The sequence below is a fragment of the Burkholderia sp. 4M9327F10 genome (assembly GCF_005503145.1).
In the GTDB taxonomy this organism is placed as follows: Bacteria; Pseudomonadota; Gammaproteobacteria; order Burkholderiales; family Burkholderiaceae; genus Paraburkholderia.
Genome location: NZ_SCNV01000005.1, coordinates 57,672 through 173,014, shown reverse-complemented (window position 1 = coordinate 173,014; position 115,343 = coordinate 57,672). Strand labels below are relative to the sequence as shown.

The window sequence follows — 115,343 nt, the reverse complement described above, 5'->3', positions numbered from 1 at the left end:
TCTGCGCGATGAACGCGTCTAGCTTTTCCGATTCAGCGGTTGGGCTTGAACTGATGCTGATCGGGCAGCGATTCGGCGGGCGGTTGAATGTCACGCTGCCTGTAGACGTCAATCGGCACATCATTGCCATTCCCTGCCGTGTCTTCGCACTGGACCGAAATGATCGTCCCGTCTTCGAGTTTGTGAGCAAATATGCCGCGATAGCTTGACGTCATGGTGCTTCCTTTTCCAAATTACCGAATGGTTTTTCACGTGCGCGTAGACGCGGATCTTTTCCTACGGTAATTGACGGCGGTCGATGCGGCCCTGCTTACCTACAGCTAGGCCGATCGACCAAAGCACATCCACAACGATCTTATCGAAGACCGCTACAGCTACGTCATGCGCATTTTCGGCAGCGGCTGCGTCGCACGTATGACCTTTGTGAATGATGTCGTTCCGCAGATCTTGCACGCGCCTGCTCTCATCAATGAGCGCGACTGAAACGCCATCTCGACTGACACTTGAAATATCCAGATTGGCCAGCTCTTGAAAGAGACGTGACAACAAATTTCGGTAGCGGTCGAAACCTGTCTGCCCGACGGCGTGCTTCACGATGATGTCAGCCAGGCCGTCGTTGTGAACTAGGCCGAAGACGATGGGCTGCAAAAGTGTGGCCTTTAGGAGCAACTCGATTGTCGTGGCGTAAAACACGACAGCTGCGGAGTGATGTCCGTTTGCGTTGAGGCGCTTCGACTCCTGAAGAGCGTCGACGGCGGGTCGCATAACCATTGGATTGGCTAGGTAGTACGAACTCAGGCGATCCGCCGTGAACTCGCCAATCGCCTGGGCGCGGTGCTCGGGATACAGCTCATCGCCGATGCGCTCGTACATTTCATCCATCGCCGCGTCGTGCTCGTCGTAGCTCATGGTTTTCCTTGTGCCGGTAGCTCCGGCTTTTCCGCTATCTAATGCGCGAGCATCGCGCCGAGATTGAGTTCATCCGCAACTTTCTTCAAACGCTTGTCACGCGTCCAGATGGTGATGCCGGGTTGCAGGCGCGCGGACGCCAACAGTGACGTGTCGACATATCCGATTCCACGATTGAAAAGACCTTCGCGCTCGATCAGATAAAACGTCTCCTCCGGTGTTGCAACTGGCGCGCGTGGCAAATCGAGCAAAGCGCCAAGCACAACGTCACGGTCACGCAGACTACCGAGTGAAATCTCACCTATCACGTATGGATGAGCCAACACACGCTCCTCGGCAAGGAGAGTAGTCAGCATAGGATCAGTAGCGTTGATATGGTCAATCCAGACTGACGTGTCGACAAGAATCATTCGACGTCCTGCCGGCGCCGCGGTGCCCCTTTGATGCCCGGTTGGCTACCGCCAAGATTCGCGAGTCGTTTCGCGGCTTCACGCTGGATCAAGGCCTTTAGCGCTTCGCGCACGAGGGCCGTTTTTTCCTCAACACCCGTGTAGGCTTGAGCCTTGGCGATCAAGTCGTCATCAAGCGCAATAGTCGTACGCATGGGATTCTCCGCAAATATGAGCACCAATTATAGCATCATTTGATGCCATAATTGTGCATTTCGTCGTCTCGTAATGAGCGCGTTTTGCCCCAGCAATCCGATGCACTAATTTCCGATGACGAAATATCCGGCCTACCTTCGCGAGCGGTTTTAGCCGTTTTCGCACCCAACTCCTACTTCTACCCGCCGGGGGTACCCCGACTCTCATAACTTTACTTCCCGAACCGTCCGGTGCGGACCCGCATGCCAAGTGGTGTGGCGGAGGTACGGCCTCGGGGCCGCCCCATATGCCGATTGGGGCCTAGAAAATTCCCGCCGTTTGGCGAAAATATAACTGTGTTTTTGTACAGTATAATTGCTACTACCTGATAGCAGCGGGAGATGGTTTGATGATGGACACGTCGTTGATCGAAATCCGCACGTTTAGCAGCCCCGAAGAGATTCGGGAGCTTCCGAACTTTATCGAAGAGAACCCGATCACCAAAACCAGCTATAAGCGGCTGATCGGTGACTACCACTTCGGAGAAGAAGTGTGCTGCTGCGTCCAAAAAGACAATGGAAACCTTTGCCGAGAAGGACATAAGCGAGGATGGGTCGCCGAACTGCTAGATGGGTCAGCGACGATCATCGGCAACCACTGCGCTCAGGAAAAATTCGGCGCCGACTCTCGCCTCATCAAGGATCAGAGTCAATACGCAAATGAAAAGCGTCGCCGTGAGCGACTGGCCGGAATACTTGTCCAGATGGGGAAAAAAGCACAGCGTCTTGAGCACCTCGATCAGCTTCGCACTAGCTTGAAGAACCTCGAAAAGCGGATTCAGGCTTTCACTGGCGAGTTGAGTTCATCTACCGTACGACGCCTGCAAGACATGGCGAGGACGGGGCAATCCGGAGTGACCTTCACGGCCGTGAAATTCCGGGCATACATCGACGACAACGGTCAGAGCAAACGTGAGCGGAGCACGTTTGAACAATCGTTGGGCTCCCTCGATGGACTGGACTTGATCCAGCCGTGGTCGTATTTCACAATCTACGATGCAATAAAGGATGTTGGGCACGCCCAGGAAGAAGCCGAGCAGCTCGGCCCCAAGCCTAAGAGCGCGGACGTCGACTCACTGGCTAACCGGCTCAACGAGTACGATCGCATATTCAGGGACGGGAATCGTCTGCTCAACCTTGAACCGGTTTTTTTCGCCAACAATTTCTTGCCGCTTTGTTTTCTTGAGACCGACAAAACCGAGCGGTATAAGGCCGCAAGAATTGCAATGCGTCGGTCCGGAGTCGCCGGAGGCAAGGATGAGGCCAAAGCGTGGCTCGCGGCACAAGAAAAGGCCATCAAGCAACAACTTGGTATCGATGTGATCGAAATACGCTAGAAGTGCCAACGGACGCTTCTCGCATTCGATGGCGGATGCCTTACAGCGAAAGGAACGCGACGACGGCAAATGCCGCAGCTCCGATGATGGACGCCACTGCGCCGACCTAGTTTCCGAAATTGACAAACTTATCCGCGCCGGCGCCGCCTGAGGACAAGCCTCGCTCGCCAGTCAATGCGGCCAGCGGAGTGGCGACACAAAACCCGTATGCCGACACGATGAAAACGATGGTGATCACCCCAAGCCAGCATCGTCGGGACAGCCATTTGGGGCAGCAAGGCGGCAACAGTCAGCATCAATGTTGCGCCGATCGGGAGGCTCAGGTGAGCTCCGTCTACGCGGAACCATGATGGCCGTGCTCGCCGCTTTCCATCATTCGCATCATCTCCGGGCCGCCTGTTCTGAAAAATACGACCGTCAAGACGACGGACACTGCGCCGAAGACGAGGTTTAGCACGGTGGTGTAGTTGAAGGTGATCGCCGCATCGACGATAGCGGTGTGGCGTTCATGTGGTACCCATCTGAGCACCTGAAACAGTATCTCGACAACCAGCGCGGCCGCGACCATCGCAATGTAAAAGGTAACCGCTATGAACGCGGTCATCTTGCCACCGTAGTACTTCCGGTAGATGTTCAGAATGGGAAGGATGATGAGATCTCCAAAGATGAACGACGCGACACCGCCGAAGCTGATACCACCGTTCCACAGGACCGCAGCAAGCGGCACGTTACCCACCGAACAGGTAAACGAGGCAACGGCAATAAGCGGACCGACGAACGCACCCCAGATCATTGCGGCCGTCGGATGGCTGACGAGAAAAAAATTCTGCCAAAAGCTATCCGGTACCCAAGCGCCAAGCGCGCCAGCGACAAGCAGCCCCACGCCAATGTCTCGCCATAGCATCGTCCAGTTCATCACGTAACTGTGGCTGATTGCTATCCAACCCTCTTTAGAAGAAAGCCGTTGTTTCCAGGTTCCGTGTTGTTCGCCCATCGACATAGCCGCATGACCCTCCATGCTGCCAGCGATACCCTTATCGGCTTGCTCGATAGCGTCCTTCTTCAACGGGTCCGTTAGAAAGAACCGAAAGAGCAGGACCAGAACGATAATCATGATCGGACCGCCGATGAACTCAGCCGCGGCAAACTGCCAGGAAATCAGCACCCACATCAGTACGCCAAGTTCGAGCACGAGATTCGTTGCGGCGAACTGGAACGCCATCGCGGCAGTGAAGTCCCCACCCTTGCGAACAATCGACCGCGCCATGGCGACCGCCGCATAGGAGCAGGAGGATGACGCTGCACCAAGCAAGCTTGCGAGCGTGAGCGACCGGGGCGATGCGTCAGGCAGGAGCTTCGACATCTCGGACTTCGAGACAGCGACTTCAATCACGGCAGAAAACAGGAAACCTAGACTCAGTCCCCAGAAGATCTGCCACAACATCGTGAAGGACATCCAGAGCGCATGACCGAGGGCAGTGACAATCTGCATCGCAATCTCCTTCTAAGGGCTTCTGTACCATCGCCACGCAGTTATGAAAGACCTGCCGCGCGGAATTTCTCGCTCTCGATAGTGCTACCCAGTTTCAGCGCTTTCCTGCAGTGCCCCCTTTGCGCCGCAGGGTCGCGTGCGCAGCGCCATTAGTTGGTCCTGGCACTGCCTTCGAACAGATACGTCAGGAACTTAGGTCCCGGAGCGTAGCCAGTGCCGATCTCATCAATCTTGAAGCCAGCAGTTTCAATAAGCGACAAGATGGGCCGATTCAGATGACATCCCCCGCTGATGCACTTCCACGCCGGCGTCAAACGGTTCTGCCATCTAACTACGCCCTCTTCCGATGCGAGGCCGTGCTCAACGAATAGAAGCCGTCCAGACGGCTCCAGCACGCGACGCATTTCTTGAAGTGCGCGATCGGCGTCTGGGATTGTGCATAGGGTCCAGGTGGTGACCACCGTGTCGACGCTCCTGCTTTCCAACGGTATGGACTCGGCTGAAGCCATCATGAAAGTCACCGGCCGCGCTGCTTGCTTCGCGTTGCGTTTCGCCATCGTCAGCAACTGCGGATCGGGCTCGAGAGCAAGGATTTCTCTCACTCCGGCTTTGTATAGCGGCAAGTTCAAACCGGAACCCGCGCCAATCTCGAGCACCGTTCCTTCTGCCCTGCCGATGACTCGCTCCCGGTACGGTCGAAGCATCGCATTGCGCATTGACATGTCGCAGAGCCGCGGCAAGACAACATTGCGGTAGAAGCCCATGTTTTTGATCTCCTTATCCGATGCAGCGTCCATGTCGGCGAGCGGATGGCCTCGCCGACACGTTTCGCCGCGGGCCTACGCACGTTCGGTTGCGCGTGGTTGCCCGTTGATTATGTTGGTTGCGTCACCGTGCGCAGATACGGCTTAAGCGTCTTGAAGCCCTGCGGATACTTTTTCTTGGCTTCCTCATCGGAGACGGACGTCGGAATGATCACGTCCTCGCCCGGTTTCCAGTTCACCGGTGTGGCGACCGCATGCTTGGCGTTCAACTGAAGTGCATCAAGCAAGCGCAGCACCTCGTCAAAATTGCGGCCCGCACTCATCGGATAGACAAGCATTGCCTTGACCTTCTTGTCGGGGCCGATGATAAACACCGAGCGTACTGTGGCATTGTCCGCCGCGCTTCGCGGGCCGCCGCTCGCGTTCGGGTGAATCATGTCGTAGAGCTTCGCGACGTTCAGATCCGCGTCGCCGATCAACGGATAGTTCACCGCGTGCCCTTGCGTCTCTTCGATATCACCAACCCATCTTTGATGGTCACTCACGGGGTCAATGCTCAGTCCAATGATCTGGGTACCACGTTTGTCGAACTCTGGTTTCAGGCCGGCCAAATAGCCAAGCTCGGTCGTGCAGACAGGCGTGAAATCCTTCGGGTGCGAGAACAGGATGGCCCATTTGTCTGCGATCCATTCGTGAAATCGGATCGTCCCTTCAGTGGTTTCGGCCGTGAAATCGGGTGCTTCCTCGCCTATGCGGATAGACATGTCAAACCTCCATTACTTGCGTGAGTCGAAGTATCCCAACCGCACCACGGCGGGCACTCCGGGTTGAAAGTCACGAACAATTATTGTGCGCTTTTTGGGGTGTGGCCGTTGCGCTTTGGCCGGAGGCGGAAGTGTCTGCTTTTGCTTCAACGCCGCGGACGTCGTCCACGTCCATACGTTGTATGCCTTGCAATATTGTGCAACTCGATCGACTGTCGCCCGAGCACTGTTGCACGAGTTGATCAAGCGAATCGCGCATGGACGTCAATTCGGCTATCTGAGCGTTCAGTTCCGCTACGTGTTTCAAGGCAACCGCCTTGACGTCGGAACTGGCTCGGTCCTCATCTCGCCATAAGGCAAGCAAATGCCTGACACGTTCGATGGAAAAACCGAGCGCGCGCGTCTGTCGAATGAAGCGCATGACGTGAACGTCGCTTTCCATATAGATTCGATAGCCGCTCTCTGCACGTCCATGTGGTTGTATCAAATCGATACTTTCGTAGTACCGAATCATCTTGACCGACATACCGGTCGCCTTGGCGGCTTCTCCGATGTTCATACGATCTCTCCTTTACTACTGCGAGCAGATTAACCCGCGTGGTTGTTTTAGTCGGCAGCGACCGGCGCTTGAGCAAGAGCGTGCTTCCGAAGCGGATTTGCAACATCTCGCAAAGGCGTTCATGCCGGGCGAGCGCACACGGTGACGCGTTCGCCCAAGGTACTCCCTTGCGAATCGCTACTTGGCGATACGCGATTGCGGCTGCTGGTCCTGAGCCGTCTCGCTTGGGCGCGAGCCTTGATCGTCCTTACTATGGCTCATGCTTTTCATCATGAAGAACATAGACAACGGGCACAGCAGGAACAACAAGAAGGGTCCGCCGCTCAATACGAGTGTTCGGAACTGAGGGAACGCCGCATAAGCCGCAGCTAGTATGACGAGCAGGACGGCTCCTGCAGCGATCATCGTTTTCATATTGCATTTCATGGTGTTGCTCCTATTTCAGATTCGGGAGAATGCTCGCGCGTGCGAGCACTGTCGTGTTATTTCGCGGGCGGTGTCTGGATCTTGTCGGCGTACTTGAGCATGATGTCGCCCATCGCCTTCATCATTTCACCGTGCATTTGCATCGCGAGTTTTTCGTTGCCTGGAGGGAGTTGCCCCATCATCGGGCAGTTGCTCATCATCCCCTTTCCCATCATCCCTTTGCCCATCATTCCATCGCCCATCATGCCGCTGGCGTGATCATGCATGGCCGGCTGCGGAGGGCTGGCCGCGGCACTCAATCCGCTCGCACCCAAAAGCGCAAGAGCCAGTGACATCGTGGCTAAACGTTTGGCGTTCATATCGATTTCCTTGGCCTATCCCTAAGTCGTGAGTAAGGCCGTCTGTTTAGGTTCCCGTGGCGTCGCGCTGAAAACGCGTGACGCGATCCGTCGAGCCGAATCATCGACGTGCTGGCACGCAACCGCGCGGCGAGCTGACGCTGCGCGTACGATCTAATGCCTAAATCGCTGGAGGGGAGTTACAGAACTTGTGGCGGACGCTGCGGAAGATCAGGAATGAACTGCGCAAACGCAGTGGCGTCGAATGACGCGTAGACCGATGTAGAGGGCGCTGGGACGAGCGTGACCGAATGGGAAGATATCGCCGCAGGTGTGCAGGCAAGGCTACCGATGCTGCCGTGGCAATCGAGCTGATGCGTGGCCGATACAGCGGTGTCCAGGTGCGCTGCCCCTGCTGAGGCAAGCGCACGCGGGACCGCCGAGTGATGCAGTGGTGTATGCGATCCGGCCATGGCCGATGAAACTTGCGGGCAAATCAATACTGGCGTGGCAAAGCCCGTCAAAGGCAGCCACGCAATCAAGAAGCACAGTAGTAATTTAACGACGCGTTTCACGAGATGTTGATTTCTGAAAAGGTGTTCAGTTACAGATGCACTTGTTCCTGGATCTGGATTACAGCGCGAACGCCGCGCTGCGGGTCGCCGGCTTTCCTTTCAAGTTCAGACCTTGCCGCACGGCGGGTCCACCTATTCCATCCAATATAGGGCAACCCGGCCGCTTGTCGCCCGCGCAATGTCGCGAGAGCTTAGCGAGCGTGTCACGCATCACCACCAGTTCCGCAATGCGCGTGTTCAACTCGCCGATATGGTGCGCGGCGATCGTCTTCACTTCGGCGCTCGCGCGGTCCTGATCCAACCATAACGAAAGCAGTTGCCTGATCTGCTCGATCGGGAATCCCAAGGTGCGGGCTTGCCGGATGAAGCGCAACACATGAACGTCAGAGTCACCGTAGATCCGGTAGCCACTATCTGTGCGACCAGCGGCCTCCACCAGATCGATGCTCTCATAGTAGCGGATCATTTTCGCCGTGACGCCCGAGGCGCTCGCCGCTTGTCCGATGTTCATCTCGCACCTCATACGTTAAGTCACACCACTGCCCGTTGATTTCTAATTCTTACTCTAGACCTTCCAGTTACGGGAATGTCAAGGTTTTTTTGGTGTTGGGTGCCGGCTTAAAAACTCGCTTCTCGGCCCTTGACACTCCAGTGACGGGAGTGTTTAGACTCCGCTCCATTGTCAGATAACGCATGGCGTAGGCCAGCGAAGTGGCGAAACGTCCGTGGAAACACCCGAACCGCGAGCGCGCCTTTTTTGAGCGCTCCGAATGGCAAGACCGGCGGTTATCAAGCAAGCCAACGAGTAGAGGCGAAAGAGATGCGGTGCACAAGAACAACGAAGGTAGCGGTGGTACAGGTGGTACACCCGGAGTGCGGGGCAGGCGGATCGACCGCGCCCGCCGCGAGTGAATGCCGGCGTGCGACCCTGTTGCTCGCCGATGTGCAGTGCATTTCGCACAACCTCCGCCAATCCGCCTGAGGCACCATGCGCCGCGAAGCTAACCGTACGCTAACCGTCATCACGCTCCTTGTTGCGCTGTTCTTCAGCCAGCTCTGGGTGGCGGCGTACGCTTGCACAACGACACCTGCGCTTTCCAGCTCATCGTCTACCGAAGCAATCACGTTCTTCGATGGTCATACCGACCTTCGCGATCACCAGGTCGCCGCGGTTTGCCACGCCCACTGCGACAATTCTGCGCAACCTGATCACGCCCAGCAACCCGCTCCATCACCGCTCGTTTGGATACCGTTGATCTGGGGTGCGTCGACGATCCCTGCATTGGCGATCCAACCACGCTCGCCGACACGGCCCGAGCCTATTCTGCTTTCCGCCTCTCCCCCTCCTCGCATTCTGTTCCAGGTTTTTCGAATCTGATCTCTGGCGATTGACGTCGATCGTGCTCGGCGAAAGCTAGCGCGCGCTCACGCTCGTTCGCGGAAAGGTTTTTACGCTTGTCCCACCGTCTGCCTGTTCGCCGCGTGCGAACTGTGCGTCGCATCGCTCGCCGCTTGCCGGGCCTCCGATCGTTCGCGAAGACGGATAGAGCAAAAGCATTTCGCAAACCAAGCAAATTTAACTAAGTCGCCTAAGTCGAGTCGTGGGTAAGCCGCCCACGCTTTGAAGCTTCGGCAATTTGTGTCGTCGATGCGTATCACGTATTACGCACTGCGCTTATTCTCACCAAGGAATTAACAATGAAACGCTTCACTTCGTTCAAACACGCTGTCTTCGCAACCCTGCTCCTGTCGACGACCCTCACGACCTTCGCGAGTGGTGGCGGTTCCGCCGCGCCGAGGGATTACCCATTCCAGAATGCGCACTCAAGCGCTGGTCAACGCACGGCATCGACGGCTTCCGGCGCGGCCGTTCTTCCCGCAGGCGTCACGGGTTCCACCGCCACCGCGCTGGAGGCGCCTGCAGCAACTCACAGCACTTCGACGGGGAAGTCACGGGCACAGGTGCGCGAGGAATTAGTGGAAGCGCAACGCATGGGCCTTATCCCATCAGGCAAGACTGACTATCCGCCCAGCGCCGAGACCATCGCACGCAATCAGGTGCGATTCCAGCAGGCCGCACCGTTTTGGCGCGCGCATGGAGACCTTCCCTCGCAGGGGCAATTGGCGAGTGACACCGATCTAAGCAAGTGAGTCATTGCCGTGGGTCATCGGGCTTCATTGCATGAAGCCACGCAGCGACGCCTAGTCAGTAATCACCGAAATTGAATGCGCTATCGCGCTTGACCTAATTAACATCAAGGAAACACACATGAAACGCATCACTTCGCTCAAACAAGTGGTCTTCGCAGCATTGCTGTCCGCAACCGTTACGGCATTCGCGGCGGGCGGCGGATCCAATGGATTGGGGCGTAATCCAAACCTCTACGCGCCCTCGCTTACGAGCTCAACATCCCACTCGCAGCAAACTTTGCTGGCAAATAGCGCTGGTTCCGAATCCGTTGTCCTCACGACTGGCACGAATGGTCCTTCCACCGCAGACCGCACCACAGGCTTCGGGAAGACACGTGCACAGGTCCGTGCCGAGTTGTTGGAGGCGGAGCGCGCCGGCACGGTTCCCGTTCATAAGAATGAGTACCCACCCAGCGTCGAAACCGTGGCTCGCAACCAGGCTAGGTTCCAACAGATCGAGCAGGCTTGGCGAGCGGGCGATCCAGTGGTAGCGAACAATCAGTAAGTTCGCCTTCGAGCTGCCTAGCAGCGGTGATGAGACGTCGGGACTTTGTCGTCTACCGATTGTTTTATGACAAGGACAAAGCTTGATCGTCTTTCATCGCTGTTTTTCAACGCATTTATCCGCACGGACGTCCAGATGCAGACATTCAGCGGTCAGCGACGTAGTCAAAATTCCTTGACACCTTAATAAAATGTCTCCGCTATAATCGCAGCCATGAAATTTCTTCGGACAGTGCTCCTCCTGTTGCTCTGCGCCATGCTGCCCATTAGTGGGCTGGCAGCCAGTGGCGCGACTGGACAGTGTCCGATGCAAGAGGTCATGGCCGACGATAGCGGCGCCATGGCGGCCGACATGCCCGGCTGCGAAATGATGACAGCGACATCCAGCGAACACGGTAAGTCGAAGTCATCTCTGTGCAAGGTGACGGCTCAATGTCAAATTGGCAGTCTCTATCATCCCGTATCTTCTCCCTCAGTCGTTCGACCCGCAGGGTCATTTATCCCCCTCGGTTTCCACTACGCAGAGTCGTTCGCCTTCCGCGCGCCGGATGGACTCTGGCGTCCCCCGCAGTCCCTCTAACTCCGTCCATCTGGTTCGCCGCAGTTTCGCGGTGATGTTGTCCTGGTTCAGGACTTGAGTCCGTATGTCCGTTCGCACGGCCATAGGGTGCTCGACCATTCGGGGTTCACATGCATTTCCAACATTTCACGTCGATCATCCGACGTGGGCCGCTGCATTGCCTCGCTTTGGCATCGGTCGTTATGTTTTCCAGTAGCGCGGCGCACGCTCAAGACGCAGGCATGACACTCGACGCGGCGCTTCAAATAGCGACCAGCCGCTCTTCCTCGATCCAGGCTTCGGAAGCCGCAGTTCGGGGAAGCGCCGACGTGGTCGTCAAAGCCGGACAACTACCCAATCCCATGTTGAAGTTGAGCGTTGAGGACTTGCCCATCAATGGGTCAAAGGCCTTCACGATCGGGCAGGACGATTTCACGATGCGCGGTATCGGCATCGAACAGGAATGGGTATCTGCGGACAAGCGCCGATTGCGTACAGCGTTGGCGGATCGCGCCGTAGAGCGTGATAAATCGACCTACCTGCAAAAAGTGGCAGAGGTCCGTCAACAAGCGGCCATGGCTTGGCTGAACGCCATCTATGCAAAGAAGGCCGTCACCTTGAGCCAGGCTTTGGTCGACCATCTGAGCCAGGAACTGACCGCCAGACAAGCGTCGTACCGGGGTGCGAAAGGCACCGCGGTAGACGTAGCCCAAGCCAACCTTACGCTCGGGAACGCGCGTGATGAACTGATTAACGCGCAGCAGGACGAGAAGACCGCGTTGATTACCCTCTCGCGTTGGACAGCAGCAGGCAACGTGCTGGAGGTCGCTGGAGACCCACCGGAGCTGGAGTCACAGGTGTCCAGTTTAAGCGTCGAGCAACTCGATCAAGTTCAGCCTGATCTGATCGCCGCACGCTCCGCCATCTCATTGGCCGATGCCGACACCGATGTCACCCGAAGCAATAGAGACCCGAATTGGACCTGGGGGTTGACCTATTTCAAGCGGGGTGGAAATTTCTCGGACTACGTGTCATTCGGCGTTTCCATCCCTCTGCCGATCAACCGTAGGAATGTCGAAGATCGCGACGTCGAGCAAAAGTCGGAAATGGGCACGCAAGCACGGCTCACTTACGAAGACACCGAGCGACAGGTCGTAACCGATATCCAAAGCCTGACGGCCAAGCTCGCCAGCGGTCGGGAACGTTTAGCGAACGTGAAGCAAACCGTTCTACCCGCCGCAGCACAGAAAGTAGCACTGGCGAATGCGGCCTATCGGTCCGGTGCCGGCACGCTCTCCGATGCATTGGACGCGAGGCACACGCAGCTCGAAGCGAATCTTCAAGTGTTGAATCTCGAACGACAAGTCTCCCTGGTCTGGGCCCAGTTGGAATACCAGGTTTTGCCACCTGACTTGACCGCCAGCCAAGCCAGCCAATAAGGAGAAAAACATGAATCAGAAAATACTCGTACGTGCCGTGGCGTCGGTGTTTGTCGCAGTCGCGCTGCTAGGCGCCGGTTATGTGATCGGCACCCATCGTTCTGCAACAGACGCGCCCATGGCGTCAGCCACGGCCGCGACCCCCTCCGCGCCCGCCGACAAGGTCGATCCAAAGACCGGCCGCAAGGTCCTGTATTGGCATGACCCGATGGTGCCCAACCAGCACTTCGATAAGCCCGGCCCATCTCCCTTCATGGCCATGGCGCTGCAGCCCGTCTTTGCCGACGAGGGCGGTTCCAGTGGAATCCGGGTCGACTCGGGGCTTCAACAGAATCTCGGTATCCGATACGCCACGGTGCGCCGGCAAGACACGGCTGAAGGTTTCGACGCGGTCGGCTCCACGCAGTTCGACGAGTCGGCGGCCGATGTCGTCCAATCGCGAGTAACAGGCTACATCGACCATCTGTACGCCAGCGCGCCGATGCAGCGCGTGGCCAAGGGCGCGCCGATCGCGTCGCTGTTCGTTCCAGATTGGCTGGCACCGCAAGAAGAATATCTGGCGCTCAAACGCGGCGGTATGGATGACGGCCTGCTTGAAGGGGCTCGCGCACGCATGCGAGCAATGTCGATTCCAGACGGGCTGATTGCGAGCCTGGATCGAACGGGTAAAGCGCAGACGCACGTGACGCTGTTCGCTCAAGAGACGGGCGTGCTGACCGAACTCAATGTTCGCGATGGCGCGATGGTGTCGCCAGGACAGACGCTCGCCAAGGTCGCGGGTCTGTCGAAGCTGTGGCTGGTCGTTGAGATCCCCGAGTCGCTTGCGCTACAGGTGCGGCCCGGCATGTTGGTCGACGCGACGTTCGCCGGCGATCCGTCCCAGCACTTTAGCGGCCACATCCGCGAAATCCTGCCCGGCATCAGCACAAGCAGTCGCACGTTACAGGCGCGCCTTGAAATCGACAATGCCGGGCTGAAGCTGACGCCGGGGATGCTGATGCGCGCCCATATCAGCGGCGCGAAACCTGTGTCGCGCCTGCTTGTGCCGTCCGAAGCCGTGATCACGACGGGCAAACGGTCGATCGTCATCGTCAAGAACAGCGATGGTCGACTGCAACCTGTCGCCATTACGGTGGGCAACGATGCCGGTGACGATACCGAAGTGACAAGCGGACTGACGGAAGGCCAGCAGGTCGTTGCCTCCGGCCAGTTCCTGATCGACTCGGAAGCGAGCCTGAAATCCGTGCTGCCGAAGCTCGAAGGAAGCGTTGTGCCCGACGCGGGCGCATCGGTTCCCGTTCCGGCGGCAGCCCCCGCCGCTGCTGCGGCTCTAACCTACGAGACGACTGGCAAGGTTGAAAAAGTCACGCCCGGTGACATCACGTTCTCGCACCAGCCCGTGCCGGCGTTGGGATGGGGTGCCATGACCATGACATTCGGCAAGCCGGCGCCCACGGCCTTCCCGGACGTCAAGGTGGGCGATTCCGTACATTTCATTTTCAAGCAGTCGGATGACGGATACCAACTGACGAAGGTCGAACCCGTTGGAGGCACGAAATGATCGCACGCATCATTCGCTGGTCGATTTACAACCGGTTCCTCGTGCTGCTCGCGACCGTGCTCGTCACTGCGTGGGGCTTTTATTCGCTGACGCAGACACCTCTCGATGCGCTGCCGGATCTTTCCGACACGCAGGTCATCATCAAGGCCTCGTATCCCGGCAAAGCGCCGCAGGTGGTCGAAGACCAGGTGACCTATCCGCTCACGACGACGCTGCTGGGCGTGCCGGGCGCGACGACCATTCGCGCCTACTCATCGTTCGGTGATGCATTCGTCTACGTGCTTTTCGACGACAAGACGGACCAGTATTGGGCGCGTTCGCGGGTATTGGAATATCTGAACCAGGTGCAGAGTCGTTTGCCACCGGGTGCGACCGTGTCGCTCGGTCCTGACGCAACGGGGGTCGGTTGGGTCTACGAATACGCATTGGTCGACCGCACCGGCAAACACGACCTGGGGCAGCTTCGAGCCTTGAACGATTGGTTTCTGAAGTTCGAGCTGAAGTCGGTACCGGACGTCTCGGAAGTCGCGTCGATCGGCGGAATGGTGCGCCAATACCAAGTCGTCATCGATCCGGACAAGTTGCGCGCCTATGGCATCACGCAAGGTGCTGTTGCGGATGCCATAGGAAAGGCCAACCAGGAGTCGGGCGGATCGGTTGTCGAACTCGCCGAGTCCGAGTACATGGTGAGGTCATCTGGCTACCTGCGCTCACTGGACGACTTCCGCAACATCGTGCTGCGGACCAACGATACCGGCACGCCGGTCCTGTTGGGGGACGTCGCTCGCATCCAGATTGGCCCCGAAATGCGCCGTGGCATTGCCGAACTAAACGGCGAAGGCGAAGTCGCCGGGGGCGTGATTGTGATGCGCTCGGGCAAGAACGCGCTGACAACCATCGATGCGGTCAAAGCCAAGTTCGCCGACTTGAAAAAATCGCTGCCGCCAGGCGTCGAGGTCGTGACGACGTACGATCGCTCGCAGCTCATCGAGCGTGCAGTCGACAACCTCAAAGACAAGCTCATGGAGGAATTCATCATCGTCGGGTTGGTCTGCGCGGTGTTCCTGTTCCATCTGCGCAGCGCGTTCGTCGCGATCCTGTCGCTGCCGCTCGGTGTGCTGACCGCATTCATCGTCATGCGCTATCAGGGCGTCAACGCAAACCTGATGTCGTTGGGCGGTATTGCGATTGCCATCGGCGCGATGATCGATGCGGCTATCGTGATGATCGAAAACGCACACAAGCATCTGGAAGCGTACGACCACGAGCATCCGGATAGTCCGATCACGAACGCTCAGCGATGGGAATTGATCGCCGAGTCTGCGGCAGAAGTTGGGCCAGCCTTGTTCTTCTCGCTGCTCATCATCACGCTGTCGTTCATCCCGGTCTTCTCGCTCGAAGGCCAGGAGGGCAAGCTCTTTGCTCCGCTAGCGTTCACGAAGACGTACACGATTGCTGCAGCCGCTGGGCTGTCCGTAACGCTGGTGCCGGTACTGATGGGCTTTCTGATTCGGGGTCGCATTCCGCACGAGAACGCCAACCCGATCAACCGCGTGTTGATCAGACTGTATCGCCCATTGCTCGAAGCGACGCTACGCCGACCGTGGGTCGCAATCGGCCTGGCAGTTGTAGCACTCGCCATCACGCTCATTCCCGTGTCGCGACTAGGCGGCGAATTCATGCCACCGCTCGACGAAGGCGACCTGCTGTATATGCCGACTGCGCTACCTGGAATTTCAGCCGACAAAGCCGCCGAGTTGCTTCAACAAACTGACCGGCTCATCAAGACGGTTCCGGAAGTTAAAACCGTGTTCGGCAAATCGGGACGTGCCGACACCGCGACCGACCCGGCGCCCTTCGAGATGTTCGAGACCACCATCCAGTTCAAGCCACGCAGCGAATGGCGGCCCGGCATGACGCCCGAGAAGCTGGTGGATGAACTCGACGCGCGAGTCAAGATTCCGGGCCTGTCGAATGTCTGGGTACCGCCGATTCGCAATCGCCTGGATATGCTGTCGACCGGTATCAAGACGCCCGTGGGAGTGAAGATCTCTGGAGCAGACCTTGGGCAGATCGACAAGATTGCCACGCAGGTCGAGTCCGTCTTGAAGAACGTTCCGGGCGTCACGTCGGCGCTGGCGGAACGCCTGAACGGTGGCCACTACATCGACGTCGATATCGACCGGTTGGCTGCAGCCCGCTATGGCATGTCGGTGACTGACGTCCAGTCCATCGTGTCGACGGCGGTCGGCGGCGATAACGTCGGCGAAGTCATTGCAGGCCGCGAGCGTTTCCCGATCAACATTCGCTATCCAAGGGAGATCCGGGACTCAGTCGACAATCTACGTCAGTTGCCGGTGGTCACCGACCGGGGGGCGCAGATCACGCTAGGGGACGTAGCCACCATCAAGATCTCAGATGGGCCACCGATGATCCGTAGTGAGAACGCGCGCTTGTCGGGTTACGTCTACGTCGACATTCGCGATGTGGACTTGCAATCGGCCGTGAAGGCAATGCAGCTTGCGGTTGCACAGCACGTTGTACTGCCGCCAGGCTATTCCATCGCGTGGTCCGGCCAGTTCGAGTATCTGGAGCGGGCGGCCGCGAAATTGCGGACCGTGATTCCAGTGACGCTCGTCGTCATCTTCGTACTGCTCTTCCTGACGTTCAACTCGGCGGCCGACGCGCTGTTGCTGATGTCGACCGTGCCCTTCGCACTGGTCGGAGGCTTCTGGCTGATCTGGATCCTGGGACATGCGGTGTCGGTCGCGACCGCTGTCGGGTTCATCGCGCTCTCGGGCGTCGCGGCCGAATTCGGCGTTGTGATGCTGCTGTATCTAAAAGGTTCGCTCAACCGTCGACTCGAGGAAGGCGCGCCCTTTACCGAAGCAACGCTCGTCGATGCGATTCGCGAGGGCGCTGTCTTGCGCGTGAGACCCAAGGCAATGACCGTCGCGGTCGTGCTGGCAGGTCTCATCCCGATCATGCTGGGCCATGGCGCCGGGTCAGAGGTCATGCAGCGCATCGCCGCGCCAATGGTTGGCGGCATGGTGACCGCCCCGCTCCTGTCGATGCTGATCATCCCGGCCGCCTGGTTGCTGCTGCAACGCCGGAAGATTGCACGCACCCAAACGAAACCTGAAGAACCGCTTCAACCTCACGCAGTACCCACTGGCACGCTCGTGCCGCAAACTCAATCTGGAGAAAACCAATGAAGAAGTTCCTTACCGTATCCGCCGTATTCTGTGCCGCTCTTACGCTCGCTAGTGCCGCGGTAGCAGCGGACGAAATGGCCGGCATGAAGATGGACAACGGCGCCATGAGCGCCGCGAAGCCAGGCAAATCGCAACTGACCGACGCTGTGGTTAAGAAGGTGGACCCATCGACTGGCATGGTGACGCTTCAGCACGGCGCGCTCACCAACATCGGCATGTCGGCGATGACGATGGCCTACAAGGCCAAGGACGCGGCGATGATTGACCACGTCAAGGAAGGCGAGAAGGTCAAAGTCCGCGTTGAAGATGTCAACGGCACGCTGACCATTGTGAAGCTGGAGAAGCACTAACTGGCGGTCGGCGCCAAGGACGCGGCGACGCCTACTCTGGTAGGCGCCGCTGTCCTTGAGGCCGCAGCTAACAGAATCGCGTTTGACACGACTACGGCAGCACTTCGGTCATGGTGTGGACGCTGTAGAAATGGGAAACCGGCAGCACGGCGATCACGCCGTCGCCCGGCGCACCCACATGCGCGACCTTCATAATTGCAGCGACCAGCGTATCGACATCGGCCGTGCGAACGAAGATCTCGATTTTCAGGTGTCCGATCGCCTCGTCGTTCGCATACGGGTTCAGGTGTGCACCGAAACCTCTTACTTTGCTGATCGTGACGCCGTGTGTATGGATCGCATGCAGCGCTTTCCTAAGGGCTGCAAGCACATCCGGCCGGATAATCGCGACTACGCATTGCGATTCCATGGTGATCTCCTGACGTTCAGTTGAACCGTTTCACGCCTTTTTGACGTACGCGCTACACCAGCCCTTCGCATTGACCTGCTTGCCGGCAAAGATCGTGCAAGGAGCCGTTGCGTCGCCGGCTTTTCCCTGGAAAAACTGACAGCTCGCACAGGCTTGCCCCGCCTGATAGTTGGCGTACTTGGCGTGATCGACCTTGCTGGCATCCGTCTTGTACCCGAGCGCTTGCGCGTTCGCGTCGGACTCCAGGACCGGCCCGGCTTGCGCTGCCGCGTTGCGCTCCAAGATCAGCGACGAGGCTAAACCAGCGGTGACGAGCATAAAACTGCGGCGAGTAAATTTCATATTGTTCTCCTTTTCACTGGCCGCCTCGCGCTCGCGAAGCCTGGCCTGATTGTCTCCGAATCTTGAAAAACCCTACTAGGTCCGAATCAGATAGTTGCGCATCAAGCCCGAGTCCTCGTGCTCGAGCATGTGACAGTGGTAGAGAAACATCCCGGTGTATCCTCCGAAGCGAAGCAGCAGGCGGACTCGCTCGCCCGGCATAATGAGTACGGTGTCCTTCCATCCCTCATCGACATATCCGCCGGCAACCGAGTCGCGCGCCCTGGAAAACTCCGTTGCAATCAACCGCTTTAGTACGCGGAACTGCACGCCGTGTACATGCATCGAGTGCGCCATCAACATCATCGATGCCTCGTTGCGAAACTCCCAGATTTCGGTGGTCTCGCGTCTCACGATTTCCGATGACGTGACGCTATCCATTTCGAAACGGCGCCCATCGATGCCCCATGTCATCATGCCCATTGTGATACCGAACGCACGTGGCCGTGAGAAATTGACTGCCTCTTGCGGGCGTAGCGCCGGCACCCGCGCGAGGTGCATCGGCAGGACGCTGGTCGCATCCGATTGCTGCGCGACCCTGACGTTCAACACGGGGAAACGCGCGCCCATCGGCAACTCCGTATTGCCCATCATCCCGCCCATGGCGACGTCGCCCGCGAACTCGCGGCTCTCCAGCGTCATCTTGGTCCCTACTGGTTGGTGGCTGAAGTCCGCCCACACGTCGATCCGCTCGGCCGGCGCGAGCGTCACGTACCGCCGTAGCAGTGGTGTTTCGAGCAGTCCGCCATCGGTGCCGATCACGGTCAACGGCGAACCGTCGCTCCATGCGAGCTTATAAATTCGCGCGTTAGACGCATTGAGCAGGCGCAGGCGATAGGCGCGGGTTTCTACAGGCAACACGAAGTCGGGTCGTCCATTGACGAGAATCTGGTCACCGAGAAAACCCATCATTCGCGCCATCATGTCGCCCATGCCACCCATGCCGCCGTTGCCCATCATTGCGCTTTTCATCATCCCCCCACGACCCATCATTCCGCCTGCTGGTTGCGACAGATATGCGAACTGGTTGTCGCCATTCACCTTGCGGTCCTGAATCATGATAGGTACGTCGTAAGCGTCATCAGGCAGTTTGAGCGCAGCCTCCTCCTCGTCACCGACGATCAGGAAACCGGCCTGTCCAAAGTAGATCTGTGCGCCGGTGCGACCATCCGGATGCGCGTGGAACCAATACGTGCCGGCGCGGTTCTGGACCTCGAATTCATATCGGAAATGCTGCCCGGGCGAGATCGCATTGCGCGGATGCCCGTCCATCGCGGCGGGCATGAGCAGACCATGCCAATGGATGATGGTCGGTTCAGGCAATTCGTTGATGAAATCGATCCGCACTTTTTGTCCGCGTCGCACACGCAATACGGGCACGTACCCATCGGACAGAAAGGCGAGCGCGCCGGCGCCGCCCTGGGTGACTTTTCCGTCGTAGCGCCATACGTGTGTAGCCGATCCCGGCCAGATCGCGAGTTGATCTTTCTTTGCGCGCAACTCGACTTCGAGATCCGGCGTGAATGGCGCATGAGCTGGATTTGATTGCGCGGATGCGGTACGCAACGCAGGTGGCCATCCGGCACTCGCGAGTAGTGCCGAGCTCAGCGAAGCGCGCAGGAACGTACGACGTTTTGCGTTCTTGATGTCCGGCATTCGTCACCTCCAAAACGAGCTATCCTTGTCTTGCTTGAGCCGCGGATGGGTGCAGTCGCCTCCCCACGGACGCATGACACAATTAACCCTTGGGCGCCCACTTCGCATCGACCGCAGCCTGGATCTTGCCCGGGTCTTTGATACCCTGACGCGTCATCTGATAAGCGATCTCCGCCGTTCCCTGACAGACGGGGCACGTCACGGCCATCTGGTCTTCGAAGCATTGCAAATTGGAACGATGCTCCCCGCGATTCTCACAGCCGCACCAGCAATACAACTGATTCAGGGTTGCCGGAATCTGCGTGGCTACCCAATAAGCGTGCCTCGTCGCGGCGTCCGAGAACTGCTCGGGGTTCAGCACGTGCGATGCATCGGTGCGTCCAGTTGGGACAATGCGCAGACCGTTGTCGCGCAGCATACCGATACGCCATGGGATGTTCGGTGTGCCCGGCAACGGTGCCTTGTCTCCCGCCGACGTGGTCTTTGACAACATGATTTCCGCTGCCATTGACACTACGCCCGCAGATAGCGCCACCGGCACCACCCAAAGCAAGCGTCGCCTCGACCAGTTCAATCGCGGGCTGCGAGGCCGTGCACGTGTGGCTTGGTCTTTCGAAAGTTTTTTGTCAGGTTGCCTATCTTTCATCGAGGTGTCTCCTTGGCCGGATGAGGATCATCATCAAGCGCGTATCGCAGCATGACACTACCGCATGCCACGCATCATGCCGACATGCATCATTGCCATCACCGCCACGCCAAGTACGGAGATGAGCCCGACTACGGCCAGCACGATCACAATGGCTTTCAGAATCCACGAACGATCACTCACGTCGGTCTCCATCCAGTCTGTTCGGTGTCACGGGCTAACGCGCGGCACCAGTTCTACTGGCATGGGCAACCCCTGTTTCGCCGGCGAGCGCGAACAGCAGCGGGGCTCATCTACCAGGCTCATGGACCGCATCATCAGCACCATCAACGAGAACACTGGGGCGGGTCGGAAGCGACACATGTTTTCGCCGTCCGACAGTTCTCCTGACGCGCGAGCGCGTCGTCCTTGAACGTGTCTACGATGGGACTAACGGAAGAGGGATTAAAGCGCTTGCGGTGGGCGCTGCGGCGGCTCGGGGATGAACTGCGCCGAGAGAACGTGACTCATGGGCCGGTAGACAGGCAACGAGGTGATTGCTACCGCGACATGAAGGGAGGGAACGAGAACCCACGGCATGCTGCACGAGTGGCTGCCCATGCTGCAGTGCCCGCCCGCCTGCGTCTTGACGACGGGCGATTTTGTGCGATCAGCATGGTCGTCCATACCAGTTATGGACATCTGGCTTTCATGTGATGGCGAAACGGCAGGTGTCATCGCCGAACAAAGCGACGCCTGCGCGGGATAACCGAGTATCGGCAACCACGCGATCAGAAAAAAGGCGATCAGTTTGGTCAGAAATTTCATGATTTTTAGTATAGGCGCAGCCGGGCAGTGATGCCACATCTTGCAGTGTCAGTATTTACGTCGATAACCCGATGGGCGATGTCCCAGTGAATGCCCCATCAGCGATCCCACCGCTGCAGGTGCGCGAGGAACGTGTCCGCGCCAACGAATCCCACCAGTTGCGCAGCGGTTTGTTGCTGACCGCTTCGATCATAGAAAATCAATGCGGGCGGTCCGAACAATCCATAGCGCTTTAGCAGCGCAGCATCCTCCGGCGTGTTTCGTGTGACGTCGATGCGCAATAGCTTCCAGTGTGCCAATTCAGCCGCCACACGTGGATCGGCGAACGTAAAGCGTTCCAGCTCTTTGCAGGAGAGGCACCAGTCCGCATAAAAATCCACCATGACGGGCTGACCGTGTGCCTGATTCAGCGCGTCGACCAGTTCGGCGGCCGAGCGTACCGGCTGAAAACGCGAGGGGCTTTCCGTGACGGATGCCGTCCCCTGTGTCACGCGCTTGAGCGGCTGCAGCAAATCGTCGTTACCGGACAGGGCACCGAGCAGTTCGGCAATACCGGCAGCGACAAGGAGCACGCCCAGTGCTTTGCCCACCCGTGCAATCCCGCGCGTATCCGGCTGCAACGGATCAATCGCTCGAAGCATCATGCCGCACGCGGCGAGGAGCGCGGCCACCAGCACCATCAGCAACCACGATGGGAGCAAGGAGTAGACGAACCACAGGGCGGCCACCAGCAGCATCACGCCCAGCGTGTTCTGCGCGGCACGCATCCATTTACCTGTTCGTGGCAAGACCTGCGTGCCAAAGGTGCCGACGACCAGTAACGGAATCCCCATGCCGATCGCCATCACATACAGTGCCAGCGCCCCGGAAAGCAGATCACCGCTTCGCGAGATGTACAGCAACGCGCCAGCGAGCGCCGGCGTTGAACAGGGACCGACGAGCAGCGCGGACAGGGCGCCCATCAGGAAGACGGGAAGGATGCGTCCGCCAGGCAACCGCTGGCTCCAGCCAGCGAGGCCAGTTTGCCAGTGTGAAGGTAATTGCAGCCTGAACACGCCGAACATCCCGAGCGCGAAGATCACCATGAGGATGCCGAAGCTTGTCAGGATCCACGGTTGCTGAATGAACATCACCAACTGGATGCCGAAGAACGCTGCGATGCTGCCCGCCAATGCGTAGGTCAGCGCCAGTCCCTGCACGTAGGCAAAGGTGAGCGCAAAAGCGTGCCATAAATGCGGCCGGGCATCGTGTACTCCACCGCCCAACACAACCGTCGTGACAATCGGAATGAGCGGATACATGCACGCCGTCCCAGCGATCAATAGGCCCGCGAGCAAAAAGCCGAGCAACTCAGTGATGCTGAGGCCGGCGGACGATGGCAGTGCCAGTCCGAACAATGTCCGCGTGTTCGCCGGCGAGCTGACGTCGGCATTGGCGACACTAGCTTGGTCTGCAGCATGGGTGATGTCCGACACCGAGCCAGCGGCTGCAATGCGATAGGTCCGAGTGAGTGGCGGATAGCAAACACCCAGATCCGCGCAGCCTTGAGAGGTCACTGACAGTACGACATCGGTGGTCACGGGATGAGGTAACGTCAGGCGCAGCGACACCGGGCCGTGATAAACGAAGACCTTGCCGAAGGTTGGATCATCTTTCTCTTCGCCCGGTGGCAAATCGACCGGCTTCACCGGTACACCACCTACAGAGAAGCTAAAACGGTCTCGGTAAAGGTAGTAACCGGAGTGAGTGCCGAAATCGAGCGTAACTTGCTGCGGTGCATTGAGACGGACGGTTAGCGGGAAGGCCTGCTCGGGTGGCAACAGGTCCGATTCGGTCACCGCATGCGCTAGAAGCGGGACGACCGCAACGAGGAGCGCGAGGACTATCCGCTTGAACCAGCGCCGTGCGCTTGCAATGTCGCGGGCACAGCGCGTCAGGCGGCCGCCCGCGTCCGGTCGCGCACCTAACTGCACTGTGTCGATGAGCTTCATTGCCCCATCCTCCGGCGCGTCGAAATGGCTCCGAATTGTCACACTGTAAGCGATCTCGCGGCCCAGCCCGTCGCGCCGTGATTCGATGATGGTCGATTCGACGACCTCACCGCATTCTGGGGTGCCCTCAAGAAACGAACTTTCGCGTACGTTAAGGCCGAATGCCCCTTACGCGGCGCCGGTGTCACGCGGTTCTTCGCCTCGCTGCAATGAGGCAATCAGCGGACATGACACGTTGCCCTTGCGCGAATGGCACGCGCGCACGAGTTGGGTGAGCACCGCTTCCATGCGCTCGAGATCGGCGAGCTTGTCCTGAATGTCGAGCAGCTTGTGCTCCGCGAGGCTGCTCGCCTCATCGCAATGCGTCCCATCCTCCAGTTTCAGCAGGTCCGCGATTTCGTCGAGGCTGAAGCCGAGCCGCTGGGCCGATTTGACGAACCGCACCCGCGTCACGTCCCCTGCGCCGTAGCGACGAATACTGCCGTATGGCCTCTCCGGCTCGAGCAGGAGGCCCTTGCGCTGATAGAACCGAATCGTCTCCACGTTGACGCCGGCCGCCTTCGCGAAGGCGCCGATGGTCAGACTTTCGCTACCGTTTTCCATACCGCTTGACTCCGTACATGGGTACGGAAGTAACGTTACGCTACTCATCGGAAATCCGGAAGGGCAAGCGTATGGCGGAACCACAGAAAGGGCGCGGCGCGCTCGCTGCCGGCGGACTGGCCGCGATGCTCGCGTCGACCTGCTGCCTCGGGCCGCTGGTGCTCGTCGCGTTGGGCGTCAGCGGCGCATGGATCGGCAACCTGACTTTGCTCGAACCCTACCGGCCGGTTTTCATCAGCGCGGCACTGGTGGCGCTGTTCTTCGCTGGTCGGCGCGTCTTCCGGCCTGCTGCGGCATGCCAGCCGGGTGAAGTGTGCGCGATTCCGCAGGTACGCGCCGCGTACAAGCTCATCTTCTGGATCGTCGTCGCGCTGGTTCTGGTCGCGCTCGGTTTTCCCTACGTGCTGCCCCTCTTCTATTGAACCCGGAGTTCATCATGAAAAAACTGCTTGCTGCACTCGTTGTTGCGGTCGTCACCGTCCCGGTCTGGGCCGCGACACAGACCGTCAAGTTGTCGGTGCCCGGCATGACCTGCGCGGCCTGTCCGATCACGGTCAAACACGCGCTTTCCAAAGTCGCCGGCGTCGAAAAAACGGACGTCCGTTTCGAGCAAAGGGAAGCCATCGTGACGTTCGACGACAGCAAGACCAACGTCCAGGCGCTGACCAAGGCCACGGCGGACGCGGGCTATCCATCGTCGGTCAAACAGTGAAAGTACGGAGCTACTGCAATGTCGTTCGTCACGCGCGCGGCCGATAAGGCCGGTTTGCTCGGCAGCATCGCGTCGGCGATGGGCTGTGCGAGCTGCTTTCCCGCCATCGCCAGTCTGGGTGCGGCGATTGGTCTGGGCTTCCTGAGCCAATATGAAGGCTTGTTCATCCGTATCCTGCTACCGGCCTTCGCCGGCATTGCGCTGTTCGCCAATGCGATCGGATGGCTCAATCATCGGCAGTGGCGGCGTACCGTGCCCGGCCTGATCGGCCCGGTACTGGTGTTGGCAGCCGTGTTTGTGATGCGGGCCTATGGCGAGCGCAGCGGCTGGCTGCTCTATCCCGGTCTCGCCGTCATGATGGCGATATCGATCTGGGACCTGTTCTCCCCGGCGCAGCGCGTCTGTACCACCGATGCGTGTGATTCGGGCACGGGCAACGTGCGCAACGGTTGAGCAGTGGTGCATCTAACCCAATCCATGAAAGAACGGAGTAAGCCCATGATGACCTTGAAGATCGACGGGATGACCTGCGCTTCCTGCGCGGAGCATGTCAGACAGGCGCTGGAAAAGGTACCCGGCGTGCGCTCGGCAGCGGTCTCCTGGCCCGAAGCGCTGGCCGATGTGACGGTCGATGAAGGAGTCAGCGACGACACGCTGGCTGCCGCACTGATGACAGCTGGCTACCACGCCAAGGTTGCCGACGTGCCGGACCAATCCGCAGGCCTGTTGGACAGGGCGCTCGGCTGGGCGGGAGCTGGTGGGAAGCGTCGCGGCGATGATGGCGCGCTGCGGGTCGCCGTGATCGGCAGTGGTGGCGCTGCCATGGCGGCTGCGCTGAAGGCGGCCGAAAACGGCGCGCAGGTGACACTCATCGAGCGCGGCACCATTGGCGGCACGTGCGTGAACGTCGGGTGCGTGCCCTCCAAGATCATGATCCGTGCCGCCCAAATCGCGCATCTGCGGCAGGTAAGCCCCTTCGATGCGGGGATCAGCGCCGTGGCACCGGTGATCGACCGGCCGCGCCTGCTCGCCCAGCAGCAGGCGCGCGTGGACGAGCTGCGCCACGCCAAATACGAAAACATTCTCGACACGAGCCCGAACATCAATGTTCTGCACGGCGAGGCGCGCTTCACGGGGAGCCATACGCTCACCGTCACGCTGACCGTCGGCGGCGAACGCATGGTGTCGTTCGATCGCTGCCTGATTGCCACGGGTGCAACTGCCGCGGTGCCGCCGATTCCGGGCCTGAAGGACACCCCGTACTGGACCTCGACGGAAGCGCTGGCGAGCGAAACGATTCCCGCACGACTGGCCGTGATCGGCTCGTCGGTGGTGGCTGTGGAACTGGCCCAGGCCTTTGCACGGCTGGGCAGTCATGTCATCGTCCTGGCCCGTCACACACTGCTCTACCAGGAGGACCCGGCGATCGGCGAAACCGTGACGGCGGCCTTTCGCGCCGAGGGCATCGAGGTGCTGGAACAGACCCAGGCGAGTCATGTGTCGTACGCTGACGGCAAGTTCGTCCTCACCACGAACCACGGCGAGGTGCGGGCCGACCAGCTGCTGGTGGCAACGGGACGCGCCCCCAACACCGGCAGTCTGAGCCTGGCAAGTGCCGGCGTGCAGCTCGACGGGCACGGCGCTGTCGTGATCGACGCCGGCATGCGCACGAGCGCACCGGACATTTATGCGGCGGGCGACTGTACGAATCAACCGCAGTTCGTCTATGTCGCGGCGGCGGCCGGTACGCGCGCGGCGATCAACATGACCGGCGGCGATGCGCGGCTGAATCTCGATACGGTGCCGGCGGTCGTCTTCACCGAGCCACAGGTGGCCACGGTCGGCTACAGCGAGGCGCAGGCGCACCAGGCGGGCATCGAGACCGACAGTCGCACACTGACGCTCGATAACGTCCCGCGCGCGCTGGTGAACTTCGACACGCACGGCTTCATCAAGCTGGTGGCGGAAGCCGGCAGCGGCCGGCTCATCGGCGTGCAGGCAGTGGCGCCCGAGGCGGGCGAAATCATCCAGACGGCCGCGATCGCGATTCGCGCAAGGATGACCGTGCAGGACCTCGCTGACCAGCTGTTCCCGTACCTGACGATGGTCGAGGGGCTCAAACTCGCCGCGCAGACCTTTTCGAAGGATGTGAAGCAGCTCTCGTGCTGTGCCGGATAACCTGCGGGGGACGACGATGAACCTTGCCCGCTACGCGGCCGAACTGGTCGAGCGCCTGACGATGGCCAACCAGTTGGAAGGCTTTGCAGATCTCTTTGTTGTACTGCTGCGTGAACTCAGCAAGGGGGCGCCGGTTTCTCCTGCCGCGCTGGCTCTGGCCTTGGACTGGCCCGTCGGGCGTGTGACCGCTGCACTCGCACAGGCGGTCAGCACCGAATGGGACGACGATGGCAACGTCGTCGGTTACGGTTTGACGTTGCGTGAGACCCCGCACACTTTCGAGGTCGGCGGCCGACGCCTGTACACGTGGTGCGCCTTCGACATTTTGTTCTTCCCGGCGCTGATCGACCGGACGGCCCACGTGGTTTCGCGTTGTGCGGCCACTGGCGTGCCGGTCTCGCTTACGGTCACGCCCAACGAGATACAGGAAGTCGAACCGGCCGGTGCGACTGTATCGCTGCTACTCCCACAGGCCACGGCCGATATCCGCGCTGCGTTCTGTTGCCACGTGCATTTCTTTGCCTCTGTCGCCACGGGTCAGCAGTGGGCCGCGACGCATCACGGCATCGAGATCGTGAGCGTCCGGGACGCCTTCTCCGTGGGCCGCGCGTGTGCCGAACGGTTGTTGCGGGCCACCGGTCTGCGAAACGCGGGGAGCGCAGCCCGTAGGTAACTCTGCCATGCCGCGTTCCCCTCACAGCTCCGGCTGGCGCGCCTGGCTCTGGGGTACGCTCGCTGCGCACACCTGCCCATGCCATCTCCCGATCATGCTGCTGGCGCTATCCGGCACCGCGGCCGGAGCACTCGTCAGCCAGCATAAGGGCATCGCCGTGGGCGTGCTGCTGGTGTTATTTGCCTTGTCGCTCACACGGGCGCTGCACGCGTTCCGGTCACCTCGCTGATATGCGCATCGGTGCTCTCAGTCACGCGTCGGTGTCGGCGTGCCCTCAAGAAAGGGTTTTTTTCGTGCGCTAAGGATTGCGGGACTCGTTTTTTGGTAGACGGATGGCCGCTGGCCCCACGGGCGATTGAGTCGGAGCGACCGGTGACTGTAGTACACGAAGAGACTGCCGCACGACTCCTAGCGCCGAGTTGAGAAAGATGCCCGCGATGACGGTCCCGACAATAATGTCGGGCCAGCGCGAGGCAAGTACGTAGCTGCTGCCAGCGGCTAGCAATACTCCGACATTAGCGATCAGGTCATTTCGGGAGCACAGCCAGGTAGAGCTCATGTTGAGGTTATCGCTGCGGTGCCGGTATAGGAGATTGAAGCAGGTGAGATTGGCGACCAGCGCCACCCCACCGACAATCCCCATCGCCTCGACACCCGGCATAACGGGGTGCAGCACCTTGTATATGGCATCTGCCAATACTCCAAGGCTAAAAAGGAACATGAAGCCCCCCTTCGCTAAAGCAGCGCCGGCCTGCCAGCGCGTTGAGCGCGTCAGCACAAAGAGGGAGAAGCCATACACGAGGGCGTCGCCCAACATGTCCAGAGCGTCCGCTAATAGCGAAGTTGAATGCGCCAGCAGCCCTGCCGTGCCTTCCGCGAGGAACATCACGGCATTGATGAAGAGCACGATCCACAGCACGCGGCTGTGGCTTTCTCGCAGCGTATTCACTTCACAACTTTTGTCTTGGCAACAATTTGCCATGATGCGCCTCTGAGGGTTTTGGCTTGTCGTATCCGTCTCACGATATTGGTATCGCAGGGGGCGCAGCAGTCCGATCTGCATGCAGGAGCCTTCGAACGGTACAAACACAATTTCACACCCTCTAGGTACTATAGAGTCAAGGAAATTTTGAGGAGCCGGGCGATGAAGATCGGTGATTTGGCGAAACGGGCCGGGTGTAAGGTTGAAACCGTCCGCTATTACGAGAGCGAGGGTTTGCTGCCGGAACCAGCTCGTAGTGAAGGCAATTACCGGGTCTACGGGGAATCTCACGCTGAGCGGTTAACGTTCATCCGCAACTGTCGCGCGCTAGATATGACGCTCGGCGAAATCCGTGCGCTGCTAGGCTTCAGGGATGGCGGTGGGCAGGACTGCGGCGACGTCGATGCTTTACTCGACGAGCATATCGACCACGTGGCCGAGCGCATCGCCGAATTGCAGCGGCTAGAAGCGCAACTGCGAGCGCTGCGGCAATCCTGTGGCGAACGCCGGTCTGTCAAGGAATGCGCGATTCTCCAAGTGCTCACCGCTCATTAGCCGCCCTCCCACTGGCAGGCATGTCCAGTTGAGCTATACCTCAACTGGACGTCAGACTCCGGACGCAAACTGCGTCAAGTTAAGGTCGGATTCGAGATTGCCGGACGCCTATGGCCCAATCTCTCAGGCTCCAATCTGACAGATTCGGCCTTACCGTACGAAAAAAAATCCGTTTCTTGACGGCACCCCTAGCTGCTCTCGACTCAGCAGAGCGAGGCAGTGCAAGCTGCGCTGCCGAGGTGGGCTCAACCGGATTTTGCAGCCCAGCCTGTTCGAAACCCGAGCGCCCTGAGCATTGCAAAGGTGTCGCAGCAGGCAACGCCTACCTGGCGGCACACGTCCGGCACCTTCCTGTTGGCCCGCTGTTTGGAGGGCTTTGAAACTTCGTTCGACACGACCACGCGCTGCTGCGGCCGCACGAGCCCGTAGGTGATGAGAAAAGGATCGCGGCCCAGCTGCTCAACCTCACTATCCGTCAGGTCCGGCGCGTATGCGTTCATGACCCGGACCAGTATTCCCGTGTCAACCTCTTCGGCAAGCACAAGCGCCTCTTCCACCGCATCGCGGCAAAGCCACTCATTCAAAAGGTCCTTTTTGGCGTCCGCTCCACCCCGCACCTCTTCGAATGTCTCGAGTGGCATGGCGATGTCGCCCTCGCTCGCAGAATATAGAAGCCAGTCCCAAAACTCCGGGACCATGTCGACCGCGTAATATTTGTTATGAGCATCAATGAGGACGTTCGCGTCCAACAGATAAACCGTGCCGGGCGTTCGACTCATGCACCACCCAGCAGCGTTGCCACGTTGGTGGGTTTCACGCCCAGGACCCGGCCCGCCTTGGTCGGCGTCAGGATGCCCTCGTCCACCGTACGTTTGACGAGATCGAGCAGCGCCCCGCCGAGCCGGTGCCGACGGACCGTGTAGTAGCTCGGCGCACCGACACGCTTCGCCTTGGCGTCGCGCTCCTTAAGCCAGCTGTCTCGGAAGATACGGGAAAGCTGCTGCCACGTCGGGTGGGAAATGTGTCCCCGTTGCAGTAGCCGATATCCGACCAGCGGTCGACTGATCTTCCGCGCATCCGCAAATTCACCAATGCGCTGCGCCATCCCGGCCAGGTCCATGCCCCCCAGCGGGAGATCGTCCAGTTCTGCGTCCTGCAACAGCAGGCGGCTTGCAACATCGTTGCAGAATTTCTCCACGCGCTGTTCCGGCGCCCCACCGCTCACCCCGGACTGGCCGAGCCAGATGTGGATGAGTTCGTGCAAAAGAGTGAATGACCACGCTGACTTCGCGTCCTGATCGTTCACGGCGATGAACGGCGCGACATCGTCGGCAATCGCGAAGCCGCGAAAGACCTCCGGGCTGATATTGGAGTGGTGACTGCCGAGGTTGCCCATGAGCAGGACGAACACCCCGGTGCGTTCAACCTGGTCGCGCAGGTACGCGAAGGCGTCTTCGACCGTTCGCGTGCGGCGAAACGCGGCACGATCGAACTGCAGCGTGCGCGCCACTCGGGTCACCACATCGGCAACGGGTTGATCCAGCGTGACGCTACCCACGAAGGAATGCGCAACCGCTTCCTCTGCTTCTTCCAGTGTGGTGCGCACGAGTCGCTGCCGCACATGCACGTCGCGCACCAGCGCATCGAGCGCGCCCGCGCTCTCGACGCGCTGATCGGGTGGCAGCGTTCGGAAGTCCTCGCCACGGTCAGCCCGCCTGGGAGGCTCCGCAAGATAGAACACCAGCAAAGGACGGCGGTACACCTTCACCATTTTGAGTAGCAGCGGCCGGCTGGGTGCGTGCTCACCACTTTCGTAGGCGCGCAGGATGACCGCGCCGGGCTGGCGCACGCCACCGAGCTGCAGGGCGCTGGCGGCCTCTTCGATTGAAAGACCTGCCGTTTCTCGCGCCCACAGCAATATGTCAGGGTTGATCTGGGGCATGTCAGTTCGGGACAGTTGGGGATGCGTGCCGCACGGGGAAGTCCGCGCACTGGCTGTATTTTGCGCGATATCGCTCAAACCAGCGAGGCTCATTTGCGCGCGAGTGATTCGGCCGACCACGGATGCCGCCCTGACCTTCTGGACGTTTCGCATGCGAAAAACCGTCCTTTTCGGGATGCCTTTGATTTTGATGCACTTTACCGGCGTAGCCGGGCCTAGGCGTGATGCCGGTTTGCGAAACGGCCCTTTAAAAATATCTCAATAAATCAGGAACTTCCTGTCTGGTCGTTTCCGGGGGTTGAGATGCACCCGTAGCAGCCTCGCGTGGCCATCGGTGCGCGCCGGGGTACCGTTGCACGCGGATTGGCCGCGATGATTCCAGTTCGCGTCGGGGCATCGTCTCGCTCTCAAAAACGTTCGTTTATGAGAAGTCGCCGGGCGATGATCGCGAATACATGGGATCAAGGGTGTGCAGTTCTCTAAAACCGTTCTCGATATGCTATTCTCGATTCCACCCGTTGGCGACGCGTTTTGAGAACGCCAACCGCCCCCGTGCGCGAAGTCCAAATCGCGGCTACGGTGACCGCGCCTCAAATTGCAGGAGCATTGAAATGCTGGTCGGTTACGCACGCGTCTCGACACTGGATCAGAATCTGGCCCTGCAGATCGCTGCGCTCAAGAAAGCAGGTTGCAAGAAAATCTATGAGGATCAGGTCAGTGGACTGCGGACCATTCGCCCTGGGCTGCAAACAGCTCTGGAAGTATTGCGTGCAGGCGACACACTGGTGGTCTGGAAACTCGATCGGCTGGGGCGCAGCGTCAAGGGGCTGGTTGACCTGGTAAGCGAACTGGAAACACGCAAGGTGCATTTCAGGAGTCTGACCGACAGCATCGACACCAGCACGCCGGCCGGCAGGTTTTTCTTTCACGTAATGGCCAGTCTTGCGCAGATGGAACGTGAACTGCTCGCGGAACGTACCCGCGCCGGTCTGGCGGCCGCGAAATCCATCGGTCGCACCGGTGGACGCAAACGCAGCATGACCGACAGCAAGATCGCGTCGGCGAGAAAGTTGCTGACCAGCGGGATGCCTCCCAGGGAAGTCGCCAAGAACCTGGGCGTGTCGATCCCGACGCTATATCGCTGGGTTCCCGCATCCGCGCTTCCTTAGGTTAACCGACCTATGCGCTCCGCGATTTACTGTCCGACGCGCGGGCACATACCGACTCACGCGCGCCGCGCCATCAAGAGACGACGATGAAACTGCCCGGATTCTTTCCGCTTTATTCGTGATTTTTCGCCCGCACTGTCCGCGGGCTGCTCATCGCAAAGCGACATAAATTCGTCCGGCAGCAGTACGAACAGGTTGCATCTGGTCGCGACGCCGCGCCGGCGCCGTTGCGAATCCGCGCTGGTCAAAGTTTGACCGATAGGCTCCTGTACTATCAGTACCCGGCTTGGGACCGCAACAGTCACCGAAAATGGATCGGGAAAACATGAAGGAGCAAAAAATGGGCATGGTCGTCAACAGCATTGCTTACCGGGCTGGTCGGCGTTTGGGCGACGTCACGATCGACGACATCAGCGAGGTGGTAAAAGAGCCGGACACATTCGTCTGGGTAGGCATCTGGGAACCCGACGACGCATTCCTGCGAAAAATCCAGCAGGAATTCAGCCTGCATGACCTTGCCATCGAGGATGCGCTCAAAGCCCACCAGCGGCCCAAGATCGAGGCGTACGGCGAGTCGCTCTTTATCGTAGTCAAGACTGCGCAGCTGATAGACGGCGACGTGCAGTACGGCGAGACTCACATATTCGTGGGGACAAATTTCCTCGTCACGGTTCGACACGGCGCCTCGTCAAGCTATGCCGCAATCCGCACGCGCGTAGAGGAAAATCCGAAGCTGCTAGGCAAGGGGCCGGGGTTCGCGCTGTATTCGATACTCGACTTCGTGGTCGATAACTACCGACCGATCGTCAGCCAGTTCGAAGAGCAGCTCGACCGCCTCGAGTCGGACATGTTCAAGTCCGACTTTGACCAGGTGGCGATTGAAAAACTATACGACCTCCGTCGCCATCTCCTCCAACTGCGAAATTCCGCAGTTCCGATGGACGACATATGCAATCAGCTCATTCGATTCCATGAAGAGATTATTCCAAAAGAATTGCGAGCCTATGTGCGCGATGTCCAGGATCATGCGCACCAGATAATGACCATCACCGACGACATGCGCGAAATGCTGACGAACGCCATGCATGTCAATCTGGCGCTCGTCTCTGTGAGGCAGAACGAGGTCGTCAAGCAACTGGCCGGCTGGGGGGCGATCCTCGCAGTGCCAACCGTGATCTTCAGCCTGTACGGGATGAACTTCGAGGGCATGCCCGAATTGAAAACTGCGTGGGGCTACCCCGTGACGTTGTTCGTTACCGTTGCCGGTTGCGTTGCACTGTATCGGAAGCTTAAACGCTCGGGCTGGGTGTGAAAGCCCCCGTTCCTGTTCGAGAGCGTGTGAGAACCTCGCGCTGGAAGACGTGGAACGACAGAACCTGATAGCGAGCGTGCGGAAATTCGCCGGTTCGACCATGGCCGATGAACGGTACAGCAAACTGCTCGAGGTTCGTCGACTCGATGGCGTCTCGACTCGGGGCGACTAATGTGCTGAAGTGTCTGCCACACCCCTGAGCTTGACCTCGGTAAAGAAATGGAAGGACTGTTACGCGAAGTCAGAGTCAATCAACTCGGGGTGCAATTGAATATGCAATAGCACGAACCACCGTCTCGGACATGAGCTGTCGATCTGGGTGATGTGCGGCGGTGTGCCCTCCAGAAGCACATGATGCTTCGAGACCGCTGCCTGGAAGGCATTGCCCACGTCGACCATCACCCATCGATGAGCAAGCGCCAGCGTCACCGCGCTGAAGAGCCCGAACGCGGCGGGGAAAACTTCGCCCGTCGCCGCTTGCGTGACGATAGAAAAGCAAAGCGCAGCCACTTCGGTCACCAGTGCAGAAACCAGCAACACTTTCAACTGTGCCTTGAGTCGGATTTTTCGAGTTGCCTTCACTCTGCGTCTCCTTGTCGGACACGAATATGACTCGGAAGCCCCAGGCTTTCATGCCGCATCGAGTGTGCCGCGTCTCAAAGCACTATGCGTGTCGTCGTCAGGGAAGCCGATTGCTCAGAACGTGACGTTGGTGCGCACGGCAACGACGGCTTCATTATGCACGCGCCCGGACGGGTCGTTCGGAGCCGGAATGCCGCCTGCGGGGCGGAAACACGTACTGGAAGTCGTCCTGCAACTGCCACCACGGGGTGACCTGATACTGGCAGGTGGTCTCGATGACGGTCTCAGCACTGCGCTCCGGATACCCCGGCGCAGTAAAGGCGGCCGTGTCGCTGGCGAGGCCCTGTGCATGTGAGCCAATCTTCGCGTAGCCGACCGCCAGCCCGACGACGTCGTTGTCACGGCCCTTGAAAAGGGGCTTTTCACGTGACACCTGCGTTCACGCCGAGGTCGACGACGTTACGGTCGCCGGGCGCACCCATGAATCTTGCAAACACGCCGCGACGCAGGTTTCCTCAACCTGCCCAGCCATGGACCACTCGTCTGCCTTCAGAGTAATCTGCCCAGCCCCGAACACGAGCAAGGCCCCGTCTGGAAAGACTGGGCTTGGCTTGTCATGCAATGCCCTCAGCCGCGAGCCGATATCAGCTTGATATTGCTCAACCATGCACATGACACCACCACTGGCGACCTGTTAGTAGTTGCCCGTTTCATCCGTGAGCGACGGGAACGATGAGGGGCCGTAGCTCCTCAACTTCTAGACGGCGCGCCATACGGCCGACTCGCGAGGATTGTGAACAGTCGGCTGGCCTTCAACTTCGAGCTTCACGCAATGCGGTCTCCGGCCCCAGGCACTACGAAATAGACACGCCCAGGAGCCGGCCAATGCCAAATGTGAACGCCGCAGCGATAAGGCCAATGGCGACCTGTCGCAGTGCAGAGAACACCGCGCTTCGTCCGTTAAAGAGCGACGTGAAGACGCCGATGGACGCGAGAGCAAGCGTGCTCAGAACGATACACTGCACGATTGCGCTGAATCCGTGCGTCCATAAAAACGGCATCGCCGGGAAAATTGCACCAACCGAGAACAGGCAAAACGAAACCCCCGCAGCCGACCACGGATTGCCACCCAGCTCCGCCGGGTCAAGTCCCAGTTCCTCGCGCGTCAATGTATCAAGCGCCTTATCCTTGTCACGCATCATCTGGGATGCCACACGCCTGGCCTCATCGGCGTCCAGACCTTTGGCACGATAAATCAGCGTCAGTTCGTGCTCTTCGGCTTCGGGCGACATCTCCAGCTCGTCGGCTTCCCTCGCAATCTGGGTGCTAGCCAGTTCGCGAGCGTTGGTCACCGAAAGCCATTCACCCAGCGCCATCGAGCACGCTCCGGCTATCAGTCCGGCCAGTCCCGTCAGCAGGATTGCCTTGTTGCCCGTTCCCGCGCCCGCCACGCCCATTATCAGACAGAAGTTCGAGACCAGCCCATCGTTCGCACCAAGCACTGCTGCACGCAGGTCATTCCCCGACGATACTCCCTTGTGCCATGACTCTGCCGCGGCAATACGCGCGCCTTGCGACATGTCCGGGTCGCCACCATGAGCCAGCGTCTGGACCACCGCAGCGTGGTGATGTTCGTCGGCCGACATGCGCCCCGCATCCGGCTGTCCGTGGTACTTGTTACGGTCCGCGTACTCGGCCGCAGCAAGCGTGGGCAATACGAAACCCGCTCCGAAAAGGCGGACCAGCATCTGCATCAGGCGCGTCTTGACTGCCTGCCCCGTTCCTTTCTGGTGAACGCCGTTGGCCTTCAGCTTGTCGGCCCACACCTGCGCGTGGTCGCGCTCCGACCTGGCCAGGTCGCCATACACCTGCTTTCGCGTGTCATCCTTCTCGACCCTTGCGAGCGTTTCGTAGAGCGCGGCACTATGAAGTTCATCGGAGAGGTTTGCTCTGTATCGCTTTACTTCGTCTTTCGATGCCATGGTGAAGTACCTGCCTATTGAATTCTTAGCAGCGAAGCTTAATTGATTCAGGGACCATCTTTAGCAAAGCCCCTAAAACGCGGCTTAATCGAGAACGCCAACGGTTCTCATGCCGATTTGGGTCCGCCTGCGCCAGGCGCGGCGTTGCAGATGCAGGCGCAGGCCACAGCTAGCTTGTCAGAACACGATATTGGTGCGCACACCCACCACCGCTTCATTGCCGACCCGCTGCGACGGATTGTCGGGATTCGGAATACCGCCGGCAGGCCGGAACACGTACTGGAAGTCCGCCTGCAATTGCCACCATGGCGTGACCTGATATTGGTAGGTCGCTTCGAGAATGGTCTCGGCGCTGCGCGACGGATAGCCTGGCGTAGTCAGCGAGGCCGTATCGGTGGCGAGCCCTTGTGCATGCGAGCCAATCTTCGCGTGGCCCACGGCCAGCCCGACAACGTCGTTGTCGCGTCGCTTGAAAGGGGCTTTCAACGTCACACCTGCGTTCACGCCCAGGTCGACCAGATTGCGGTCGCCCGGCGCGCCCATGACTCCGGCAAACACGCCGACCGATTGCGGACTGTCCGTGCCCGGGCGCCAGACCGTCTGGTCGGCAACGGCGTAGAAGCTATAGTTGCCCCGATGACTCTTCGGAACACCCGTGCTCGCCGGGTTCGAAAGTGACAGACCGGTGGTGTCGAGCCGCTGGTCCGCAAAACGTTGCGTGTTATACCAGAAGCCCAGCTTGTATGTTCCGGGCAAACCGGCCGGTTGCGCATCCGACGGGGTGGCCGGCGGCTGGTTGATTGCATACTGGACCTCGCCGATGAACAGCGCGCCGTTACCCAGGTTGAAGTTGGTGCCGTGGCTATTCAGTTTCTGCGGATCTCCAACATCACTGCCCGCGGGATTTCCGTCGAAGACGCCGGCCAGCACGGTCCATGCGTCTGACGGCCTCGCGCGTAACCGCATACCCAGTGATGAGAGCGGATACGCAGGGCCGCCTGCCGGCAGGTCGACCGAGGGAAGGACCGGCCAGCCGAAGGTTGCGTTCAGGAACGAGGTGGCGTATTGGCTCACCATGAACTCCTGGTCGAGGCTCTGCTGGCCGATCTTCACATCGACCTTCCCACCAGCGAGCGATTGCTGGTACCAGAGTTCCCATAGCCGAGTCGTGCTCTCAGCTTCGATCCCGCTTGCACTCTGCAAGGTGAGCAGGTTTCGTTGGGTCAGATTACTGCCGTGGATCTGCAGACCCGAAACGTTGAAGGTGCCGCCCGGCAGGCCGACCGCCTTCTCCATGTCGACGTTAATCGCCAGTTGGGTCAGGCCGTCATAGGCACCACCACGCTTGACGCCACCGGAAAGATTGTTCAGATATTCGCTGGTTTCCTGCAGGCTGACGCTCACACCGCAGTTGCCGAGCCACGGGCGCAGGCCGCCGATATCGCCGAACAGGTTCGAACGGTCCCAGAATCCGGTTGGCGCGGACCGCGTCTGGTCCGCCTTCGTCGCCCCGTCGGTACTGGCTGCGGGTTGCGATGGAGATGGTGCTTCAGCCGGTGCCTGCGTTGCGCCCGGCACCGACTCGCCGCTCGGCTGGGCCAGTGCGGGCGGCACGATGCCGAGGGACAGCAGGAGGGTCAGGCCGGCTGGAGCACCGGACAGCAGCAATCTGGTTTTAAGTTCTTTTTTCATGGCAGAGGGACGAAAGCTTGTCTTGCGGATTGGTCTTTTCGTTGATGGATATGACACGCGGAGTGTGGCGCGACCGTGAACCCCACCCCACGCTCAGGAAAACCACCAGCTCAGCCGTAACGCACTGCCCAGTTCGTCACCGGCGGACGAGGCAGACAGCATCGCGACCAGCGCGACGGCGCCTACCGTAAGCGCAAGAATTGCGTAGCCGGTTGGCGTGAGCGGGCCGCCCGCATAGGCAGCTCGTAACGCCGCGCGTGTAAACATCCTCCCAACACGACGCAACTGGTTGATGGGCGACCTGCGGGTGCCGTCGGCATTGCTGAGCCAACCGGCACTTCCGACAGTCACCCGGTCAATGGATGGAGCGACGAGAAAGTGCGCCCGGGCCGCACAGGCCGCAATCCGCAGTGACCAGTTCTCGCGGACCTGCGACGACAGCAAGCGGGCAGCAATTGACGTCGGGCGTGGCGCATGAACCGCACCCCTGAAACACCTAACAAATGATTTGAAGAACATAGGCTCACTCCCGTCCAGCCCGGCAGAATCGGGCGACGTATGAAGACGTGACTGCGTCTCGCAAGCGGACTTGCGACAGGCGGTCAAACAGAGGGAGCGTGCTGCTGACAGACCGGCAGACAGCCAGTCAGTGATGAAGCGCGCTAACCCGACCAGGGCGAGTTAGCGGCGAAGGAATGGTCCTGCGGTCGCTAGCTCGCGGTTACATCGCCGGCACCGGCCGGCATCGAACTTCCACTACCAGAACATGTGTCCACGAGGGACTCCTTTAATCAGACGGGCGGATTGTATTCGGCCCGCGCGCGGACTTGCAAGCAAAAAATCACAAAGGGCATTGGGCTCTCAATCAGCTGACAGATCTGGATGACAAACGATGGTGCGTCACATTCGCATCGGCCCTCAAACTCTTTCGCATGCCTATCGTAGCTGACGTTCCGAAAGACTTCGACGGGATACAGGCCGGTCACAATGCGTTGTACAAGGGACTTCGAAATTATATTGGCTCTGCTTAACGAATCGTGTTGACTTCCAATTCTTCACGCGCTTAAAATTTATAGTCTTCACAAAATGGGGCTTATGCCTTGGACACCTGCAGTAGTCGACCTTCGAACAGTTTCGCTGCCTGACCGGCAGGACGTCCGCGCTTCTTTCTTTCAGCCGCCGTCCTGCCAGCAGGCAGACGGTGCGCGCCGTAGTCACTCTCCGTGCACCTTGATTAGCGCTATCTGGACGCAGCGATAACGCGCGTACGCATGACACCGCGTCGCGAGCGTCAACTCGCGGCCGCGTTCGTTTGCGCCCTTTCGAATCACTGGCGCAGACGGGCGCGTGGATGAACACGCGCGTAGCAGACGTGCGTACCAGACGCCGATAAGGAGCCGCCATGCCGGACAGTGACAGTTACCCCATATGCCATCTCACTTCACCCTTGCCTGAGGGAAGCGAGTAGACCTCCCGTAGCGCGTATCACGCGCTCGCGCTCCGTGTCTGCTGGCTTTCCGTAAACCGCGTTAAGTCAAACGCTCGGAGAAATACCATGAACTTCGGCCTCCTCCTGTCGCAACTGCCGCACGTCCAGGAATCGCGCGCCCACTACGACGCCATGCTGTCGCTGCACGACCGCGAGCCGCACAAATTTGCAGCATTCTGGCGCGGCCTCAAGGCGCTCATTTCGTAGGCTTCTGCGCTCCCCGGCCATACGAAAGCGACGTCGTTGTTCCCGATGACCCACGCTCTTCCGTATGCCGGAGTTGCGCATTTTCGTTTCAATAACCCATGCTCGGGGAAGAAAACAAAATGTCCACTCCATCGCACGTTTCACCACCACGCACCGCCGTGCTCGATGACGCTCACATTGGCGACATCAAAGGCGCTTTCGGCACCATCGCGCACCATGACACCGCCCCACGCGCAAACTGGTGGGCGCGCTTTCGCACCCTGCTGGCCATTCTCGGCCCCGGCCTCATCGTGATGGTCGGTGACAACGATGCGGGTGCCTTTGGCACGTACACCCAGGCAGGGCAGAACTATGGGACCACGCTACTGTGGACGCTTCTGCTGCTCGTGCCGGTCCTCTTCGTCAACCAGGAAATGGTGCTGCGCCTCGGCGCGGTGACCGGCGTCGGCCATGCGCGTCTCATCTTCGAACGCTTCGGCAAATTCTGGGGGGCGTTCAGCGTCATCGACCTGTTCATCCTCAACGCGCTGACGATTGTGACCGAGTTCATCGGCATCACGTTTGTCCTCGACTTCTTCGGTGTCTCCAAGATTGCCGGCGTCTGCATTGCTGCGGCGCTGACGATGGCCGCCGTCAGTACGGGAAATTTCCGACGCTTTGAGCGCTTCGCCGTGGTGCTCTGTGTGTTGAGCCTGTTGCTGGTGCCGGTTCTGGTGTCGATTCACCCGCCGGTATCGCAAATGACGCGCGATTTCTTGATTCCGAACTGGCCCACTCACTCGAAGCTCAGTGACGTCATGCTGCTCGTCATCGGCATCGTCGGCACCACGGTAGCGCCGTGGCAGTTGTTCTTCCAGCAGAGCTACATCGTCGACAAGCGCATCACGCCGCGCTTCATGAAATACGAGAAAGCCGACCTGTGGATTGGCATCGTGTTCGTGATGATTGGCGCGGTGGCGATGATTTCGTTCTGTGCGGCGCTGTTCGCCGGCAGGCCTGAATTCGGCAACTTCACGGATGCGGGTGGTGTCATCGCCGGCCTGGAAAAATACGCGGGACGCACGGGCGCTGTCCTCTTCGCCGTGGCGCTGCTGGACGCCTGTATCATCGGCGCGGCGGCGGTATCGCTGTCGACCGCGTATGCCATCGGCGACGTGTTCAGGATTCGCCATTCGCTCCACCGTAGCGTGTCGGATGCCAAAGGCTTTTATCTGGTGTACTTCGGCATTGTCGCGGCCGCTGCGGCGCTGGTGCTGATTCCGGGCAGCCCGCTTGGCCTGTTGACCGAAGCCGTGCAGACGCTCGCGGGCGTGCTGCTGCCGAGCGCCACGGTGTTTTTGCTGCTGTTGTGCAACGACAAGGCCGTACTGGGTCCCTGGGTCAACTCAAGGAAGCTGAACCTGTTCACCGGCGCGGTCGTCTGGGTACTGGTGATGCTGTCGATTATCCTCACCGCGTCCGTCATGTACCCGGACATCACCGGCCGGACCATTCTTGAGGTGCTGGGCGGGGGAACGTTGCTCGCGGTCGCGGGCTTCGCCGAAACGGTTGTGTTGCGCAAGCTCCGGCAGGAGCCAGCGGTCGGGGCCGCTCACGATGACGGGGTGGCCTGGCCAAAGGAGGCGCGCGACACGTGGCGTATGCCGCCCCTGAACGAGCTGCCTCGGCCGAAGCTGACGCTGTCCAACCGCGTCTGGATGGGCGTGCTGCGCGGCTATCTCGTCGTGGCGGTCGCCCTGGTTATCGTCAAGGTCGTCCAGATGACTCTGCTGCAGTAAGAGAAATCGCGTCGCCCGCTGCCAGTCAGGTTGGCAGGGGGCGCCGCACGCAAGATGGCTCGTCAATTTGCGCGCTGACTTCAAAAAGCCTCGTGCGCACACGATACTTCGCTCGTTTCCACGTCAGGCGTGCCCTCCGCAGGCACGAATTGAATCAACCAACATGACGCTCGATTTCATCCTGCGACTGCTCGCTGCCTTTGCCTGTGGGGTTGCCATCGGCCTCGAGCGCCAGATGCGTCAACGCACGGCGGGTCTGCGGACCATCACGCTCGTCGCCAGTGGTTCCTGCCTGTTCGTTACGCTGGGTGTGCTGACCGGAAACGGAGCAACGGGAGTGACGCAAATTGCCGCTTATGTCGTCTCGGGCGTCGGCTTTCTCGGCGGCGGTGTCATCATGCGCGACAAGGGCTCGATACAGGGTATCAACACGGCCGCCACACTCGGGGTCCACTCGTTTTCAGTGCAATAAGTGACGGTACGCAGAGCCAGCAACGGTATGGGTGGTGATTCTTACATCATTGATTAGGTTGATGTTTCTGTTCACATTGGAATACGTGTTTGGGGGCGTCAATGCGTGGGCGATATCAGCCGACGGCGCTTGTTTTCGCTGCACGTTGTGACGGTAGGATTTGTCCGGCGTAGCGCTCAATCGGGAAGCGGAAGATGCCCCTCAGATTGATGCCTTCCAGCCGGGTGGGCGCGATGCGGCCGATCAGTTCTGCCGGGATGACCTGCCGCCGATTGGCCCAGCGATCCAAGACCGCCTGCATCTGCGCCGTGTTCCAGGCCATCACGATGTTGGCCAGCAGGCTCAGCGCGTCGGCTACTGCCTGCATCTCGTCGACGCGCTTGGCCTGGGCGGGGGCCACGCGCCCGGTGTAGATCGCACGCTTGAGCGCGTTGACCGCCTCGCCGCGATTGAGCACCCGCCGCAGTTCTCGTCGGAACGCGGCGTTGAGGAAGTAGTCTGCCAAGAACGTCGTTCGCAGCAACCTGCCGAGTTGTACACCCGCGTCGTAGATCGGATCGCCCCGGGCGGCGGAGCCGAAGCGCGCCAGCGCCGCCACCGCGCTGACATGGCCGCTCCTCACCGAGGCGCTCAAGTGCACCAGCGCGTCCCAGTGCGACTCGACAAGCGACGTGTCGACGTTGGCCACACACACGGCAGCGATCTCTCGCGGAATCACCATGCCGCGCGGCACATAGAGCTGTCGCTGCTTCAGATCCTTCAGGCGCGGGCACAGATCGAATCCGAGCAGCCGGGCCAACGCCATCGCGAAATCGGTGTAGCCGTGAGTGTCGACTGCCAGTTGCGACGTCTCGATCCGCTCTTGCCGCACGACCCCCTCGATGGCCACGCCTGCTTGGCGTTCGTTGAGCACGAAAGGTTGGGCGTAGAAGATGCCCCAGCGATCGCGGACGTGGGAGTAGATACCGATCGATGGCGTGTTGCGCCGAGGATCAAGCCGCGCCTGCCATACGCGCTTGGTGGTCTCCATACTCATCATGTCCGAGGAGGCGAGGTCCGAACGTCCCCAGGTCGTGGCGATAGGGTGACGTTGCATGAATTCCAGCACCGCCTGACAGGCTTGGGCCAACCGTCGCTCATCGCCAGCCCAGCGCATCGCCTGGCGGATGCTGCTGGCCGACAACTGCGGAATCATGCGCCCGCATTCGGCGGCCGTCAGGCTGGTGCCGTGGGCGAGGATTCCGGCGTAGACCATCAACAGTTCGTCGGCCGAGTGCGGCTCACGCCCGAGCATGATCCAGCTGAAACGAACCTGTGCATCGACGGCCAGAATCACTTCGGGAAACTGCACTTCCCCGATGCGGTGGTCGAGCCTGGCGCGAAGTTTGGTGACTTCGGGATCCTCGTCATCTGCCGGCAGAGCCGAGAGGTGGAGGTCGTCGTCGACGCGCAGCACGCCGGACCTGGTAGCCTCTGCCACCGCCTCCACGCTGGACCGTACGCGCGCCAACAGCGGTTCAAGAAATGCCGCCGGCCTGGCCGGCAGCGACAGACGTGCATAGTGCCGCGTCGCCTCGGTCTTCCAACGCTCGGCCGGCAAGAACAGACGCTCTCGGCCACGGAAGCTCAGGCTGTGTTCGATCCACACCGAGCCGTTGCGCACCGAGCGGCGCAACGCGAAAAGCGCGGCCACCTCCAAGGCGCGGAACGCTCGTTCCCGGTCGTAGCCCGAGATGGCGTCGCGCCAAACTGAGCCGAGGCCAGGTGCAGTAGCATCGTCGGGCAGCGTCCTGACACCTCGGTCGTACAGGCCGCACAGCTTGGCCAGCGCGGCAGTGACGGGATGCTCACCGGTTGCCTGCCATGGCAGCTTAGCGATTGCCGCTAGCAGCGATCTCACTGGGCGAATGGCTTCGATCAAACCCTCACGCACAAGAGATGCGCGGCTGGGTGGGCGACGCTGCCGATTCGAGGTAACCAGCGCGTCGAGTCGAGCGCGCAGTTCGGCGTCCGGCACGGCCCCTTCGGCACTCAGACCCGCCAGCTCGTCGAGCAACGTCTGGTACAGATCGGCCCAATTGACGGTCTTGCTGACACCGTCGGCTGCGTGTCGCCAGAGATCTGCCACGCGTCGCTGCAGCATCAGGATCAACTGATCGGTAGCGATTAGCAAGGCGTAGCGCAGGAAGCAGGCAACCTCCACCGTGCGTGCTGGCTCTTTGATCTTGGCCCCTGCCGACGGTGGTCTAGAGGCCAGTCGTCGGGCGTAGCGGCGCAGGAGGAGGTCGGGCAGATCTCCCAGGTGCTTGTGAATCTCCAAGCCGTAGAGCAATTCGATGCGTTCGAGCACCTCGGTGATCTGCCGTGTTGAGTGCTTGGCGGGTGCCGCCCACAGCCAGCTCTGCTGAGTCTGGCCATCAGCACGAGACTCGACAATCGCGCGGCGCCAGCGATCAAGCGTCCCCGGCTGAACCACGGCGCGAATCGTTGCGCCGGTCTCGGCCTCGAGTTGCGCAAGCGCGGCGGCGATCAGGGTGCGGATGGCCCGGTCGTGAACGATCAGTAGCCGGTGTTCGTACAACCATTGTCGGGCACGCACAAGCAACTGCTCACGGTTAGCGCATCGGGCCACCTCCTCGCGCAGTTCTCGCACCAGGGCGCGGCGCTGATGCTCGCTCATCCATCGGAATCCAAGGGACTCGCAGGCAACCTGTTGGTGGTCGAACAAGGTACGGCCGCGGCCATACATCGCACGCAGCGATGCGAGTTCCGGGGCGTCGATGCCGAGCTCGGTGCCGAGGTGGCGCCACAGCACCGATGGGATGCCGCGAAAGGCGTCGAGCAGACGCCCGCTCATGCGCAGAAAACCGATGTGCAGCGCCAGGCCTAGCTTCAGTCGGTTACCGCGCCGCGCCTCGATCAGTTCGCGCTCGGCAGGGCTAAAGGTAAAGAAGGCTTGCAACTCGAAGGTGCTGATCTCGCGCGGCAGCTCGCGCATGCCCAGGTACGTCGTCTGCCAGCCTTGCATCGCGCGCCTCCATCGGTGGGACGTTCACGATACGCCTCAAAAAAGCGAACAGCAATGTCAGCAGAATCAATGACTTACCACCTGACCCCCGCGCCCTTACTGGCTTTGCGTACCGTCACTTATTGCACTGAAAACGAGTGGACCCCATGCCTGACGTTGCGTCAGTTGCGCCTCCAGCCGCTCCCAGGTCCGGCGGTAGGCATCGCGCGGAAACAGCGCGTCGCGAAACGCAAGTCCCCTGAACGCCTGAGGCTTGCGCTTGAGAGAATCGATGAAGTGACGGTAATCCAGCGCGTGGCGGTTGTCGGCGGCACGGGAGCCTCGCGGCGTACTGTGCACCAGCGCGCCCGACAGATAGCAGTCGAGCCGGTCACCGTAGAGACGCACCTTCAGGCGGTGGCCGATCAGGCGCGACGGCGCGCTGTACAGGATGCCGCGCACGGTGAACGTGCTGCAACGGGTCACGAGCGCCTCTTCCTCGACGAAGTCAGTGGTACGGCGTTCAGGCAAATCCTGCAACTGTGTGCGCTCAATGCGAAACGCCGCGGCGTTGCGCCGGTTCCGGCGCATCACCACCTCACGGATGAATTCATCGTAGGCCGCCCGGTCAGCGAAGTCGCGATGGCCGCGCAGCATCAGGGCCTGGTCGACCGCTTCCTTCAGAAACCGATGCGAGGATTCCACGCTGCCGTTCTCGTGGCCCAGGCCGCGGTTATTGCGCGTGCCCTCCATGCCGTAATGGTCGAGTAACGCCGCATAACGTGTCGTGAAGTCCTCCTGCTCCTGCAAGTTCTTGAAGGCGGCCGACAGGCTGTCAGAGCGATGTTCGTGCGGGCTGCCGCCCGCCTGCCATAGCGCGTTCTGCAATCCCGCAGCGAGGGCCTCGAAACTCTCGCCGCCCTCAACAACGTTCGCATACTCCCAGCGCGAGAACGCCAGTACGAAGTGATACAGCCGGTGGCCGAACGGGGCGCCGCCGATCGTCACGCACAGCTTGCTCATATCGGTGAAGTCCGACAGTCCGCGCACGCCGGGCTGATGCTCCTGGGGGAAGAACACCTCCAGGCTAGGCCCTTCGAGTGCCCGCCACTGGCGAATACGTCGCTCCAGCGTGCGACGCATGCTATCGGGATATCGATCCGGGTGATCATCCTGCAGCTTGCGCAAGATCGTGATGCCCATCAGGTTGGGCGCGTTGCGCAGCAACGGTACGACTTCGCTGTCCCATACGTCGACGAAGGGATCAGGGCGGGTCCGCCATGATTGGCGTGGCTTCTGGGAGGGCAACGTGGCATCGCGCTCGATGCGGCGTGCCGTACGCACGCTGATGCCGGTCTTGGCGGCCGCGACTTCCTGCGGATGGTGTTTGCGCTTGTTCATGTAGAGACGAACCTGTTGGTCGGTAATGCGGGTTCCAGACATGAGCTGACCGCTTTTTATTTAAGCTTCGATCAGCCCATCCTAAAGCCCCGTCGACCTGGCGCCGCCGGTGGTTCGTCGTCTCCGGCGGCTACGCCGCCTCCAACTCCTCACCACCGGCCAAAACAATCGTCAACGACCGGCCAAGACAATTGTCGCCGCCCATTGGGCGGCAATTCGGCCAAAGCAGGCCGAATCAACGATGAAGGTGCCCGATTGCGGAACGCACAGCGGTCCGATCTCGGGCGCATTGCACGAGGTATCATCTCGGGCCTTTAAACAAATCGCCCGTGGTCGCTCGTAATGTCAATGTAAGGAGTAGTCGGTTGCGCCCTCCGATAACTCCGCATACCTACTGTCATGCAGCAAGCTCCGTCACCTCAAATACAACACTTCTCTCAACGCTATCGCTCCGATATCGACGGACTTCGAGCCGTCGCAGTGCTTGCGGTGATTCTTTGCCACGCCGGTTTCAACGCTTTCCGCGGCGGGTTCATCGGGGTTGACGTGTTTTTTACAATCTCTGGATTCGTGGTTGGGACATCAGTTCTCGGCGACTTGTCCCGCGGAACGTTCTCCCTCGCGGACTTTTATGCTAGGCGCGCAAAACGCCTGGCGCCTGCGCTTTACGTGATGCTTGCGGCGATTTTTGTTTTCAGCATTCTATTTTCATTTCCCGAAGACAGTTTTCACCTCGCCAAAAACATACTCGCCGTCGCAACGATGACATCGAATATCTTTTTGTCAAAACAGACGGGATATTTCGATGCGACTGCAGAGGACCAGCCATTGCTGCACACGTGGTCGCTTTCGGTTGAAGAGCAGTTCTATCTCTGCCTCCCGATAGTTCTCGCCTTGTTTTACCGGAAGCGCAGAAGCTGGCTCGTTCCGTCGTTACTGCTGGCAACGGCGATTTCGTTCGTCTGGGCGGTAATCGAGTCCCGACACGGCTCGGCAGCGACCTATTATTTCGCGCATCTGAGAGCTTTCGAATTCCTGATCGGGACGTGGCTCGCTATGATCGAAGCCAATCGACAGGTATCGCAATCTTCCGCTTTCGACGTGCTCTCGCTCCTCGGCGTGGCGATCGTTCTCGCCGGCATTTTCGGTGTCAGCAAGACCTCGCAGTTTCCCGGTGTGGGTGCCCTCGTCCCTTGCGGCGGCGCATTGCTCACGATCGCCGCAGGCCGGCGCTCGCGCGCTTCCAATGCGTTGCTGGGCAACCGGATCATGGTGCTGATTGGAAAAGTCTCCTACCCGCTATATCTGTGGCATTGGCCCGTGTTTTTTGCGCTGCGTCGACTGGACCTCAGTACCCCGCGAAACTACATTCTGGCGATTGTCGGGAGCCTTTGTGCTTCCTGGTTGACCTACCGTTATCTTGAGCGGCGTGCTCGCGAGTCGAAGCTATCATCGAGGTCGGCGATTCTCTACTTCCTCGCCGCTCCACTCCTGATCGCTGGCGCGATCGCGGCGACCGGCAAGCTTACGAATGGTTTTCTGTTCGCGTACCCCGCGAAGATCCGTAGCGACGTTCATTGGTCCGGAGAGGCACTGTTCGGTATGCCTCGAGGCAAAGCGTGCTGGTCCAAGGTCGACGTCACTGCGGAGTCGGCCTGTCGCTTGGGCGCGGCTGCTTCAATAAACAAGGCGATCTTGTGGGGCGATTCGCATGCCTATCACCTGGTTTATTTTTTCGATCAGTTGGGGAAGCAATACGACCTCGAGGTTCACGACGTTGCGCTGACGCTCTGTCCGCCAATCGAGCGGGAGCCCGCGCTTCCGGGCGATCCGGCCTTGACGGACGATCATTTGAAGTGTGTAGCGCACGACAAGGCGGTCATGTCGTACGTGTTGTCACACCCCGACATCAAAACGGTGTTTATGGCTGCGGCCTGGCAAAACTATCAGAATCTCTCGGCCAATCGCGATTCTGGTCCGAATGGCCATGGATTCACGCCATATCAATTCGACGATGAACTCGCTTCGACGATCGGCAAGCTGACCGGTGCCGGCAAACACGTCATCTTGATGGACGACGTGCCGACGATTCCGATGAACCTGATCAACTGCGACTTCAAGAACGACCTGTTCATCCCCATACATAAACAAGCTTGTGAGTTTGACGCGTCTCGGGCGAAGGATGAACATGCGCCAGTTGCAGCCATGCTCAATAAACTCAAGTCAAAGTATCCGCAGATCGACATCGTTCATACGCATGACGTGCCGTGTTCGGATACAAAATGCATGCTCGATTTTGACGGACTGCCGATGTACCGGTACGACGACTATCACCATCTGAGCGTTGCAGGAAGCACGCTTCTGTATCCGCATTACTTAAAGAAACATTCGGGCGAACTCGACCGGATTCTGCTCCACAAATAAGGGCTACCCCCGGGCAAACTGAGCTCGGCGGAGGCGAGTTCGATCGTAAGCGGCAGCTCAGTACTGTCACCTTTCGGCGTATTGGCGCCGGGCATTTTCGCCGTAATGGCGCCACTGGAAACGGTGAATTCGAGGGTTCGAACGGGGATCAAGATTGCTTGATTTTGCCCTCTTTTGCAAGCGGGGTTTTGAGGGTTTCGGTACTGGTTTGCAGTCCGCGATAACTCTCGCCGTCGAGGATGATTTTGTGGGCACCGTGGCGCAAGCGATCAAGTGTTGCCGCACCGATCATCTTGTTACCCGGGAACGCTTCGCCCCATTCTGGAAAGTCTAAATTTGAGGTCAAGATTGTCGCTGCCCGCTCATAACGTTCGGCGATCAAGTCGTGGAAGTCTTCGTCTTCAGGTGAGCGCAATGGCTTCAGGCCGAAGTCATCAATGATCAGAAGTGGAAGCTTGGCGAGATATTGGAAGCGGCGATCGTAGGTACCCACGGCCGCTGCGTTGCGAAGGCTGGCCAACAGTTGGGTTTGCGTGGAGAACAGGACATCGTGTCCTAAGCGTGCCGCTGCGTGTCCGAGCGCTTGTGCCAGATGGCTTTTTCCAGTGCCGCAAGGCCCGGCAATCAGAACCGCGACTTTCTCGTCAATGAATCTACAGGTGGCAAGGTCATGGATGGCAGCTCGATTCAGGCCTGGCAGCCGATCAAAGTCGAATCCTTCCAGTGTCTTCTGGCTACGGAAGTTGGCGCGCCGCAAGCGCAAGCTCAGTTTCTTGTTGTCGCGGCGAGCGACCTCATCGTGGATCAACAGCGAGAGAAACTCGGTGAAGGCCAGCTTGCGATCGATGGCCTCACGGTTTCGTGCTTCCAGCGAATCGAGGATGCCCGATAAGCGCAATTGCTTGAGCAGCGGAGTCAATTCAGGAATGGGGTGCATGACAGGCCTTATTGGAGAATGGTTTGTGTATTGCGGCAGAAGCGGCCACCTTCGGTGTAGGTGTTGGCAAGCGCATCAAAGGCCTCTAACAGTTCGATCTGGTCCAAACCCTTTTGCAGGATGCTTTTAACCGCCGAGTAATGGGGCGTGCCGTAGTGGTTGGCGCGCGAGCAAGCCGCTTCGAGCCGAATCGCGCCGTATTTCTCTTTGAGCCGCAACACGCCTTGTACCGAGCGCATCTTGATTAAGACTTTGTCTCCGAAGAGCGAGTGGACCAAGGCGTAGCAGGCCGGTCCGATCTGCTCGGCACTTGTCAGACACCACTGCGTATCCTGCAGTTGCCACGCCTGGGCGGCCGATGGCAGGTGATCGTCTACTGTGCAACGTCGGCCTGGGCGAGTAAGACGCACGTGAGCAGCCACTGATTCCTGCTCGCGGTATAGCGTTACCATGGTGTCGGTCGCCTTGAGCCACAGCTCCTGGCCGACCAGGCGATATGGGACCGAGTAAAAGCTTTTCTCGAACTGAACGTGAGCATCACGGTGCACCTTCCCCTTAGCCCAAATCGCGAGCTCCGGCGGCACGTCTGGTAAGCGAATCAGCAAGCTTTGCTCGACCTCTGCGAAGCGCGTCAGCGGCATCTCGCGGGTGGTACCATGAATGCGATTTCCCGCTTCGTTCATCACCCAGTCGTGTATCTGGCGGTTGGCGTCAGTTAGGCCCCGGAACTCGCGTAAAGGCAAGAAGCCTCGCTTCACAAATTTGACGCCCGATTCCACGATTCCCTTTTTTTGCGGGTCTTTCGGCGGGCATGCATCGATCTTAAAACCGTATCCTTCTGCGCATTCACCATAAGCGCGTTGCACCTCGGGCTCGTAATAACACGCCCGGGTGATTGCACACTTGCAGTTGTCGATGATGACCCGGGACGGCACTCCACCGAAGGCCTCAAAGGCTCGCCGATGACATCCCAGCCAGGTCGCTACCGTTTGGTCTCGGACAAACTCGACATACTGGTGGCGTGACCATGCGAGGGTCATGACGAAGAACCATGTCTTATGGATCTCGCCGCTAAGCGCATCGGTCATCAATGGCCCAGCGCCGAAATCAACCTGTGCCGCCTCAGCTGGCTTGAACTCCAGACGAAGCGGAACGTCGGGAGGTTGCAAAGCGTCGAGATGAAGGAGGAAACGATAGACCGACGAGTAGCTGCCGGTATATCCGTGGTTGCGAACAAGCGTGGCGTGGATCGTCGTGCATTGGACGCCGGTTGCTCGCCACTTGGTGATCTGCGCTCGCCACGGCTCTAACGTCGATACGCAGCTCGACGGCGGCGGTGCTTCTTTGCGCGCAAGCAAAGCGGCCATTGCTTGCTCGTCGGGCAAAACCGCTTCCCGCACAAGGCATCCATGCTCGGCGGCAATCTCGCGCACCTGAGCGATCTTCTTGCGCCCCATGGTCTTCGATCGTGCGATGTCCCGGTCAGAATCACCTCGGCGCATTCGCACCAGGATCTGTCGGTATTGGTACATGTCGAACCTCCGATTGGTCATCGGCTTTCTCCCGGCAAAAACGCAGGCAGTCTAGCCGATCAATGAAAGTTCGAACCCTCTGTGCTCGTCGCCCCGGTGGCGCCATTACGCCGAAAAACTGCTGGCGCCTTTACGCCGAAAACGCCGTGGCTCCTTCACGCCGAAAATCCGGTGGCGCCATTACGCCGAAAACGAAATGGCTCCTATACGCCGAAAATTCACAAGTACCGATCGAGCATGCTTAGTCAGGCAGCCCTCAACTCGCTGTGGACTCGAATGCACCATTAGCGTGGTCGTCACGCGTTGAGGCCAAGAGTCACCAGAGTCCGAGCCGAACGGCCGAGTTTCGGTCGGCATTGTGCCGATCGAGGCGCTCGAAGGAAAGGCTGCTATACGTCGATCACAGGCGGCCAAGCCCTCATCGGGACCAGTAGAAATCCACGGGGATAAGCTCGACGGTTCTGGTGCAAATAGGATAGGCGAATCGGTTAGAGTTGTTGGAGCAAAATGAACTGATAACCGGTGATGACCAAACTGAAAAGCCTGAAGGAGTTGTTCGATGGACGCCATTTTGATCGGGAGATCATCATTCTGTGTGTTCGGTGGTACCTGCGCTACAAGCTCAGCCTACGCGATCTGGTCAAGATGATGGCCGAACGGGGTTTGTCGCTCGCTCACACGACAATCCCGCGCTGGGTGAGGCGTTATACGCCCGAATTCGTCAAACGCTGGAACCGTTTTGCTACGCCTGCGGGTCGCTCGTGGCGTGTCGACGAGACCTATCTGAAGATTCGCGGCAGGTGGGTCTACCTGTACCGGGCGGTGGATCGGGCGGGCCAGACGGTGGACTTCATGCTCAGGGCGAGGCGCGACGTAGCCGCGGCCAAAGCCTTTTTAAGCAAGGCTATCAGGCATCAGGGCCAGTCGCCTGAGGCCATCACGCTCGATGGCTACGCGGCCTCGCACCGCGCGGTGCCTGAGATGAAGGCCGATGGGTTGCTGCCTGAAGACACGAAGGTCCGGTCCTATAAATATCTGAACAACTTGATCGAACAGGACCATCGCCACATCAAGTCCAGAACGTACGTGATGCTTGGATTCAAGCGGTTCACGAGCGCCGCGACCACAATTTCAGGTATCGAATTGACACATCGCATTCGCAAGGGCGAGTTTGACCTCACGGAGCTCGGCCGCAAGGAGACTACTGCGCCCGCCGTATGGCATACGGTCCTGTCCACTCGATAAGTTATCCTTTATATCGGCAACTTCTCAACCTGATTTCCTATTTGCACCAGAACCCATTGAGACTGCGCGCCAGCGAGGACGGCAAGAGCGTGCAGTTGGTGGAATGCGACGAGCGAAAGGCCGGAACCCAGCGCGATTACCGGTTCGAGATCACCACGGGCGAACCGATCGCGCTGATTCGCTCGCACGGCATCGAGGTGCCCGAAGAAAATTCGGGCGCTCCCACACATTCCGGGCCATCGCGGTAATCATTTCGACGCGGGCACGCAGATCGCGAAAGCCTGTTGAACAGGTGACGGATTGCAAAGATGAAATTTTGCTAACGTCCGCGCGCGTTCTGCCGAAACGTCATCATGAACACACCAAGACCCTCCGAAGCCGCGATCATCGATGCCGCGATACAAACCCTGAAGTCCCTCTGCTGGATTCGCGGGAAGGGGCTAGACGATCTCGACGACGCGGTGGTGGACAGGCTTCTCTGGAGTTCGTTCGAAGAGTATCTCGGCAGCGGCTCGATTGTCGCCGATACGGCTTGCGCCAGAGGCGCCCTAGCGGAGGCTTTTCGCCCGGCTGATAGGTTGGGTAGCTGTCGTCGCCATCGCTAGCGAATTCGCAGGGTTCATGCGGGACATCTCCCGAATGCCAATGTCGCTCACGGTAGCGCGACATACACATCCAGCGTAACCTCGCGCTTCGCCCATCGACAAAGAGCTAGACGAAAGGGTTTTCTGAAAGGGGCGTAGCCCGGCACCCGAGCAGCCCACGGTTGGTCTACGCACGGACCGCATCCGATTTTCGGTTTGGGGTAGCCGCAGGCTCAGAAGGCACAATGAGATGCCCGCCCCCAATGCGGCCGGTGACGAAATACAGGAAGGTGGATACTCGCAGGCCGACGGCATCAAAGTGCCCAAGATCAGAAATGATACGATTTCCCGTATCTGCCGGTTCTGCCCAATTTCGTCTCGTGGACCTGTGCGGCCCTGCGTCAAGCCGCAGCCGCAATCCGCAATCCGCAATCCGCAATCCGCAATCCGCAATCCGCAATCCGCAATCCGCGAGGAGCATAATCCTATGCGATATGACGAGCCTTTTGCTCGCCTTGTCGCTTCTGCGCCAATGAATGCCCCAGTTCCGATCGCCGTCCTCAATGGCAAGGCACAATGTTTCACGTCAGCTTGAATTGCGCGACTGTCGAACGGAGATCCTCAGCTTGAGTTTTCACTGAGAACGCCGCCGCGGCCACCTGCTCGACGAGCGCTGCATTCTGCTGCGTGACGGTGTCCATCTGGCTGACGGCTTCGCTGACCTGGCTAATTCCCTTGCTCTGTTCGGTCGCCGCCACCGCAATCTCATTCACGATGTCCGTGACATGCTGCACGGACTGCACGATTTCTTGCATCGTCGTTCCTGCCGCACCCACGAATTCAGCACCTGTCTTTACGCGCTGGACGGAGTCCTGAATAAGATCCTTGATCTCTTTAGACGCGGCCGTCGTACGCTGTGCAAGCGACCGGACCTCAGACGCCACTACTGCAAAGCCGCGCCCCTGTTCGCCGGCCCGGGCAGCTTCCACGGCTGCGTTCAGCGCAAGAATGTTCGTCTGGAATGCAATGCTCTCGATTGTGCCGACGATATCGGCGATATGCTCCGAGCTTGTATTGATGCCGCTCATCGTTTCGATGACCTTTTGCACGACGCCCCCCCCGCGCTGGGCGGTTTCCATTGCGGCGGTCGCGACGTGGCTCGCCTGCCGCGCATTGTTGGCATTATGAGTGACCGTCGATGTCAACTCCTCCATGCTGGACGCCGTTTCCTGCAGCGATGCGGCCTGCTCTTCGGTTCGCTGCGAGAGGTCCTGATTACCCGTGGCAATTTCCGATACGGCCGAAACGATCGACTCACTGGATTCGTGAATCGTGCGGATCGTGGCACTGAGTTGCTGCTGCATGCGCTTCATCGAATGGAGCAGGCTGCGATCGTCATTCCTTGTAGTCTCGACAACTACGCTCATATCGTTTTCCGCAATGCAACTGGCGATATGAACGGCGTAGGCGGGGTCTCCGCCCAGCAAGCGCAGAATGCCGCGGTTGATCCAGATCACCACGCCAGCAAGCGCCGCCGCAGCGACGAGCAAGACGGTGAGGCTCAGATACAAAGAAGCGCGAAACGCTGCGTCGATGTCATCGAGGTAGGCACCGGTCTGCAGGATCCAGTTCCACGGGCCGTAGGCTGCCGCATAAGCGACCTTCGGAAATAACCCCGTAGCGCCCGGTTTCGTAAACGAATAACTGACGAACCCACCTCCGTCGCGCTGGACCGCCGCAACGGTATCGTGATACAGCGCGACGCCGTTCGGATCTTTGTAACCATTCACGTTCTTGCCTTGCATTTCCCGATGAAACGGATGCATCAGGATCACCGGTTCGAAATTAAGTAGTGTGAAGTAGCCCGTGCCTCCCTGACCGTAACGCATCGCCGCGACTGCAGCCAGAGCCCGCTCCTTTGCCTGATCCATGCTGATCTTTCCTGCTGCGGCCTCGTCGGCGAATGACTTGACTATCGCAACGGCCAGCTGCGTCGCATGAACGAGGTCCGTTTTTCGTTCTTCATAGCGGATTTCCCGAATTCTGTAAGCGTCGAGAATCGACAAAATAAAGATGAGCACCATGCTCAAGATCAGGGGAAGCCACAGCTTCTGACGAAATGACAATCTCATGGGCGCTCCGTTGGTTGAGTCGTGCATCAACATCTGGTCACTGCGCCGCTTAACGGACAATGGTGCGAAATCTTTAGCGCCGCTCCCGAAAAAATCGACGATTCCGTGCTACGCGTGTTGATTGTTTGACGCCGCGGCTCAACGCATAAATATTTTCTCGGGCAAACGCGGCGCAAACTGGTACGACCACCGCAAAACAAGCAACGCCGGGGCTGCCTAGAAGCCAGCGATGCGTGCGCAGACTGGCGTTTGCGTTTCTCGCTCAACCAGACTCTAATAAAAACTGGTATTACCAGCCTTCGCGTATATGGACACTGCGTAGGAGTTGCTGCAAGAATGCGCCACGCTTGGGGCATTGGGCAACCAGCATCACGTCCCGTTGAAACAGACGGCGTTGCAACAATACCCTCGCCGAAGACGAACATATATCGGCCCCCGGTTCGCCAGACCAGGGACGCACATAGGAGACGCAATGGCAACTTCAGCAGTCGTTCCTCCAGGGGTACTTTTCTCGCAGCCGCTCACGCCGGTCGGGAACTCCCTTCTGCTCTCGTTCCTCGCCGCGGCCGTGCCAATCGCGGTCGCCCTCGTCATGCTCGGCGTGCTTCGCCGTCCGGCATGGCAGGCCTCGTTGGGCGGTTTGATCGCCGGCATTGCAATTGCGACAGGGGTGTGGGGCATGCCCGTTGGCATCGCCCTGAATTCGGTCGCAGCGGGCATGGCGCTCGCGCTGGTACCCGTGATGTGGATCGTGGTCAACGCACTTCTGCTTTATAACATTGCAGTGAAGTCGGGACGCTTCGACCAGTTCCGGCAGTGGATGCTGGACCATCTGCCCGATGACCGGCGTCTTGTGCTACTGGTGGTCGCCTTTTCCTTCGGATGCCTGCTCGAAGGCATCTCGGGCTTTGGCACGCCGGTCGCGATTACGAGCGCGCTTCTAGTCGGCCTCGGCTTTCCGGCGCTCGAAGCACTCACGTTTACACTGATCTTCAATACCGCGCCCGTCGCTTTCGGTGCGCTCGGTGTACCGATTACGGTGCTTGGTGCCGTGACGTCGCTGCCCGCTCCCACGCTTGCCGCAATGGTCGGTCGGCAGTTGCCCCTGTTCGCACTGCTTCTTCCCTTTTACGTGGTCGGCGCCTACGCCGGATTCCGTTCGATCAGGAAACTCTGGCCGGCGCTCCTTGTGTCTGGTGGAAGCTTCGCGCTTGCGCAGTTTCTGACGTCCAACTATCTCGGCTATCAACTGACGGATGTCCTATCGTCGCTGACGTCGCTGGTCGTAACCATTGCCTTCCTGAAGGTTTGGCATCCCGAGCCCGACCCTGAGTTCGCGGTCGTACGCAGCGCAGGCATCGAAAGCAACGGTACGCGCGTCGGTTATGGCGGCTGGCTGCCGTGGATCGTGGTATCCGTGGTGGTCATCTTCTGGGTCCATGCCAACATCGCCTCGATCGGCGACATCAAGGTGCAGTGGCCGGGCTTGCACAATGCTGTCTTCGTGACGCTGTATAACAAGCCTTATGCGGCCGTATGGGACTTCCAGCCGTTGGGAACAGGAACGGCCATTCTGGTTGCCGCGCTGATCACGGCCGCGTGGACCCGCACGGGTGTCGGCAGCTTCTTCGAATGCGTCTTGAAGACGTGGCGTCAGACGCGCATCGCGATTATCACAGTCATGATGATCGTGGGCCTCGCCTACCTGTTGAACTATTCGGGCATGAGCTACACGCTAGGCATCGGCGTCGCATCGACAGGCGCGCTGTTTCCGCTTGTCTCTGCATCGCTTGGCTGGATTGCAGTGTTCCTCTCTGGCAGCGACACATCGGGCAATGCGCTGTTCGGCAATCTTCAGGTGGTGGCCGCACGCCAGGTGGGTCTCGATCCCGTGCTCATGGCCGCGACCAATTCGTCGGGCGGTGTGATGGGAAAGATGATTTCGCCGCAGAACATCGCGACTGGCGTATCGACGACCGAGCTCAAGGGCAAGGAAGGCATCGTGTTTGCACGAACCTTCTGGCATAGCGTATTTCTCACCCTGCTGCTCGGCGTTCTGGTGTTCATGCAGCAACATGTGTTGACATGGATGATCCCGACCCTGCCGCATTGACGCTGGCGTCGAGCGAGGGCCTCATATAGGCGGGGCCTTCGCCCCACCCTACCCTTTGGCCCTCATCGCTGGCAAGATCGAGCCGCACCTACACAGTACCAATATCAATCCCAACCTTCGAGTCGCAACGTCGCGCGCACGAGTCGCTGCTCTTCCTGCTCGATTTCCCGAAGATTTGCACACACGCTTGCGATGTGTTCGGCCGCTGCCTTGCGCGCCTGCTCGGGCAGCTTGCCAGTTACGGCACTGTAGAGGCGCGCGTGCTGGCGGTCGATCACCCGCTTTTGCGGTGCGCGATGATAGAGGTTGTTGACCGATGCAAACACAGAACTCAGCAGGAGATCGGTGAGCGAACTCAACGTATGCACGAGCACTGGGTTATGCGACGCCTCGCAAATTGCGAGGTGAAAAGCGTGATCGAGCCGCGCGTGTTGCGACGCGCTCGCTTCCTCGCCGTGCGCGGCCAGCATTTCGTCGTAGCGCCGCGTGATCAGTACGAAGTCGGCGGCCGTGCCGCGTAATGCCGCGAGTCTTGCCGATTCCGCCTCGAGCATGCCGCGCACTTCGAAGAGATCGTAAAGCGTGCGAGGCTGCGAGCCAAGGAGGTGCATCATCGGCGAGAGGGACGGCTTCGCCGTGAGCCTCGCGACGAAAGACCCCTTGCCGTGCGATGTCTCGATAATGCCGCGCGCACGCAACAGCTTCAGCCCTTCGCGCAACGCGGTACGTGACGCGCCGAGCTTTTCGGTGAGGCGGCGCTCCGAAGGCAATGCCTGCCCGGTCTTGAGCACCCCGTCGACAATAAGTCGTTCGATCCGTTCCGCCACCACGTCGGCGACTTGTCTGGCGTCTTCCTGATCCATTTCGTGCGCTCTTTATCTGGTATGACCAATTTCGTATGCTAACACGCGAGGCGGCCTTTCTCCACGAACTGTCGCTACCGTACAGGCTTTGAGTTGCTTTTGTGTCGCTTGTCATTTTAAAAACTGGTACGACCACCTGCAAACACCGTCGACAGTAGGCTTCGCAGCCGCGACAATCGCGCTAGCGCCAGAGGCCCACAACTGCTACAAGCGGCCACCCTGTCTAGTCTTGTCAGAAAAAGCTGACTGTCGCACGAGGAGACCCCAATGAGCTATCACTATGACGAAAGCGTAGACGGCGCTCTCGCGACGCATGACAAAAGTCGCGTTGTCAAGCATCTGCAATCGCTGATTCCCGATCTGGAGGTGTTGCACGAACAGGAAGACCTGCGCCCGTTCGAATGCGACGGGCTCGCCGCTTATCGCACGACGCCTATGCTCGTCGCGCTGCCCCAGAACGTCGATCAGGTGCAAACACTGCTCAAATTCGCAAGCGAGTGGAAGATTCCGGTCGTTGCGCGCGGCGCGGGCACTGGATTGTCGGGCGGCGCATTGCCGCTCGAGAAAGGCATTCTGCTCGTGATGGCGCGCTTCAATCGAATCCTCGAAGTCGATCCCGAGGCGGGCATTGCGCGCGTGCAGCCCGGCGTGCGCAACCTCGCGATATCGCAGGCCGCGGCGCCGCATGGGCTCTACTACGCGCCGGACCCTTCATCACAGATCGCCTGTTCGATCGGCGGCAATGTGGCTGAGAATGCGGGCGGCGTGCATTGCCTGAAGTACGGGCTGACCGTCAACAACATCCTGAAGCTCGAAATTCTCACTATCGACGGCGAGCGCATCACGCTTGGCTCGAACGCACTAGATGCACCAGGATTCGATTTTCTGGCGCTTTTTACAGGCTCTGAAGGCATGCTCGGCATCGTCACCGAAGTCACGGTGAAGCTGCTTACGAAGCCGCCCGTCGCGAGAGCGCTACTCGCGAGTTTCGACAATGTCGAACAAGCAGGCGCGGCGGTGGCTCGCATCATCGGCGCGGGGGTGATTCCCGGCGGCCTCGAAATGATGGACAACCTCGCGATACGCGCGGCGGAAGACTTCATCCACGCGGGTTATCCAGTCGACGCCGAAGCCATTCTGATATGCGAAGTGGACGGCGCGGAAAGCGACGTGTATGAAGACGTCGAGCGCGTGGAAGCGCTTTTGCGCGAAGCGGGCGCGACCGACATCCGCGTCGCTAGAGACGAAGCCGAGCGGCAACGTTTCTGGGCCGGCCGCAAAAACGCGTTTCCTGCGGTAGGCCGCATCTCGCCTGACTACTACTGCATGGACGGCACGATTCCGCGCCGCGAATTGCCGCGCGTGCTGAAGAGCATTGCGCAGTTCTCGGAGGAATACGGCTTGCAGGTCGCTAACGTGTTCCATGCCGGCGACGGCAACATGCATCCGCTGATCCTTTTCGATGCGAACGCTTCCGGCGAAACCGAACGCGCCGAAGCGCTCGGCGCGCGAATTCTCGAACTGTGCGTCGCGGTCGGCGGCAGCATCACCGGCGAACACGGCGTGGGCCGCGAAAAGATCAACCAGATGTGTGCGCAGTTCAATGCCGACGAACTCACGTTCTTCCACGCGCTGAAGGCCGCGTTCGACCCTGGGGCATTGCTCAATCCCGGCAAGAACGTGCCGACCTTGCACCGTTGCGCGGAATTCGGCTCCATGCATGTCCATCGCGGCGCACTGCCCTTTCCCGAACTGGAGCGCTTCTAATGTTGATCGAAGCCCACTCAATGGACGACAGCGAACGGCTCGTCACCGAAGTCGAGCACGCGTTCGTAAAGCGCACGCCGCTCGCCATTCGCGGCGGCAACAGCAAGTCTTTTCTTGGCCGCAAGGTAGCGGGCGCGGTGCTCGACACGCGTTCGCATCGAGGCATTGTCAGCTACGACCCGACCGAACTCGTGATCACCGCGCGCGCGGGCACGCCGGTCGATGATCTGAATGCGGCTCTCGACGCCGCCGGCCAGATGCTGCCGTGCGAACCGCCCACGTTCGACGGCGCGGCGACCGTCGGCGGCATGGTAGCGGCCGGACTGGCGGGTCCACGCCGTCCGTGGTCGGGTGCGGTACGCGACTTCGTGCTGGGCTGCCGGGTGATCACCGGACAAGCAAAACATCTGCGCTTTGGCGGCGAGGTGATGAAAAACGTGGCGGGCTATGATGTGTCTCGTCTACTGGCTGGCAGCTTCGGCTGTCTTGGCCTTATCACCGAGGTGTCATTGAAAGTGCTGCCGAAACCGCGCTCCGTCGGCAGCTTGACGCTCGAACTCGCCGCAAGCGAAGCGCTACGCAACCTGTCGGCGTGGCGCCGCGCGGTGCTGCCGGTGAGCGGCGCGTGTTACGTGGGTGGCCGACTGCACGTGCGGCTCGAAGGCGGGACTGGATCGGTGGCCTCGGCACTCGATCACATCGGCGGAACGGAACTCGACCTGAATTTCTGGCGCGATTTACGTGAGCGGCGTCTCGCGTTTTTCGACGATTCGCGTCCGTTGTGGCGATTGTCTTTGCCGAATGCCTCACCGCTTGTCGATTTGCCGGGCGACAGCCTGCTCGACTGGGCCGGCGCGCAACGCTGGCTCAAAAGCGATGCGCCCGCGACGGCGATTCGTCAGATCGCGCGCGCGGCAGGCGGTCATGCAACGTGCTTTACGCCGGATGGCGCGACCGACCTGTCCGAGCCGTTCGCACCGTTAGCGCCTGCGCTGCTGCGGTTTCATAGACAGGTCAAGCAGCAGCTCGATCCGCGCGGCATCTTCAATCCGGGCCGGCTTTACGCGGACTTGTGATTGCCGGATTGCGGATCGCGCCTCATGACTCACAGCGTTCCGATCCGCCATCCGCCATAACCGCCCGCCAAGCCCAAACGCAAATTTCCAAGGCGACAACAGCATGCAAACCAATCTCAGCGACGCCGCCAAAACCCTGTCGCGCGCGGACGAAGCCGAGCAGATTCTGCGCTCGTGCGTGCACTGCGGCTTCTGCAACGCGACCTGCCCCACGTATCAACTGCTCGGCAATGAACTCGATGGCCCGCGCGGGCGTATCTATCTGATCAAGCAGATGCTGGAAGGCGAGCCGGTCACCCAGAAAACCCAGTTGCACCTCGACCGCTGCCTCACGTGCCGCAATTGCGAAACCACCTGCCCGTCCGGTGTCACCTATCACGCGTTGCTCGACATAGGCCGCGCCGAGCTCGAGAGGCGCATCAAGAGGCCCGCGTCCGAACGCCTGCTGCGCGAGGCTTTGCGTCGTGCGATCCCGCATCCCGCGGTATTTGACGCGCTCGTAAAAACAGGCCGTGCGATGCGGCCGTTTCTTCCCGCCGCGCTTGGACCTAAAATTCCAGCGCGCAGCGGGAGCGCCAAAGAGCGGCCCGCGCCACGGCATCCGCGCAAAATGCTGATGCTCGAAGGCTGCGTGCAACCCACACTGTCGCCGAACACCAACGCGGCCGCCGCGCGCGTGCTCGACCGGCTCGGCATCAGCATCGTCAATGTCGGAAATGCGGGCTGTTGCGGTGCAACCGATTATCATCTGAACGCGCAGGAGACAGGTCTTGCGCGGGCACGGCGCAATATCAACGCGTGGTGGCCCGCCATCGAGGCCGGCGCCGAGGCCATCGTACAAACCGCGAGCGGCTGCGGCGCGTTCGTCAAGGAATATGGACACTTGCTGCGCGACGATTCGCGCTATGCGTCAAAAGCGCAGCGGGTCAGCGAACTCGCGCGCGACCTGGTCGAAGTGCTGGCCGGCGAGCCGCTCGACCACCTGCAAACGCGGGAGGCGACTAGCGAGGTGAAGCTGCCGAACGAACCAGCCCCGCGCAGAATCGCGTTTCACTGCCCCTGCACGTTGCAGCATGCGCAGAAGCTGGGCGGCGCGGTCGAGTCGATCCTGCAACAACTCGGCTTCGATCTCACCGCCGTGCCCGACGGCCATCTGTGCTGCGGCTCGGCAGGCACGTATTCGATTACCCAGCCCGAGCTTGCGCAAAGGTTACGCAACAACCGGCTCGACGCGCTGGAAAGCGGCAAGCCGGAGCTGATCGTCACGGCCAATATCGGCTGCCAGATGCATCTGGACGGCGCCGGGCGCACGCCGGTGCGCCACTGGATAGAACTTGTAGAAGCATCTTTACCATAAACGAACCAGGAAATTCATTATGCTGAGCAAACCTGTGCTGACCCTTGCCGAAACGACCCGCATTCTCGAAGCCGCCCGCGCGGAAGCCGAGCAGAACAAGTGGGCCGTCGCCATCGTGGTGGTGGACGACGGCGGCCATCCGCTCGGAATGCTGCGCCTCGACGGCAGCGCGCCGGCCAGCTCGTATATCGCGACCGAAAAGGCCCGCACTTCGGCGATCGGACGGCGTGAAACCAAGGTATATGAAGACATGATCAACAACGGCCGCACCGCATTCCTGAGCGCGCCGCTGCAAGGCACGCTGGAAGGCGGTGTGCCGGTGATCGTCGACGGCCAGGTGGTCGGCGCGGTCGGCGTGTCCGGCGTCAAGTCGGATCAGGACGCGCAGATCGCCAAGGCCGGGATTCAGGCTATCGCCGCTTAAATTCGCCTGCCGCTCGAAGCGGCGGCGATCACCAAAAGAAGCTAAACCGTTGCACAACGCGGGCCGATGCCCCCTCATCGGCCCCATTCAGATAGATGGAGCAGTCGATGACTCAGATGAACCCGCGCGGCGGACTGCAAGTCGCCGCCAACCTCGACCAGTTCGTCGAAACCGAAGCCCTGCCCGGCACCGGAATCGACAGCGCTGAATTCTGGTCGGGCTTCGACGCCCTCGTGCATGAGCTGGCGCCCAAAAACCGTGCGTTGCTCGCCGAGCGCGACCGCTTGCAAACCGAGCTGGACAACTGGCATCGCGCCAATCCGGGTCCGGTGCGCGATCTGCGTGCGTACCGCGCGTTTCTGGAGGGCATTGGCTATATCGTGCCCGTGCCTGCCAGCGTCAAAGCCACGACCGACCACGTGGACACCGAAATCGCCGAACAGGCCGGCCCGCAACTGGTGGTGCCGCTGTCGAACCAGCGCTATGCGCTGAACGCGGCGAACGCGCGCTGGGGCAGCCTGTACGACGCGCTGTACGGCACCGACGCGATCCCCGAGAGCAACGGCGCCGACAAGCAGAAGGCCTTCAACCCTGTGCGCGGCGCCGCGGTGATCGCCTATGCGCGCAAGTTTCTCGATCAGGCCGCACCGCTCGCGAACGGCTCGCATGCCGACGCGACCCACTATGGCGTGGAAGGCGGCAAGCTGATCGTCACGCTGAAGAACGGCAAGAGCGAACTGAAGACGCCGGCGCAATTCATCGGCTATCAAGGTGAAGAAAGCGCGCCGTCCGCAGTGCTGCTCAAGCACAACGGCCTGCACTTCGAAATCCAGATCGATGCGAACGACTCGATCGGCAAGACCGATTCGGCGCATGTGAAAGACGTGGTGGTCGAAGCGGCGGTGAGCACGATCATCGACTGTGAAGACTCGGTCGCGGCCGTGGATGCGGACGACAAGGTCCAGCTCTACCGCAACTGGCTCGGCCTGATGAACGGCGATCTGGCCGAAGAGGTCACGAAAAACGGCAAGACCTTCACGCGCCGGCTGAACGCCGACCGCGTCTACACCGCCGCGAATGGCACGGCGCCGGTCGTGCTGCATGGCCGCTCGCTGCTGTTCATCCGCAACGTCGGTCATTTGATGACCAATCCGGCGGTGCTGACGAAAGACGGCCACGAGATTCCGGAAGGCATTCTCGACGCCGTGATCACCTCACTGTGCGCGTTGCACGACCGCAAGCACAAGCTGAATTCGCGCACCGGCTCGATCTATATCGTCAAGCCGAAGATGCACGGCCCGGCCGAAGTCGCCTTCGCGAGCGAGTTGTTCGCGCGCGTGGAAGACCTGCTGAAGCTGCCGCGCAACACGATCAAGATGGGCATCATGGACGAGGAGCGCCGCACCAGCGTGAACCTGCTCGCCTGTATCGCCGAAGCGTCGGAGCGTGTCGCGTTCATCAACACGGGTTTCCTCGACCGTACCGGCGACGAGATGCACACGGCCATGGAAGCCGGTCCGATGCTGCGCAAGGGCGACATGAAGTCGAGCGCCTGGATCGCCGCTTACGAGCGCAGCAACGTGCTGGTCGGTTTGAGCGCGGGCCTGCGCGGCCGCTCGCAGATCGGCAAGGGCATGTGGGCGATGCCTGATCTGATGCACGCCATGCTCGAACAGAAAATCGCGCACCCGAAGGCCGGCGCGAACACCGCATGGGTGCCCTCGCCGACCGCCGCGACGCTGCACGCGTTGCATTACCACCAGATCGACGTACAAGCGGTGCAGCAGGAACTGGAACGCACGGACTACGCGAAGGTGCGCGACGAACTGCTCGACGGCTTGCTGACGATTCCGGTCGTCGCCGAGGCAAAGTGGAGCGACGACGAGATCCGCAGCGAGATCGACAACAACGCACAGGGCATTCTCGGCTATGTGGTGCGCTGGATCGATCAGGGCGTGGGCTGCTCGAAGGTGCCCGACATTCACAACGTCGGCCTGATGGAAGACCGTGCCACGCTGCGTATTTCCAGCCAGCATATCGCCAACTGGCTGTATCACGGCGTGGTGAAGCGCGAGCTGGTTGAAGAGACGTTCAAGCGCATGGCGAAAGTGGTCGACGAGCAGAACGCGGGCGACCCGCACTACAAGCCGATGGCGCCGGGCTTCGACACGATCGCTTTCAAGGCCGCGCAAGCGCTGGTGTTCGAAGGGCACCAGCAGCCAAGCGGCTATACGGAACCGTTGCTGCACAAGTTCCGGCTCGAAGTCAAAACCCAGGATCGAAGCTTGAACATGCCGGATCCCACGTAACACGCGTGTCGGCGAAATGATACACCTCTGACAGATGCCCCCGGGGCGTGGTGAACAACGTCAGGCAGGCACGGAATCGCCAGCGGTATAGCCCTTCCGTGTCCCTTATCGGTTCTGGTGCAAAAAGCCGGTGAAGCCGAGACGCCTCCAATACGTACGGACACCTTATTTATCGAATAGGACAGCATTCCAGATGACGAGTGCAGCAGTATCCTTGAGTCCGAGAGTGCGGAGATTGAACTGACCCTTGCGGATGCGGTGCATCAGCTCGATGCCTGAAATCATGGTCTTCGCACACCTGAATCGCTTGAATCCGAGCATCACGTTCGTTCTGGACTTGATGTTTAGATGGCCCTGTTCGATAAGGTTATTCAGATACTTCGAGGAGCGCACATGCACCTCCGCAGGCAACAGAGCGTCAGCGATCATCTCGCGCACGGCCCCGGTGCGAGGCGGCATACCCGTCGAGCGTGATCGTCTCCGGTGGCTGGCCCTGATGTTTGATGGCGTTGCCGCAAAAGGCTTTGGCCGCGCTCACATCGCGCTTTGTCCTGAGCATGAAGTCGACTGCCTCGCCGAACCGATCTACCGCCCGGTAGAGATAGAACCACTTGCCACAATTCTTCAGATAGGTCTCGTCAACGCGCCATGACCGCCCTGCCGGTATGGCAAAGCGATTCCAGCGCTTCACGAACTCCGGGGTGAAACGCTTCACCCACCGCATGATCGTGGTGCGTCAGGGACAGACCGCTTTCGGCCATCATCTCGACCAGGTCGCGCAGACTGAGCTTGTAGCGAAGGTACCAACGAACGCACAGAACAATGATCTCCGATCAAAATGCAGCCCATCGAACAACCCCTCAAGCCCCCCCTTTGTTCATCGCCGCCTACCAGGTTGATTGGATCGCTACTTTAACCGGTCCAACGAACCAATCTGCACCAGAACCCGCGCCACGGACCTGTTGATCGGGATCGAGTGCGACTGAGCCATTCGGGTGATACAGTTCCGCGCCCCTTCGGGCATAGCGGCGTTCAATTGCAATAGACCCGCTCAGCACAAGCACGCCGCGCCAAGAAGCCGCGTCAACGGCTGATTGCGCCAGAGACTACTTAACCGTATTCATCGTTACGGAAGATACGCGGCACTACTGATTTCCGGAATTGATTTGAAACCAGGTCTTGCGAAGAAGTAGCCTTGCATCAGGTTGACGCCATGCGCGACAAAGAAGTCTCGCTCCTCTCTGGTTTCGATGCCCTCCGCGACCACGCGGATGCCGAGATCGTGACATATCGATAGAACGCCACGCACGATGCGCTGACGCACCGAGTCAGTGTCGATACCGCGGAGAAGCCCCATGTCGAGCTTGATGATGTCGGGCTGAAAATCCACCAGGAGCGCGAGTCCCGAATAACCGGCCCCGAAATCATCAATTGCTGTCAGAAAGCCGAATTTCTTGTATGCCCTGAAAATCTCGACCAGGTGATTACGGTCCGTCAGATGTTCGCCCTCGACCGTCTCGAATATGATTCTTTCAATCGGGAAGCAATGCTCCTGCGCAGCATCCAGGGTACTCCTTATGCAGACCTCCGGCCTGTAGACCGCGTTGGGCATGAAATTGATGGAGAGGAATGCGTCAAGACCTAGCGTAGCTGCACGGGCAATAGCAACCCGCCGACAGTGCTGGTCAAACTGATATTTCTTTACGTCCTCGATCTGTGAAAGGACCGAATGCGCGGATTCACCGTTTGCACCACGCACCAGCGCCTCTCATGCGAACACGGTCTGAGCGGCCATGTCGACGATTGGCTGAAATGCAAAATCAATGTCCACAGGCAAGGGCGCTGTGTCAGCACATCCAGAACAGCTGTACGACTGTCCGGCCGCCTTACTGCTATGAATCTTGAAAGAAGTCATCTCTCTCTAACGTCGTCAATATTCGCTGTCTGGGATTTCATCTGTTGCCCCGTCGCCGGGCGGCCGTCACGTTTTGAACCGCGTTGCCGTCTGGGCACATGGAACAAACCGTGTCCGTTTGCTCCGCAACCTCTACACGTACGCAGTTCCGGCCTGCTCTTTTCGCGTCATAGAGTGCGCGGTCGGCGGCAGCCAGCAAGCTTTGAAGCGTCGGATTTGCTTCACTTAGACTTGCCACACCAAGACTCACTGTTGCTTTCAGTTGTCCGACCGCTGTGTCGATTCGCGCCCGCTCGACCGCAACGCGCAATCGCTCAGCGACCGCGATTGCCTCGCTGGCTGTTGTAGATGGCAGCATCAGAATGAATTCCTCACCGCCAAGCCTCGCGACAGTGTCGGACGTCCGTACCATGCCCATCGCTTCACCAGCAATCCGCTTTAACACTTCGTCGCCCGCCTGATGCCCTGCCGTGTCATTTATACGTTTGAAGTAGTCCGCGTCAAGCATAACGACTGACAACGCACGGCCGTGCCGTTCTGCACGCACGACCTCGGACTCCGCAATCTCAAAGAAGTGAGCGCGGCTCGATACGCCGGTCAGATGGTCGGTCGTAAGCAGACGCGCGAGGTTATCGCTGGTCACCTTCCGCTCCGTCACGTCTCTCAGGACCACCGAATACCCTGATATGTCACCGTCGTCCTCACGGAGTACCGCAATGAGAACTTGCCCCCAATACCGTCTACCGGTCACGGTTTCGCACCAGAGTTCCTCCACATGCCAACCCTCGTCGCGCGTCAGCGCGATGTGCTCGAGAGAACGGTGCAGAGCGATCTCGTCGCGGGCATAAAAACGCGAGAGCGTGTGGCCGACGACATTTGACTCAACAAAGCCCGTCAAGCGTTCAACCGATGGATTCCAGCTTTCGATGCAGCCCTCAGCGTCAAGCGTAAAGAACGCAAAATCGTTGACACTCGTGTAGATTCCGGCGAGCCATGACTCTGTCTGCCGCGCGCTGCGCTCAGCGGCGACCTGTCGGGAAATGTCCGTGAGCACCGTCATCAGCAGATTCGCGCCCACCTTGATGATCGAACAGGCAAGGACGACCGCACCATCCTTGGCCGGTGTCACAAACACCCGGTGGTTTTCACACACAGCGCCCCGCTCACCCTCAAAGCTGGCTACCAGATTGCGAAGCTCTGGAGCGACTGATGCGAGGCTGTCGAATATATTCTCGATACCGCCGTCTTTCACCCGTGTCGCGCGCAGTTGTAAATTGATACAGCAACGCAGTTAGGAATTGATACACCTCGTTGTAGGGTTGCTCCTTTTGGGCGGCCCGTGATCAGCTACGAGGAGTACATGGAAATCGAGATTCTGCGTCGCCAGGGAAACAGCCTCAGGGGCATCGCGGTCGAGACCGGCATGGCAGTCAACACAGTCAGGAAGTATCTGGAATCGGGTCCGCCGCAGCGTAAGGCCCGTGAGCCAGTCGTCGGCAAGCTTGCGCCCTTCAAGGCCTATCTGCAGGGCCGCGTCGAAGCAGCGAAGCCGGACTGGATTCCGGCGACGGTGCTCAAGCGGGAGATTGAGGAGCGCGGATACGCGGGCGGCTTACGCCGGGTGCAGGAGTATCTGCAGAAGCTTCGACCCGCTGCACGTCCCGACCCGGTGGTCAGATTCGAAACAGAGCCGGGACATCAGATGCAGATGGACTGGATTGAGTTTCGTAAGCCGGGGCACAAACTCGGCATGCTCGCGGCGTTCGTTGCGACGCTGGGCTACAGCCGTGTCAGCTACGCGGAGTTTGTCACCGACATGCGTATCGAAACGCTGCTGGCTTGCCACGTGCGGGCATTCGAGGCATTTGGCGGCGTCGCCAGAGAGATCGTGTACGACAATATGAAGACGGTGATTCTGAAACGTGATGCCTATGGCAAGAAGCAGCACCGATATCATCCGGGGTTCGCTGACTTCGCCAAACACCATGGGTTCGTGCCTCGCGTGTGCAAGCCATACCGCGCGAAGACGAAGGGCAAGGTCGAGCGTATGAACGGCTATCTGCGCTACAGCTTCTGGGTCCCGTTGGTTTCAATGCTCAAACAGGCAGGGCTCACAGCCGACTGCGGCGTGTGCAACGAGCGCGTCAGGCTGTGGCTGCGCGATGTCGCCAACGTCCGTGTGCACGGCACTACCAAACGGGTTCCGGCCGAGGTGTTGCTCGAGGAGCGGCCGCATCTTCTGCCATTGCCGGCACCCTACGTGGGACGATCGGTTAGAACGGGCGCGACGCCGCATCAGCAGCCGAAACCGGCATCACGGTACGCGAGCTCGGAGTGGAACAAACCGTTGCAGCACCCGTTGTCGGTCTACGACGCGTTCAGCCGCGCACAGGAGGTAAGTGCATGACGCCACAGCTCGAACGACTGACTGTGTTGTGCAAGCAGCTCAATCTGCTGCACTTGCCGACACAGATTGCGCACCTCGGCCAGATGGCCGCGAAACGCGAGCTCGGCTATCTCGACTTCCTCGAACAGGCCTTGAAGGATGAAGCGATGGCACGCGCGGAGCGAATGCGCCGGATGCTGACGCGTCTGGCTGGCTTCCCGGCAATCAAGACGCTTGATGAATTCGACTTCGAATTCGCGCTCGGCGTGCCGAAAGCACTGGTTCTCGAACTCGGCAGTCTTGCCTTTGTGGAGCGTGCCGAGAATGTCGTGCTCCTCGGACCCAGTGGCGTTGGTAAAACCCATCTTGCTGTCGCGCTTGGATATCGTGCAACGCAGGCCGGGTTTCGCACCCGCTTCATCACTGCCGCCGATCTGCTGATGCAATTGACGACAGCGTTGCGCCGTAACCAGCTCGAGGAAACCATCAAGCGGATCACGAAGCCCTACAAGCTTCTGATCATTGACGAGATGGGATACCTGCCAATGGACCGCGAGCAGGCGAACCTGCTCTTCCAGGTAGTCGCTAAACGGTACGAAACTGGCAGTCTGGTCCTGACCAGCAATCTGCCGTTCGGCCAGTGGGACCAGACCTTCGCTGACGATGCAACGCTCACGGCGGCGCTCCTCGACCGGTTGCTTCATCACGCACACGTCGTGCCGATCTCCGGCGACTCGTACAGGCTGAAGGAAAAACGTCAGGCCGGCATGATCAACCGCATCCCACCGCCGCACCTAAACGAAGCGGACGACGTCAAACGCAAACGCAATTCGAAGGAGGCAGCACTCAGCTAAAGACCGTATGCGCGGGTGTATCAAATTTATATTGCGTTTGCGTTCGAAGCTGTATCAACTTGAGATTGCGTTTGACACCCGCGGCATGAGAAGCTGCGCGGCAAGCGGGTTCATCATGTCCACGAGGCCCGCAAGGTCGCTGCGAATAATCCCGACCGGGGACAGGTACATGAACGAGAGTAACGCCTCGTACTCGGACTCAATGTCGTTCGTGTCTGGATTCACCGCGCTCAATTTGTGACCCTTCGCTCAATCAGGACAAAACGGATTTCGCAGTCCGGGGCCTTTAGCAGCCTGAGCCGCACCGGGGTCGGGCGCATGCGCAAGGTCAAAACGTAGGGAACGATGTCGTCAAGTACGTCTTCGTCTTCGAAGCGCTGCGCTACCATGAAATTGTTCATGCATGGCGCGACCTCGCCGAAGAAATGTTTTCCTAACACCCGCTGCGGCCTCAATCCGGCATTCCTCGACTCGGTGGCGTTATATATGGTGACAATTGCATCCGACTTAAAGCCGATAACACCAAAGAGCATCTCATCCAGACGCTCCACAGCCGATTCAACCAGCTCTGGGATCCGCACAGCTTCAAAGTCATTATTCACTTTTATTCCATGCTGGTTTCATCACACCGAGTGGACTCGGACTGACCATGTCATCATCCATCCCGTCTCTTAGGGTTCCCGCAAAAAGGGCCGCGGTTCGAACCGCGTGGAAATCACCCATATACTTTAACGACCGCCTGCAATAGAACTTTAGTGCGGGAGCTGTAGGGAAGGATGACGAGCGCCGGTCAACCGGCAAAACTTCCGGGCGGAAACGTGAGGGCGCTGGAACGTCAAATCGTTCGTGACGCAATTGGCGAGAAGACACAGGCTTGCGCAGACAACGTTCAGATCGAGGCCGACATCAACAAAAGTGCCGTCAGACGAAGCGTCCGCCGATCTGCTAGCGATAGAATGAGATCCCTCGCAAGTGTCGCTTGGGCGTACGGGTCATTCATCGACGACTCACACAGTCGGTTCCCACGGCGCGTGAGTTATGGTCGCGACGATGATCATCGGGGATTAGCACGCATTTTGCAGATTTGCCACGCGTCGTGGTGATCGACGGTCTACGCGAAACGAAGTTGCTGTAACTGTCTGCTGTGGACAGCGTCGCTTTCAACGGGCGGGCGCGGGATGATCGTCATAGCGAGACGTGAGGGTTGAAGAAAACTTGATAGACTTTCCAAGGATATGACTCTACCCTTGGTCCTCTCGCCGCGAGGCACAGACCCTCTACATCAATACTAAAGCCATAGGGCTTGCCGGATGCCCGAACGGCCCTCAGTGCGCAGGCCGCGTTGACGAAACTTCGCTTCCTCGGCGTCGGCAAGCGGAGGCCCAGAGGGTCGCCGCCGTACGGCCCGCGACGACGTGAGCAAATTCCCCAATCTGCCTCAAGCGGGCCGTCCGCTCAGTCCGAAGGCGCGTGCACGCCGTTCCAGCGTCGAGCCAGCGCCAGCATCAGCGGCATCAGCACGGCCCATCCTGCGCCGATTGCGACGAACGACAGAACCGGATTGGCAAACTGAACCGCGCCAAGCGCCGCGCCCGCGCGAAAGGACAACGGGCCGGCCAGCGCGCCCGCTGCGGCCGCTAGCAACAGCCGTCTCTTTAGCCAGCCGAACAGCACGTTTAACTGAACCGCAAACAGCGCCCATAATGCGAGCAGCCACCACGGCGGCGCCCCACGAACCAGCACGCCGTTCGGGTAGACGAGCAGGCCGCTTGCAACGAGCAGGCTTTCCCAGAGCGCTCCGATCAGCACGGCCGCGGCTATCAGCTTAAGCTCAGGCGCCGGCGCGGCAACCCGGGTGGCATGCCACACTACTGCAACCAGTACGAACGCCACGCCGATCCAAGCCAGCCCGCGCCCGGCGCTCATCACGCACACAAACCACCCCACCTGTCCGACGACAAAATAGAGCCACGCATTAGGCGCTGATAGGCGGGCGGCGCTTAAAGCGGGTGGGCGCCGAAGGTTTCGGGATGACATGCGTTGGTGGAGCGGGTAGTCCGATATCTCTTCTTACGCGTCGAGTCGGCCTTTGGATTCAGATGGCAGGCGCCCCCGCAGGCGCGGCCCCTGTCGGGCCTAACTTAAGGTGAGAACTAGTTTCAGGCGGCGGATCGGTTGCGAACGAGCCTTCCATGGCCAAGGAAGCAGCCTTGCCCCGAGGATACGTCAACGACCATCAGATGAGGCTCTACATGAAGTACGACCAAACGGAAGGACCGTCCGCCGTATCCCTACACGCCGGATTCTGCGTCGAAGGCCTATCGGCTTGAGCAGGACTTGCACTTGCCATCGCAGAGGAATGCTCCACGTGAACGCAGACGCCCAGCCGCCCTGCCCCCGATCTTTGAAGCGGAGATCGTTCCGTTGTTGTAGTCCGCTCCGTGCATTTGGGTCGTGGCGATATCGGAGAGGATCCTTTCAGCGGCATCCACACCCGCCGCGCTCCGCGCGCTGTCCGCTTTGAGCAGTGTGTTCGCGCTTGGCGCGCCCTGCGTGGCGCAAAGGGTGATGTTATCTTCCGTCAGGCGCACAACTCCGGTCATCTCGGGTTGCCCGACCTCACTGACATGAGTAGCTCGGCTGCATCCAGCATGGTATTTACGTATTCGAGGTTCGGGAGCGTGCCGATTGGCCAGCTGACAACGAGCCCATCGGGAGGTGTCAGGAATTTCGTGTGCTGAGGTCGGTTAAAAATCTCAGCTGATGGCGGCGGTGAATCGCTCGCCGAACAGGATGGCGAACTGATTGACTGCTTGCCGCCAGGTTATAGGTGGCATCTTCCAATCCTTTTCGATGTTGCGCAAGGCCAGGTACAGCAGTTTGCTGGCGGCCTCGTCGCTCGGGAAGTGACCGCGGTTCTTGACGATCTTGCGAAGCTGCATGTGCATGCTCTCGATCGCGTTTGTCGTGTATATGATTTTGCGTACTTCCGGGGGATAGGCGAAGAACGGGATGACCTGCTCCCATTGGCGCTGCCACATCGCGGCGACCGTCGGGAATTTCTTGCCCCATTCGCTTTGAGAGAAGGCTTGCAGCGCCGCCTCGGCGGCTTCGGCGGTAGCGGCCTGATAGATCGGCTTGAGCGCGGTTGCCAGTGGCTTACGGTCCTTCCAGCTCGCCAGATTCAGCGAATTGCGGATCAGATGCACGATGCAGGTCTGGATCTGGGCAGCCGGATACACCGCTTCGATCGCTTCGGGGAAGCCGCGTAAGCCGTCGACGACAGCGATCAGGACGTCGTGCAAGCCGCGGTTCTTCAGTTCGTTGAAGACCTTCAGCCAGAACTTGGCGCCCTCGGTCTGCTCGATCCATAGGCCCAGCACTTCCTTGCGGCCATCGGCCCGAATGCCCAGCGCGAGGTACACCGCCTTGTTCCTGACCGTGCCTTCGTCGCGGATCTTCAGCCGAAGCGCGTCGAAATACACGATCGGATACATCGCCTCGAGGGGGCGTTGCTGCCACTGTTCGACTTCGGCCAGCACCTCATCGGTGACGGTCGAAATCGGATCGGGTGACACCTGCAAGCCATACAGCTCCAGCAAATGGCCCTGGATCTCGCGCACGCTCATGCCGCGCGCGTACATGCTGATGACGTGATCGTCGAAGCCCGGCAGCCGGCGCTGGTATTTGCCCACCAGTTGCGGCTCGAACGTCGCCTGCCGGTCACGCGGAATGTCCAGATTCAGTTCGCCGTTGGGCGTGATGACCGTCTTGCGGCTCGTGCCGTTGCGGTGGTTGCCGGCCTTGCCTTGCTCAGCCTCGTTATCCAGGTGATGCGTGAGCTCCGCTGCCAGCATGCGCTCAGCCAGTTGCTTCTTCAGTTGCCCGGCCAGGCCCGATTCGCCGAGAACCGACTCGGCATCCTTGTTCTGAATCTGCGCCAGCAGTTGATCGATCAGCTCGTCAGGGAACAGCTTCGGCGCCTTCGGGTTCTTGCTCTTCTTGGTCACGGTTGCTTCGGTCATAGGACGTTATTTCCGTTATCGTCTCATGACCTCGGCACACTAAAATTCTGACAGGCTCGCCCATCGATGCAGTCGATCGCATCCGATAGATACACGTTGCCGCCCGGAATGTGGAACTCGGTAGTGTCGGTAAGCCACTCTCGTCAGGAGCTGCTGCTCGGAAGTTGTGATCGATAAGGTTCTCTGGCCCTAGACCTATCTCACCCAAATAGGAACCGTATCGACGCCGTCTGCTAGTGGCAGCCGCTAGGCCTTCCCGCCTCGTCAAAAGTCGCACGACCTTCTCCGATACGAACACCTGCTGTCCGCCCACTGCCGCGAATATCCGACGATAGCCTTAGCGACGGTGATTGACCTCGAAGATACTGCCTTGCCTGCTAGAACCGATTCCGACGCTCGCAACTGCCTTCCAGGGCCCACCCGCCTCCCCTTCCAGAAACGCTCCCCCTGAAGAGCCCTGCATGCGGGTCTCCCTCTAAGGCTCGCGCACGGCATGAGGCGTCACACCGATCCCGGTTGCGTCTATGCATACACAACCTTCGGTCAAGTAACATCGTTGATTTTACCCGTTGCCGGGAGAAATGCGCTGAACCGTAGTCCAAACGGTCTCTCTCAAGCGGCCCTTTCATGGATCCCTGATATTGGAACCAAGAACAGCCGCGCACTCCCACGTCAGCACCCTTTCAGGTCGTGGCACTCGAAGCCATATACCACCCATTACACGCCACCCTTCGCTCCTTGCACGTTCTCACTCCTGCTTCGCAGCGTTGTTGCTTGCGGTCGACCTACTGCCGCTTCATTGAAGCGCAATGATGACGGGAAGTCGGAATTTCGGCGTTCCCATTCGCGCTACCCGAGCGCGTCCGGGCTGTCCGCTTCGCACCCTGCCTATTCCCCACGACGCTTCAACCTACACCCAGTTCAAAGGGATGCAGTGGGCCATTTGCCGTCTCGGCCAGAACCAGCTAGCAGCTTTGGCTCCTCGAGACTAACGAGGTTTCATTCGACTGTTCTCTTGGTTTTGCATGGAGAACTCGGCCTGTCCTCACACCGCACGGCAACTGCTGGTCGCACAGCAGGTCACGGCTTCAGTTTCCGACATTCCGGTTGTTGAACATGCCAAGGCAGAGACGAGCTTTGGCATCCACTACATTTGCCGATTACGTCCGGCGGACTCGGACACCGGTCGTACTTGAGCCGGCTTGGAGCTATCGCCGCCATCATGAGCAGAGCCGGGGATGTATCGCGCAGCCGTCCAGCCAAGCATCTGCGAAGGCGTGAAGCTGTAAGCGTTCTAGAAGTGGAACAAACTCGCCTGTCATCGTGTCAGCTTGGCCGCAGCGCTACGCAGAAAATGGGTCAACATTTCGGGGTCTACCGGTTTAACAAAGTGTTGAGTGCATCCCGCTTCACGCGATCGCATAACGTCTCCCGGTGCCCCCAATCCACTGAGTGCGATCAGAATCGCTTGCTCAGTTTCCGGTCCCGCCCTCAGCCGCCGCGCAAGTTCGTATCCGTCGATCCCCGGCAAACCGATATCGAGGATAACGGCATCGGCATGAAAGTGTTGTGCGATAGCAAGGGCGGTCTCACCATCGAAGGCGCATTCGACCTCATGTTCGTCCAGGAGCATCGCCAGCGATTCAGCTGCATCACGGTTGTCATCGACCACTAGAACGCGCAGCTTTCTCGCCTGCTCTATGGGGGGCTCCTGCACTATTGTGGTTACGCCGGCAGGCGCACCCGTCGTGGGCATCAATACCGTGAAGCGCGATCCCTTCCGCAAACCTTCGCTTGCAGCGCTGACGTGGCCGCCATGCATATCAACGAGGTTCTGGACGACAGACAGCCCGATGCCGAGGCCAGACCGCCACTGTCCGTCTCCCGCGGCAAGCTGGACGTACGGCTCGAACAGGAGGCTAAGTTGCGATATCGGAATGCCAATACCCCTGTCGCTCACGACGATTTCAACCTGATCACCGCGAATGGTGGCGTCAATCGTAATAGCTGTCTGGTTTTCCGAGAACTTGATCGCGTTATCCAGCAGATTGGAAAAGACCTGAGTGAGCCTTGTGCAGTCCCCGTCCACGAGTACGGGCTCACAGGGCAGATTCACATCGATACGGTCCTGGTGCTCATGCGCGATGGGCAGGTTGATCTCGACTGCGCTCTGAACGGCCTCCCGAATGTCGAACACAGCCCGTCGCAAAATGATTTTTCCGCTACTGATGCGCGATACATCCATCAGATCATCTATCAGACGAGTGAGATGCGCGCACTGGCGCTCAACCGTGACTCGTGCCCATTCGACCTCGGGCGGTAAATCGGCACTGATTTGCTTGAGGATCTGCGCTGCGTTGCGGATCGGTGCGAGGGGATTCCGCAGTTCGTGCGCTAACGTTGCCAGAAACGCGTCCTTGCGACGATCCGTCTCGCGAAGCGACTCTTCGGCGAGCGTGCGGCGTGTGATATCGGCAAGGGTCCCGGTAAACGAGCGGATCGAACCTTCCGACTCTGCGCGGAAGCGACCGTACATCTCAATGACACGCGGAGCACGATCTTCGATACGCAGGATTCGAAAAGTCGCATGGAAGTCTCCCCCGTGTCGCATGGCCTCCGTATATTCCGTGATTAGCGCCTGCGCATCGTCGGGATGAACAAGCTCGCGTACAAACGCCATGCACGACAGAGGGCCCAGAGATTGAGGCTGCCCCGTTATTTCATACATTTGTTTGTTTTCCCAGACGCCCTCCCGCGTCACGATATCCCACTCGAAAATACCCAAACCGGCTGCGGATGCAGCCATTCGAAGCCGCTCCTCGCTCCTCTGTTGAGCTGCGAGCGCCCGGTCGCGCTCGTAGATGGTCGCTTCGATCCGCCTGTCCTGTTCGTCGGTGAGTTGCCTGATCGCGGTGTGAATCGTCGCGCTCAAAAGATCGTCGATCAATAGTTGGGCCGCCGATTGAGCACCACTTGATCCGGATACCCCTGCGAAAAATTCGCGAGTGGCATGCTGTACGCAGCGCTGTAACTGATTCAGTTCCCGAAACAGTTCGTCGAGCTGGTACCCGAGCATCCAGCGGTCGCGACCATGCTTCCTCGCGTCAGCGTGCAACCGCCAAAGCGTTCTCTGGTTAGGGGCGCCCCGCAAGACGGCGCAGATTTCCTCAAAGAGCGACGGCAGATGATCTACCAGTTGACCGGTGGTAAGCCGGCCTGCCGGCGTGATGGCTGCGTCGGACCGCACCGAGCGAAGCCAGCGGCGCGTTAAAACGCCCCGAGTCCGTTCCAGATACGCTGCTAACTCAGGGAATAAAGCGAATTGCGACGGCTTCATGATGTCCTGATTAGAGTTGTCTTTGAGAGCCAGAGCGGCAACTTCTCGCCTCGCGAGAAAAGGCCCTAGCTCAGGTAAAAGGGGGCATCGCTGGTCAATCTATCTTTTCCGCTCGACCGCCATTAGAACGCGGACTTTCAAAATCCCATATCCACCGACCGAGCGATCGTACCCGTCGCACGTCGAATACCCGGGGCGCTGGCTCTTGCGCTGGACTGCGCGCAAGCTGATCTTCCCAGCGTCCCTCCAGTTCGTGGAGGACCCTCCAATTTGTAAGCAAAGAATGTATCATCCCCGTGTATTCGCCCAGTGTGAGCGCGATCATCTTCGGATGCGGGCCTCTCTGGAAGCGACGTATATCAGACGGTTAGACAATTGTTAGGGAGGCTTGGCACACGACAATCCATTGGCGACGCAGGGTTGCAAGAAGCGGCTGACAAGGCTCTCCTCCTTGGTGGCTTGAATCAGCGTCGCTGCGGCCGCAGCTTAACCCGTACCATCGGTCAACCGACCATCTATACGGTTGACTATTGCTCCCTGCTTAAGGAACTCCGTGTTCCGGTGCAGGCGAACTATTGGAACAGCAGCGGAAGGTTTTACGAATACCGCGCTCAGCGATTTAACGCGAGCTTCGCATCCCGGGAGACTCGACGAGCTAAATCTGGGGAACGCAACGTCAATGCGCTGCTCTAGGCGAAAGAGTAGTATCGACGTGCTGGCGGTATCCGTCTGATCACTCCAGTGACACCGCTGTCAGATCTGCCACTATCGTCGCGTTCTGCTGCGCCCTCCGAATGTCTCTGCTCGATCCCTGAGTTGATTAGCCTGACGCCGGCGCATTGCACACCTGACCTACCGGTTGTTTCATCAAGCATCGTATTTACATTACCCGCAGCCGCAACACACCCACTCATGTGCTCGCACGTGCCGACGGTTAGTTGCGCGGCACCACCCGCTGCACCGACTCCACCGGAAGCCGCTCGGCCTTCTACCTCGCGGTAGACACATGCTGCGCAAAAGCAAGGCCCTCGGCGATTACTGCAAAACATCGCTTCTCGCGAAAGGATCAGGCGGTCGCGACGGCTGCAAACAGCGCGAGACTATTGATCCGAATTGTAAAGTGTTCAAACATATGGGCAATTCCGTTCTCACTTTGCCGCATCTGCGATCCTCGGCGAGGTCACCATCGTCGCCGGGCCGACATCAATCGCTTCGCCCCGCTATCCGCGGCTGTTGTCGTAGGTCGACCGAGCCTAGTCGACCGCGTCGGCTATCCCTTGCATCCTGCTTACAGGATCCGACGCGCGCTCGCGCCATTCTCGATCGCCTCGCGAATCCTGCCAACGAGCTTTCGCTGAAGGCAGCGATGGCGCCGTCGGCTACCAAGAAGTCACGCCAGAATCCATATGCCACGAGGGTCGCCCTTCAGCTTGTTCGACTTCCTCGAAACCGGAGATGGCGCGTCACGAAATCCGCGACCAGTCGCAGCGCACGCTCCAAACCTCATCCCGGTACTGATCAAGGCTTAAACGAGGGGCCCAACCACCTTTCGAGGCGGTCTCTAACCGATAGCCTGCTCAAAGACGCAAACCCGAACGTCCACATGCAGTTGCGCAGCGTCAATTTCAGTTATCTATGTGCAACTGACCCTGCGCGCGGCGAGTTTTCACGAGACCCTAGCAGCGTTAGCGACGAACTACAGAACGCTCAACGGGGCAACACCGGTATCATCCAAGACAGGGTATGCTGCTGCAGGTACACGAGCAGACCGAGGAGCAAGGTCAAGAATACGCTGTGCCAGAACGTGCGCGCGAACACGACACCCTCCTGCCCCTTCAACTCGGTCGTCGATACTCCTGTGGCGATATTCTGAGGCGAAATCATTTTACCCATCACGCCGCCCGAAGAGTTCGTTGCCGCCATTAAGACGGGATCAAGCCCTAGCTGCCGTGCCGCCACGACCTGCAAGTTTCCGAACAGCGCATTTCCCGAAGTATCGCTTCCAGACAGAAATACGGCAATCCAGCCTAAAGATGCGGATACCAAAGGGAAAAGCGCACCGGTCGATGCAACACCCATCCCCAGCGTATAGCTGATTCCTGAATAGTTCAGCAAATATGCCAGTCCGACGATCATCATCACTGTTGCGATCGCCACGCGAGTCTGGCGCCAAGTTTTGAGCGCACAACCGAGAAAGTCTTTTACGCTGGTACGGGTCCACAATGCCGTGATTGCAGCCGCAAGGAGAATCGCTGTCCCCGTGCCCATCGGCTGAAAATCCCACACCGCGGCGTATGGTTTGCTATAGAGCGTCACGTAGACCGCATTGTGCAAGCCGGGCCAAGCGATCTTGGTATCTCCAATGGTCGCTATCTGCGCGTGGACCCACACGATGACGACTACCGAAACGACGATCCAGGGTAGCCAGCCGCCGTATCCCACCCTAACGCCGGTATGAATGCGCTCCTCGGTGCGCACGACTGCAAAAGCGGGGTCGACCTCGGGCGTCCAGATCTTAAGGAAGACAATTGTAATAATCAGGGACGTCAGTGACGCGAGCACGTCCGTCAGTTGATAGCCGAGATAGTTCGACGTCACGAATTGAGCGAGTGCGAAGCTGCCGCCTGATACTGCTAACGCCGGCCACAGCTTGCCGATCGATCGAATGCCTCCGTAGATTCCGACGACATAGAACGGCAGCAGGAAAGCAAAAAACGGCAATTGTCGTCCAACCATCGCTCCCAGAGTATTTGCAGGTAACGATGTAACGGCTCCGAGGACTGTGATCGGAACACCCAACGCGCCGAATGCAACTGGTGCGGTGTTGAATATCAATGTAAAGGTGAGAGCTTCGATTGCAGGAAATCCGAGCCCTACAAGTAACGCGCTAGTAATGGCGACAGGCGTGCCGAAACCAGAGATACCCTCTAGCAAACAACCGAACGAGAAGGCAACCACGAGGAGCACGAGCCGTCGATCATCGGGCAGATGGTCGAGCATCCATTGACGGAATTGCTCGAAACGCCCGGACTTCACCGCGATGTTATAAAGCAGCAATGCATTGAAAACTATCCACATCACGGGCGCGAGCGCTAGTGCCATTCCCGCAGCAACAGAATTCACGGCGAGCGACGCAGGCATTCCCCAAACACCGACAGCAATTGCGAGGCCGCTAATTAACCCCGCCAGCGAAGCTTGCCACGCCGGTCGGCGGAAAACACCAAGCATCACAAGCGCAATTCCAATGGGCACTACCGCCACCAGGAATGAAAGCAGTAACGAGTTCGCTACGGGGGTAAGAGGCTGCGCGAACCGCACACCTGATGGAACGGCCATTGTCGGTGCCACTTCTGTCTCCTATGCCCGTTCTTCGGGACTGTTTGGATGCTCAAAAACGTGTTGTGTCGGCCATCCATCCAAGGATGGCAAAGTCTCAGTCGAAGGACGCGCTCATGCCGAGGACACCCGTCTAGTTGCAGTGCCACCACACGCAGCCATCGACTCTAAGAATCGACGAGCTGAATCCGCGAGGCAATGAGACCATCAATAGGGTCTTCAGCCGTGGAGCACTATGGGCGACAGACCTTGCCCTTAGACGCCAAGTGGTCTTTCCTGGTGCCATTGCTGAAAATCTCGTCAATCGCTTACAAGGCGGAACCGCTCGTATGCTCAGGAATTCTATCTAAGGCCGGCTAGAAATGTTGACCGCATGGCCTAACTGCGAGATTCTTGCTCGGCCACCTCCGAATGTCCAGATGCCTCACAGGTGGTCATACCAGTTTATTTTTGGACTCCGGCCTCATCCCTTCTATTAAGCTGAAGTTAAGCCTTATGGCGAGACCAATACGACGCTCCAGCATCAAGCCAAAGTGGTCATACCACTTTGGCGCTGACGCTGGCTCTGCCAAACACCTTGAAATCTTATCTTTTAGAACTCAACAACCCGGCGGTTCTGCGGCCCGGTCGAGCTTCCGTGCAACTTACCCTGGTACACAAGGCGCTGCACTACGTGTAGACTTCTCATTACTCAAACCTATTTCGGATCCGGGCCGTTGTCGTAGAGTTAGCGCCCATTTTGTCTCTCAGGTTCTAGCCACCCTCGGATAGTGCTAGATCCTTCTTAAGCCGGCATTTGCCGGCTTTTTTTCACCGGCGGCTCATTCGGAAATCAGGATTCGGGTTTGGATGTCACACTCGTGCCCGAATGCTCAGTAGGAACGTTGTCTCGCTAACATTTGTTGGCGACGTCGAATTGCGAGGACCGATCTTTTCCGCAAAAGCCTGATTCAAGCCTGCCGAAAAAATAGAGGCCAAAATTCCGTCATATTGCGCAATCAAAGCAAAGATGAATCGAATTCGTAAAGCAGTCCACATAAGTTAATTTAGTGAAGATGCTGGCAAGTGACGATAACCGGGGCATTGACGTAGCGAGGACTGGACACAGGTCTCGACTCAATGAAGAAACCGGTGAAGAAGAAGTGCGGCCTATTAGAATAATTGCGACGGACTTCGCGAAGTGGTCGCGATAAGGTGCGCGTGATCGGGCAGACGCGTCGACACGATCCGGTTCACCGATGTGCAGGTTGCTGGGGGTTTTACGCGCGCGGATATTACGCATGCGGCAAGCGCACCGTCCGTCGTTCTGAGCTCAGCAGGACTCACAGTCGGAGGCCATGGTGCGCGCCGCGCACCAGTTCATTCCAGAGACCTTCGGCCCGGAACGCCTTCAGGACTATCGCAATGATGCATGTTATGCATCTAGTGCGGCTTGGTGTTATATATCGGATAACGCAATACCTAGCTGCCGCCTCGAAAACTTGCGCAACGTTAGCGACCACAAATGTATGGGGATCACATGTCAGGGAGGCGGACGGGTATCGGCAAGACCGGGACACCCAATTGACTGGTGCGCGTCATTCGTCCGGCCTCATGTTTGTTGCGATGCACGCCAAGTGATCGAGATGCCTCGTCTCTTTATCTTAGCGTCGATGCAGACGCTCGAGTTCCTCGGAACATCGACGACAGACCGGGAATAACTCAGTTTCGAGCTAATAATCCGCGATCCCGGGATCGCTCAAAATTCATACGGCGCACTCAGCCCCATCACCATGCGCGACGAAAACATGTTGCCAGCGGTCCCGCCCCGAAAACAAGGCAAAAGAGGGCCTGTCGCGACGGCCAGTCAGCGACAAAGAAATTTTGGGCAAACCTCAGGTACTGACATTTGTCGCCGTTAACAGAGTTGGGCCACAGCAGTCGGCACTCGTGGAATGAAACTCTGAACCGGAAGGCTTTATGGAAATCGTTGCTTTTGGCAAGAATGATATCGAAAACGTACTGGGAAGAATGAACTCAGCCCAACTCGACGGCCTATCGTTCGGGGCAATCGAAGTCGATTCGACGGGGAAAATCCTGAAATATAACGCCACCGAAGGCGCGATCACCGGCCGCGACCCCAAGACTATGGTGGGCAAGAATTTTTTCCGCGACGTGGCTCCGTGTACTAACCGGCCGGAGTTCAAGGGGGTGTTCGACGCGGGGGTAAGAGACGGCGATCTGAGCACGCTTTTCGAATACGTCTTCGACCATCAGATGGTCCCGACCAAGGTGAAAGTTCACATGAAGAAGGCCATCTCGGGCGATACCTACTGGATCTTCGTGAAACGGATCTGAAAGTGAATGCCTCACCGCAGTCCCCCGCCAGAGAATGGTATGAACCAGCCCGCGCGTTGGCGCGATTTCTCGCAGACGCTATTGTGGGCGAGTTAAACGTGCTGCGGCCCGGGGGCACCACGCTTGAACGGCCTCCCTGGTCGCCGGATCTGGCGATCGGAGAAGACGGACTCGGCCTCGACTCGATCGAACGGCTTGCCATAGCGTCTGCCCTATCGGAAATGCTGCAATTGCATGAGAGCGGAATTGAAGATCTGCTACTGACGCGTCGCTATTTCGGCGAATGGGTAGAGGTCGCCGCAAGAGGCTTGGAGTACCACAGTGCCCGGCTGGTTTTCCGGACCTCTGGCTCGACCGGCCAGCCCAAACCCTGTATGCATGCCATGGCAGACCTGGAGCAGGAGGTGAACTATCTCTGCGGAGCTCTGGCAGGAACGCGGCGCGTGCTTGCGGCCGTCCCCGCGCATCACATCTACGGCTTTCTCTTCACCGTGTTGTTGCCATTGCGGTTGGGCGGCATTGAAGTCATTGACGTCCGGCATATTACGCCTTCAGCGCTGCCGAACATGATGGCATCGGGCGATCTGGTGATCAGCCATCCTGCTCACTGGGCGCTGGTTGCCCGCTATGCTGGGCCACTCCCCGATGGGGTATCGGGGGTGACATCAACCGCCCATTGCCCACCCGAACTGGCGCAGACACTTACCGCGGAAAGCGGCCTGCAGCGCCTCATCCAGATATATGGAAGCACCGAGACGGCAGGCGTTGGTTTTCGCGAGACCGCCATGCCCAATTTCCAGCTGATGCCTTTCTGGCGTCGGGACGACGCAAATCCGCGGCATCTTATGCGCCGCGCAATTGACGGAACGCAAAGGAGCGTTACGCTGCAGGACCAACTCGAATGGGTAGCTCCGGATCATTTCACAATATCTGCGCGACTTGACAATGCCGTACAGGTAGCGGGCGTGAACGTGTTCCCGGAGCACGTGCGTGAAGTGCTATTGCAACATCCGCAGGTTGCTGACGCCGCTGTCCGCCTGATGAAGCAGCACGAAGGCGCGCGACTTAAGGCCTTCGTTGTCCCGGTGGCGGGGGCTGAGCCTGGGCGGCTGGTTGCCGAGCTTGAGCGCTGGACGACGGCACGGCTTTCCGCTCCGGAGAGGCCGAAAGCGTTTTCGTTTGGCGAGGAGGTACCCGTCAATGGCCATGCCAAGCTCGCGGACTGGGCTGCTTAGCGACAAAGCAACGTGGTCAAGACCCTGCATCTTCATTGCTGAACTGCTGGAACGATTTTGTCAGTCAATCCCGAAATTCAGTGCCAGCGTAATAGGGGGTGTGGCTAAATTCTTGGACTCGTTTTATGCTGCCATCCCTAGACTCTCCCGGTATTCGAACGGGCTGAGAGAGCCGAGCGAGACTTTGATCCTCTTTGCGATATACCAGCGAATGTACGAGTCAAACGTCTCAATGAATTGCTCGACGGTTGGAGTGACCCCTGGGACTGGACCAGGAATCGGTCAGAAACTAAGCCGCTTGCTGGGCGAGACGACCGGCCGCTCTCCCTGATGCGCATCAGTGTACTTGCGTCACTGAGTTTCTGCCCTTCGGGCAGGGGCGCGCCCTTTGAGATGTTTTTTAAAAGGTCGCGCTCCATCTTCACTTCTGCCAACTCTCGCTTGAGACGCCCCAGTTCCGCTTCGATCTCTGTCAGTGGTTTCTGGCTTTGTCCGACGTTCTCCAGTTTGCCATCCTTTGCCGCGCGAACCCAGTTCGCCAACGTCTTCATCGAAATAGACAGTCGACGCGCCGCTTCGGACACGCCAACGCCGTCAGTCATGGCAGCTTTATTGCCTCTTCACGAAATTCCTTCGTGTACACGGCTTTGGGGATTCGGTTCATCAATGCCTCCATTCCTCAAATCTACGGAATGTTGGCGTCCACTTTTTTCAGCCGACCTCAAGCGCCTGGTTGGTTGCTTCGAGTGCATTCATTGCAATGAAGTCGTTGATAAGAATCCATCAGGCCCGCGACGCCTCCTGTCGCGGCGCGTACCAGCACAGGAGCAACGGCACGACGACAAGCGCCCCACCAGCGAGAAAGGTGGTTGATGCGCCAAAGCGGTCCCACAGCCAGCCGGCCAGCGCGCTCGCGAGCAGCATGCAGAGGCCGCAGACCAGGTTGAACACGCCGAACGCTGTGCCGCGCAGCGCTGAGGGGGCCGTCTCGGACACCATCGCAGCGAGAATGCCCTGTGTGAAACCCATGTGCAGGCCCCACACGGCGGCACCAATGAACACTGACAGGGCCGACTGGCCCATGCCGAGCAGCAGATCGGCCGCGATCAGCAGTACCATGCCGAGCGCCAGCAGGAGGCGGCGATCCAGCCGGTCCGAAAGCACTCCGACCGGATAGGCCGACAGCGAATAGGCAAGGCTCATTACGACCATCACGCCGGGAATCCACGCCATATCCAGCCCGGTCTGCTGGGCGCGCAACACGAGAAAGGCTTCGCTGAAACGCGCGAGCGTGAAGGTTGCGCCGATGATGACGATGAACCAGTAGCGCGCCGGGAACTTGCGCAGCGCACGCCAATGAAGAGGAGAACGGAAGGTACGCCGCTCTGGTGCATGCCCGGGCTCGTCGATGCCGAACGCGATCAGGCCGATCGCGATGAAGGCCGGCACGACGGCGAACCAGAGGACCGTGCGGATGTGGTCGGCAAACCAGAACATCAGCGCGATGGCGAGCGCGGGTCCGAGGAACGCGCCAATGGTATCCATCGACTGACGCAGTCCAAAACACGCGCCGCGAATTTCCGGCGGCGCCACGTCCGCCACCAGCGCATCGCGCGGGGCGCCGCGAATGCCCTTGCCGACGCGATCGAGCAGGCGGGCCGTCACGACCCAGGCGGGCGTGGTCGCGAGTGGGAACAGCGGCTTAGTCAGCGCCGCCAGCCCGTAGCCGAGCAACAGCAGACCCTTGCGCCGGCCAAGCCAGTCACTGAGCGGCCCGGAGAAGACCTTGACGATCATCGCCGTTGCTTCCGCCGCGCCTTCGAGCGCGCCGAGCGCGGCCACGCTCATGCCCATTGTGGTCACGAGGAACACCGGGAGCAACGCGTGTACGAGTTCGGACGACAGGTCCATGAAGAGGCTGACGAAGCCGAGCGCCCAGACCGTGCGCGGAATGGCGATTCTGGTGACGGTAGGTGTGTTAGCGGTCATAGGCTGTCATGGGTAGAGGGAGTGCGATCGTGACACGCCTTCGTCCGCTAGCGAGCGGTGCAAAGATCCGGGCCTGTCTCACGGCGTAGTGTGGCATGATCATTCGCGGCTCAGCGTTTCAATGTGGTGACGCTGCGGAGACGGTTGGCAGGACCAGCAACGCGTGCCGGACCGACCCGGCGTCGATCGAAAGGCTCAACGTCCGCAAGCCTGCAGGCAACAGCGGGGAGATGCCGGACGGATCCGGCCAGTTTGTCGTGGTGCCGAGGGTGACCAGATGCCACGGCTGCGAAAACGCTTCCTGATACAGCGCGCCATACCAGACAGGTATGCCGGCGTCGCTGCCAGTCATCACCCTGTAGCGGGAACGCCACAGACGCACCACCCACCGGGTCATCGACCGCTGCGCATCGAATTTCACAAAGGTAAGTTGAGCGTTCGTGCCGTCCGCAAATTTCGGCAGCACGGGCAACGTGTCAATCGATGTCTTTGGCAACAGCCACTGCAAGGCGGACCTGACTGACCATGCCGGTGCGGCTTGCCAACCCGCAGACTCAAGTTGGCGCGTGACGACACGGTCACTGGCGGCCCATTGCAGTGGGAACTTTTCCTCTTCATCGCCGCTGATTTCGCTACGTCGGGCCGGTAGCGCGCGCCATCCACCATCAGTCCACTGGTTTAATGTGAGCGCGGTCTCGTGCGTTTCGGGGCTGTAGCGTGCGAGATCCGTCTGAAGATGTGCGGGGATCGCCCAGGCCCCGAAGATGACAATGACACCGCCAGTCACGCATGCCAGAATTTTTGGGCGTAAATCGTCACGCACCTGCTGGTAGGTATAGGTGCCAGCCACAACCGCAAACCATGCAAGCCCGAGGCTCCAGCCGCCCAGTACCCCCGCGAGCCAGTCTTCCCCGAGATACAGGCGAGCAAATCCGGTCATCGTGACCCAGAGGGCGACGATGACCATCACCGCGTTACGCCAGAGCGGTGCCTGCCGGCCGACCAGCAACCAGCAGAGGAACCCGTACACAAGCAGGGTGAACGTCGCATGCCCATCTGGAAGGGGCGCATGTGCGACGCCCGTGTGCCAGTTCAGTGGCCGGACGTAACTGCCTCCGGGCTCGACCACGGGACTCAGTGCTGCGGCTATACCGACCGTGACTACCCACCAGCCTGCGGTGCGCCAGCACCGTCGCACGAGCAGCGCGATCAGGACACCGGCGGCCACCAGCAGACCGGCGTCATAGCCGCTCAACTCTATGATGCCCACCATCAGCTGATCGGTCAGCGACGTACGCAACGTCTGCAAGAAACTGTAGAGCGCGGTGTCGGCGCGCACCAGTGGATCCTGTGCGACCACGTCCTGCAGGATGCCAAGGAACAGCCAGATACTGGCAATGAACAGCAGCGTTAACATGGCCAGCGTCTGGAACTCCGCCTTGTCCGGATCGAGGATGAGCATCAATCGTCCCGCCAGCTCCGGATGCCGTCGCCTAAGGCGGCGCAGCGCGAGCCCGACGGCGTTGCCAGCAAGCGGTACGCCCCGTTGAACAGCGACGCGTGTCAGCCGCACGACCAGCCATACGAGTGTGGCCAGCACCAGCAGCATCACGGCAAGTCGGGCACTAACCGCTTCGGCCAGTTGCGCGGATGCGCCGAACACGATCCCCGGGCCGATATGCGCGAGAGACCACGCCAGCGCGGAGCCCACGTTGATCGGATAAAACCTGCGCCGCGGCATGTGCGCGGCGCCGACGACCAGCGGCACAATCGCGCGTACCGGCGCGAAGAAGCGTGCGAGGACGATACTTTTCCCGCCGTGCCGTTGAACGAAGCGCTCGCCCCGCTCCCACAGCGCCGCGTGTCCCTTATCGACCCACCACGTGCGCACTTCGCGGTGATACCGGTAGCCAAGTTCGAAGCTGATGCCGTCGCCCGAGATTGCCCCCAGTGCGGCAATGACCAGGGTCGCCCAGGCATTCAGCACGCCTGCGCCGATCAGCGCGCCGGCGGCAAACATCACGATTCCCGCAGGGATGATTGTTCCGACGACCGCCAGCGATTCCGCGCATGCGACGCCGAAGACGATCGCCAGCACGATGTAGGGGTGCCCGCTAATGCTGTTGAGCCATGCGTGCATATGCAACTCAAAGAAAATAATGTACCCGGCGGGGCACCGGGTCCGAAAGGGTAGCCGCACGCTGCGAGATGCCTTTGCCGATCACAACAGCACGACACGGACATCCCAGGCGTGACGGCCACCCGGGTGGCCGTGTCACGACGCTATATGCCAACGACCGGGCCGCCCCGCCCCAGTCAGGTTGCTGCCGTACAACGAACACCACAGGGCGTCGATGTCCCGGTTTTCTCTCCGGCAGCGCATCCGGGCGCAGGCTTGCTCACCAGCAAAGAACATGCGGCACCTGCCATCATGCAGAGGGCGTCGAACGTGTATCGAGTGGTCGACATGGCGATTCTCCTCATTGAGGAAACTAGCCCCCGCTGTGTTTCAAGGTTTACGGCACCAGTCGCACCGAAAACGCCTCGTTGTCCTGCCTGCACGCTGGCAGTCAGACTGCTTTGCCCTATCCGTTCGATGACGTTGCTTCCACATCAGCCAGCGTGTCGCGCTCGAATCGTCCGTAGCGTAGCGCGAGTGCCGGCAGCACGATCAGGTTCAGTAGCGTCGAGGTGGCGAGTCCGCCGAGAATGACGATCGCCATGGGCCCCTCGATCTCGTTGCCTGCCGCGCCACTCGTGAGCGCCAGCGGAAGCAGCGCGAGCGCGGTCACGAGCGCCGTCATCAGGATCGGGATCAACCGTTCGGACGCACCGCGTACCGCGGCGTCGATGCCCCACGGCACCCCTTCGACATGCACGAGGTGTTCGAGGTGGCTGATCAGCATAATCGAGTTGCGCAGCGAGATGCCGAACAGGGTCACGAAGCCCACCATGCCGCCGAGTGACAGGTTGGCACCGGTGAGCAGCACGCTCAGCACGCCACCCACCAGCGCGAACGGCAGGTTTAGCATGACCAGCGCAACCCCTCGCCGGCTTTTCAGCGCAAGGAAGAGCAGCAGTGCAATGCCGACCGCGGACATCGCGCCGTATGCAAGCAGGTCGTGCTGTGACTGCGCGCGTGCCTCGCTCTCGCCGGAGAACACCGCGTAGGTGCCTTTGGGCATCACGATTTCGCGATTCACGCGCGCCTGCGCTTCGCCGACAAAATCGCTCACCGCACGGCTGCCGAGGTTGACCGAGACGGTTTGCATCCTTCGTCCGCCGTCGTGCGTGATCTGGTACCGGCCAGATACCTGCGTGATGGCCGCGAGTGCGCGCAGCGGTATGGCCAGCCCGTCCGGATTGCGCAGCATCAGCGAGCCGACGTCGGCCAGATCCTTGCGCGCAGCGGGCGCGAGAACCACCGTGACGTCGTAGCTCCGGCTGCCTTCGTAGGTTTGGGCGACTGTCGCGCCCTGCCAGGCGCTCTGGATCGCATCAAGCACGTCCACCGGCCGGAAGCCCCAGCGGCTCAACTGGTCAGGCTTCAGCCTGACGTCAAGTTCCGGGATGCCCGGAGGTGATTCAACGTTCACGCCTGCGGCCCCATGGATCGTCCCGAGCAAACGGGCGATCTCCTGGGCCTTGCGGTCAATCACGTCGAGGTCATCACCAAACACATTGACGACGACGGGCGCTGTGACGCCAGAGATGGTCTCGTCAATGCGCTCGACAAGGAACGTATTGACTGACGTGGTAAGACCGGGAAAGCGCGCGAGCGCTTGCTGGATGTGGCGCAGTGTCGTGCTCTGCCGGGCCGCGCCCATCGGTTCGAGGTCGACCTCGAACTCGCTCAGTTGCACACCGACCGGGTCGACCACCTCGTTGGCCCGGCCGGCGCGTTGCGCGACCAGGCGCACCCCAGGGATATGTATCAGCGCCTGCGAAACCTGCGTGCCGATGCGCATCGACTCGGTGAGCGACGTGCCAGGCGCGAGTCCCATATGGACGATGAAGTGGCACTCGCGCAACTCCGGGATGAAATTGCCGCTCATGAACGGTAGCGAGGCCAGGGCCGCGACGCACATCAGCGCGACGACCACCATCACTGTCTTTACCCGCTGCTCGACCTTCATGAGCACCGCGGTATAGCGCGTTTTCAGCCAGGTGAGGAATCGGGGCTCGTGTGCCGGCAACGGGCCGCGGGTCAACAGCGCAAGCGCCATCGCTGGTGTAAGCGTAAGCGCCACGCCGAGCGACGCCAGTACCGCGAGGATGTAGGCCACGCCGAGCGGCGCAAACAGCTTGCCGGCAATTCCCGAGAGCGTCAGCACCGGCAGGAAGATCAGCATCACAATAAAGGTGGCGAAGACTACTGCGCTTCGCACTTCGAGCGATGCGCGCAGCACGACCGGGAACGACGGAAGGGGTTCGGGCCGGCTACGATTCTCGCGCAGCCGCCGGTAGATGTTTTCGACGTCGATGATCGCGTCATCGACCACTTCGCCGAGTGCGATCGCGAGGCCGCCGAGCGTCATCGTGTTCAGGCTCACGCCGAACGCACTCAGGACGATGATCGCGACCAGCAGTGACAGCGGAATCGCGACGGCTGAAATGACCGCGGTCCGGATATTGAGCAGGAACAGGAACAGCACCGCAATCACCAGCACCGCGCCGACCAGCAATGCCGTGCGCAAATGGGCGACAGCCACGTCGATGAAATTAGCCGGCCGGAACACGTTCGTGTTCAGGTCGACACCTTGCTGGGCCAGGACCGGCCTGAGCGAGGCGAGCGTCTTCTCGATGTCGTTCGTGACAGCCAGCGTATTGGTGCCGTACTGGCTTTCGAGCACCAGCATCACGCCCGGCTGCCCCATGATCGACGCTGCACCCACCGCCGGCGCACTGCCCCATGTGACAGTCGCGACATCGCCTAGCCGCACGGCTGCGCCATTGCTCCAGCGCAGCACTACACCGGCCAGTACGTCGGGTGTTCTGATCTGACCATCGGTATTGATGGCGATGCGCTGATTGGCGTTCTCGATGAAGCCTGCGCCGCGCACGCCAGTGGACGTGCGGGCCGCAGCGATCACGTCCTGGATCGACAGGCCGTAGCGCATCAGCTTCACCGGATCGACCTGGATCTGCAGTTGCCGCGTGTCGCCGCCGAATACGATGGTATCCGCGACGCCAGGCACGCTTAACAGTTGCGGCTTGACCGTCCACTGCGCGATGTCATAGAGGTCCATCAGCGAGCGTGTCTTCGACGTCAGGCCAAGGGTGCGCACCACACTCGTCGTGGTGGTGAGCGGCAGCAGCCTGGGCGGTTGCACGCCAGCAGGCAGCGTCGCGATCAGTGCATTGACGCGCTCGGACACCAGCTGCCGGACCTGCATCAGGTTCGCATGGCTGTCGAACACCACCGTGATCGCCGACAGTCCCTGCAGCGACTTCGAACGCATCGACTGCAGACCGGCCATGCCGGCGAGCGCGTTTTCGATCCGTTGGGTCACAAGGGTCTCGACCTGCTCGCTCGTCAGACCCGGCGCCTCGGTCTGGACGATGCTCATCGGCGGTGCGAACTCCGGAAAGACATCGAGCTTCGCGCGCGTGAGCGTATAGAGACCGTAGCCGGCCAGCAGCACGGCAAGCGCGTATATAACGCCGCGAAAGCGCAGCGAAAACCGGATGATCGCGTTGAGCATGAGCAGTTGCTGGTTTCGTGTTGTGCGCAGGAGGGTGACGGATCAGTCATCGCATTCGGGCGGATCCTTGCAGGCCGTGGCAATCCCTTGTGGCCGCAGTTCCTCGGAGAGCAGCAATTGCGCGCCATCGATCACCACCTGGTCGCCGGCATGAAGGCCGCTGCTCACAACGAGTCCCTGATCGCCCGTGTACGTCGTCGTGGCCGCAACGAAGCGCCGTGTGAAGCGGGTCGGCGCGGTGCGCACATAGACCCATCGTTGCCCGCCGTACCACACGACGGCACGTTCAGGAATCGCAATCCCGGATGTACCCGGATTCGACGACGGCAGGTGCGCGCTCGTCCGGGTGCCGACGGGCAGCGTGCTGCCGGTCGCATAGAAGTACGGGTTGCCCTGCACCGCCGGGTCGCCTTGCGGCGAGGCGGAGAGCATCTGCGCCGCGACCTGCTGGCCGTCGGGGGTGTCGACCGTGATCTGCGCGGGTGCGGCGCCGGTGTAGTCGCCCGGCAGCGTGACCCGCAACACGCTGGTGCGCCCAGTCAGCAGGCGCTGGAACAGGCTCGAGGCCGGTGCCATCGCGGCGCTCGTGAGCGCGTCGCCGAACTGCTGCCGCATGGTCGCTTCCAGACCGCTTTGCGCCGATTCGGCCGCCCGCAGCTTCGCCTGATCCGCCTGCATCACCGCCCCCGCGTCCTGCAGGCTCTTCTGCGAGATGTTGCGGTCGTCCTCGAAAAGCACACGGCTGCGCTCGTACTGCGCCCGGGAGTTGCCGGCCTGTGCGCGCAGAGTCTCGTAGTCCGCCCGTGCCGTGGCCTGGCGGTTGCGTAGATCGAACAGTGGCTGCAGGTCGACCACCGCCGCGTATGCATCGTTTGACGGCCGGATCGCCACGGCCACCAGTGGTGCGACGTCGATATGGCTGGCGCGCTGCACATCGGCTGCGACCACCACCACCGTTTCACCATTGACCGTTTGCACTGTCGGCACCGGCTGGCCGGGCGCGACTTGCGCCGATGCGCCGGACGCGCTCGGGCTCGCGTCGAAGGTCCGGTGGATGTACCATCCCGCACCCGCAACCAGCGCCACAGAGGCAACGGAAAGGAGAATCAGTCGGCGTTTCATCGTGATATCTCGTCCTGGGTCACGGTGGGATTGGCTGTTTCCGGTGCGAGGGGCCGCTGCATCGCGTCTTCAAGCCTGCCGGCTGTCTGCTGTGCGGCGACCACGGCGTCCAGATGGGTAATCTCGCTCGCCTGGTAATCTGCTCTCGCCTGGGTTAGCGCCAGACGGTCGGTGTTGCCGGCCGTGAAGCTCGCAGCCTGGCTGTCCAGCAGCTTTCGCGCGGTGGCGAGGTGTGCGACGGAGAGTTGCACCGCGTCAAGGCTCGCCTGGTATTGGGTGAGCGCATGGTCGAGATCGTTGAAAATCGTGTCCTGCAAGGCCGTGGTGCGCGCGACGGCCTCCTTGCGTTTCGCCTCCGCCTGCGCGATGCCGCCCTGGTTCTGGTCGAAGACCGGCAGCGTGATACCGGCGAGCCCGAACGCGATCTTGTGCGTGCCGGTGTCGTACGTGTAGCCGGGACCGAAATGGATGTCCGGATACTGCTTCGCGACCTCGAGCTGCAGCGCCGACTCGGCGGCCGCATAGTCGGCAAGCGATGCGAGCAGATCGGCGCGATGGAATACGGCCTCGCGCTGGACCTCAGCGGCGGGTGGCGCAGGTGGGGCAGCGCCGAACGTGTCGAGATCGAGCTGGACCCCGTCGAGCGCAGCCACCGGCACGCCGATCGCCATTGCGAGCAGCGCACGCGCGTCGTGCTCCGCGCTGCGTGCGGCGGCAAGATCGGCCTGTGCCTGGGTGGCTGCGAGCACTGCCGCGTCGACGTCCGGTCCGGAGTTTTCGCCAACCGAGCGGCGTTTCGTCACCATCGCGACGATCTGCTGCTGTGCATCGACCTTGCGCGACAGGAATGCGGTGTGCTGCCGGGCGGCGTAGAGCGAAATCAGCGCGTCGCGCACCTGGGTGCGCACGGTCCACGCCTCGTTGCCGATGGCCAGACGCGCGGCTTCCGACAGGTGCGATGCCTGGTCGATCCGGTAGCCGCGCTTGTGCGCGGTCTCGACCGGAATGTCGAGCGCAGGGCCGACGACCCACGGCGCACCGGGCCCCGGGTTCGGCGTCGCGTACTGGAACGGCAGTTGCAGCACCGGGTTCGGAATCGCACTCGCGACGTCGATGCCTGCTTTGGCGGTGCCCCATTGTGCCCGCGCGATATCGAGGGCTGGGCTGTAGTAGTCCGCTGCGAGCGTGAGCATCTCGCGGTTCCAGCGCGGCAGCGGCCACGGATCGATATCGTGCCCGACCAGCCGGCCGAGGTACGCACGCAAATCAGCACTCGCAAGCGTACGCTCCTCGAAGCGTTGGGCGAGTTGCATCGGCGCGATCGGCTGCGGGTGATAAGTTGCGCAGCCCGCCAGCAGGGCGCAGGCAAGCAGCCATAATCGACGCATATTGGCATCCATGGGTTTATTGGCCACGTGACCGGATGGTGACAGACCTGGATGCTACGCAAGCGGTTGTGAAGTTTTCGTCAAGAAGACGTCAAGTCATCGTGAAGTCGGCCCGTCTTCGGCGATTTGGCCGATCCAGCGCTTTCGTAACCAATAGTCGACGGACCAGGTTCCGGCGCCGCGACATAGCAGCACCAGCAGCATGGCGGCCCACTGGATATGGGTGGGCCATGCCTGGGGGTAGACGAATATCTCAATGACGGTGGTCATTCCCAGAAGTACAAACGCTACGGGCCGCGTCGCCAGGCCAAGTATCAGCAGCAGCGGCGTCGTCAACTCGATCGAAACGGCCATGTAGGCTGCAAGTTCCGGTGGCAGGACCGGCAGTCTGTATTCGTCCCGGAACAGGGCAAGGGCGGTCTCCCAGTTCGCCAGTTTGGCCATCGCGGAGTTCCAGAAAATGGTCGCCACCGCGATTCGTAGCGGGATGGCAAGGAGCGCGTACGGCACACGCTCGAGCCATCCGTCAAGACGCGCGATTCGACTGCTGCTGACCGGTAACCGGCTGATGGACGGGTGAGAGCGTGTCATGGGTGAGTCCTCCGGAACTCGTCTGCAAGCGCCCCGGGGACCAGGCTGACCTCCGCAAGGCGTCCCCGGGCCAGGTGCGTGGCCAGCAAGGCGTGCGCGTCATCGCATGGCGCATCTTGCAGCGCTGCGGACAACGACTTTCCCGAAAAAAGCATTGCTGTAAAGCGCCATTCGCACTCGCCCAGACGCATCACTTCGATACCGCTCTGCGTCCGGTGAACCAGCAGCCAGACGGGCCCCTCTGCGAGATCGACCGCTTCCATGGCCCGGTCATCGCGCTCCAGTACTGCGCGCCAGATGACGTCAACGGGGAATTCACATCGCAGCAGGCGTACCGCTGGGTGAGACTGGAAGTGCAGTTGCGCCGGCTCCGCTTCGCTCAGTGCCGTCAGGCGCGCGATATCGAGAGACCGGACGTCCGGTGCGTGCAGGACGAGGTTGACGTGCCATTCCAGACGGGCCACGTCGGCGAGATAAGGCACCGACTCCGCTTGCGGCAGCCGGTCCAGGAAGTCCGGAAATCCTGCGCCGTACTCATCCAGCCACGCGCTCTGTGGCGGACCCTGTGCAACGAATAACCCTGCGGCGCCCTCAAAAAACTCCGGACCGACCAGATGCTGCACGGCCGGAAAGGCCAGAAGAAGGGCCGTAGCAAGCACGCCAGCGCGAGTGTTTCGATAGATGCCGAGCCGTGCGTGCGCGTCGAGGCCGTCGGCAATGACATAAGCCGATACGTCCTCGTCGACGCCCTCAAGCAGGCTTCGTTGCATCGCGCGCTGCAGTTCACGCAGCGTTGGCACGCGGGGATTCATGACGTCGCCTATCGAGTGCGGCCCCGGCTGTGGCGGCCTCTTCCATCAGGGTTTCGATCGGCGGCACGCCCGTATCCCATTCGATCAGTGTCGGAACCGGCCCGAAGCGCTTGAGCGCCTCGCGATAAAGCGCCCAGACTTCCGGTGCGACGCGTGAACCGTGATCGTCGATGCGCAGCACGCGGCCGTTGTCGAGTTGCCGGACGCTGTGCCCGGCGAGATGGATTTCGCCGATCGCGGCCGGCGGCAAGGTGCCGAGGTAGGTCATCGCGTTCCAGCCGTGATTGCAGGCGCTCACGTAGATGTTGTTGACGTCGCACAGGATGCCGCAGCCGGTACGCTGCGCGACCTGGGTCAGGAATTCCCACTCCGGAATCGTCGAGTGACTGAACCGCAGATAGGTCGACGGATTCTCCACCAGGATGCGTCGCCTGAGGCAAGCCTGCACTTCATCCACGTGCTGGCAAACGACGCTCAACGCTTCTTCGGTCATCGGCAGCGGCAACAGGTCGGCCAGATACGTGCCGCCGGTGACGCTCCACGACAGATGTTCGGAAACGAGGCCGGGTTCGATCCGCTCCACTACCTCGCCTACCCGCTCCAGGTGAGCGGCGTCTAGCCCCTCCGCGCTCCCAAGCGAAAGACCGACGCCATGTAACGAAACCGGATAGTCACGGCGAATCGCGTCCAGGTAATGAGGTGCGGTGCCTCCGCCCATGTAGTTCTCGGTATGCACCTCGAACCAGGCGACTGCGGGTCGCGTGTCGAGCACCGACTGGTGATGGCAAAAGCGCAGTCCGATGCCAGCCTTCACTGGAATCGGACTGGACGCTTCCTGCGCGTGAAGCACGGCAAAGCTCATGGCGGGTATTGGCTTAGCTGGCCTGCAGTTTGCCGCCCTGAATCTTCGAGCAGTCACCCGCCGGCAGCAGCACGAACGACTTCGTATCGCGTGCCTGGGTGGCCTGACCGGCACACGAGTGTGCGCCCTCGGCGCAGTCGTTCTTCGCGACCGAATTGACGCCGTAACATTTTTCCAGCTTGTCCTTCTGCATCCGCATCATGTTGTCCTTGACGACCTGCGGCATCTTGCTCATGTCCTTCATCTCCTGCGCCTGTCCCGGAAACGCCTGCATCGCAAGCGCGAGACCGATTGCGGCGGACAGGGTCGAAGCGACCCGTAGCGGCTTACCCAGTTGCCTGCTCATTTTGCATCCTCCTGAGGTTGGGGTCGCAGAAGCGCAACCTGCAGGAAGATTCGCCGGACGATGGCCAAAGGTTACGCCGTACGCAAAATTTATATCCACGCAGACAGCCGCCCGAACGTGCAAAATTCAGGCATGTCTGCCAGAACACATCGCCCCGGCCCCATGTTGAGTGTCGTACGTAATGCTCAGGATGCGACCGTGCCGGATCATCCTCCCGAGACGTCAGAGACGCGCCCCGATGGCACGCTCGACTGGTCGAAGCTGATGGCTCACGTGCAGGCGGGCGACCGGGACGCGTACCGGCGCCTGCTCGAAGCGATCACGCCATATTTACGGGCGCTGGCCGGCCGCCACATCGGCAACCGGAGCGACGTCGAGGACACGGTTCAGGACATACTTCTGACCCTCCACACGGTGCGCCAGACGTATGATCCGGCCCGTCCGTTTGGCCCCTGGCTGATCACCATTGCCAACCGGCGCATCGTCGACGGACTGCGGCGTCAGGGGCGTCTCGGCGCGCACGAAGCACCGCTTGATCCGGAACATGAAACCTTTCAGGTTGCCGAAGCGAATCTACCGGAAGAGGCGGCGGATGTCGGTACCCTGCGTGACGCCGTCGAGCATTTGCCGGCCGGACAACGGGATGCCATACGCATGCTGAAACTGGAAGAAATGTCGCTGAAGGAAGCCGCCGCCGCGAGCGGCATGTCAGTCGTCGCACTGAAAGTAGCAACGCATCGTGCGCTGAAGAATCTGCGCCGGTTGATCGAAAAGCGGGGTGGCAGGTCATGAAATCAACGTCCGACCTGATCGATTCGCTGGTTGCCGACGCGAAACCGGTGCGGCGCCTGCGACCGCCTGTGACGCGGGCCCTGTGCTGGCTGCTGTTTGCGGCGCTGATGCTGACGCTGGTCGCGCTCGTGCATGGCGTGCGGCCCGATCTCATGGTCAAGCTGCGTCAGCCGACCTTTGTCGTTGGCGTGGCAGCGGCCCTGATTACCGCCGTTCTCGCCTCAACGGCGTCATTCATAGCGAGCGTGCCAGGCCGGTCACGGTTGTGGTTATGGCTGCCGGCACCCGCCGTGGTGGTGTGGATGTCGACGATTGGCTATGGGTGTCTAACGGACTGGGTGAGCATTGGGCCGAACGGGATGTCGCCGGGCGAAACCGCGCGCTGCTTTGCGACGCTCGCGATCACAGGTATCCCGCTGTCGCTGGCGATGCTCCTTATGCTGCGCTACGTGGCCCGCCTGGCTCCGACGGCCATTGTTATGACCGGAAGTCTTGCGGTTGCCGCGATGACTTCGGCCGCCCTGTCGCTGTTCCATCCGCTGGATGCGACGGTCATGATCGTGATGTGGAATGTCGGTGTCGCGGTGGTACTGATGGTCTTCAGTGGTCTATACGGGCGACGGCTGTCTGGCTGGGTCGCGCCAAAAGGATGAGACGGTCTGACGGAGGCTGTCGGTGAACGTGCTTTGCCGCCAGAACCGGGAACGTTGATGACACCACGGAATCTGGAGACGCACGGGGGGCAAACCGCTTCAAGGAGAAGGACATGACGCAGCTCACCGGGAAAGGCTCACTGATCGCGGGCGTACTGGCGACCATTGGTGCGTCAGTGTGCTGTGTCGCACCGCTCGTGCTGCTCGCGCTCGGCATCGGTGGCACATGCGTAAGTAGCCTGACGGCGATGGCGCCGTACCGGCCCATCTTCATCGGGCTGACGCTGCTGTTTCTCGGCCTGGCCTTCCGCAGACTCTATCTGGTGCCGCAGGTCTGTGCACCGGGCGCACCGTGTGTCGATCCGCGCACGGTGAAGCGGCAACGGCTGACGTTCTGGATCGTGACGGTCCCGCTGCTAGGGCTGCTAGCCGTGCCGTCACTGGCTCAGCTGTTTTCCTGAAGGGAGATTCCCATGCGCAAACTGCTCAAACTGCTGATTACCGCGCTCGCCGCCTTGCCGCTCGTCGCACTGGCGGCCCCGCGGAAATCCGTCACGCTCGACGTGAAGAACATGACGTGCGAGCTCTGTCCGGTCACGGTGCGCAAGTCGCTTGAAAAGGTGCCCGGCGTGAGCGCGGTCAAGGTCGATTTCGACAGGAAAACCGCCACTGTGACATTCGATCCCGACAAGGCCCAGCCCGAAGCATTGACCAGGGCGACGACGAATGCCGGCTATCCCTCGACTGTGCAGAAGTGACGCCGAGATGACTGCAATCGTGCTGGAATCCGTGCTGACCTGTCCACACTGCGGCTTCACCCGACGTGAAGCCATGCGCACTGATGCCTGCCAGTTCTTTTACGAATGCAGCCACTGCAAGGCCCTGCTGCACGCCAGTCCGGGGGAATGCTGCGTGTTCTGCTCGTTCGGCTCCGTGAAGTGTCCGCCGATGCAACAGCAGCGTGGCTGCTGCGGACCGGGTGGGTAACCATGCCAGTGCCGCAGCCGTTAACGACTGATCCACCGCTCACGGAGACTCCGGAAACGACGCCCACGGGTCGCAACCTTCTTGCGGCCTGCTCGCCTGAACACATGCGAGCATATCAGTCAGGTGCGAAGCTCGCGCCGGGCGCGAATGCCGCCGGGGCGGGTGGCGCAGTCTGCGCACAAACCAGTTCCACGCACCCCAATGTGCATCGTGATTCAGTCGATGCTGCCGGACTGCATGCTGCATTGACGACATCAGAGTCATTGCAGCATGCGTTTGTCAGCCTAGTGGTGCTCATAGGGCAGGTGAGCCGATTGTTGCTGCAAGCGTGGTGCACCTGACTGCTGACTCTCGGCCGCTGGTGCTCCGTACCCGGTAGTGTCGCCAGTTGCCGGAGACGTTTTCGCCGGACCTGGATACCCGTTCTTGGATTGAGGAATCAGTCCCTGTTGCTGCGCATCAATCAACTGGGCACGAACCTCGGCACGGGTGAGTTCGTGAGTTGGCTGCGCGAACGAAACCGAGGGCAGAATGGCGGTTGACGCGACAGTGAGCGCGGCGATAAGCGATTTCATGGCAAACTCCTTCACAGAGGGTAAATGTACTTTCCACACAGGCACGGAAAGGTCGATGAACCCATGCTACGCAGCAGGCTGTGAAGTTTCCGTCAAGCAGACGTCAAGTTTTTGTGAAGTCCGCGGAAATCGGTTACGCGGACGGCAACCGCAGCGAAACACATGTGCCTTTGGCAGGCTCACTATCGAGCTTGATCGCCCACCCGTAGAGATCACAGATTTTTTTGACGATCGACAGGCCAATACCGAAGCCGCGCGCCGAAGATCGTGTCGCGTCCACGTGGTAGAACCGGTCGAACACGTATGGCAACGCATCGGCCGGAATGCCTCTGCCCGTGTCCTCGATCTTCAGCCAGCCGTCGATATGCGTCAAACGAATGCGCCCGTGATCGGTGTATCGGGTGGCGTTATCGATCAGGTTCGACAGCACGATCGCGAGCGCGGAAGCGTTCGCCTCGACACGAAGCTGGCAATCGACTTCGATCGTCGCTTCGACCCCTTTCGCCTTCAGACGCTCGGAAAAAGGGTCCAACGCGTGTTCGATCGCGCCGGCAAGACGCAGCGGACCGACATCCGCCACAGACTCCTCACGCGCGAGCAGCAGTAGCGCATTGACCAGTTCACTCATGGTGCTAGCCGCGCGGTCGATCTGCCGCAGCCGCGCTCTCGACTTCGCGCCGAGCTCCTCATCATGGCCGAGGAGCTCGCAACTCGTCCTGATGGCCGTAAGCGGCGTTCGCAATTCGTGACTGACGTTGCCAGTGAACTCCTTCTCGCGCTCGATCATTTGGGCCATGCGGCGGTGGTAATCGTTGAAAGCGTCGACCAGCTCGACGACCTCCGTTTCATCGTACCTGCCAGGATTGATCGCGCCAGACTCGCCGAGTCGCAGCGCCTTGACCTGGCGCACGAAGCCTGCGACCTGACGCACCAGCAGGCGCGACAAACCGAATGCGAGCCAGATCGTCAGCAGCGCGAATACGCCCGTACAAGCCATCAGCGCATCAATCACCTGTTTGAAACGCCGCTCGTAGGCGTTGAAGTCGTAGACCCGATACACCCGCGCATCGTCGAACGGGGCGATCGCGACATGAATCTCGCGACCGTTCACGATAATTTCATGGGTGCCATCGGACAGGTCCCCGATGGACGCTGGCAGCGTGACGCTTACGTGAGCTGTCGGCGAAACGTGGCCGCCGAGCCGCGGATCAAACGGAGGCACAAGCCTCGGATCCTGCCGGTAGCTGTTCAGCAGGGTCGCCATGTCATCGTCGATCAGCGCGCTGATGAGTCGCTCCTCCTGCGCTTCAGCAAGCGCCTTGACGCCTAACGCCTGCGCGACCAGCAGCAGGATCGTCAGCGCGGAGAAAACCAGCGCGACCTTGAAGCGCAGGCTACGACGCGTTTGCATCGCTCACCACGAACCGGTAACCGAGTCCATGGACCGTTTCGATCAGATCGTCCTCGCCGTGCGCGGTGAGCGCGCGACGCAACGTGTAGATGTGCGCGCGCAGCGTATCGCTGTCCGGCAACCGCTCGCCCCAGACTTCGGTTTCGAGCTCGCTGCGGCCGAATACCCGATTTGGCGACTGCATCAGGATGCGCAGCAGGTGCAGACACTTCGGCGGCAGCCTGAGCGGCCGCCCGGCGCGCTCGACAACGAGTGTCGTCAGATCGAAATGCACGTCAGCACAACGGAGCGTCGCTAGCGTCACTTCGCCTTTGTAGCGCTTGATCAACGCGGTCAGCCGGGCCCCCACTTCCTGTAGTGAAAACGGCTTGACGAGATAGTCGTCTGCGCCCTGTCCGAAACCCTGGAGCCTGTCATCCAGCGTATCTCTGGCGGTCAGCATCAGAATCGGCGTATCGCGCCGCGCCTCGTCGCGCAGCTTGTGGCAGATCGTCAGGCCATCCATGCCCGGCAACGACAGGTCGAGCAGGATCGCGTCCCACTGCTGGGAGACCGCGAGATGCAGCCCCATCACGCCGTCCGATGCAAGGTCCACCTCATATCCGGCGCCTTCCAGGTAGTCGTACAGGTTGGTCGCGATGGCTGAGTCGTCTTCGATAATCAATAATTTCATCGAGTGGCCTTCCTGGCGGGTTGACGGTGGCGCCACGACATTCATGTCGATGCGGAGAGGACAACATGGTACCGCTCCAGTACGTCCCGATGGGACGCAACGGGCATTCTCGCTGGCGGACCGTGGCGGATAACTGGTGTCGAAGGAAGACATTCCTGAGCCGCATGCCTTCAAAGCCATCGTGCGGATGCCGGGAGGCGAGCACGAAGTCGAATTCGAAGAACATGAACACCACGACGACGCGCACGAAGCAACGACTCGCGACCATAACATCCGGTCTGCGGACATCCGCGTGATGGCCAATGCAGCGGTTTCCGTGCTGGCCATCATTGGTCTCTTACTGGCGAGCGCATTTTGCTGGCTCGGATGGGCCCGCTCGCGGGTGTCATCGGCGCGCTGGTGATTGCAAACTGATCTTATGGGCTGATGCGAGACACGGGCGCAATCCTGCTCGATACGAATCCCGACCGGCGCATGGCGCAGAACGTGCGGAACGCTATCGGGGACCGTGGCGACAAGGTCGTCGACCTGCAAGTATGAGGGGTGAGTCCAGGTCACATGAGCGCAGTGGTGTCGGTGGCGACGAGCCAAGCCTAGCGAGACTCGCGGTTCTATCACGCAGTGCTTGGGCGCTTCAAGGGGCTGTCGCATGTCACCGTTGAAGTGCGGCCCGCTCAAGCAACCGCCTGACTCATCGCCGTCTAGTCTCCTTGAATCGATGTGTGCGCATTCGACGACTAGACCAGATTTTGCCTTGGGGTCAACCCGTCATCGCCGGGCAGCGACAGGTCCTGCAGGATGGGCCCTGTGCTGCGTCACAGCCAGATGAAGGCACATTGCGCCGTCTGATGCTACGCCGATTTCCTTGCCGCCGCTCGAGATAGTCATGGAGGTTGGCCGTGATATCCGCGTCATGTTCGATAATCAGACTTTCATCAAGTCCCTCTGTGCCGGGTTGCCGGTGTCAAAAACATACACGTCGGTGCGCAGAGGCCGGTATGGTGCCATCAAGCGCTGTCGGATAGGGCAACGCCGCGATACTCTTCGCCGGAAAGCTCCCTCGCCGGGCGGATCGCTGCCGGCGAACCGCAGGTTACCGATGGTTACAGAAGTGACAGCCGGGTCCTATTAGCCGCCCACCCCACTCCCTATAATCCCAGGATATATAACACTGTCCGGCTGGCGATAGCAGCCGCAGGAGAAACAACATGAAACGCACTACCCTCCTGATGGCAATTGGAATTTCAACGGGATGTGCATCCGGCGCCGCGCTCGCGCACGTAGACGTTGGCGTGTATCTCGGAGCGCCAGCACCCGTGTATATCGCCCCCCCTCCCGTAGTCTACGAGGCGCCACCCGTTGTCTATGCGGCACCCCCGGTAGTCTATGCACCTGCGCCTGCAGCGTATGGATACGACAGCGAATACTGGGAACGGCGTCGCTGGCACGAGTATCGTCGGTACCGGGACTGGAGACATCACCACGATGATGACGACGAACAGTGAATCGTTGCGCATCGCCGAAGTGCCTGAGACAAGAGCAAACGATGTTTGCCCCTTGGCCCGTCGTGCAAGCGAGAGTCCAAACACGGCCGTTTTATCAGACGTAGCGCAGTACGGAGAGCGTTTATAACTACGATCTGACGCAACCGGTTCCGATATCGAGGCTGAATCACTTGAGGGACCGCCAGTCACCGCCCGCGCGGCCCACGCATCAGGCGCCGATTCGGACGCTGCCCAACGATCACCACGATCGCCAATCCTGTCCGACATGAAATTGATGGCGCTGCCGGCGGGCGAACATGCTGGGGCGCGCAAAGAGAGACAGTCGCTGCGCCAGATCAGATGGTCCCGGGTAGAGGTCCACCCTTCTGTTTTTTGGGAGGGACGGTCGCCGAAGCATCCGACTCTCCCAAAGTTACGGATGGTTTCAATTTGCCAGAAATCTTTACACGGTCTATCCGTATCCTTCGGACACACAACAACGAAGGGGGATTCCTCCATGAAAACGATACACAAGACGCTGACGTGCGTGCTGGCGTTTCCACTCGCGCTTGCCGCATGTGGAGGCGGTGGTGGTGATGGCGGCAGCACTTCCACGGGCACGCTGCATGTCCAGATGACTGACTCCCCGTCATGCGGTTTCGACCATGTATATGTGACGGTCAGCAAGGTTCGCGTCAATGCGAACGCGCAGGCCGGTGACACCGACGGCGGCTGGACTGACGTGGCACTGTCGAGCCCCCAGAAAATCGATCTGCTGTCGCTGACCAACGGCGTGCTGGCCGACCTTGGACAAACCGCATTGCCCGCCGGCCAGTATCAGCAGGTTCGTCTGGTGCTCGCGCAGAATCAGGGCAATACGCTGGGAAATTCGATTGTTCCGACCGGCGGCAGCGAGCAGCCGCTCGACACGCCAGGCGCCTCGCAAAGCGGCTACAAGATCATCCGGCCGTTCACGGTTCAATCCAACACGCTGGTCGATCTCGTACTCGACTTCAACGCGTGCAAATCGGTCGTCCACAAAGGTAACGGCTCGTACAGTCTGAAGCCCGTCGTCACCGCGACGCCGACGGTCGTGAGTGGTACGATCTCCGGCTACGTCGCGCCCGCCGAAGCCGGGGCTGCTGTCTATGCAGAGCAGAACGGACATGTCATCAAGGGCACCGTTGCCGACAGCAACGGACAGTTCGTGCTGACCCCGCTCGAGCAAAGTTCGACTAACGGCAACTATGATGTCGTCATTGTGCAGAATAACGTTGCTACGGGTATCGTCCGCTCGGTACCGGTCGTTGTGAATACATCGACGGTCGTGGCCACGTCGTCGGCACCGATCGCGTTGCCGGATTCCGTCATGCACGTCGCAAGCGGGACCGTTCTGCCGGTCAGTGCGCAGGCCATCGTACGGGCACTGCAATCGATCAGCGGCCTCAACTACGAAATTACCAGCGCGAACGCCAATCTGGATACCGGTACCTACGCGTTGAACCTGCCAGCCGGCGCACCATTGATCGGCACCTATTCGGGGAGCCTGCCGGTCGCGCTGTCCCCGGCCGCAAGTGCCGCCGGACAGTACACGGCAGAAGCCGACAGCGTCACCGGGGCGACCCAGTCGTCCGCAGTCAATGTATCGGCAACCGGTCAGACAAACGTCAACTTCGGTTTCTAACAATCACTACGTGACGAAGGAAGGGCGCACGCCCTTCCTTGAGAAAAACATGAAAATAATCTTCTCTCTTCTGCTGGCGAGTGCCGGCTTGCTAAGTGGTTGTGCGCTGTATGTTCCGGATGCGCCAGGCGCCATCATCATGCCGCAGGGTGGACCTCAAGGCGGGCCTGGTAACGGTTTCTGCCCGCCGGGGCAGGCCAAGAAGGGCAATTGCTGACGTCTGGCGCCGCGGTGACGGGAAGACGACCTGGCGGACTGTCCGGCAAACCCGCGATCATCGTCTGCCACGACGCCGGGCGCTCACGTTGGCTGCTGGATCGTCCATCCGGCGTCCCGAGAAGACGAGCTTAAGCCGGTTAAGCTGGACAGCTTTTTCGGCGGCGTTTTCCCATCGGGACCGGAACGCTGCTCCTTCCGGCTCCCCTTGCGTCACCTCCGCATGGATCGTCCGTCCGCTGGCGACGTTCGGTTCGGCATCATATTCGGCTTCTTGAGGTGCTGTGAATGCCCGGATCGTAGCTTTCCCCTAGCATGGAAGGCGCCGGAGTGTAATGATTCGCAACATTCGCAGAGCGCGTCGCCGATCGGCGACCTGGATAAATCTATGCTGGCCACATTATGAAAACGAACCGCAGGAGGGAGCCGCTGAGCAAAGCGATGCTATTGCCGGTGCCGGCTGCCCATGCCGGCGCGGTTTCACTCGAAAACCATCTTGCGCTCGTCGCCATGCGAAGCGGACAAGGAAATGTTGATCTGGTTCTGGGTCTGTTCAAGATCGTCTATCTGGCGTACTTTCTTCATGAAGCGATGCGCGGCCGGGCGGATCTGGATCTTTTTCGCGACGCCGAGGGTGTGCTCACGCGCAGCACGGCCAGGGCTAACCGCGGCGAGGCGTGGTCTATTCCCGCAGAAGACGTTTCCTGTCTCGAAAGAATCGTGACGCTATACGATCGCTACCTCGCCACGCTGCCGGCCCACCGTTTTATCAGCGCGCGCGACCGACTGCAACGCCTTCTCGCCGGTAAGTCAGTCTCACCGATTGTCACCGGGGAGTCGTCCTGAAAACTTCAGTGGTTTTTCGGGGTGGACGAGCGAATCAGTCATTGCTTGATGCGCGCCATGCGCTCCTCGCTGGTTCCATCGGAAAAACCTCTACGTTCCCGAACCTCTCCGCGGCCGAAGTCGCTCGTGGTTTTATACGAGCGCAACAGGGACAATCCCTGTCTTCTTCCTGGGACTTTTAATATCAATGTTGTCAGCGACCGTGCGTTAAAACATTCGCAAAATCGATGCGCGAGTTCGCATGGTTATATACGCCGGGAAACCGTGTCATCCGAAATCAAACCGTGATCCTAAAGAACCTTTCTTTCGTAACGTTGCTTCCGACGGCGGTCGGTGTCGCCGCGAAGGCACAATGACGAGTGATTGCCAGGATGCGACGCTGCGTGTTCACAAACTTCAGAAGTTTTTTCTCGAAAAACAAAAATTCCAGCACTTCGGTGCCAGATGGCATTTTCAAGCCATTTGTTCTGGCTGTAGTCGGAGTCCTGTTGCTTCGGTGTGGTACTCGTGTCGGCGGAATTTTTTCGATCACGCGCGGCGATATTCAAGAACGGGGAAAGCTACGCCGTTAATCGACAGGGAACTGAAGTGTTCGGCCCCCTCAGGCGCTGGAGGCGCAGACCATCAGATATTGATCAGCACAGCAAATGCAATGGGACCAGTGGCAATCATGTTTCGAATGCTTTTCAACGAATGGACCGTCATTGTCGGGTCTGTGAGGCGAGTGCCTCGTCTATTGCTGCTTGCTGACTCGGGAGCACGGGCCACCGTCGGGCTGATCGCCGTGCTGGTCCTGCTGCCAGTTCTTGCTTTCATAGCCGCATGGACGAGCTACGAGGCCGGCAAGGCAGCGGAACACGCAAGCGAAATCAGCGAAGCTTTTGACGAAGCGCGCTATTGCGTCGGTGCTGAGGAATCTCTTGAGCGGAAGTATCGCCTCGAGCCCGGTGGTGATGTTCGGCGGGCCCATGCCCATGCTGGCGCGTCGCTGGATTCGGATTTAAGGCACTTACGGATACTCGAGCCACGCGAAGCCCCGGCAATTGACAGACTCTTACAGGAACATAACGCGTACCTGTCCTACATCGCACAGATATTCGCCGCGGCAGACATCGGTGACCAGGCAACCGTAAAGGAAATCGACGAAAAATACGCCGACCCGTCATTTGACAGGATCGAGCAGGCAATCTTCAAGGAAGCAGGTGCTCGTCGTGCCCAGGCGATGGAGCAGTTGAGCCACCTTGCCTGGATCCAGCGCGCCGTTTTCTTTGGGACTCCGATTGCCTTTGGCATCGGGCTCGCCCTTGTCATTTTTTTCGCGCTCGAACTGCGCCGGTACAGGCTGCAAACTGTTGAGGCCACGCTCCGGGCAAACCGACGCAACGAGCGGCGCCTTCATGCGCTCGTTAAAAATACGTCAGACGCCATTTTCCTGTGCGATGCGACGGGCGGCATTTTTTACCAGGCACCAACGATGGGATCGGATTTCTGGGGGGCCGAACGGTGATCTGTCCGGTACCTCACTAGCGGATCTGATCCACCCCAGGGACGAAGCCGCCCTTAGTGCAGTCTGGCGGCAGGTCTCCGGAACTGCGAGCGGGACGGCCACGGTAGAATTGCGCGTGCCCAATATCAAGGACACTTGGCATTACGTCGAATGCTCGGTCACCAATCTTTCGCATGATGACGCAGTCGGCGGCTTTGTCGTGACGCTGAGAGACCTGAATGAGCGAAAGAACTTCGAAAAGCAGCTCACAAAGCAGGCGTTCTACGACGTTCTCACCGGTCTACCGAATCGCGCGTTACTTCAGGATCGAATCGACCGTGCGCTTGCGCGTGCAAGCCGACGACAGGCAAGAGTCGGGCTAATCTTTATTGATCTTGATAATTTCAAACGCGTCAATGACAGCCTCGGTCACCGGCAGGGCGACACACTTCTGGTTGAAGCCGCGCGACGGCTGGGGGATTGTATCCGCCCGTCTGACACAGTCGCCCGTCTCGGCGGTGACGAGTTCGTGATCCTGCTCGATCGACTGACAAGCGAATCCGGGAGCGATGCGACATTAATCGCGCAGCGCGTCCTGAAACAGTTCGAAATCCCGTTCATGCTAGAAGGCAGGGGCTACGTTGTTACCGCCAGCGTAGGCATAGCGCTTACTGATACCGGGATGAGCCCGAGCCAGACTGACGCTGACACGCTGCTCCGCGATGCGGACGTCGCCATGTACCGGGCCAAGAGCGCCGGCAAGGCACGCTATATGACGTTCGACTCCCACATGCGCCTTAATGTGCTAGACCGTTTAACGCTTGAGGCAGATCTGCGTCAGGCAGTAGAACGGAACGAGCTACGCGTGCATTTCCAGCCGATCGTGCACCTGCTATCAGAACAGGTTCGCGAGGTCGAGGCATTGGTGCGATGGCAACACCCGGAGCGCGGGCTGATCGGGCCTGCGGAATTCATTCCCATCGCAGAGGAAACCGGCCTGATTATTTCAATTGGACGTAGTGTGCTTCAGACCGCCTGCCAGCAGGCAGCGATCTGGCAGGACATGTTTCCGCAGGAGCCGCCGCTTCAACTCAGCGTGAATCTCTCGCCGCGCCAGTTTGAAGACCCCTCACTCGTGGGCGATGTCATGTGCGCGCTTCGTCTCTCTGCCATCCAGCCCGGATCACTAAAACTTGAGGTAACCGAAAGCATCATCATGCGGGATACGGAAGCAAGCATCCACACGCTCCACAAGCTGAAGGCTCAGGGCATCAAGATCGCCATTGACGATTTCGGCACGGGCTACTCTTCGCTCAGCTACCTCAAAGCGTTGCCCCTTGATGTCCTCAAGATTGACCGGTCGTTCGTGAAAGGCATCGGCACGAACGCTGAAGACGACGCAATCGTGCAGGCGATAATCTCATTGGCCCGCTCTCTCGATCTGGACGTAACCGCAGAAGGGATCGAGACCGATGCGCAGGCAGCCCGCCTACGTGAATGGTCTTGCGAAAGCGGACAGGGGTTCCTGTTTTCGAAACCGTTGCAGGCTGCGCAAATGATGGAACTCCTGCGAAATGCGGAGCAACCCTACACTTCCTGAGACGTTGGCTAACAGCCATCGGGCAAGTACCCCAGCGAGGAGGTGGCCCAAAAACTCAAACCGGTTGAGCCACGGCTGCGCCGGACCGCAAGTGAAAAGCCAACAGCCTGCGGATAGCCCGGATGCCCTCCTCTGTCCACTACAGGGTTGCGCCCATCCATTTTGCGCGGCGATCGACGAGGCGAAGTCTGATTTTCTCCGAGACGGCTTCCCCGAGGACGGAGAGCTGCCGCCGCTGCCTCGCGTCGAAGGCGCGCGCAACCCGGTCAATAACGCACAATCCGCCGAGACGGTGTCCATCAGCGTCATGGACTGGAACACCCGCATAAAACCGGATGTGCGGCTCCCCGGTGACGAGCGGATTGTCCCGGAACCTGCCGTCAACAATGGCATCCTCGACGACGAACACGTCGTGCTGCAACAGCGTGTAATTGCAGAAGGCCTGCGAACGGGGTGTTTCGGTAAGCCCTATGCCGTGTCGCGCCTTGAACCATTGTCGCGTCGGCGTCAACACGGTGATAAGCGCGATAGGCATCTCAAGGACCGTCGCCGCCATCCAGACCAGATCGTCAAAGCACCCCTCGTGCTCTGTATCGAGCACCCCTGCGCGGGTTACAGCAAGCAGCCGCTCCGCTTCATTAGCGGGTAGGGGGTAGCCTGGTGGGGACGGAGGAGTCAGTCGATGAAAGTCTTCGGGCGCGCAGACTTCGCACAATTGCACTGCCAAAGAAAGGAATGCCGACGACGACACGCCAGGCGGTACGACCGACAACCTTGACCTTAAGCCAGTCCTCGCTGAAACGTGCTCGTGGCTCAGGTCTGTCTCCGCCAACACGCGTGTATGGCCAAACCTTGGGTCAAAGGCTACCCGTTGCATGATCGAAACCAGTTCCGCCCCCAGCCTTCGCGCATCAAGAACGATCAGGCGCGGAAGTAACATCCCCATCTCGACTAGGGTTTCCGGCGTGTCATCGGTCGACGCAACCTGATACGGAAGGGTTTCGAGAATTCTTCGATAGTGCTCTGTTCGCGCTGTACCGGCGTGTATCAGGATTGGTGCAGGCACATTTCCTCCGCGATTGTTCGGTCGTGCCACCGGCCGAGGTACCGCGCTGACCCCGATGCACCGATGTCCCTCGGGGCGTTCCACCAATCGAGGGTCTTTTGCTCGATCCGCGTCTTTGCAGTCCGGACGGAAACGTCAGGAAGTCGTGCGGCAGCGCGAGCGGCGATCAGCGGATCGCTCATGTCGCGTCGAAAAGAAGGTCGTGCACGCTCACGGCTACGGCTTCTCACACGCGTGTCGGGATCGGAGGATAGCGAAATGGCTGGATTTGTCGAATATGTACTAACCCCAGGCAGAGAAACTCCCGTACCCCCGCGCAACTTATTTTTTGCAAACGGGGGGTAAAAAACCCACACAGATAGTCGCCGACCCGGCGCGAACGATGTCACGCTAGCGCTGGCGCTCATCTACGCGGGCAGCTTGAAAAAGCGTTCCTGTGCCAGACCAAACGGTGCCCTCAACTTTCCCCAGTCTAGCGCCATTTCTGGGTTATTATCGCATCGCGCGCCGTTCCCGGACTCGCCAGCCATGGCAGTACGGGCCCCCAGCGGCGCATGCTCTCTCAGGTTCTAGCTACCTCGGAAGCTAGGGCTTTTCGGGCCGGCCTATGGCCGGCTTTTTTTATATATTGCCGGACGCCTCGTCACGTGTCGCGCACGCGAATGGCGCACCTTAAGTTTTTCTTCAGCAACGCCCGCTATCATAGAACTGACCAATTGGAAGACATACGCGAGTGGTGCTTCTTCTGCCAGACGTGATGTTGTCATGAAAAATGAGAGCGAAAAAGAACAATGCCACGGGGCCGGACAAGCGGCGAGACGTTAGCGTCCGCTCGTAGGATTTACGTGCTGGAACTGGCTCGGGGATGCTCCCATATCGCCAGCATGCTGACTCCAGAAACCGAGCAACTCGCCGTTCGCGAGGTACTTGAAGAGTTTCTTCAGCTATACGGTCAAAAGGAAACGGCGCTATTCCAGAAACTGCTTGTGGAAGAGTTGCAGCGGCGCGAAAAGCGCGCGGCGGCCAACGCTGTGCGCGCGTTCAATGCGTGCTTGCGTTGAACGTCCCAGCACTGCCCGGCACCGCCCGTGCGAGTGTGCAGGGTCGGACCTGTCAAACCGACTGAAGAGGTTTGTAGTGGTCAAGTTATTTCGCTCAGGCAGATAGGTTTTTTGTAGGCCGCCAATTATCGACGCCGGTCAGAGAGTGGCGGGAAGAGAAGCGACCGACTTAACGTGGTCCTGCGGGCATGTACGAGGGCATTGCCGCGGCGTAATCGTCGACGGCCTACGCGAGAGGAAGGTGCTGGAACAGCCGGGTAACGTATCGATATCGATCGACGCCACCGGCCTTGCAGGTTTGGACCAGAGAGTAGAGGTTTGCGCTGGCATGAGCGCCGGCATCGGCAAACAGGAAGCTCTTGTGTGCGGCTTCGGACCTTCGGCGTCGGGGCGGGGGCGAAGTGCCGGTCCCCGCCTACCAGCAATTGAACGAGAATCCGCGGCTCGCCGAGCGCGTGCACGAGGTCATGGTCATGGGCGTGTCGACGCGCAGATATGCCAAGGTCCTGCCCGAGACGGCCGGCACCGTCGGCATCTCCAGGAGCAGCGTCTCGCGCCAGCTCATCAACGCCGGTCAGACGGCGCTCACCGAGCTGATGAGGCGGCGACTCGATGATAAGGACTTCCTGGCGATCCACGTGGACGGCATCATCGTCGACTCGCGTCACATCATCGCCGCCATCGGCGGTGGACAGCCCCCGGCCAGAAACATCTCCTGGGCCTCCCGAGCGGCTCGAGTGAGAACGCCCAGATCGTCACAAGGATCTGTTGCGCAGACTGATCGAGCGCGGCCTGCCTGCGGATCGCCAATACCTGTCTGTGATCGATGGTTCCAAAACGCTGCGCTCTGCGCTCGGCCATCGAGGAGTTCTTCGGCGAACGGGCCCGCTGCAGCGCCACCGTGTGCACAAGCAGCGCAACGTCCTCGAGCGCCTGCCCAGAGAGAGCGTTTCGCAATCCCCCTCGATCATGAAGGCGGCCTGCAAGCTGTCGGCCGATAATGGCATCACCAAGCTCAAGACACACACGGCGTGGCTCAAGGCAGACCATCCGGACGCCTCGCCGACACTGCTCGTGGGGCCCGGGGAGACGTTCTGGTGAGCAAGCTGGGCCTGACGCCGGCGCTCATCCGTGGGCTGTCGACGACCAACATCATTGAGAATCCGAACGGCGCGGGGCGCGTGAAGCGCTGTCGTGACGCCGGTATGGCCTAGCGCTGGACGGCCGCTGGCTTCCTGGAAGCTGGGAAGCACTTCCGGAAAATCCTGGGCGTGAACGAGCTCTGGATTCTCGCTGCCGCCTTGAAACGATCGACCTCAAAATCGATTGACCACGATCGGAAGGTTGCCTGAACTATGCCGCAGCCGCCGTCCCAATCTTCAACGGTCTTCGTGACGGCGCCCAATTTGTGGGTAACCCGGAGCGCTGGGAGGGGCGTCCGGGGTCTGCTCAGCAACCGGCTCATATAGATTTGTGAACAGCGCGTTACTCACGCAAAAAGATGCGCTCTCCGAAGGGGTAATAATCCAGTCAGTAGGATGAACATCCGTCCATCCTTCAGGTGTCGCTATCGCCCACGTGATACCCCGCTGTACGACAGCCGGATGATCCCCCGGCCCGAGCCACTGTGTGGCCTCAACGATACTGTTGTGTTTCTGGTAGCGCAATTCTGCCTCCTCATGACAAGCCTGGCCGTCAATTGCTAGTTTAAGAGCTCAGGCTGATTTCAGCCACGCGTTCCTTGAGCATCTTTGCAAGCCAACGGAGAGGAAAATGAGGTTGTAGCCTGGGGCAACAACACGATGAGCACCACGATCCTGCCGGCTCATCCACCCGTGCCACCTGCTCGAGTTCGATGGTCGCAGCTATCGCCTTAAAGAGGTTGCCGAAACGTTTGCACGGAAAGCAAAAATAGCTAAATAACCCCTTGGGCCTGCTTCACCGGATGCGGCAATTTATGCCACCAGGAATTGAGTTCGAACTGACCGCCCGGGATCCGGGCAGGCATGTCGCGGCGTCTGCCAGCCAGTGTTGTCCACCATGTTGCCCGCGGCAGTCAACCCGCACACATTTCACCTTCCCTACGTGTCACGCGCCTGGCAACCGCAAGATATCTTTCAGCAGTATCGGCAAGTGTCAATCCGATCAGAGGACGGTGGACGCGTTGCTGATTCATCGCAGCGATCAGCCCATTCGCGTAATCGCGTGTGCTCTGAGGGTCGAGCAAAGTTACGGCGGCGTAATGGGCTGCAAACTGAAACGGGGGGATGTCGCTCGCGACGACAGGGATGCCCGACGCAAGAGCTTCCAGAAACGCAATGCTGTGTCCTTCCGAGCGCGACGGCATAGCGAACGCGGTTGCGTCAGCGAGAAGCTCAGCGACATCCGATCGTGGGCCTTCGACTGTCACCTGGTTATCCAACCCTAGCCTTGAAACCAGGTCAGTAACAGCAAGATGATACGCATCGTCTTCAATCACGCCGCAAAGAACCAGGCGTGCATCTGGCACCTGTTCTATCAGTTCGGCAAAAGCGTGAACGGTAAGCAACTGATTCTTGACAGACGTGTACCGCCCGATCTGGACGATGAGTCGTGTCTTTGCACACCTGCACGCAGGACGCTGGCCGGAGAAGCGCGCTACGTCCACCCCATTTGGGATCAACTCAAGACAAGGGTGACGGCGAACGGCGGCGACATAGTCCCGGATGTTCTCCGGGGAAACAGCGATAATCGCTTCGGCCCTTCGACTCAAGGCACGTTCGACGGTTCGAAACAACCCGCGCTCAAAGTCATTGGTTGCCGAGTGCATAACGTACACGATGGGTACCGTAATAGGTAGCGATCGAACGTAAAATGCCGGAATCGTTGCGTGCGCGAAGATCACATCAGGGCGGAACGTCCGCACCGATCGGAAAAGGCCCCACAGCCTGCCCGGCAGCCCAGCCGCATGCAGCGGCAACAGACATCGGACCCCAGCGCTCAAAAGCTCATCGTGCAGTCGGGCAAAGTCATCCTGAGGTGGCGTTAGCGCAGTCACGCCCACTGCCTCCCCACTCCGTTGCTGATAGATAGCCAGGTCTTTCGCGAGCACCTCTGCCCCGGAGAGACGCGGCGAAAGGACTAAATGTAGAATTCTCACATTTCCCCCGTATATCGTTGAGCTACCTCTTTTGATCGGCATCCAGGCCGCGCCGAGTTGAGAACGCCGCGAGTCTCGGTGGCAGCTCCCGTCAGGTCCACCGGACGCAGTATTTCTTTTCGTTGCTCCAGTGCCGGTAATTTTATCCTGGCGTTTACGACCGATCGGCCTTCCGTCGCTTGACGAACGTTCGATACCAAACGAACACTGCGTTGAAAAGTAGCGGCCTACATTTTGTCAATGAAGGTAGTCTCAGACCGCGCGTGGTGCGTTGGCGTCGCGAACGGCATCACCTCTTCGTATCCACGTCGCCCCTCCCCCGTTGCCATCGGTGCCGCCCGTCCCAGCGACGCAACTTCGCCTTGCAGCGCCTTCAGAATATGCTCTGACAGATGCAAGGTCATTGCCGCGATCGA

General features: G+C 59.9%; 99 protein-coding genes and 11 pseudogenes (1 of these 110 only partly in view). 50 read left to right on the top strand and 60 right to left on the bottom strand.

What is annotated here, in order from left to right; all coding sequences use genetic code 11:
- Positions 1-32: 32 nt before the first annotated feature.
- The 4 genes from FFS45_RS07855 to FFS45_RS07840 form a co-directional block, all read right to left on the bottom strand.
- Complete coding sequence (locus FFS45_RS07855; protein ID WP_046565144.1) at positions 33-215, bottom strand: hypothetical protein; 183 nt, start codon at positions 213-215, stop codon at positions 33-35.
- Positions 216-276: 61 nt separating this feature from the next.
- The gene (locus FFS45_RS07850; protein WP_046565142.1) at positions 277-909 is read right to left on the bottom strand and encodes a hypothetical protein; all 633 of its coding nucleotides are present in this window, start codon (positions 907-909) and stop codon (positions 277-279) included.
- Between the two features lie 38 nt (positions 910-947).
- Entirely contained in the window at positions 948-1,319 is a 372-nt protein-coding gene (locus tag FFS45_RS07845) for a type II toxin-antitoxin system VapC family toxin (RefSeq protein WP_046565140.1), read from the bottom strand.
- On the bottom strand, positions 1,316-1,513 hold the full coding sequence (locus tag FFS45_RS07840; protein WP_046565138.1) for a type II toxin-antitoxin system VapB family antitoxin: 198 nt from the start codon (positions 1,511-1,513) through the stop codon (positions 1,316-1,318). Before FFS45_RS07840 ends, FFS45_RS07845 begins: the two co-directional genes overlap by 4 nt.
- Positions 1,514-1,902: 389 nt before the next feature.
- Here FFS45_RS07840 and FFS45_RS07835 point away from each other — a divergent pair, with 389 nt between their 5' ends.
- Positions 1,903-2,889 carry a hypothetical protein gene (locus FFS45_RS07835; protein ID WP_046565137.1) on the top strand — a complete coding sequence of 329 codons (987 nt, stop codon included), beginning with the start codon at positions 1,903-1,905 and terminating at the stop codon, positions 2,887-2,889.
- 334 nt (positions 2,890-3,223) lie between these two features.
- Here the strand turns inward: FFS45_RS07835 and FFS45_RS07830 are convergent, their stop codons facing one another.
- The 7 genes and pseudogenes from FFS45_RS07830 to cueR (FFS45_RS07800) all read right to left on the bottom strand — a co-directional run bounded on the left by FFS45_RS07830 (position 3,224) and on the right by cueR (FFS45_RS07800) (position 8,318).
- Positions 3,224-4,381, bottom strand: coding sequence for a permease (locus tag FFS45_RS07830; protein WP_046565136.1), 1,158 nt, complete (start codon positions 4,379-4,381; stop codon positions 3,224-3,226).
- Positions 4,382-4,530: 149 nt separating this feature from the next.
- On the bottom strand, positions 4,531-5,178 hold the full coding sequence (locus tag FFS45_RS07825) for a class I SAM-dependent methyltransferase (protein WP_235429568.1): 648 nt from the start codon (positions 5,176-5,178) through the stop codon (positions 4,531-4,533).
- A 77-nt stretch (positions 5,179-5,255) separates the two neighbouring features.
- Positions 5,256-5,909, bottom strand: a complete 654-nt coding sequence (locus tag FFS45_RS07820; protein WP_046565133.1) for a peroxiredoxin — start codon at positions 5,907-5,909, stop codon at positions 5,256-5,258.
- A 181-nt stretch (positions 5,910-6,090) separates the two neighbouring features.
- Positions 6,091-6,468, bottom strand: a pseudogene (gene cueR / locus FFS45_RS07815) (Cu(I)-responsive transcriptional regulator); the annotation flags it as partial.
- 177 nt (positions 6,469-6,645) lie between these two features.
- Positions 6,646-6,882: a DUF2933 domain-containing protein gene (locus tag FFS45_RS07810; RefSeq protein WP_235429567.1), complete on the bottom strand. Its 237-nt coding sequence runs from the start codon at positions 6,880-6,882 to the stop codon at positions 6,646-6,648.
- Positions 6,883-6,950: 68 nt separating this feature from the next.
- Positions 6,951-7,253 (bottom strand): hypothetical protein, encoded by a 303-nt coding sequence (locus FFS45_RS07805; RefSeq protein WP_046565128.1) that lies wholly within the window; start codon positions 7,251-7,253, stop codon positions 6,951-6,953.
- Positions 7,254-7,865: 612 nt separating this feature from the next.
- Positions 7,866-8,318 (bottom strand): Cu(I)-responsive transcriptional regulator, encoded by a 453-nt coding sequence (gene cueR, locus FFS45_RS07800; protein ID WP_137954096.1) that lies wholly within the window; start codon positions 8,316-8,318, stop codon positions 7,866-7,868.
- Between the two features lie 1,187 nt (positions 8,319-9,505).
- Here cueR (FFS45_RS07800) and FFS45_RS07795 point away from each other — a divergent pair.
- From FFS45_RS07795 to FFS45_RS07765, 7 genes are all read left to right on the top strand, one after another.
- Complete coding sequence (locus tag FFS45_RS07795) at positions 9,506-9,958, top strand: DUF4148 domain-containing protein (protein ID WP_082094219.1); 453 nt, start codon at positions 9,506-9,508, stop codon at positions 9,956-9,958.
- Between the two features lie 118 nt (positions 9,959-10,076).
- Positions 10,077-10,502 carry a DUF4148 domain-containing protein gene (locus FFS45_RS07790; protein WP_052719566.1) on the top strand — a complete coding sequence of 142 codons (426 nt, stop codon included), beginning with the start codon at positions 10,077-10,079 and terminating at the stop codon, positions 10,500-10,502.
- A 213-nt stretch (positions 10,503-10,715) separates the two neighbouring features.
- Positions 10,716-11,081, top strand: coding sequence for a hypothetical protein (locus tag FFS45_RS42290; RefSeq protein ID WP_046565127.1), 366 nt, complete (start codon positions 10,716-10,718; stop codon positions 11,079-11,081).
- Between the two features lie 221 nt (positions 11,082-11,302).
- Positions 11,303-12,499, top strand: a complete 1,197-nt coding sequence (locus tag FFS45_RS07780) for a TolC family protein (protein ID WP_281663725.1) — start codon at positions 11,303-11,305, stop codon at positions 12,497-12,499.
- Between the two features lie 10 nt (positions 12,500-12,509).
- On the top strand, positions 12,510-14,060 hold the full coding sequence (locus FFS45_RS07775) for an efflux RND transporter periplasmic adaptor subunit (RefSeq protein WP_046565124.1): 1,551 nt from the start codon (positions 12,510-12,512) through the stop codon (positions 14,058-14,060).
- Positions 14,057-17,275 (top strand): efflux RND transporter permease subunit, encoded by a 3,219-nt coding sequence (locus FFS45_RS07770; protein WP_046565122.1) that lies wholly within the window; start codon positions 14,057-14,059, stop codon positions 17,273-17,275. Before FFS45_RS07775 ends, FFS45_RS07770 begins: the two co-directional genes overlap by 4 nt.
- Complete coding sequence (locus FFS45_RS07765) at positions 17,272-17,625, top strand: copper-binding protein (RefSeq protein WP_046565120.1); 354 nt, start codon at positions 17,272-17,274, stop codon at positions 17,623-17,625. Before FFS45_RS07770 ends, FFS45_RS07765 begins: the two co-directional genes overlap by 4 nt.
- A 91-nt stretch (positions 17,626-17,716) precedes the next feature.
- Here the strand turns inward: FFS45_RS07765 and FFS45_RS07760 are convergent, their stop codons facing one another.
- The 8 genes from FFS45_RS07760 to merR form a co-directional block, all read right to left on the bottom strand.
- Positions 17,717-18,034, bottom strand: a complete 318-nt coding sequence (locus tag FFS45_RS07760; protein ID WP_046565118.1) for a P-II family nitrogen regulator — start codon at positions 18,032-18,034, stop codon at positions 17,717-17,719.
- Between the two features lie 30 nt (positions 18,035-18,064).
- On the bottom strand, positions 18,065-18,376 hold the full coding sequence (locus FFS45_RS07755) for a high-potential iron-sulfur protein (RefSeq protein ID WP_046565115.1): 312 nt from the start codon (positions 18,374-18,376) through the stop codon (positions 18,065-18,067).
- Positions 18,377-18,451: 75 nt separating this feature from the next.
- Entirely contained in the window at positions 18,452-20,071 is a 1,620-nt protein-coding gene (locus FFS45_RS07750; protein ID WP_046565114.1) for a multicopper oxidase domain-containing protein, read from the bottom strand.
- An 82-nt stretch (positions 20,072-20,153) separates the two neighbouring features.
- A complete protein-coding gene (locus FFS45_RS07745; protein ID WP_235429566.1) occupies positions 20,154-20,564 on the bottom strand; it encodes a PCYCGC domain-containing protein in 411 nt (136 codons plus the stop codon).
- Positions 20,565-20,774: 210 nt separating this feature from the next.
- Entirely contained in the window at positions 20,775-20,900 is a 126-nt protein-coding gene (locus FFS45_RS42700; protein ID WP_268748838.1) for a hypothetical protein, read from the bottom strand.
- 261 nt (positions 20,901-21,161) lie between these two features.
- Positions 21,162-21,524 carry a hypothetical protein gene (locus FFS45_RS07740; RefSeq protein WP_046565112.1) on the bottom strand — a complete coding sequence of 121 codons (363 nt, stop codon included), beginning with the start codon at positions 21,522-21,524 and terminating at the stop codon, positions 21,162-21,164.
- Positions 21,525-21,622: 98 nt separating this feature from the next.
- Positions 21,623-23,515 (bottom strand): protein-disulfide reductase DsbD, encoded by a 1,893-nt coding sequence (gene dsbD / locus FFS45_RS07735; protein ID WP_052719565.1) that lies wholly within the window; start codon positions 23,513-23,515, stop codon positions 21,623-21,625.
- A gap of 168 nt (positions 23,516-23,683) precedes the next feature.
- Complete coding sequence (gene merR / locus FFS45_RS07730; protein ID WP_046565110.1) at positions 23,684-24,118, bottom strand: Hg(II)-responsive transcriptional regulator; 435 nt, start codon at positions 24,116-24,118, stop codon at positions 23,684-23,686.
- Between the two features lie 71 nt (positions 24,119-24,189).
- Here merR and merT point away from each other — a divergent pair, with 71 nt between their 5' ends.
- From merT to merE, 6 genes are read left to right on the top strand one after another with little or no spacing between them, the layout of a single operon-like run.
- Positions 24,190-24,540: a mercuric ion transporter MerT gene (gene merT / locus FFS45_RS07725; RefSeq protein WP_046565577.1), complete on the top strand. Its 351-nt coding sequence runs from the start codon at positions 24,190-24,192 to the stop codon at positions 24,538-24,540.
- A gap of 14 nt (positions 24,541-24,554) precedes the next feature.
- Positions 24,555-24,830, top strand: coding sequence for a mercury resistance system periplasmic binding protein MerP (merP, locus tag FFS45_RS07720; protein WP_046565576.1), 276 nt, complete (start codon positions 24,555-24,557; stop codon positions 24,828-24,830).
- Positions 24,831-24,848: 18 nt separating this feature from the next.
- On the top strand, positions 24,849-25,283 hold the full coding sequence (gene merC, locus FFS45_RS07715; protein ID WP_046565108.1) for an organomercurial transporter MerC: 435 nt from the start codon (positions 24,849-24,851) through the stop codon (positions 25,281-25,283).
- A gap of 45 nt (positions 25,284-25,328) precedes the next feature.
- The gene (gene merA / locus FFS45_RS07710; protein ID WP_046565106.1) at positions 25,329-27,008 is read left to right on the top strand and encodes a mercury(II) reductase; all 1,680 of its coding nucleotides are present in this window, start codon (positions 25,329-25,331) and stop codon (positions 27,006-27,008) included.
- Between the two features lie 16 nt (positions 27,009-27,024).
- Positions 27,025-27,681, top strand: coding sequence for an organomercurial lyase MerB (gene merB, locus FFS45_RS07705; RefSeq protein ID WP_046565574.1), 657 nt, complete (start codon positions 27,025-27,027; stop codon positions 27,679-27,681).
- Between the two features lie 7 nt (positions 27,682-27,688).
- Positions 27,689-27,910, top strand: coding sequence for a broad-spectrum mercury transporter MerE (gene merE / locus FFS45_RS07700; protein ID WP_046565104.1), 222 nt, complete (start codon positions 27,689-27,691; stop codon positions 27,908-27,910).
- A 69-nt stretch (positions 27,911-27,979) separates the two neighbouring features.
- Here the strand turns inward: merE and FFS45_RS07695 are convergent, their stop codons facing one another.
- Positions 27,980-28,744, bottom strand: coding sequence for a cation diffusion facilitator family transporter (locus FFS45_RS07695; protein ID WP_235429565.1), 765 nt, complete (start codon positions 28,742-28,744; stop codon positions 27,980-27,982).
- 81 nt (positions 28,745-28,825) lie between these two features.
- On the opposite strand from FFS45_RS07695, the gene cadR reads away from it, so the two are divergent.
- The gene (cadR, locus tag FFS45_RS07690) at positions 28,826-29,218 is read left to right on the top strand and encodes a Cd(II)/Pb(II)-responsive transcriptional regulator (RefSeq protein ID WP_046565103.1); all 393 of its coding nucleotides are present in this window, start codon (positions 28,826-28,828) and stop codon (positions 29,216-29,218) included.
- Between the two features lie 245 nt (positions 29,219-29,463).
- Here cadR and FFS45_RS07685 read toward each other — a convergent pair whose 3' ends face one another.
- Positions 29,464-29,997 (bottom strand): DUF4411 family protein, encoded by a 534-nt coding sequence (locus tag FFS45_RS07685; protein WP_046565100.1) that lies wholly within the window; start codon positions 29,995-29,997, stop codon positions 29,464-29,466.
- Positions 29,994-31,160: an XRE family transcriptional regulator gene (locus FFS45_RS07680; RefSeq protein WP_046565096.1), complete on the bottom strand. Its 1,167-nt coding sequence runs from the start codon at positions 31,158-31,160 to the stop codon at positions 29,994-29,996. Before FFS45_RS07680 ends, FFS45_RS07685 begins: the two co-directional genes overlap by 4 nt.
- Before the next feature lie 611 nt (positions 31,161-31,771).
- Here FFS45_RS07680 and FFS45_RS07675 point away from each other — a divergent pair.
- Positions 31,772-32,329 carry a recombinase family protein gene (locus FFS45_RS07675; protein WP_046565095.1) on the top strand — a complete coding sequence of 186 codons (558 nt, stop codon included), beginning with the start codon at positions 31,772-31,774 and terminating at the stop codon, positions 32,327-32,329.
- A gap of 340 nt (positions 32,330-32,669) precedes the next feature.
- On the top strand, positions 32,670-33,641 hold the full coding sequence (gene corA, locus FFS45_RS07670; protein ID WP_046565570.1) for a magnesium/cobalt transporter CorA: 972 nt from the start codon (positions 32,670-32,672) through the stop codon (positions 33,639-33,641).
- 231 nt (positions 33,642-33,872) lie between these two features.
- Here the strand turns inward: corA and FFS45_RS07665 are convergent, their stop codons facing one another.
- From FFS45_RS07665 to FFS45_RS41640, 5 genes and pseudogenes are all read right to left on the bottom strand, one after another.
- On the bottom strand, positions 33,873-34,223 hold the full coding sequence (locus FFS45_RS07665; RefSeq protein ID WP_137954095.1) for a hypothetical protein: 351 nt from the start codon (positions 34,221-34,223) through the stop codon (positions 33,873-33,875).
- Positions 34,224-34,337: 114 nt separating this feature from the next.
- A pseudogene (locus FFS45_RS07660) lies at positions 34,338-34,720 on the bottom strand (carbohydrate porin); the annotation flags it as partial.
- 357 nt (positions 34,721-35,077) lie between these two features.
- Positions 35,078-36,205: a VIT1/CCC1 transporter family protein gene (locus FFS45_RS07650; RefSeq protein ID WP_046565091.1), complete on the bottom strand. Its 1,128-nt coding sequence runs from the start codon at positions 36,203-36,205 to the stop codon at positions 35,078-35,080.
- 177 nt (positions 36,206-36,382) lie between these two features.
- Entirely contained in the window at positions 36,383-37,897 is a 1,515-nt protein-coding gene (locus FFS45_RS07645; protein WP_046565088.1) for a carbohydrate porin, read from the bottom strand.
- A gap of 93 nt (positions 37,898-37,990) precedes the next feature.
- The gene (locus FFS45_RS41640; RefSeq protein ID WP_171029600.1) at positions 37,991-38,164 is read right to left on the bottom strand and encodes a hypothetical protein; all 174 of its coding nucleotides are present in this window, start codon (positions 38,162-38,164) and stop codon (positions 37,991-37,993) included.
- A gap of 1,288 nt (positions 38,165-39,452) precedes the next feature.
- On the opposite strand from FFS45_RS41640, the gene FFS45_RS41635 reads away from it, so the two are divergent.
- The 3 genes and pseudogenes from FFS45_RS41635 to FFS45_RS07635 all read left to right on the top strand — a co-directional run.
- Positions 39,453-39,593: a hypothetical protein gene (locus FFS45_RS41635; protein WP_167346776.1), complete on the top strand. Its 141-nt coding sequence runs from the start codon at positions 39,453-39,455 to the stop codon at positions 39,591-39,593.
- Positions 39,594-39,712: 119 nt separating this feature from the next.
- Complete coding sequence (locus FFS45_RS07640; protein WP_046565566.1) at positions 39,713-41,371, top strand: NRAMP family divalent metal transporter; 1,659 nt, start codon at positions 39,713-39,715, stop codon at positions 41,369-41,371.
- A gap of 163 nt (positions 41,372-41,534) precedes the next feature.
- Positions 41,535-41,816 (top strand): annotated as a pseudogene (locus tag FFS45_RS07635) (MgtC/SapB family protein); the annotation flags it as partial.
- 142 nt (positions 41,817-41,958) lie between these two features.
- Here FFS45_RS07635 and FFS45_RS07630 read toward each other — a convergent pair.
- A complete protein-coding gene (locus FFS45_RS07630) occupies positions 41,959-44,871 on the bottom strand; it encodes a Tn3 family transposase (RefSeq protein WP_137954094.1) in 2,913 nt (970 codons plus the stop codon).
- A gap of 96 nt (positions 44,872-44,967) precedes the next feature.
- Entirely contained in the window at positions 44,968-46,293 is a 1,326-nt protein-coding gene (gene istA / locus FFS45_RS07625; RefSeq protein ID WP_249362713.1) for an IS21 family transposase, read from the bottom strand.
- A 357-nt stretch (positions 46,294-46,650) separates the two neighbouring features.
- Here istA (FFS45_RS07625) and FFS45_RS07620 point away from each other — a divergent pair, with 357 nt between their 5' ends.
- The gene (locus FFS45_RS07620) at positions 46,651-48,675 is read left to right on the top strand and encodes an acyltransferase family protein (protein WP_137954093.1); all 2,025 of its coding nucleotides are present in this window, start codon (positions 46,651-46,653) and stop codon (positions 48,673-48,675) included.
- Positions 48,676-48,823: 148 nt separating this feature from the next.
- Here the strand turns inward: FFS45_RS07620 and istB (FFS45_RS07615) are convergent, their stop codons facing one another.
- Both istB (FFS45_RS07615) and istA (FFS45_RS07610) read right to left on the bottom strand, forming a co-directional pair.
- Positions 48,824-49,612 carry an IS21-like element helper ATPase IstB gene (istB, locus tag FFS45_RS07615; protein ID WP_137954092.1) on the bottom strand — a complete coding sequence of 263 codons (789 nt, stop codon included), beginning with the start codon at positions 49,610-49,612 and terminating at the stop codon, positions 48,824-48,826.
- 8 nt (positions 49,613-49,620) lie between these two features.
- A complete protein-coding gene (gene istA, locus FFS45_RS07610; RefSeq protein WP_137954091.1) occupies positions 49,621-51,144 on the bottom strand; it encodes an IS21 family transposase in 1,524 nt (507 codons plus the stop codon).
- 534 nt (positions 51,145-51,678) lie between these two features.
- Here istA (FFS45_RS07610) and FFS45_RS07605 point away from each other — a divergent pair.
- The 4 genes from FFS45_RS07605 (at position 51,679) to FFS45_RS07590 (ending at position 53,568) form a co-directional block, all read left to right on the top strand.
- A complete protein-coding gene (locus FFS45_RS07605; RefSeq protein WP_249362722.1) occupies positions 51,679-52,389 on the top strand; it encodes an IS6 family transposase in 711 nt (236 codons plus the stop codon).
- Positions 52,362-52,637 carry a hypothetical protein gene (locus tag FFS45_RS07600; RefSeq protein WP_249362712.1) on the top strand — a complete coding sequence of 92 codons (276 nt, stop codon included), beginning with the start codon at positions 52,362-52,364 and terminating at the stop codon, positions 52,635-52,637. Before FFS45_RS07605 ends, FFS45_RS07600 begins: the two co-directional genes overlap by 28 nt.
- A 105-nt stretch (positions 52,638-52,742) precedes the next feature.
- Positions 52,743-52,994 carry a hypothetical protein gene (locus FFS45_RS07595; protein ID WP_137954089.1) on the top strand — a complete coding sequence of 84 codons (252 nt, stop codon included), beginning with the start codon at positions 52,743-52,745 and terminating at the stop codon, positions 52,992-52,994.
- 229 nt (positions 52,995-53,223) lie between these two features.
- Positions 53,224-53,568 (top strand): hypothetical protein, encoded by a 345-nt coding sequence (locus tag FFS45_RS07590; RefSeq protein ID WP_137954088.1) that lies wholly within the window; start codon positions 53,224-53,226, stop codon positions 53,566-53,568.
- Here the strand turns inward: FFS45_RS07590 and FFS45_RS07585 are convergent.
- Entirely contained in the window at positions 53,555-55,105 is a 1,551-nt protein-coding gene (locus FFS45_RS07585) for a methyl-accepting chemotaxis protein (RefSeq protein WP_137954087.1), read from the bottom strand. The two genes, FFS45_RS07590 and FFS45_RS07585, sit on opposite strands and share 14 nt — an antisense overlap.
- Positions 55,106-55,577: 472 nt before the next feature.
- Here FFS45_RS07585 and FFS45_RS07580 point away from each other — a divergent pair, with 472 nt between their 5' ends.
- Positions 55,578-57,218, top strand: a complete 1,641-nt coding sequence (locus tag FFS45_RS07580) for an L-lactate permease (protein ID WP_137954086.1) — start codon at positions 55,578-55,580, stop codon at positions 57,216-57,218.
- A gap of 104 nt (positions 57,219-57,322) precedes the next feature.
- Here the strand turns inward: FFS45_RS07580 and glcC are convergent, their stop codons facing one another.
- Entirely contained in the window at positions 57,323-58,081 is a 759-nt protein-coding gene (glcC, locus tag FFS45_RS07575; protein WP_137954085.1) for a transcriptional regulator GlcC, read from the bottom strand.
- A gap of 267 nt (positions 58,082-58,348) precedes the next feature.
- Here glcC and glcD point away from each other — a divergent pair, with 267 nt between their 5' ends.
- The 5 genes from glcD (at position 58,349) to FFS45_RS07550 (ending at position 65,014) form a co-directional block, all read left to right on the top strand.
- Positions 58,349-59,848 carry a glycolate oxidase subunit GlcD gene (gene glcD / locus FFS45_RS07570; RefSeq protein WP_137954084.1) on the top strand — a complete coding sequence of 500 codons (1,500 nt, stop codon included), beginning with the start codon at positions 58,349-58,351 and terminating at the stop codon, positions 59,846-59,848.
- A complete protein-coding gene (glcE, locus tag FFS45_RS07565) occupies positions 59,848-60,924 on the top strand; it encodes a glycolate oxidase subunit GlcE (protein WP_137954083.1) in 1,077 nt (358 codons plus the stop codon). Before glcD ends, glcE begins: the two co-directional genes overlap by 1 nt.
- A 103-nt stretch (positions 60,925-61,027) precedes the next feature.
- Positions 61,028-62,281 (top strand): glycolate oxidase subunit GlcF, encoded by a 1,254-nt coding sequence (gene glcF / locus FFS45_RS07560; RefSeq protein ID WP_137954082.1) that lies wholly within the window; start codon positions 61,028-61,030, stop codon positions 62,279-62,281.
- Positions 62,282-62,300: 19 nt separating this feature from the next.
- A complete protein-coding gene (locus FFS45_RS07555; protein WP_091794256.1) occupies positions 62,301-62,705 on the top strand; it encodes a heme-binding protein in 405 nt (134 codons plus the stop codon).
- 107 nt (positions 62,706-62,812) lie between these two features.
- On the top strand, positions 62,813-65,014 hold the full coding sequence (locus FFS45_RS07550) for a malate synthase G (protein WP_137954081.1): 2,202 nt from the start codon (positions 62,813-62,815) through the stop codon (positions 65,012-65,014).
- A 165-nt stretch (positions 65,015-65,179) separates the two neighbouring features.
- On the opposite strand, the pseudogene FFS45_RS07545 reads toward FFS45_RS07550, so the two are convergent.
- The 3 genes and pseudogenes from FFS45_RS07545 to FFS45_RS07535 form a co-directional block, all read right to left on the bottom strand.
- Positions 65,180-65,841 (bottom strand): annotated as a pseudogene (locus FFS45_RS07545) (IS6 family transposase).
- 299 nt (positions 65,842-66,140) lie between these two features.
- Positions 66,141-66,929: pseudogene (locus tag FFS45_RS07540) on the bottom strand (EAL domain-containing protein).
- Positions 66,930-66,966: 37 nt separating this feature from the next.
- Complete coding sequence (locus tag FFS45_RS07535; RefSeq protein WP_171029599.1) at positions 66,967-68,181, bottom strand: sensor domain-containing diguanylate cyclase; 1,215 nt, start codon at positions 68,179-68,181, stop codon at positions 66,967-66,969.
- Positions 68,182-68,289: 108 nt separating this feature from the next.
- Between FFS45_RS07535 and istA (FFS45_RS07530) the strand changes: the two genes are divergently transcribed.
- Together istA (FFS45_RS07530) and istB (FFS45_RS07525) are read left to right on the top strand one after the other, a co-directional pair.
- Positions 68,290-69,336: an IS21 family transposase gene (gene istA, locus FFS45_RS07530; RefSeq protein ID WP_137954079.1), complete on the top strand. Its 1,047-nt coding sequence runs from the start codon at positions 68,290-68,292 to the stop codon at positions 69,334-69,336.
- Positions 69,333-70,169, top strand: a complete 837-nt coding sequence (gene istB, locus FFS45_RS07525) for an IS21-like element helper ATPase IstB (RefSeq protein ID WP_137954078.1) — start codon at positions 69,333-69,335, stop codon at positions 70,167-70,169. Before istA (FFS45_RS07530) ends, istB (FFS45_RS07525) begins: the two co-directional genes overlap by 4 nt.
- A 54-nt stretch (positions 70,170-70,223) precedes the next feature.
- Here istB (FFS45_RS07525) and FFS45_RS42105 read toward each other — a convergent pair whose 3' ends face one another.
- The 7 genes and pseudogenes from FFS45_RS42105 to FFS45_RS07500 all read right to left on the bottom strand — a co-directional run bounded on the left by FFS45_RS42105 (position 70,224) and on the right by FFS45_RS07500 (position 80,879).
- A complete protein-coding gene (locus FFS45_RS42105) occupies positions 70,224-70,394 on the bottom strand; it encodes a hypothetical protein (protein WP_212745708.1) in 171 nt (56 codons plus the stop codon).
- Between the two features lie 5 nt (positions 70,395-70,399).
- Positions 70,400-70,771 carry a phosphonate transporter gene (locus FFS45_RS07520; RefSeq protein WP_137954077.1) on the bottom strand — a complete coding sequence of 124 codons (372 nt, stop codon included), beginning with the start codon at positions 70,769-70,771 and terminating at the stop codon, positions 70,400-70,402.
- Between the two features lie 853 nt (positions 70,772-71,624).
- The gene (locus FFS45_RS07515; RefSeq protein WP_137954076.1) at positions 71,625-72,206 is read right to left on the bottom strand and encodes a DUF2878 domain-containing protein; all 582 of its coding nucleotides are present in this window, start codon (positions 72,204-72,206) and stop codon (positions 71,625-71,627) included.
- A gap of 719 nt (positions 72,207-72,925) precedes the next feature.
- Positions 72,926-74,194, bottom strand: coding sequence for an IS256 family transposase (locus tag FFS45_RS07510; RefSeq protein ID WP_212745707.1), 1,269 nt, complete (start codon positions 74,192-74,194; stop codon positions 72,926-72,928).
- A 59-nt stretch (positions 74,195-74,253) separates the two neighbouring features.
- A pseudogene (locus tag FFS45_RS42285) lies at positions 74,254-74,558 on the bottom strand (IS3 family transposase); the annotation flags it as partial.
- Positions 74,559-75,512: 954 nt separating this feature from the next.
- Positions 75,513-77,531, bottom strand: coding sequence for an ATP-binding protein (locus tag FFS45_RS07505; protein WP_137954075.1), 2,019 nt, complete (start codon positions 77,529-77,531; stop codon positions 75,513-75,515).
- Positions 77,532-79,238: 1,707 nt separating this feature from the next.
- The gene (locus FFS45_RS07500; RefSeq protein WP_137954074.1) at positions 79,239-80,879 is read right to left on the bottom strand and encodes an L-lactate permease; all 1,641 of its coding nucleotides are present in this window, start codon (positions 80,877-80,879) and stop codon (positions 79,239-79,241) included.
- A gap of 1,947 nt (positions 80,880-82,826) precedes the next feature.
- On the opposite strand from FFS45_RS07500, the gene pyp reads away from it, so the two are divergent.
- Together pyp and pcl are read left to right on the top strand one after the other, a co-directional pair.
- On the top strand, positions 82,827-83,204 hold the full coding sequence (gene pyp / locus FFS45_RS07495) for a photoactive yellow protein (protein ID WP_137954073.1): 378 nt from the start codon (positions 82,827-82,829) through the stop codon (positions 83,202-83,204).
- Positions 83,205-83,206: 2 nt separating this feature from the next.
- Positions 83,207-84,439 carry a 4-coumarate--CoA ligase gene (gene pcl / locus FFS45_RS07490; RefSeq protein WP_137954072.1) on the top strand — a complete coding sequence of 411 codons (1,233 nt, stop codon included), beginning with the start codon at positions 83,207-83,209 and terminating at the stop codon, positions 84,437-84,439.
- Between the two features lie 123 nt (positions 84,440-84,562).
- On the opposite strand, the pseudogene FFS45_RS07485 reads toward pcl, so the two are convergent.
- The 11 genes and pseudogenes from FFS45_RS07485 to FFS45_RS07435 all read right to left on the bottom strand — a co-directional run.
- Positions 84,563-84,688: pseudogene (locus FFS45_RS07485) on the bottom strand (IS3 family transposase); the annotation flags it as partial.
- A gap of 149 nt (positions 84,689-84,837) precedes the next feature.
- A pseudogene (locus FFS45_RS07480) lies at positions 84,838-85,103 on the bottom strand (transposase); the annotation flags it as partial.
- Between the two features lie 119 nt (positions 85,104-85,222).
- On the bottom strand, positions 85,223-86,428 hold the full coding sequence (locus FFS45_RS07475; protein WP_137954071.1) for an MFS transporter: 1,206 nt from the start codon (positions 86,426-86,428) through the stop codon (positions 85,223-85,225).
- A 118-nt stretch (positions 86,429-86,546) separates the two neighbouring features.
- Positions 86,547-88,526, bottom strand: coding sequence for a bifunctional DedA family/phosphatase PAP2 family protein (locus tag FFS45_RS07470; RefSeq protein WP_249362710.1), 1,980 nt, complete (start codon positions 88,524-88,526; stop codon positions 86,547-86,549).
- Between the two features lie 487 nt (positions 88,527-89,013).
- Entirely contained in the window at positions 89,014-92,133 is a 3,120-nt protein-coding gene (locus tag FFS45_RS07465) for an efflux RND transporter permease subunit (protein WP_137954069.1), read from the bottom strand.
- 42 nt (positions 92,134-92,175) lie between these two features.
- Positions 92,176-93,255: a metal transporter gene (locus tag FFS45_RS07460; protein WP_137954068.1), complete on the bottom strand. Its 1,080-nt coding sequence runs from the start codon at positions 93,253-93,255 to the stop codon at positions 92,176-92,178.
- Complete coding sequence (locus tag FFS45_RS07455; protein WP_137954067.1) at positions 93,252-94,643, bottom strand: TolC family protein; 1,392 nt, start codon at positions 94,641-94,643, stop codon at positions 93,252-93,254. The genes FFS45_RS07460 and FFS45_RS07455 overlap by 4 nt, the downstream gene beginning before the upstream one ends.
- A gap of 96 nt (positions 94,644-94,739) precedes the next feature.
- Positions 94,740-95,234, bottom strand: a complete 495-nt coding sequence (locus tag FFS45_RS07450; protein ID WP_137954066.1) for a DoxX family protein — start codon at positions 95,232-95,234, stop codon at positions 94,740-94,742.
- Positions 95,231-96,046, bottom strand: a complete 816-nt coding sequence (locus FFS45_RS07445) for a DNA-binding domain-containing protein (protein ID WP_137954065.1) — start codon at positions 96,044-96,046, stop codon at positions 95,231-95,233. The genes FFS45_RS07450 and FFS45_RS07445 overlap by 4 nt, the downstream gene beginning before the upstream one ends.
- Positions 96,018-96,908, bottom strand: coding sequence for a DUF692 domain-containing protein (locus FFS45_RS07440; protein ID WP_137954064.1), 891 nt, complete (start codon positions 96,906-96,908; stop codon positions 96,018-96,020). The genes FFS45_RS07445 and FFS45_RS07440 overlap by 29 nt, the downstream gene beginning before the upstream one ends.
- A 13-nt stretch (positions 96,909-96,921) precedes the next feature.
- Positions 96,922-97,254 carry a DUF2282 domain-containing protein gene (locus tag FFS45_RS07435; protein WP_137954063.1) on the bottom strand — a complete coding sequence of 111 codons (333 nt, stop codon included), beginning with the start codon at positions 97,252-97,254 and terminating at the stop codon, positions 96,922-96,924.
- Between the two features lie 198 nt (positions 97,255-97,452).
- Here FFS45_RS07435 and FFS45_RS07430 point away from each other — a divergent pair, with 198 nt between their 5' ends.
- The 5 genes from FFS45_RS07430 (at position 97,453) to FFS45_RS42280 (ending at position 99,686) form a co-directional block, all read left to right on the top strand.
- The gene (locus FFS45_RS07430; protein ID WP_249362709.1) at positions 97,453-98,046 is read left to right on the top strand and encodes a sigma-70 family RNA polymerase sigma factor; all 594 of its coding nucleotides are present in this window, start codon (positions 97,453-97,455) and stop codon (positions 98,044-98,046) included.
- On the top strand, positions 98,043-98,699 hold the full coding sequence (locus tag FFS45_RS07425) for a DUF1109 domain-containing protein (RefSeq protein ID WP_137954061.1): 657 nt from the start codon (positions 98,043-98,045) through the stop codon (positions 98,697-98,699). The genes FFS45_RS07430 and FFS45_RS07425 overlap by 4 nt, the downstream gene beginning before the upstream one ends.
- Positions 98,700-98,812: 113 nt before the next feature.
- Positions 98,813-99,160 (top strand): mercuric transporter MerT family protein, encoded by a 348-nt coding sequence (locus tag FFS45_RS07420; protein WP_137954060.1) that lies wholly within the window; start codon positions 98,813-98,815, stop codon positions 99,158-99,160.
- Between the two features lie 21 nt (positions 99,161-99,181).
- Positions 99,182-99,457 carry a mercury resistance system periplasmic binding protein MerP gene (gene merP, locus FFS45_RS07415; protein WP_137954147.1) on the top strand — a complete coding sequence of 92 codons (276 nt, stop codon included), beginning with the start codon at positions 99,182-99,184 and terminating at the stop codon, positions 99,455-99,457.
- Positions 99,458-99,464: 7 nt separating this feature from the next.
- Complete coding sequence (locus FFS45_RS42280) at positions 99,465-99,686, top strand: GDCCVxC domain-containing (seleno)protein (RefSeq protein ID WP_137954059.1); 222 nt, start codon at positions 99,465-99,467, stop codon at positions 99,684-99,686.
- Between the two features lie 284 nt (positions 99,687-99,970).
- Here FFS45_RS42280 and FFS45_RS07405 read toward each other — a convergent pair whose 3' ends face one another.
- The 3 genes from FFS45_RS07405 to FFS45_RS07395 form a co-directional block, all read right to left on the bottom strand.
- A complete protein-coding gene (locus FFS45_RS07405) occupies positions 99,971-100,261 on the bottom strand; it encodes a DUF4148 domain-containing protein (protein WP_137954058.1) in 291 nt (96 codons plus the stop codon).
- Between the two features lie 133 nt (positions 100,262-100,394).
- Positions 100,395-101,672 carry a HAMP domain-containing sensor histidine kinase gene (locus tag FFS45_RS07400; protein ID WP_137954057.1) on the bottom strand — a complete coding sequence of 426 codons (1,278 nt, stop codon included), beginning with the start codon at positions 101,670-101,672 and terminating at the stop codon, positions 100,395-100,397.
- Complete coding sequence (locus FFS45_RS07395; protein ID WP_137954056.1) at positions 101,656-102,345, bottom strand: response regulator transcription factor; 690 nt, start codon at positions 102,343-102,345, stop codon at positions 101,656-101,658. The genes FFS45_RS07400 and FFS45_RS07395 overlap by 17 nt, the downstream gene beginning before the upstream one ends.
- Positions 102,346-102,424: 79 nt before the next feature.
- Between FFS45_RS07395 and FFS45_RS07390 the strand changes: the two are divergent.
- The 7 genes and pseudogenes from FFS45_RS07390 to FFS45_RS07360 all read left to right on the top strand — a co-directional run.
- A pseudogene (locus FFS45_RS07390) lies at positions 102,425-103,035 on the top strand (cation transporter); the annotation flags it as partial.
- A gap of 518 nt (positions 103,036-103,553) precedes the next feature.
- Entirely contained in the window at positions 103,554-103,850 is a 297-nt protein-coding gene (locus FFS45_RS07385; protein ID WP_137954055.1) for a hypothetical protein, read from the top strand.
- 496 nt (positions 103,851-104,346) lie between these two features.
- Positions 104,347-105,513 carry a DUF4382 domain-containing protein gene (locus FFS45_RS07380; RefSeq protein ID WP_137954054.1) on the top strand — a complete coding sequence of 389 codons (1,167 nt, stop codon included), beginning with the start codon at positions 104,347-104,349 and terminating at the stop codon, positions 105,511-105,513.
- Between the two features lie 49 nt (positions 105,514-105,562).
- The gene (locus FFS45_RS07375) at positions 105,563-105,730 is read left to right on the top strand and encodes a hypothetical protein (protein WP_137954053.1); all 168 of its coding nucleotides are present in this window, start codon (positions 105,563-105,565) and stop codon (positions 105,728-105,730) included.
- Between the two features lie 401 nt (positions 105,731-106,131).
- On the top strand, positions 106,132-106,575 hold the full coding sequence (locus tag FFS45_RS07370) for a hypothetical protein (RefSeq protein WP_137954052.1): 444 nt from the start codon (positions 106,132-106,134) through the stop codon (positions 106,573-106,575).
- Between the two features lie 679 nt (positions 106,576-107,254).
- Entirely contained in the window at positions 107,255-108,082 is an 828-nt protein-coding gene (locus tag FFS45_RS07365) for a hypothetical protein (protein WP_212745706.1), read from the top strand.
- Between the two features lie 115 nt (positions 108,083-108,197).
- Complete coding sequence (locus FFS45_RS07360) at positions 108,198-109,661, top strand: EAL domain-containing protein (protein WP_171029598.1); 1,464 nt, start codon at positions 108,198-108,200, stop codon at positions 109,659-109,661.
- 139 nt (positions 109,662-109,800) lie between these two features.
- On the opposite strand, the gene FFS45_RS07355 is transcribed toward FFS45_RS07360, so the two are convergent.
- Positions 109,801-110,538 (bottom strand): GAF domain-containing protein, encoded by a 738-nt coding sequence (locus tag FFS45_RS07355; protein WP_249362721.1) that lies wholly within the window; start codon positions 110,536-110,538, stop codon positions 109,801-109,803.
- Between the two features lie 1,034 nt (positions 110,539-111,572).
- Here FFS45_RS07355 and FFS45_RS07350 point away from each other — a divergent pair.
- From FFS45_RS07350 to FFS45_RS42100, 3 genes and pseudogenes are all read left to right on the top strand, one after another.
- Positions 111,573-111,788, top strand: a complete 216-nt coding sequence (locus tag FFS45_RS07350) for a hypothetical protein (RefSeq protein ID WP_249362708.1) — start codon at positions 111,573-111,575, stop codon at positions 111,786-111,788.
- A gap of 377 nt (positions 111,789-112,165) precedes the next feature.
- A pseudogene (locus FFS45_RS07340) lies at positions 112,166-113,140 on the top strand (transposase); the annotation flags it as partial.
- 438 nt (positions 113,141-113,578) lie between these two features.
- Positions 113,579-113,711: pseudogene (locus FFS45_RS42100) on the top strand (ATP-binding protein); the annotation flags it as partial.
- A gap of 133 nt (positions 113,712-113,844) precedes the next feature.
- On the opposite strand, the gene FFS45_RS07330 reads toward FFS45_RS42100, so the two are convergent.
- The gene (locus FFS45_RS07330; RefSeq protein ID WP_137954145.1) at positions 113,845-114,927 is read right to left on the bottom strand and encodes a glycosyltransferase; all 1,083 of its coding nucleotides are present in this window, start codon (positions 114,925-114,927) and stop codon (positions 113,845-113,847) included.
- 227 nt (positions 114,928-115,154) lie between these two features.
- Positions 115,155-115,343: the 3' portion of a GMC oxidoreductase gene (locus tag FFS45_RS42275; protein WP_249362720.1), read on the bottom strand. 120 nt of this gene lie beyond the right edge of the window; 189 of the gene's 309 nt are visible here — the last part of the coding sequence; its start codon lies beyond the right edge, outside the window; the stop codon is at positions 115,155-115,157.

What these genes read in the sequence shown, in the direction of transcription:
- FFS45_RS07855 (WP_046565144.1), bottom strand. Translation starts at nt 215, where the DNA reads ATGACGTCAAGCTATCGCGGCATATTTGCTCACAAACTCGAAGACGGG.
- FFS45_RS07850 (WP_046565142.1), bottom strand. Translation starts at nt 909, where the DNA reads ATGAGCTACGACGAGCACGACGCGGCGATGGATGAAATGTACGAGCGC.
- FFS45_RS07845 (WP_046565140.1), bottom strand. Translation starts at nt 1,319, where the DNA reads ATGATTCTTGTCGACACGTCAGTCTGGATTGACCATATCAACGCTACT.
- FFS45_RS07840 (WP_046565138.1), bottom strand. Translation starts at nt 1,513, where the DNA reads ATGCGTACGACTATTGCGCTTGATGACGACTTGATCGCCAAGGCTCAA.
- FFS45_RS07835 (WP_046565137.1), top strand. Translation starts at nt 1,903, where the DNA reads ATGATGGACACGTCGTTGATCGAAATCCGCACGTTTAGCAGCCCCGAA.
- FFS45_RS07830 (WP_046565136.1), bottom strand. Translation starts at nt 4,381, where the DNA reads ATGCAGATTGTCACTGCCCTCGGTCATGCGCTCTGGATGTCCTTCACG.
- FFS45_RS07825 (WP_235429568.1), bottom strand. Translation starts at nt 5,178, where the DNA reads ATGGACGCTGCATCGGATAAGGAGATCAAAAACATGGGCTTCTACCGC.
- FFS45_RS07820 (WP_046565133.1), bottom strand. Translation starts at nt 5,909, where the DNA reads ATGTCTATCCGCATAGGCGAGGAAGCACCCGATTTCACGGCCGAAACC.
- FFS45_RS07810 (WP_235429567.1), bottom strand. Translation starts at nt 6,882, where the DNA reads ATGAAAACGATGATCGCTGCAGGAGCCGTCCTGCTCGTCATACTAGCT.
- FFS45_RS07805 (WP_046565128.1), bottom strand. Translation starts at nt 7,253, where the DNA reads ATGAACGCCAAACGTTTAGCCACGATGTCACTGGCTCTTGCGCTTTTG.
- cueR (WP_137954096.1), bottom strand. Translation starts at nt 8,318, where the DNA reads ATGAACATCGGACAAGCGGCGAGCGCCTCGGGCGTCACGGCGAAAATG.
- FFS45_RS07795 (WP_082094219.1), top strand. Translation starts at nt 9,506, where the DNA reads ATGAAACGCTTCACTTCGTTCAAACACGCTGTCTTCGCAACCCTGCTC.
- FFS45_RS07790 (WP_052719566.1), top strand. Translation starts at nt 10,077, where the DNA reads ATGAAACGCATCACTTCGCTCAAACAAGTGGTCTTCGCAGCATTGCTG.
- FFS45_RS42290 (WP_046565127.1), top strand. Translation starts at nt 10,716, where the DNA reads ATGAAATTTCTTCGGACAGTGCTCCTCCTGTTGCTCTGCGCCATGCTG.
- FFS45_RS07780 (WP_281663725.1), top strand. Translation starts at nt 11,303, where the DNA reads ATGACACTCGACGCGGCGCTTCAAATAGCGACCAGCCGCTCTTCCTCG.
- FFS45_RS07775 (WP_046565124.1), top strand. Translation starts at nt 12,510, where the DNA reads ATGAATCAGAAAATACTCGTACGTGCCGTGGCGTCGGTGTTTGTCGCA.
- FFS45_RS07770 (WP_046565122.1), top strand. Translation starts at nt 14,057, where the DNA reads ATGATCGCACGCATCATTCGCTGGTCGATTTACAACCGGTTCCTCGTG.
- FFS45_RS07765 (WP_046565120.1), top strand. Translation starts at nt 17,272, where the DNA reads ATGAAGAAGTTCCTTACCGTATCCGCCGTATTCTGTGCCGCTCTTACG.
- FFS45_RS07760 (WP_046565118.1), bottom strand. Translation starts at nt 18,034, where the DNA reads ATGGAATCGCAATGCGTAGTCGCGATTATCCGGCCGGATGTGCTTGCA.
- FFS45_RS07755 (WP_046565115.1), bottom strand. Translation starts at nt 18,376, where the DNA reads ATGAAATTTACTCGCCGCAGTTTTATGCTCGTCACCGCTGGTTTAGCC.
- FFS45_RS07750 (WP_046565114.1), bottom strand. Translation starts at nt 20,071, where the DNA reads ATGCCGGACATCAAGAACGCAAAACGTCGTACGTTCCTGCGCGCTTCG.
- FFS45_RS07745 (WP_235429566.1), bottom strand. Translation starts at nt 20,564, where the DNA reads ATGTTGTCAAAGACCACGTCGGCGGGAGACAAGGCACCGTTGCCGGGC.
- FFS45_RS07740 (WP_046565112.1), bottom strand. Translation starts at nt 21,524, where the DNA reads ATGAAATTTCTGACCAAACTGATCGCCTTTTTTCTGATCGCGTGGTTG.
- dsbD (WP_052719565.1), bottom strand. Translation starts at nt 23,515, where the DNA reads ATGAAGCTCATCGACACAGTGCAGTTAGGTGCGCGACCGGACGCGGGC.
- merR (WP_046565110.1), bottom strand. Translation starts at nt 24,118, where the DNA reads ATGGAAAACGGTAGCGAAAGTCTGACCATCGGCGCCTTCGCGAAGGCG.
- merT (WP_046565577.1), top strand. Translation starts at nt 24,190, where the DNA reads ATGGCGGAACCACAGAAAGGGCGCGGCGCGCTCGCTGCCGGCGGACTG.
- merP (WP_046565576.1), top strand. Translation starts at nt 24,555, where the DNA reads ATGAAAAAACTGCTTGCTGCACTCGTTGTTGCGGTCGTCACCGTCCCG.
- merC (WP_046565108.1), top strand. Translation starts at nt 24,849, where the DNA reads ATGTCGTTCGTCACGCGCGCGGCCGATAAGGCCGGTTTGCTCGGCAGC.
- merA (WP_046565106.1), top strand. Translation starts at nt 25,329, where the DNA reads ATGATGACCTTGAAGATCGACGGGATGACCTGCGCTTCCTGCGCGGAG.
- merB (WP_046565574.1), top strand. Translation starts at nt 27,025, where the DNA reads ATGAACCTTGCCCGCTACGCGGCCGAACTGGTCGAGCGCCTGACGATG.
- merE (WP_046565104.1), top strand. Translation starts at nt 27,689, where the DNA reads ATGCCGCGTTCCCCTCACAGCTCCGGCTGGCGCGCCTGGCTCTGGGGT.
- FFS45_RS07695 (WP_235429565.1), bottom strand. Translation starts at nt 28,744, where the DNA reads ATGCAGATCGGACTGCTGCGCCCCCTGCGATACCAATATCGTGAGACG.
- cadR (WP_046565103.1), top strand. Translation starts at nt 28,826, where the DNA reads ATGAAGATCGGTGATTTGGCGAAACGGGCCGGGTGTAAGGTTGAAACC.
- FFS45_RS07685 (WP_046565100.1), bottom strand. Translation starts at nt 29,997, where the DNA reads ATGAGTCGAACGCCCGGCACGGTTTATCTGTTGGACGCGAACGTCCTC.
- FFS45_RS07680 (WP_046565096.1), bottom strand. Translation starts at nt 31,160, where the DNA reads ATGCCCCAGATCAACCCTGACATATTGCTGTGGGCGCGAGAAACGGCA.
- FFS45_RS07675 (WP_046565095.1), top strand. Translation starts at nt 31,772, where the DNA reads ATGCTGGTCGGTTACGCACGCGTCTCGACACTGGATCAGAATCTGGCC.
- corA (WP_046565570.1), top strand. Translation starts at nt 32,670, where the DNA reads ATGGGCATGGTCGTCAACAGCATTGCTTACCGGGCTGGTCGGCGTTTG.
- FFS45_RS07650 (WP_046565091.1), bottom strand. Translation starts at nt 36,205, where the DNA reads ATGGCATCGAAAGACGAAGTAAAGCGATACAGAGCAAACCTCTCCGAT.
- FFS45_RS07645 (WP_046565088.1), bottom strand. Translation starts at nt 37,897, where the DNA reads ATGAAAAAAGAACTTAAAACCAGATTGCTGCTGTCCGGTGCTCCAGCC.
- FFS45_RS41640 (WP_171029600.1), bottom strand. Translation starts at nt 38,164, where the DNA reads ATGTTTACACGCGCGGCGTTACGAGCTGCCTATGCGGGCGGCCCGCTC.
- FFS45_RS41635 (WP_167346776.1), top strand. Translation starts at nt 39,453, where the DNA reads ATGAACTTCGGCCTCCTCCTGTCGCAACTGCCGCACGTCCAGGAATCG.
- FFS45_RS07640 (WP_046565566.1), top strand. Translation starts at nt 39,713, where the DNA reads ATGTCCACTCCATCGCACGTTTCACCACCACGCACCGCCGTGCTCGAT.
- FFS45_RS07630 (WP_137954094.1), bottom strand. Translation starts at nt 44,871, where the DNA reads ATGCAAGGCTGGCAGACGACGTACCTGGGCATGCGCGAGCTGCCGCGC.
- istA (WP_249362713.1), bottom strand. Translation starts at nt 46,293, where the DNA reads ATGTCTGGAACCCGCATTACCGACCAACAGGTTCGTCTCTACATGAAC.
- FFS45_RS07620 (WP_137954093.1), top strand. Translation starts at nt 46,651, where the DNA reads ATGCAGCAAGCTCCGTCACCTCAAATACAACACTTCTCTCAACGCTAT.
- istB (WP_137954092.1), bottom strand. Translation starts at nt 49,612, where the DNA reads ATGCACCCCATTCCTGAATTGACTCCGCTGCTCAAGCAATTGCGCTTA.
- istA (WP_137954091.1), bottom strand. Translation starts at nt 51,144, where the DNA reads ATGTACCAATACCGACAGATCCTGGTGCGAATGCGCCGAGGTGATTCT.
- FFS45_RS07600 (WP_249362712.1), top strand. Translation starts at nt 52,362, where the DNA reads ATGGCATACGGTCCTGTCCACTCGATAAGTTATCCTTTATATCGGCAA.
- FFS45_RS07595 (WP_137954089.1), top strand. Translation starts at nt 52,743, where the DNA reads ATGAACACACCAAGACCCTCCGAAGCCGCGATCATCGATGCCGCGATA.
- FFS45_RS07590 (WP_137954088.1), top strand. Translation starts at nt 53,224, where the DNA reads ATGCCCGCCCCCAATGCGGCCGGTGACGAAATACAGGAAGGTGGATAC.
- FFS45_RS07585 (WP_137954087.1), bottom strand. Translation starts at nt 55,105, where the DNA reads ATGAGATTGTCATTTCGTCAGAAGCTGTGGCTTCCCCTGATCTTGAGC.
- FFS45_RS07580 (WP_137954086.1), top strand. Translation starts at nt 55,578, where the DNA reads ATGGCAACTTCAGCAGTCGTTCCTCCAGGGGTACTTTTCTCGCAGCCG.
- glcC (WP_137954085.1), bottom strand. Translation starts at nt 58,081, where the DNA reads ATGGATCAGGAAGACGCCAGACAAGTCGCCGACGTGGTGGCGGAACGG.
- glcD (WP_137954084.1), top strand. Translation starts at nt 58,349, where the DNA reads ATGAGCTATCACTATGACGAAAGCGTAGACGGCGCTCTCGCGACGCAT.
- glcE (WP_137954083.1), top strand. Translation starts at nt 59,848, where the DNA reads ATGTTGATCGAAGCCCACTCAATGGACGACAGCGAACGGCTCGTCACC.
- glcF (WP_137954082.1), top strand. Translation starts at nt 61,028, where the DNA reads ATGCAAACCAATCTCAGCGACGCCGCCAAAACCCTGTCGCGCGCGGAC.
- FFS45_RS07555 (WP_091794256.1), top strand. Translation starts at nt 62,301, where the DNA reads ATGCTGAGCAAACCTGTGCTGACCCTTGCCGAAACGACCCGCATTCTC.
- FFS45_RS07550 (WP_137954081.1), top strand. Translation starts at nt 62,813, where the DNA reads ATGACTCAGATGAACCCGCGCGGCGGACTGCAAGTCGCCGCCAACCTC.
- istA (WP_137954079.1), top strand. Translation starts at nt 68,290, where the DNA reads ATGGAAATCGAGATTCTGCGTCGCCAGGGAAACAGCCTCAGGGGCATC.
- istB (WP_137954078.1), top strand. Translation starts at nt 69,333, where the DNA reads ATGACGCCACAGCTCGAACGACTGACTGTGTTGTGCAAGCAGCTCAAT.
- FFS45_RS07515 (WP_137954076.1), bottom strand. Translation starts at nt 72,206, where the DNA reads ATGTCATCCCGAAACCTTCGGCGCCCACCCGCTTTAAGCGCCGCCCGC.
- FFS45_RS07510 (WP_212745707.1), bottom strand. Translation starts at nt 74,194, where the DNA reads ATGACCGAAGCAACCGTGACCAAGAAGAGCAAGAACCCGAAGGCGCCG.
- FFS45_RS07505 (WP_137954075.1), bottom strand. Translation starts at nt 77,531, where the DNA reads ATGAAGCCGTCGCAATTCGCTTTATTCCCTGAGTTAGCAGCGTATCTG.
- pyp (WP_137954073.1), top strand. Translation starts at nt 82,827, where the DNA reads ATGGAAATCGTTGCTTTTGGCAAGAATGATATCGAAAACGTACTGGGA.
- FFS45_RS07475 (WP_137954071.1), bottom strand. Translation starts at nt 86,428, where the DNA reads ATGACCGCTAACACACCTACCGTCACCAGAATCGCCATTCCGCGCACG.
- FFS45_RS07465 (WP_137954069.1), bottom strand. Translation starts at nt 92,133, where the DNA reads ATGCTCAACGCGATCATCCGGTTTTCGCTGCGCTTTCGCGGCGTTATA.
- FFS45_RS07460 (WP_137954068.1), bottom strand. Translation starts at nt 93,255, where the DNA reads ATGAAACGCCGACTGATTCTCCTTTCCGTTGCCTCTGTGGCGCTGGTT.
- FFS45_RS07455 (WP_137954067.1), bottom strand. Translation starts at nt 94,643, where the DNA reads ATGCGTCGATTATGGCTGCTTGCCTGCGCCCTGCTGGCGGGCTGCGCA.
- FFS45_RS07450 (WP_137954066.1), bottom strand. Translation starts at nt 95,234, where the DNA reads ATGACACGCTCTCACCCGTCCATCAGCCGGTTACCGGTCAGCAGCAGT.
- FFS45_RS07445 (WP_137954065.1), bottom strand. Translation starts at nt 96,046, where the DNA reads ATGAATCCCCGCGTGCCAACGCTGCGTGAACTGCAGCGCGCGATGCAA.
- FFS45_RS07440 (WP_137954064.1), bottom strand. Translation starts at nt 96,908, where the DNA reads ATGAGCTTTGCCGTGCTTCACGCGCAGGAAGCGTCCAGTCCGATTCCA.
- FFS45_RS07435 (WP_137954063.1), bottom strand. Translation starts at nt 97,254, where the DNA reads ATGAGCAGGCAACTGGGTAAGCCGCTACGGGTCGCTTCGACCCTGTCC.
- FFS45_RS07425 (WP_137954061.1), top strand. Translation starts at nt 98,043, where the DNA reads ATGAAATCAACGTCCGACCTGATCGATTCGCTGGTTGCCGACGCGAAA.
- FFS45_RS07420 (WP_137954060.1), top strand. Translation starts at nt 98,813, where the DNA reads ATGACGCAGCTCACCGGGAAAGGCTCACTGATCGCGGGCGTACTGGCG.
- FFS45_RS42280 (WP_137954059.1), top strand. Translation starts at nt 99,465, where the DNA reads ATGACTGCAATCGTGCTGGAATCCGTGCTGACCTGTCCACACTGCGGC.
- FFS45_RS07405 (WP_137954058.1), bottom strand. Translation starts at nt 100,261, where the DNA reads ATGAAATCGCTTATCGCCGCGCTCACTGTCGCGTCAACCGCCATTCTG.
- FFS45_RS07400 (WP_137954057.1), bottom strand. Translation starts at nt 101,672, where the DNA reads ATGCAAACGCGTCGTAGCCTGCGCTTCAAGGTCGCGCTGGTTTTCTCC.
- FFS45_RS07395 (WP_137954056.1), bottom strand. Translation starts at nt 102,345, where the DNA reads ATGAAATTATTGATTATCGAAGACGACTCAGCCATCGCGACCAACCTG.
- FFS45_RS07385 (WP_137954055.1), top strand. Translation starts at nt 103,554, where the DNA reads ATGAAACGCACTACCCTCCTGATGGCAATTGGAATTTCAACGGGATGT.
- FFS45_RS07380 (WP_137954054.1), top strand. Translation starts at nt 104,347, where the DNA reads ATGAAAACGATACACAAGACGCTGACGTGCGTGCTGGCGTTTCCACTC.
- FFS45_RS07375 (WP_137954053.1), top strand. Translation starts at nt 105,563, where the DNA reads ATGAAAATAATCTTCTCTCTTCTGCTGGCGAGTGCCGGCTTGCTAAGT.
- FFS45_RS07370 (WP_137954052.1), top strand. Translation starts at nt 106,132, where the DNA reads ATGAAAACGAACCGCAGGAGGGAGCCGCTGAGCAAAGCGATGCTATTG.
- FFS45_RS07365 (WP_212745706.1), top strand. Translation starts at nt 107,255, where the DNA reads ATGCTTTTCAACGAATGGACCGTCATTGTCGGGTCTGTGAGGCGAGTG.
- FFS45_RS07355 (WP_249362721.1), bottom strand. Translation starts at nt 110,538, where the DNA reads ATGCAACGGGTAGCCTTTGACCCAAGGTTTGGCCATACACGCGTGTTG.